The sequence below is a fragment of the Brevundimonas sp. SL130 genome, from assembly GCF_026625805.1.
Taxonomy (GTDB): domain Bacteria; phylum Pseudomonadota; class Alphaproteobacteria; order Caulobacterales; family Caulobacteraceae; genus Brevundimonas.
On sequence record NZ_CP113064.1, the window covers coordinates 1509685 to 1623840 of the forward strand.

Annotated in this window: 106 protein-coding genes and 3 pseudogenes (1 of these 109 only partly in view); 77 read left to right on the forward strand and 32 right to left on the reverse strand. The window is 65.7% G+C overall.

All coding sequences use genetic code 11. The features are described 5' to 3' along the window. Nucleotides 1-651 precede the first annotated feature (651 nt). Nucleotides 652-969 (forward strand): DUF736 domain-containing protein, encoded by a 318-nt coding sequence (locus OU998_RS07520; RefSeq protein ID WP_267516326.1) that lies wholly within the window; start codon nt 652-654, stop codon nt 967-969. Between the two features lie 85 nt (nt 970-1054). Here OU998_RS07520 and OU998_RS07525 read toward each other — a convergent pair whose 3' ends face one another. Beyond that, nucleotides 1055-2029, reverse strand: coding sequence for a LysR family transcriptional regulator (locus OU998_RS07525; RefSeq protein ID WP_267516328.1), 975 nt, complete (start codon nt 2027-2029; stop codon nt 1055-1057). 12 nt (nt 2030-2041) lie between these two features. Next, the gene (locus OU998_RS07530; protein ID WP_267516329.1) at nt 2042-3241 is read right to left on the reverse strand and encodes an MFS transporter; all 1200 of its coding nucleotides are present in this window, start codon (nt 3239-3241) and stop codon (nt 2042-2044) included. A 98-nt stretch (nt 3242-3339) separates the two neighbouring features. Between OU998_RS07530 and OU998_RS07535 the strand changes: the two genes are divergently transcribed. The 15 genes and pseudogenes from OU998_RS07535 to OU998_RS07600 all read left to right on the forward strand — a co-directional run bounded on the left by OU998_RS07535 (nt 3340) and on the right by OU998_RS07600 (nt 15253). Beyond that, nucleotides 3340-4233, forward strand: a complete 894-nt coding sequence (locus tag OU998_RS07535) for a LysR family transcriptional regulator (protein ID WP_267516331.1) — start codon at nt 3340-3342, stop codon at nt 4231-4233. Nucleotides 4234-4557: 324 nt separating this feature from the next. Further along, nucleotides 4558-5400, forward strand: a complete 843-nt coding sequence (locus OU998_RS07540; protein WP_267516333.1) for a DUF932 domain-containing protein — start codon at nt 4558-4560, stop codon at nt 5398-5400. Between the two features lie 308 nt (nt 5401-5708). Beyond that, nucleotides 5709-5963 carry a transcriptional regulator domain-containing protein gene (locus tag OU998_RS17065; RefSeq protein ID WP_420709818.1) on the forward strand — a complete coding sequence of 85 codons (255 nt, stop codon included), beginning with the start codon at nt 5709-5711 and terminating at the stop codon, nt 5961-5963. A gap of 46 nt (nt 5964-6009) precedes the next feature. After that, on the forward strand, nt 6010-6501 hold the full coding sequence (locus tag OU998_RS07545) for a DUF2285 domain-containing protein (RefSeq protein ID WP_267516335.1): 492 nt from the start codon (nt 6010-6012) through the stop codon (nt 6499-6501). Nucleotides 6502-6657: 156 nt separating this feature from the next. Further along, nucleotides 6658-6927 (forward strand): helix-turn-helix transcriptional regulator, encoded by a 270-nt coding sequence (locus OU998_RS07550; protein WP_267516338.1) that lies wholly within the window; start codon nt 6658-6660, stop codon nt 6925-6927. Next, a pseudogene (locus OU998_RS07555) lies at nt 6928-7773 on the forward strand (replication initiator protein A); the annotation flags it as partial. It abuts the gene before it with no gap. 245 nt (nt 7774-8018) lie between these two features. Next, a complete protein-coding gene (parA, locus tag OU998_RS07560) occupies nt 8019-8672 on the forward strand; it encodes a ParA family partition ATPase (protein WP_267516340.1) in 654 nt (217 codons plus the stop codon). After that, nucleotides 8669-8923 carry a hypothetical protein gene (locus tag OU998_RS07565; protein ID WP_267516343.1) on the forward strand — a complete coding sequence of 85 codons (255 nt, stop codon included), beginning with the start codon at nt 8669-8671 and terminating at the stop codon, nt 8921-8923. Before parA ends, OU998_RS07565 begins: the two co-directional genes overlap by 4 nt. After that, nucleotides 8920-9441: a DUF2840 domain-containing protein gene (locus OU998_RS07570; protein WP_267516344.1), complete on the forward strand. Its 522-nt coding sequence runs from the start codon at nt 8920-8922 to the stop codon at nt 9439-9441. Before OU998_RS07565 ends, OU998_RS07570 begins: the two co-directional genes overlap by 4 nt. Next, nucleotides 9438-9995, forward strand: a complete 558-nt coding sequence (locus tag OU998_RS07575; protein ID WP_267516345.1) for a S26 family signal peptidase — start codon at nt 9438-9440, stop codon at nt 9993-9995. The genes OU998_RS07570 and OU998_RS07575 overlap by 4 nt, the downstream gene beginning before the upstream one ends. Before the next feature lie 68 nt (nt 9996-10063). Further along, nucleotides 10064-10399, forward strand: a complete 336-nt coding sequence (locus OU998_RS07580; protein ID WP_324287987.1) for a DUF736 domain-containing protein — start codon at nt 10064-10066, stop codon at nt 10397-10399. A 4-nt stretch (nt 10400-10403) separates the two neighbouring features. After that, nucleotides 10404-11330, forward strand: coding sequence for a lytic transglycosylase domain-containing protein (locus OU998_RS07585; protein ID WP_267516347.1), 927 nt, complete (start codon nt 10404-10406; stop codon nt 11328-11330). Nucleotides 11331-11531: 201 nt separating this feature from the next. After that, on the forward strand, nt 11532-12620 hold the full coding sequence (locus OU998_RS07590; protein ID WP_324287988.1) for an IS110 family transposase: 1089 nt from the start codon (nt 11532-11534) through the stop codon (nt 12618-12620). A gap of 89 nt (nt 12621-12709) precedes the next feature. Further along, nucleotides 12710-13030 (forward strand): hypothetical protein, encoded by a 321-nt coding sequence (locus tag OU998_RS07595; RefSeq protein ID WP_267516348.1) that lies wholly within the window; start codon nt 12710-12712, stop codon nt 13028-13030. A gap of 714 nt (nt 13031-13744) precedes the next feature. Then, the gene (locus tag OU998_RS07600; RefSeq protein ID WP_420709834.1) at nt 13745-15253 is read left to right on the forward strand and encodes a DUF3363 domain-containing protein; all 1509 of its coding nucleotides are present in this window, start codon (nt 13745-13747) and stop codon (nt 15251-15253) included. A 13-nt stretch (nt 15254-15266) separates the two neighbouring features. Here the strand turns inward: OU998_RS07600 and OU998_RS07605 are convergent, their stop codons facing one another. Further along, nucleotides 15267-16163, reverse strand: coding sequence for a LysR family transcriptional regulator (locus tag OU998_RS07605; protein ID WP_267516351.1), 897 nt, complete (start codon nt 16161-16163; stop codon nt 15267-15269). A 57-nt stretch (nt 16164-16220) separates the two neighbouring features. On the opposite strand from OU998_RS07605, the gene OU998_RS07610 reads away from it, so the two are divergent. Genes OU998_RS07610 through OU998_RS07630 form a run of 5 tightly spaced genes read left to right on the forward strand, consistent with a single transcriptional unit; the run spans nt 16221 to nt 22173 of the window. Continuing rightward, the gene (locus OU998_RS07610) at nt 16221-17750 is read left to right on the forward strand and encodes an efflux transporter outer membrane subunit (RefSeq protein WP_267516353.1); all 1530 of its coding nucleotides are present in this window, start codon (nt 16221-16223) and stop codon (nt 17748-17750) included. Then, complete coding sequence (locus OU998_RS07615; RefSeq protein ID WP_267516354.1) at nt 17747-18907, forward strand: efflux RND transporter periplasmic adaptor subunit; 1161 nt, start codon at nt 17747-17749, stop codon at nt 18905-18907. The genes OU998_RS07610 and OU998_RS07615 overlap by 4 nt, the downstream gene beginning before the upstream one ends. Further along, nucleotides 18904-20439: a DHA2 family efflux MFS transporter permease subunit gene (locus tag OU998_RS07620; RefSeq protein ID WP_267516355.1), complete on the forward strand. Its 1536-nt coding sequence runs from the start codon at nt 18904-18906 to the stop codon at nt 20437-20439. The genes OU998_RS07615 and OU998_RS07620 overlap by 4 nt, the downstream gene beginning before the upstream one ends. An 11-nt stretch (nt 20440-20450) precedes the next feature. Further along, nucleotides 20451-21179 carry a siderophore-interacting protein gene (locus tag OU998_RS07625; RefSeq protein ID WP_267516357.1) on the forward strand — a complete coding sequence of 243 codons (729 nt, stop codon included), beginning with the start codon at nt 20451-20453 and terminating at the stop codon, nt 21177-21179. Continuing rightward, a complete protein-coding gene (locus OU998_RS07630; protein WP_267516359.1) occupies nt 21172-22173 on the forward strand; it encodes a LysR family transcriptional regulator in 1002 nt (333 codons plus the stop codon). The genes OU998_RS07625 and OU998_RS07630 overlap by 8 nt, the downstream gene beginning before the upstream one ends. On the opposite strand, the gene OU998_RS07635 is transcribed toward OU998_RS07630, so the two are convergent. Beyond that, on the reverse strand, nt 22170-22358 hold the full coding sequence (locus OU998_RS07635) for a helix-turn-helix domain-containing protein (RefSeq protein WP_267516360.1): 189 nt from the start codon (nt 22356-22358) through the stop codon (nt 22170-22172). The two genes, OU998_RS07630 and OU998_RS07635, sit on opposite strands and share 4 nt — an antisense overlap. A 223-nt stretch (nt 22359-22581) precedes the next feature. Here OU998_RS07635 and OU998_RS07640 point away from each other — a divergent pair, with 223 nt between their 5' ends. The 3 genes from OU998_RS07640 (at nt 22582) to OU998_RS07650 (ending at nt 25455) form a co-directional block, all read left to right on the forward strand. After that, nucleotides 22582-22881 (forward strand): DNA -binding domain-containing protein, encoded by a 300-nt coding sequence (locus OU998_RS07640; protein WP_267516361.1) that lies wholly within the window; start codon nt 22582-22584, stop codon nt 22879-22881. A 117-nt stretch (nt 22882-22998) separates the two neighbouring features. Next, entirely contained in the window at nt 22999-24993 is a 1995-nt protein-coding gene (locus OU998_RS07645) for a conjugal transfer protein TraG (RefSeq protein WP_267516362.1), read from the forward strand. A gap of 12 nt (nt 24994-25005) precedes the next feature. Next, nucleotides 25006-25455, forward strand: a complete 450-nt coding sequence (locus OU998_RS07650) for a CopG family transcriptional regulator (protein WP_267516363.1) — start codon at nt 25006-25008, stop codon at nt 25453-25455. A 16-nt stretch (nt 25456-25471) separates the two neighbouring features. On the opposite strand, the gene OU998_RS07655 is transcribed toward OU998_RS07650, so the two are convergent. Next, nucleotides 25472-25801, reverse strand: a complete 330-nt coding sequence (locus tag OU998_RS07655) for a hypothetical protein (RefSeq protein ID WP_267516364.1) — start codon at nt 25799-25801, stop codon at nt 25472-25474. Between the two features lie 250 nt (nt 25802-26051). On the opposite strand from OU998_RS07655, the gene trbB (OU998_RS07660) reads away from it, so the two are divergent. The 15 genes from trbB (OU998_RS07660) to OU998_RS07730 all read left to right on the forward strand — a co-directional run bounded on the left by trbB (OU998_RS07660) (nt 26052) and on the right by OU998_RS07730 (nt 39803). Next, nucleotides 26052-27014 (forward strand): P-type conjugative transfer ATPase TrbB, encoded by a 963-nt coding sequence (trbB, locus tag OU998_RS07660; protein ID WP_420709819.1) that lies wholly within the window; start codon nt 26052-26054, stop codon nt 27012-27014. Further along, nucleotides 27011-27343 (forward strand): TrbC/VirB2 family protein, encoded by a 333-nt coding sequence (locus OU998_RS07665; RefSeq protein WP_018390147.1) that lies wholly within the window; start codon nt 27011-27013, stop codon nt 27341-27343. Before trbB (OU998_RS07660) ends, OU998_RS07665 begins: the two co-directional genes overlap by 4 nt. Further along, nucleotides 27343-27624 carry a VirB3 family type IV secretion system protein gene (locus OU998_RS07670; protein ID WP_267516367.1) on the forward strand — a complete coding sequence of 94 codons (282 nt, stop codon included), beginning with the start codon at nt 27343-27345 and terminating at the stop codon, nt 27622-27624. The genes OU998_RS07665 and OU998_RS07670 overlap by 1 nt, the downstream gene beginning before the upstream one ends. 13 nt (nt 27625-27637) lie before the next feature. Continuing rightward, on the forward strand, nt 27638-30076 hold the full coding sequence (gene trbE, locus OU998_RS07675) for a conjugal transfer protein TrbE (RefSeq protein WP_267516368.1): 2439 nt from the start codon (nt 27638-27640) through the stop codon (nt 30074-30076). Beyond that, complete coding sequence (trbJ, locus tag OU998_RS07680) at nt 30073-30834, forward strand: P-type conjugative transfer protein TrbJ (RefSeq protein ID WP_267516370.1); 762 nt, start codon at nt 30073-30075, stop codon at nt 30832-30834. Before trbE ends, trbJ begins: the two co-directional genes overlap by 4 nt. Nucleotides 30835-30844: 10 nt before the next feature. Beyond that, nucleotides 30845-31183, forward strand: a complete 339-nt coding sequence (gene trbK-alt, locus OU998_RS07685) for a putative entry exclusion protein TrbK-alt (protein ID WP_267516372.1) — start codon at nt 30845-30847, stop codon at nt 31181-31183. 2 nt (nt 31184-31185) lie between these two features. Next, nucleotides 31186-32490, forward strand: a complete 1305-nt coding sequence (gene trbL / locus OU998_RS07690) for a P-type conjugative transfer protein TrbL (RefSeq protein WP_267516374.1) — start codon at nt 31186-31188, stop codon at nt 32488-32490. Next, the gene (trbF, locus tag OU998_RS07695) at nt 32490-33173 is read left to right on the forward strand and encodes a conjugal transfer protein TrbF (RefSeq protein ID WP_267516376.1); all 684 of its coding nucleotides are present in this window, start codon (nt 32490-32492) and stop codon (nt 33171-33173) included. The genes trbL and trbF overlap by 1 nt, the downstream gene beginning before the upstream one ends. A 50-nt stretch (nt 33174-33223) precedes the next feature. After that, nucleotides 33224-34246 carry a P-type conjugative transfer protein TrbG gene (gene trbG, locus OU998_RS07700; RefSeq protein ID WP_267516740.1) on the forward strand — a complete coding sequence of 341 codons (1023 nt, stop codon included), beginning with the start codon at nt 33224-33226 and terminating at the stop codon, nt 34244-34246. An 83-nt stretch (nt 34247-34329) separates the two neighbouring features. Then, a complete protein-coding gene (locus tag OU998_RS07705) occupies nt 34330-35484 on the forward strand; it encodes a TrbI/VirB10 family protein (RefSeq protein ID WP_267516741.1) in 1155 nt (384 codons plus the stop codon). Further along, nucleotides 35481-35723, forward strand: a complete 243-nt coding sequence (locus OU998_RS07710; protein ID WP_267516377.1) for a DUF2274 domain-containing protein — start codon at nt 35481-35483, stop codon at nt 35721-35723. Before OU998_RS07705 ends, OU998_RS07710 begins: the two co-directional genes overlap by 4 nt. A 186-nt stretch (nt 35724-35909) precedes the next feature. After that, nucleotides 35910-36173: a hypothetical protein gene (locus OU998_RS07715; RefSeq protein ID WP_267516379.1), complete on the forward strand. Its 264-nt coding sequence runs from the start codon at nt 35910-35912 to the stop codon at nt 36171-36173. A gap of 145 nt (nt 36174-36318) precedes the next feature. Continuing rightward, complete coding sequence (locus OU998_RS07720) at nt 36319-36717, forward strand: helix-turn-helix domain-containing protein (RefSeq protein ID WP_051013768.1); 399 nt, start codon at nt 36319-36321, stop codon at nt 36715-36717. Beyond that, entirely contained in the window at nt 36714-38486 is a 1773-nt protein-coding gene (locus tag OU998_RS07725) for a recombinase family protein (protein ID WP_267516381.1), read from the forward strand. The genes OU998_RS07720 and OU998_RS07725 overlap by 4 nt, the downstream gene beginning before the upstream one ends. 48 nt (nt 38487-38534) lie before the next feature. Continuing rightward, entirely contained in the window at nt 38535-39803 is a 1269-nt protein-coding gene (locus OU998_RS07730; protein WP_267516383.1) for a tyrosine-type recombinase/integrase, read from the forward strand. Nucleotides 39804-40600: 797 nt separating this feature from the next. Here OU998_RS07730 and OU998_RS07735 read toward each other — a convergent pair. The 7 genes and pseudogenes from OU998_RS07735 to OU998_RS07760 form a co-directional block, all read right to left on the reverse strand. After that, nucleotides 40601-42766, reverse strand: a complete 2166-nt coding sequence (locus tag OU998_RS07735; protein WP_420709820.1) for a peptidase domain-containing ABC transporter — start codon at nt 42764-42766, stop codon at nt 40601-40603. Continuing rightward, nucleotides 42724-43968: an HlyD family efflux transporter periplasmic adaptor subunit gene (locus tag OU998_RS07740; protein ID WP_267516387.1), complete on the reverse strand. Its 1245-nt coding sequence runs from the start codon at nt 43966-43968 to the stop codon at nt 42724-42726. The genes OU998_RS07735 and OU998_RS07740 overlap by 43 nt, the downstream gene beginning before the upstream one ends. Before the next feature lie 310 nt (nt 43969-44278). Continuing rightward, a complete protein-coding gene (locus tag OU998_RS07745; protein ID WP_267516388.1) occupies nt 44279-44572 on the reverse strand; it encodes a hypothetical protein in 294 nt (97 codons plus the stop codon). A 141-nt stretch (nt 44573-44713) separates the two neighbouring features. After that, nucleotides 44714-45064, reverse strand: coding sequence for a hypothetical protein (locus OU998_RS07750; protein ID WP_267516389.1), 351 nt, complete (start codon nt 45062-45064; stop codon nt 44714-44716). A 99-nt stretch (nt 45065-45163) separates the two neighbouring features. After that, entirely contained in the window at nt 45164-45415 is a 252-nt protein-coding gene (locus tag OU998_RS07755; protein WP_267516391.1) for a hypothetical protein, read from the reverse strand. Nucleotides 45416-45530: 115 nt separating this feature from the next. After that, nucleotides 45531-45716 (reverse strand): annotated as a pseudogene (locus OU998_RS17070) (helix-turn-helix domain-containing protein); the annotation flags it as partial. A gap of 11 nt (nt 45717-45727) precedes the next feature. Then, a complete protein-coding gene (locus tag OU998_RS07760; protein WP_267516393.1) occupies nt 45728-46138 on the reverse strand; it encodes a helix-turn-helix domain-containing protein in 411 nt (136 codons plus the stop codon). Between the two features lie 547 nt (nt 46139-46685). Here OU998_RS07760 and OU998_RS07765 point away from each other — a divergent pair. Then, nucleotides 46686-47150: a helix-turn-helix domain-containing protein gene (locus OU998_RS07765; RefSeq protein ID WP_267516394.1), complete on the forward strand. Its 465-nt coding sequence runs from the start codon at nt 46686-46688 to the stop codon at nt 47148-47150. Nucleotides 47151-47798: 648 nt separating this feature from the next. On the opposite strand, the gene OU998_RS07770 is transcribed toward OU998_RS07765, so the two are convergent. Both OU998_RS07770 and OU998_RS07775 read right to left on the reverse strand, forming a co-directional pair. Beyond that, the gene (locus OU998_RS07770) at nt 47799-48674 is read right to left on the reverse strand and encodes an aspartyl protease family protein (protein ID WP_267516396.1); all 876 of its coding nucleotides are present in this window, start codon (nt 48672-48674) and stop codon (nt 47799-47801) included. A gap of 60 nt (nt 48675-48734) precedes the next feature. Continuing rightward, a complete protein-coding gene (locus OU998_RS07775) occupies nt 48735-48902 on the reverse strand; it encodes a hypothetical protein (protein ID WP_267516397.1) in 168 nt (55 codons plus the stop codon). Nucleotides 48903-49411: 509 nt separating this feature from the next. On the opposite strand from OU998_RS07775, the gene radC reads away from it, so the two are divergent. The 8 genes from radC (at nt 49412) to OU998_RS07815 (ending at nt 57747) form a co-directional block, all read left to right on the forward strand. Beyond that, nucleotides 49412-50101: a RadC family protein gene (gene radC, locus OU998_RS07780; protein ID WP_267516398.1), complete on the forward strand. Its 690-nt coding sequence runs from the start codon at nt 49412-49414 to the stop codon at nt 50099-50101. A gap of 7 nt (nt 50102-50108) precedes the next feature. Beyond that, on the forward strand, nt 50109-51011 hold the full coding sequence (locus OU998_RS07785; protein WP_267516399.1) for a toprim domain-containing protein: 903 nt from the start codon (nt 50109-50111) through the stop codon (nt 51009-51011). A gap of 51 nt (nt 51012-51062) precedes the next feature. Continuing rightward, nucleotides 51063-53189 carry a ParB/RepB/Spo0J family partition protein gene (locus OU998_RS07790; RefSeq protein ID WP_267516401.1) on the forward strand — a complete coding sequence of 709 codons (2127 nt, stop codon included), beginning with the start codon at nt 51063-51065 and terminating at the stop codon, nt 53187-53189. A 226-nt stretch (nt 53190-53415) separates the two neighbouring features. Next, entirely contained in the window at nt 53416-53781 is a 366-nt protein-coding gene (locus OU998_RS07795; protein ID WP_267516403.1) for a single-stranded DNA-binding protein, read from the forward strand. A 34-nt stretch (nt 53782-53815) separates the two neighbouring features. Next, nucleotides 53816-54232 (forward strand): single-stranded DNA-binding protein, encoded by a 417-nt coding sequence (locus OU998_RS07800; RefSeq protein ID WP_267516405.1) that lies wholly within the window; start codon nt 53816-53818, stop codon nt 54230-54232. A 133-nt stretch (nt 54233-54365) separates the two neighbouring features. Further along, nucleotides 54366-54848, forward strand: coding sequence for a GcrA family cell cycle regulator (locus tag OU998_RS07805; protein WP_267516407.1), 483 nt, complete (start codon nt 54366-54368; stop codon nt 54846-54848). Nucleotides 54849-55228: 380 nt separating this feature from the next. Beyond that, nucleotides 55229-56173, forward strand: a complete 945-nt coding sequence (locus OU998_RS07810; RefSeq protein ID WP_267516408.1) for a DUF2493 domain-containing protein — start codon at nt 55229-55231, stop codon at nt 56171-56173. Between the two features lie 332 nt (nt 56174-56505). Further along, nucleotides 56506-57747 carry a DUF3363 domain-containing protein gene (locus OU998_RS07815; RefSeq protein WP_267516410.1) on the forward strand — a complete coding sequence of 414 codons (1242 nt, stop codon included), beginning with the start codon at nt 56506-56508 and terminating at the stop codon, nt 57745-57747. A 411-nt stretch (nt 57748-58158) separates the two neighbouring features. On the opposite strand, the gene OU998_RS07820 is transcribed toward OU998_RS07815, so the two are convergent. Both OU998_RS07820 and OU998_RS07825 read right to left on the reverse strand, forming a co-directional pair. Beyond that, nucleotides 58159-58503: a hypothetical protein gene (locus tag OU998_RS07820; protein ID WP_267516412.1), complete on the reverse strand. Its 345-nt coding sequence runs from the start codon at nt 58501-58503 to the stop codon at nt 58159-58161. Nucleotides 58504-58836: 333 nt separating this feature from the next. Further along, nucleotides 58837-59088, reverse strand: coding sequence for a hypothetical protein (locus tag OU998_RS07825; RefSeq protein WP_267516413.1), 252 nt, complete (start codon nt 59086-59088; stop codon nt 58837-58839). A 735-nt stretch (nt 59089-59823) separates the two neighbouring features. On the opposite strand from OU998_RS07825, the gene OU998_RS07830 reads away from it, so the two are divergent. The 6 genes from OU998_RS07830 to OU998_RS07855 all read left to right on the forward strand — a co-directional run bounded on the left by OU998_RS07830 (nt 59824) and on the right by OU998_RS07855 (nt 66347). Then, nucleotides 59824-60189, forward strand: coding sequence for a helix-turn-helix domain-containing protein (locus OU998_RS07830; RefSeq protein WP_267516414.1), 366 nt, complete (start codon nt 59824-59826; stop codon nt 60187-60189). A gap of 198 nt (nt 60190-60387) precedes the next feature. Next, a complete protein-coding gene (locus tag OU998_RS07835; protein ID WP_267516415.1) occupies nt 60388-61272 on the forward strand; it encodes a helix-turn-helix transcriptional regulator in 885 nt (294 codons plus the stop codon). 237 nt (nt 61273-61509) lie between these two features. Then, nucleotides 61510-63549 (forward strand): TonB-dependent siderophore receptor, encoded by a 2040-nt coding sequence (locus OU998_RS07840; RefSeq protein ID WP_267516416.1) that lies wholly within the window; start codon nt 61510-61512, stop codon nt 63547-63549. A gap of 1 nt (nt 63550) precedes the next feature. Continuing rightward, complete coding sequence (locus tag OU998_RS07845) at nt 63551-63976, forward strand: cupin domain-containing protein (RefSeq protein ID WP_267516418.1); 426 nt, start codon at nt 63551-63553, stop codon at nt 63974-63976. Continuing rightward, entirely contained in the window at nt 63973-65106 is a 1134-nt protein-coding gene (locus tag OU998_RS07850; RefSeq protein ID WP_267516419.1) for a PepSY-associated TM helix domain-containing protein, read from the forward strand. The genes OU998_RS07845 and OU998_RS07850 overlap by 4 nt, the downstream gene beginning before the upstream one ends. A gap of 14 nt (nt 65107-65120) precedes the next feature. Further along, nucleotides 65121-66347, forward strand: coding sequence for a RhtX/FptX family siderophore transporter (locus OU998_RS07855; protein ID WP_267516421.1), 1227 nt, complete (start codon nt 65121-65123; stop codon nt 66345-66347). A gap of 207 nt (nt 66348-66554) precedes the next feature. Here the strand turns inward: OU998_RS07855 and OU998_RS07860 are convergent, their stop codons facing one another. The 3 genes from OU998_RS07860 to OU998_RS07870 are packed head-to-tail and all read right to left on the reverse strand — an operon-like array spanning nt 66555 to nt 71055. Next, entirely contained in the window at nt 66555-69020 is a 2466-nt protein-coding gene (locus OU998_RS07860) for an ABC transporter permease (protein ID WP_267516423.1), read from the reverse strand. 10 nt (nt 69021-69030) lie between these two features. Next, on the reverse strand, nt 69031-69714 hold the full coding sequence (locus OU998_RS07865; protein WP_267516425.1) for an ABC transporter ATP-binding protein: 684 nt from the start codon (nt 69712-69714) through the stop codon (nt 69031-69033). A 27-nt stretch (nt 69715-69741) separates the two neighbouring features. Beyond that, on the reverse strand, nt 69742-71055 hold the full coding sequence (locus tag OU998_RS07870) for an efflux RND transporter periplasmic adaptor subunit (RefSeq protein WP_267516426.1): 1314 nt from the start codon (nt 71053-71055) through the stop codon (nt 69742-69744). Between the two features lie 108 nt (nt 71056-71163). On the opposite strand from OU998_RS07870, the gene OU998_RS07875 reads away from it, so the two are divergent. The 4 genes from OU998_RS07875 (at nt 71164) to OU998_RS07890 (ending at nt 76755) form a co-directional block, all read left to right on the forward strand. Further along, nucleotides 71164-72438 carry a sigma-54-dependent transcriptional regulator gene (locus OU998_RS07875; RefSeq protein WP_267516428.1) on the forward strand — a complete coding sequence of 425 codons (1275 nt, stop codon included), beginning with the start codon at nt 71164-71166 and terminating at the stop codon, nt 72436-72438. Nucleotides 72439-72763: 325 nt separating this feature from the next. Further along, nucleotides 72764-73675, forward strand: coding sequence for a sensor histidine kinase (locus tag OU998_RS07880; RefSeq protein ID WP_267516430.1), 912 nt, complete (start codon nt 72764-72766; stop codon nt 73673-73675). Nucleotides 73676-73984: 309 nt separating this feature from the next. Continuing rightward, nucleotides 73985-75721 carry a hypothetical protein gene (locus OU998_RS07885; RefSeq protein ID WP_267516431.1) on the forward strand — a complete coding sequence of 579 codons (1737 nt, stop codon included), beginning with the start codon at nt 73985-73987 and terminating at the stop codon, nt 75719-75721. Between the two features lie 95 nt (nt 75722-75816). Beyond that, on the forward strand, nt 75817-76755 hold the full coding sequence (locus tag OU998_RS07890; RefSeq protein WP_267516432.1) for a CsgG/HfaB family protein: 939 nt from the start codon (nt 75817-75819) through the stop codon (nt 76753-76755). An 80-nt stretch (nt 76756-76835) separates the two neighbouring features. On the opposite strand, the gene OU998_RS07895 is transcribed toward OU998_RS07890, so the two are convergent. Beyond that, on the reverse strand, nt 76836-77003 hold the full coding sequence (locus OU998_RS07895) for a hypothetical protein (protein WP_267516433.1): 168 nt from the start codon (nt 77001-77003) through the stop codon (nt 76836-76838). Nucleotides 77004-77053: 50 nt separating this feature from the next. Between OU998_RS07895 and OU998_RS07900 the strand changes: the two genes are divergently transcribed. Continuing rightward, nucleotides 77054-77428 carry a DUF4810 domain-containing protein gene (locus OU998_RS07900; RefSeq protein WP_267516434.1) on the forward strand — a complete coding sequence of 125 codons (375 nt, stop codon included), beginning with the start codon at nt 77054-77056 and terminating at the stop codon, nt 77426-77428. After that, nucleotides 77428-78108, forward strand: coding sequence for a GNA1162 family protein (locus OU998_RS07905; RefSeq protein ID WP_267516436.1), 681 nt, complete (start codon nt 77428-77430; stop codon nt 78106-78108). Before OU998_RS07900 ends, OU998_RS07905 begins: the two co-directional genes overlap by 1 nt. Before the next feature lie 123 nt (nt 78109-78231). On the opposite strand, the gene OU998_RS07910 is transcribed toward OU998_RS07905, so the two are convergent. From OU998_RS07910 to OU998_RS07920, 3 genes are read right to left on the reverse strand one after another with little or no spacing between them, the layout of a single operon-like run. Beyond that, a complete protein-coding gene (locus tag OU998_RS07910; protein WP_267516437.1) occupies nt 78232-79005 on the reverse strand; it encodes a hypothetical protein in 774 nt (257 codons plus the stop codon). Next, nucleotides 79005-81284, reverse strand: a complete 2280-nt coding sequence (locus OU998_RS07915) for a ThiF family adenylyltransferase (RefSeq protein ID WP_267516439.1) — start codon at nt 81282-81284, stop codon at nt 79005-79007. Before OU998_RS07915 ends, OU998_RS07910 begins: the two co-directional genes overlap by 1 nt. Before the next feature lie 9 nt (nt 81285-81293). Beyond that, on the reverse strand, nt 81294-82439 hold the full coding sequence (locus OU998_RS07920; RefSeq protein WP_267516440.1) for a hypothetical protein: 1146 nt from the start codon (nt 82437-82439) through the stop codon (nt 81294-81296). A gap of 789 nt (nt 82440-83228) precedes the next feature. On the opposite strand from OU998_RS07920, the gene OU998_RS07925 reads away from it, so the two are divergent. From OU998_RS07925 to OU998_RS07940, 4 genes are all read left to right on the forward strand, one after another. Continuing rightward, a complete protein-coding gene (locus tag OU998_RS07925) occupies nt 83229-84605 on the forward strand; it encodes an IS1182 family transposase (protein ID WP_267516443.1) in 1377 nt (458 codons plus the stop codon). Nucleotides 84606-84913: 308 nt separating this feature from the next. Beyond that, nucleotides 84914-86161 carry a hypothetical protein gene (locus OU998_RS07930; RefSeq protein ID WP_267516445.1) on the forward strand — a complete coding sequence of 416 codons (1248 nt, stop codon included), beginning with the start codon at nt 84914-84916 and terminating at the stop codon, nt 86159-86161. Continuing rightward, nucleotides 86158-86487 carry an STAS-like domain-containing protein gene (locus OU998_RS07935; RefSeq protein WP_267516447.1) on the forward strand — a complete coding sequence of 110 codons (330 nt, stop codon included), beginning with the start codon at nt 86158-86160 and terminating at the stop codon, nt 86485-86487. Before OU998_RS07930 ends, OU998_RS07935 begins: the two co-directional genes overlap by 4 nt. Nucleotides 86488-86517: 30 nt before the next feature. Beyond that, on the forward strand, nt 86518-87033 hold the full coding sequence (locus OU998_RS07940; protein WP_267516449.1) for a hypothetical protein: 516 nt from the start codon (nt 86518-86520) through the stop codon (nt 87031-87033). Between the two features lie 346 nt (nt 87034-87379). On the opposite strand, the gene OU998_RS07945 is transcribed toward OU998_RS07940, so the two are convergent. Then, nucleotides 87380-88294 (reverse strand): HEPN domain-containing protein, encoded by a 915-nt coding sequence (locus tag OU998_RS07945; RefSeq protein ID WP_267516451.1) that lies wholly within the window; start codon nt 88292-88294, stop codon nt 87380-87382. Between the two features lie 459 nt (nt 88295-88753). On the opposite strand from OU998_RS07945, the gene OU998_RS17075 reads away from it, so the two are divergent. The 7 genes from OU998_RS17075 to OU998_RS07980 all read left to right on the forward strand — a co-directional run bounded on the left by OU998_RS17075 (nt 88754) and on the right by OU998_RS07980 (nt 97873). Continuing rightward, on the forward strand, nt 88754-89245 hold the full coding sequence (locus OU998_RS17075) for an RNA polymerase sigma factor (protein ID WP_420709821.1): 492 nt from the start codon (nt 88754-88756) through the stop codon (nt 89243-89245). A gap of 13 nt (nt 89246-89258) precedes the next feature. Then, nucleotides 89259-90242 carry a FecR family protein gene (locus OU998_RS07955; protein ID WP_267516453.1) on the forward strand — a complete coding sequence of 328 codons (984 nt, stop codon included), beginning with the start codon at nt 89259-89261 and terminating at the stop codon, nt 90240-90242. Between the two features lie 57 nt (nt 90243-90299). Then, nucleotides 90300-91568: a prolyl oligopeptidase family serine peptidase gene (locus OU998_RS07960; protein ID WP_267516454.1), complete on the forward strand. Its 1269-nt coding sequence runs from the start codon at nt 90300-90302 to the stop codon at nt 91566-91568. Between the two features lie 193 nt (nt 91569-91761). Further along, complete coding sequence (locus OU998_RS07965) at nt 91762-92268, forward strand: RNA polymerase sigma factor (RefSeq protein ID WP_267516455.1); 507 nt, start codon at nt 91762-91764, stop codon at nt 92266-92268. Then, nucleotides 92258-93232 (forward strand): FecR family protein, encoded by a 975-nt coding sequence (locus OU998_RS07970; RefSeq protein WP_267516457.1) that lies wholly within the window; start codon nt 92258-92260, stop codon nt 93230-93232. Before OU998_RS07965 ends, OU998_RS07970 begins: the two co-directional genes overlap by 11 nt. 97 nt (nt 93233-93329) lie before the next feature. Next, the gene (locus OU998_RS07975) at nt 93330-96479 is read left to right on the forward strand and encodes a TonB-dependent receptor (protein WP_267516459.1); all 3150 of its coding nucleotides are present in this window, start codon (nt 93330-93332) and stop codon (nt 96477-96479) included. Nucleotides 96480-96490: 11 nt separating this feature from the next. Further along, nucleotides 96491-97873, forward strand: a complete 1383-nt coding sequence (locus tag OU998_RS07980; RefSeq protein ID WP_267516460.1) for a purple acid phosphatase family protein — start codon at nt 96491-96493, stop codon at nt 97871-97873. A 438-nt stretch (nt 97874-98311) separates the two neighbouring features. Here the strand turns inward: OU998_RS07980 and OU998_RS07985 are convergent, their stop codons facing one another. The 3 genes from OU998_RS07985 to OU998_RS07995 form a co-directional block, all read right to left on the reverse strand. Next, nucleotides 98312-100051, reverse strand: a complete 1740-nt coding sequence (locus OU998_RS07985; RefSeq protein WP_267516462.1) for an asparagine synthase C-terminal domain-containing protein — start codon at nt 100049-100051, stop codon at nt 98312-98314. Further along, complete coding sequence (locus OU998_RS07990) at nt 100051-100665, reverse strand: lasso peptide biosynthesis B2 protein (protein ID WP_267516464.1); 615 nt, start codon at nt 100663-100665, stop codon at nt 100051-100053. Before OU998_RS07990 ends, OU998_RS07985 begins: the two co-directional genes overlap by 1 nt. 305 nt (nt 100666-100970) lie before the next feature. Further along, the gene (locus OU998_RS07995) at nt 100971-101459 is read right to left on the reverse strand and encodes a helix-turn-helix domain-containing protein (RefSeq protein WP_267516465.1); all 489 of its coding nucleotides are present in this window, start codon (nt 101457-101459) and stop codon (nt 100971-100973) included. Nucleotides 101460-101676: 217 nt separating this feature from the next. Between OU998_RS07995 and OU998_RS08000 the strand changes: the two genes are divergently transcribed. From OU998_RS08000 to trbB (OU998_RS08015), 4 genes are read left to right on the forward strand one after another with little or no spacing between them, the layout of a single operon-like run. After that, the gene (locus OU998_RS08000) at nt 101677-102273 is read left to right on the forward strand and encodes a GntR family transcriptional regulator (protein ID WP_267516467.1); all 597 of its coding nucleotides are present in this window, start codon (nt 101677-101679) and stop codon (nt 102271-102273) included. Continuing rightward, nucleotides 102270-104150, forward strand: coding sequence for a type IV secretory system conjugative DNA transfer family protein (locus OU998_RS08005; protein WP_267516468.1), 1881 nt, complete (start codon nt 102270-102272; stop codon nt 104148-104150). Before OU998_RS08000 ends, OU998_RS08005 begins: the two co-directional genes overlap by 4 nt. Beyond that, on the forward strand, nt 104137-104580 hold the full coding sequence (locus tag OU998_RS08010) for a hypothetical protein (protein ID WP_267516470.1): 444 nt from the start codon (nt 104137-104139) through the stop codon (nt 104578-104580). Before OU998_RS08005 ends, OU998_RS08010 begins: the two co-directional genes overlap by 14 nt. Then, the gene (gene trbB, locus OU998_RS08015; RefSeq protein WP_267516472.1) at nt 104577-105530 is read left to right on the forward strand and encodes a P-type conjugative transfer ATPase TrbB; all 954 of its coding nucleotides are present in this window, start codon (nt 104577-104579) and stop codon (nt 105528-105530) included. Before OU998_RS08010 ends, trbB (OU998_RS08015) begins: the two co-directional genes overlap by 4 nt. A gap of 706 nt (nt 105531-106236) precedes the next feature. Here trbB (OU998_RS08015) and OU998_RS17080 read toward each other — a convergent pair. The 5 genes and pseudogenes from OU998_RS17080 to OU998_RS08040 all read right to left on the reverse strand — a co-directional run. Then, nucleotides 106237-107247: pseudogene (locus OU998_RS17080) on the reverse strand (hypothetical protein); the annotation flags it as partial. Between the two features lie 176 nt (nt 107248-107423). Beyond that, nucleotides 107424-108425 carry a DNA/RNA non-specific endonuclease gene (locus OU998_RS08025; protein WP_267516474.1) on the reverse strand — a complete coding sequence of 334 codons (1002 nt, stop codon included), beginning with the start codon at nt 108423-108425 and terminating at the stop codon, nt 107424-107426. Nucleotides 108426-108508: 83 nt separating this feature from the next. Then, nucleotides 108509-109846, reverse strand: a complete 1338-nt coding sequence (locus tag OU998_RS08030; RefSeq protein WP_267516476.1) for a vWA domain-containing protein — start codon at nt 109844-109846, stop codon at nt 108509-108511. Nucleotides 109847-109866: 20 nt separating this feature from the next. Beyond that, nucleotides 109867-111117: a lipase family protein gene (locus OU998_RS08035; RefSeq protein WP_267516477.1), complete on the reverse strand. Its 1251-nt coding sequence runs from the start codon at nt 111115-111117 to the stop codon at nt 109867-109869. A gap of 22 nt (nt 111118-111139) precedes the next feature. Next, nucleotides 111140-113314, reverse strand: a complete 2175-nt coding sequence (locus OU998_RS08040; protein WP_267516479.1) for a PQQ-binding-like beta-propeller repeat protein — start codon at nt 113312-113314, stop codon at nt 111140-111142. 413 nt (nt 113315-113727) lie between these two features. On the opposite strand from OU998_RS08040, the gene OU998_RS08045 reads away from it, so the two are divergent. Together OU998_RS08045 and OU998_RS08050 are read left to right on the forward strand one after the other, a co-directional pair. After that, on the forward strand, nt 113728-114048 hold the full coding sequence (locus OU998_RS08045) for a TrbC/VirB2 family protein (protein ID WP_267516481.1): 321 nt from the start codon (nt 113728-113730) through the stop codon (nt 114046-114048). Next, nucleotides 114048-114156, forward strand: the start of a protein-coding gene (locus OU998_RS08050) for a VirB3 family type IV secretion system protein (RefSeq protein ID WP_267516483.1). Its footprint extends 167 nt past the window's final position; 109 of the gene's 276 nt are visible here — the first part of the coding sequence; the start codon lies at nt 114048-114050; its stop codon lies off the right edge, out of view. Before OU998_RS08045 ends, OU998_RS08050 begins: the two co-directional genes overlap by 1 nt.

Consider the following 114156-nt stretch of genomic DNA (forward strand, 5'->3'; position numbering starts at 1 on the left):
GCGAAGAGCGGCGGTCGGCGGCCCTTTCGATGATGAAGCCCCGCTCGGGTGCGCGAGGGCATGGCAATGACTGGCCACAGTGCCAGCGGCAAGACCGTGACGGTGGCCTCTCCGTTCTCGGCATCGACACCTCACGGCCGGGTTGCGCGCGTGGAATCCTGGATCGCCCGTTGACGAGAACGGTCACGTTGCTCTGGCGGGTGATCGTCTCCGGCATGCCGACGTCGGTGCTGCGACGAAGATGAGGATCGGGAGGCGCTCCGGTGTGGCCGTGGACGATGGTCGGGCCTTGCCGTCGAAGGTCAGGGGAAGATTGATGCGACCGGAGGTTCACCACCGTTTTGCATGTCTGGCCCGAAGACCGACCGCCACCAGTGTCGTGTTCCTTGGATTTCCCGGCCAGCCACGCCCACGGCGTCCTCGAATGGATTGGGTCTGACCGAAGACCGGCTGCGCCTCGCTCGTCTTCCCGCAACGTCCGTCGCCAGCTTTTTTCCGCCGCCTGCGGCTTTGCATCGCGAAGCAAAAAAGCCGTCATCATCCGTCCTCCACTGCGTTCCAGCCTTACAGGTGCGGGGCCGATCGTCCCCGGTCGCGCGACCACCATCGAGGTCGCGATAGGCGCGGCCGGATGCGAAAAGGAACGAGACCATGGCGACCATCGGCACCTTCACCAAGAACGACAACGGCGCGGGCTTCACCGGCGCGGTCAAGACTCTGACCCTCAACGTCAAGGCCAAGTTCGTCGCCACCGAGGGCGACAGCGAGCGCGGCCCCGACTTCCGCATCTTCGCCGGCGCCACCGAATTCGGCGCGGCCTGGAAGAAGACGGCCCGCGAGACGCAGCGCGAATACCTCTCCGTCAAGCTGGACGATCCGAGCTTCCCCGCACCGATCTACGCCAGCCTGGTCGAGGGCGAGGACGGTGAGGCCCACAACCTCATCTGGTCCCGCCGCAACAGCGACTGAGGCCGGACACATCCGCAAGCCCCGCTCACCCGAGCGGGGCTTCGTCACGGTCATGGCCGTCACCGCCTGTCAGGCAATACGGAGATCAGGATGTGCGGATTTCAGGTGGACGCGCAAAGCGACTCATCTCGGTGGCGAGATCGAGCAGGTTCTTGAGTGCCGGGCTGCGATTGTGCGGCGACCAGATGGCGCTGAACCTTGCCTGTTCGGCCTCGTCGGCAATCGGGCGAAACACGACGCCGGGAAACGGAACGCGACTGGCGGATTCGGTTGTCAGCGTGACGCCATCACCCGAGGCGACTAGATGCATCAGCGTATCGCGGCCAACATCGCAGCGGCGGATATGCGGCGTTTTCTCACGCTCCGAAAGACGGCGGACAATATGGTCCTGGAGCTGCGGTCCCGCACAGCCGTGCCGAACAAGGAAGATCTCCGGCGCGAGATCCGACCAGAGAATGTGGTCGCGTGCCGTCAAGGGATGCTGGATCGGCAGCGCGATGACAAACGCCTCGCTCCACAATATGCGCGAATGGCAGTCGGGAAGGTCCGTCGTGCCCATGACGAAAGCGATGTCGAGTTTGCCGTCGCGAACCTGGCTGATCGTTTGGGCGGAGCGCCCCTCGACGATGACGTGTTCGATATTCGGATACGTCTCGCGGAACCGACCTCGCAGATCAGCAAGGAAACCCGATGCGATCGAGGAATGCAGACCAATGGACAGACGCCCGACCGTTCCGGTCGAGACCACGCCCGCTATCTTGATCGCATGGTCCAGTTGCTCGATCCCGACTGCGATCTCCGCGACGAAGATGCGCCCGGCCTCCGTGAGCCGGACACCACGATGCCGCCGCTCGAACAGAACAATCCCGAGTTCCTGTTCCAAAGCCTTGATACGCGCGCTGACGCCCGACTGGCTGACGCCTAGAAAATTCGCCGCGTGGCGGAAGTTCAGATACTCCGCGGCGGCAAGCGCATGGCGCAAAGACACCAGAGGGATGCGGGCAAGTGCATCATGGCCTGGGCTTCTTTCCTCTCCAGCTTTCGCCTTATGCCATCTCAACACGCTTATTCCTCATAGGCAACGCGATCGCTTCGCGGCGAGCGCGGCCATCGAAGCGCATAGGGCGAAGACGATCCCGGTCGCGGCCAGCCCGTGCCATCCGAAGCGTTGTGTGAGATGGGCCGCGACGCCGGCGCCCGTCGCTCCACCAAGAAAATAGCTGGTCATGAAAACCGTATTTAATCGGCTTCGCGCCTCGCCAGCCAAGGCGTAGATGCGACTCTGGTTCGCGACGAGGCCAGCGCGATTGCCGATGTCAAGCAGGATCATCGCCGCGATGAGGAAGCCGATATGTGCACCGGCTTCGATGGCCAGCAGAAACGCAGCCAGCACCGTCAGCGCTCCGAACCGGAGTACCAGACGATTGCCGAGCCGATCCACAGCCCGGCCAATCCACGGCGAAGCCAGCAGCCCTGCAATGCCGACGAAGCCGAAGGCCCCCGCCATGTCCGGGCCGAAATGGTAGGGTTCTTCGGCGAGCAGAGCCGCAAGCGATCCCCATAGGGCCGAGAACGCCGCGAACATCAGGAAACCGGTCAGGCAGGCGACGCGCAGGACAGGCTCCCTGAGGATCAGGCCGCCAAGCGAAGACAGCAGAGACCGGTAGGATAGCGTCGTGCTGGGCGGGGTTCGGGGCAGCCGCAAGACCACGATCACCATCAGCACGGCGTCGATCCCGACCGCGACCAGAAACATGGTTCGCCAGCCTGCGTGCCCGCCGACGACGCCGGACAGCGTTCTCGCGAACAAGAGTCCCGCCGACAGGCCAGACAGAAGAGAGCCGACGACACGCCCGCGAACGTCCGGCGCGGCCAGTCCCGAGATGGCGGGAATGATGATCTGCGCCGTCACCGCGGTCAGGCCAACGGCGACACTGGCCGCGATTAGCGCCGAGAAAGTCGGGGCAAAGGTAACCGCAAGGAGGCTTACCATGTTGAATGCAAGCAAGGTCAGGATCAGCCGTTTGCGGTCGATCCTGTCGCCCAACGGCACAAACAGGACGAGCCCGCCTGCATAACCGAGCTGGGTCGCCGTGGCGAGGAAGCCCGCATCGGAACCGGATCGGCCAAAGCTTGCGCCCATCTCGGGTAGGAGCGGTTGATTGTAATAGAGGGTCGCGACGGCGAAAGCGCAGGCGGTGGCCATCAGAAAGATGGTGGCCGGAGACAGCGGATCGGCCGCCTGATCCTTGCGATCGGCGAAGGATGACATGGGCGGGTCTCGGACGAAGAGGATGGCCGTGTCTACGCCTTTGGGCACTCGCCGATAATCGCCTTTCATCGCTCAACATTCTTGCGTATTATGCAAAGATGGATTTTGCCCGTTATGCTGCTCACCTGGAACTGTTCGTCGAGGTCGCCGGCCGCGGCAGTTTTTCGGCTGTGGCGCGCAAACGCGGTGTCGCCGTATCCTCCATCGTCCGCAGGATCGACGCGCTGGAAGCCGATCTCCAGGCAAAGCTCTTCGTCCGATCCACGCGCGCTTTGACGCTCACCGATGCCGGCACGAAGCTGCTCGGCCGCGCGCAGGACGTCATCAACCGCCTGATCGATGCGCGATCGGAGATCGGTGCCCTCGATGAAAGCCCCACTGGTGTCTTGCGTGTCAGTTGCCTGCCGACCTTTGGCCGTCTTCATGTGCTGCCGATTGTGGCGAACCTTCTCGAAACTTGGCCGGATCTCGGCATCGAACTCGACCTGACCGAACGTCTGTCCGATCCCGCCACCGAGCGCTGCGATGTCGCGATCCGTATCGGCGATCAGGTAGACAGCGGCTTGATCGCAACCCGCATCGGCAGCCAACGTTGGATGATCTGCGCGGCTCCGTCTTATCTCGATCGCCATGGGCGGCCGGCAAGGATTGAGGCTGTCGCGGACCACAGAAGGATCGGCAAGGCGCGCGAGCTGCCCGATATCGGCTGGTCCCGCATCGCGAGCGCGGGAATCGACCTGACCGACAGTGCCCGTGTTTTCCGCTGCGACGAGTTCGAGGCACAACGGCAGGCCGCACTATCCGGAGTCGGCTTGGCCATGCTGCCGAATTGGGTTGTCGCGTCGGATATCGCGGCAGGGCGGCTGGTCATGCTCTTCGATGAGCCGACACAGGAAGCTTCGCCGATCCTGATCCTGCGGGCATTGCAGGATGCGCCGCCAAAGATGCGCGTCTTCATTGAAGCCATGCGCAAGGATGGACCAACTCCCTAGCAGAGGTCACCGTTTATCACACGGCAATCAGGGTGTGCGGATTTCAGGCTTTGCACATCCCGATCAGATCCTGATGCCCGGCGCCCGCTGGCGCTCATGCCGGGCGGGTCTGGCTAGGGGCGCTGCCCCCGCGCGGTGCAAGGGATCGCTGACGCTCGTCCGGGCCGCTGTCCCCGGCCTTCCTCCATGTCGTTCCTCCGTTCCGTGCAGGCCGGGTGATCCCCCTCCGGCCCGGCCGCCCTTGCACCTTGCTATCCCGGTCTCGGCGACGGCCAGGGTTGCAGCGCAGCGCTGCGCTCCAACCCAAGCCCACGGAGACAGAAAATGTATCATCAACTCGCCACCCGGTTCGGCCGGAATTCTCACCAGATCAGCGGGCGCGAAGCCCTCGACAACGAAGCCCTCTACCGCCACGTCCCGTCCGTCTTCGCCCGCGAGGCGCATGACAGCCGGTCGGATCGGTATGTCTATGTTCCCACCATCGAGATCGTGGAGGGGCTGCGCCGGGAAGGATGGTTCCCGTTCTTCGCCGTGCAGTCGGTGCCGCGCGATGGGAGCCGCCACGGCCACGCCAAGCATATGCTGCGCCTGCGCCGCGATGACGGCATCGGCAAGCCGGAGGCGGCAGAAGTCATCATCGTTAATTCGCACGATGGAACGTCGGCCTATCAGATGTTCGCTGGCGTGCTGCGCTTCGTCTGCACCAACAGCATGATTGCGGGCGAGCGCTTCGAGGAAGTCCGCGTCCCCCACAAGGGCGGCATTCAGGATCAGATTATCGAGGGCGTCTATACGGTCGCGGAAGACTTCCCGCGCCTGATCGACGCGATGGAGACGATGAAGGACACCCGGTTGTCGCAGGACGAACAGCGCGTGCTGGCCGAGGCGAGCCTTGTCGCGCGCTATGGCGCGGACGAAAGCCCCGTCCGCTCCGATCAGATCATCGCGCCGCGCCGCCGCGAGGATGTTGGGCAAAGCCTGTGGAGCACGTTCAACGTCATTCAGGAGAACATGATACGCGGCGGGCTGGACGGCCGCCGCACCAATGCCGATGGCCGCATTCGTCGCAGCCAGACCCGTGCGATCAACGGCATCGACCAGAATATCGGACTGAACCGGGCGCTGTGGACGCTGGCGGAAGGGATGCAGCGCCTGAAACGTGGATGATCGTGGAGCCGTGCAGCCGGGTTTCCGGTTGCACGGCTTTGCGTCTTTCCGGTTCCGCACATCCTCAGATTTTCCGCCGATCCGTGGAGATCGGATCGTCGGCGCGGCCATGTCAATGACACGGCCGCTGCTCGCCGGGCTGCGCCCGGCTCGCCAAATCACATCTGCGATGTTAAGTAATGATTCACCAATATTGATCGTGTTGTGCGATCTACATATCCGATAACAGCAAGTTCAAAACATACCTCGAGTTGTGAACACTTCGCCTTTCCAACGCCGATCGCGTGCTGGGAGAAAGAGGTGACGCCATGCCAGGTTTCGATTGGCGCGCGCCGGCCGCCTATGGACATGCTCAGAGCATTCCTGCCGCCGGCTTCGCTTGGGAATATCTCCGCCGCGACGACGAGTATCGCCGCGACTTCCATCGCATGAAGCGCAGGCCCAGTCACGACACCGAGGCGCAGACCGCGTTCTCCAACCGCTGGGGGTTACGATTTCGCGGCGGACCCGGACCAGCCCGCCGATCGCGCCACACTCTTCTGGACACCCGCACTCCAGCCTGACGCCTTCGAACTGCGCCCGTCAGGCGATCCGCCCGGCGACTTCGCCATGCCCATCGTGCTGCCGGGGCTTCCCGGTCTGGCTGCACGAGCGGCCATCGACAGAGCATGGCACGGCCTCTGGCGCGGATCGGGCGGGGAGCATCGCTTCTGGCTTGCGAACGCGCCGCCCGAAAGTCCGACAGGCTTCGTCGTCATCCTGCCGCTCGACACCCTGTTCGAGTTGCGCGCCGAAGCGGCGTTACGCTTCTGGCTGGCCTTGGCCGGACGCCCGCCCGGAGACCGGCGGCACGACCTTCCGACGCAGACCCGCGACCGGCATATCCTGATCCTACGCGCCCTCGACGCGAAACTGGCCGGGGCCAGCTATCGCGTCATCGCCGAAGCGTTGCTCGGCTTTCGTGGCCGGTCGAAGAACGACTGGGAAGTCAGCCCCTTGAAGAACAAGGTCCGGCGTCTCGTCGCCGATGGCCTGTTCTACATGCGCGGCGGCTATCGCGAGTTGCTCCACTATCCCGTTCGCGTGCCACGCCGCCGCTGAGGAGCGACCTGGCCTCGGCTTGATCCGACACCTCCGGGGTGCCGGAATCGCACCCCACTGATTCCGGCACGCTGCAAGCCGCCGATCCTCCGCCACGGTTCGCCATAGCCCGCTGTCGCCGCCGACAGCCGCCGAACCCGACCCGGAGGTCCAATCATGATCGACCCGAAGACGGGGCTGCCGCCCCGATTCCTGCGCACGCCCGATGCGGCGCGTTTCCTCGGCATCTCGCTACGGACGCTGGAGAAGCACCGCACCTACGGCACTGGCCCGACCTATCGCAAGATCGGCGGGCGCGTCGTCTATGCGCTCGACGATCTGCAAGCCTGGACGGCTGTCGCCGCTCGCAAATCCACCACCGACAAAGATGCCGAGCGGGTTTTCCCCGCGCGTCCCCTGACGCCCGCCGAGCGGGGCGCACGCTGAATGTCGGGCGGTTCCTCCCAAGACGCCGGACGCCGCGCGCAACGCCTTGCTGGCAGCGAGCGGGCGCGGCTCGATCCCTTCGTCGTCGCGACGGGCGATGCCAGTCCACGCGACCAGCGCGACCTGATGGAGAGGCCGTTTTTCTCGCTGTCGAAGACGCCCCGCACTCGACCCATTCTTTACAAATCCGCCGACATCGAGGTGCAGGTGCTCGGTATGTCCGAGCACGGCATGGCGACCATCTGGGACGCCGACGTGCTGATCTGGGCGGCCAGCCAGATCGTCGAGGCCGAGAACCACGGCCTGCGCACGTCGCGCTTCTTCCGCTTCACGCCGTATCAGCTCCTGCGCGGCATCGGTCGCGACACCGGCAATCGCCAATACCAGTTGCTGAAGTCCTCGCTGGCGCGGCTCCAGTCCACCGTCGTCGCCACCACCATCCGCAACGGTGTCCATTGGCGACGGCGGCAATTCTCCTGGATCAACGAATGGGAGGAGATGACCACCCATGACGGCCGCGTGGAGGGCATGGAGTTCGTCCTGCCCGAATGGTTCTACAACGGGGTCGTCGATCGCTCGCTGGTTCTCACCATCGACCCGGATTACTTCCGCCTGACCGGCGGCATCGAACGCTGGCTCTACCGCGTCGCCCGCAAGCACGCCGGTCGCCAGCCGCACGGCTGGCTGTTCGAGATCGCCCATCTCCACGAGAAGTCCGGCAGCCTGGCACGGCAGTCTGATTTCGCCCTCGACATCCGCCATATCGTCGCCCGCCAGCCGCTGCCCGGATACCGCCTCGACATCTGGCGGGAGGGACGGCGCGAATTGGTGCAAATCCGGCCCGTCGAACAATTCACAGTGCCTGTGGATAAGGCTGTGGAAGCCATCGGTACATCAGGCGCAAACGGTATCGGTACATCAGGCGCAGCCCTATCGGCACATCAGGCGCACGAACCACAGTTAAACCTCTGGCCCGAAACGCGGAATCCGACTGCTAACTTAGAGTCTAATAAAGAATCTAACTCTTCTTCTTTGACGCGCGCGGGCGCGAGCCATGGTGCCGGTGCCGCCGGGCGATCGAGGCGCGTGCCATGATCGTCGCCCTGCTCAATCAGAAGGGCGGTGTCGGCAAGACCACTCTGGCCCTGCACCTCGCAGGCGAATGGGCGAAAACCGGCAGCCGCGTCACCCTGATCGATGCGGACCCGCAAGGCTCGGCGCTCGACTGGTCGCAGCAGCGGGCGCGGGAGGGTTGCCCACGGCTCTTCGGCGTCGTCGGCCTGGCCCGCGACACCTTGCACCGGGAAGCGCCCGAACTGGCGCGCGATGTCGATCACGTCGTCATCGACGGCCCGCCGCGCGTCGCCGGCCTGATGCGCTCGGCTTTGCTCGCCGCCGATCTCGTGCTGATCCCGGTGCAGCCGTCGCCGTTCGACGGCTGGGCTTCGGCGGAGATGCTGGCGCTGCTGACGGAGGCGCGCATCTACCGGCCCGAGCTTGCCGCGCGCTTCGTGCTGAACCGCTGCGGCGCGCGCACCGTCATCGCCCGTGAGACGGCCGAGACGCTGGCCGACCATGATCCGCCCTTGCTCGCCGCCACCATCGGCCAGCGCGTCGTCTTCGCCGACGCCGCGCAGTCCGGGCGGCTCGCCTCGGAGATCGACGCCGACAGTCCGGCCGCGCGCGAGATCGCTGCACTTGCCGCCGAGATCGGCCGCCTCAACATCGGAAGGATTGCCCGATGAGCGAGCGATCCCCGAAACGCGGCTTCGCGGCGCGTCCCGCCGATCCCGAGAGCTGGATCAGGGCCAGCGAACAGCCAGTGGCCCGAGCGGGAGACGGTGCTGCATTCACGGCCCGGCTGACGATCGACATCACGCCGGAGCTGCGCGGCCGGATCAAGATCGTCGCCTTCCAGCGCGGCGCCACCGTCGCGGACATGCTGCGCGCGCTGCTCGCGCGCGAATTCCCACCCACCGAAGGAGACCCATCATGACCGGCAACGCGGCTCCCCGCGTGCGCGGCGGCTCCGTGCCGTCAGCACTTCCCTCCGACAATCTCACCCATGTCGAACTGATCCATATCGAAAAGAAGATCGAACACTGGGTTCGCTTCGGTCCGCTTGCGGCGGAAACCATCATCGACCGGCGGCGGCGCATCTTCGCGTTCCGGCCTGGTGCGATCTTCGCCTTCGTCCGCTGGGCGTCGAACGACTTCGGCACGATCATCTCGCGCATTGATGTCGTGCGCGCGGTAGCGCCCGGCGAACCCTATCAGACGCTGCCCTTCGTCCGTCCCGGCGGCGACATCCTGCTCAAGATCGACGGTTGGCCCAGGGTCGAACAGGTGCTCCGCCACATCGACGCCATCCAGGCGATCGGCATCGATCCGGAGGATGTTTCGCCCGACCATTGGCGGCACGTCCACAACCGTCTGACCGCCGGCCATGAACCGCGCGTCTACAGCGCCGACCAGCACCGGGCGTTCCTCAAGCGCCGGAGCGTCGCGCCATGACCCGCTTCGGCTATGTGATGGTGACGTATTTCTCGATCATGGGCGTCGCCATCGCGTCCTTCATCCCGACGCCGACGCGACTGGTCTGGAACGTCTCCGCCAGCGCGCCGGTTGGCCTCTACGCCATCGATCCGCCCGGCGACCTGACCGTCACCGATCTGGTCGCAGTCGATCCGCCTGAACCGCTCGCCGACTTCATGGTGGAGCGCGGCTATATCGGCCGCGGCGTGCCACTGTTGAAGCGCGTCATGGGACTGCCGGGGCAGGAAGTCTGCCGCGTCCACCGCACGATCACGGTCGATGGCGTGGAACTCGGCACGGCGCTCGACCGCGACCGCTCGGGCCGCGAACTGCCGGTGTGGAACGGCTGCCGCCGCATCGCCGGTGACGAGATCTTCCTAATGAACGCCGATGTCCGCGACAGCCTCGACGGCCGCTACTTCGGCCCGATCAAGGTCGGCACCGTCATCGGCCGTGCGACGCCGATCTACACCGACGAGGACGGCGATGGCCGCTTCGTCTGGCGCGCCCAGACCGCAGCAACGTCGCGCTGATCGCCGAGATCCCGGCGGGCATGGCGCTCGCCGGCTTTCACCCAACCCCCAGCATCGAGGAGTTTCCCATGCCGCAGATCGGCCAGTTTACCCGTGAGACGACGGGCTTCGTCGGGCGCGTCCACACGTTCACCCTCTACCGCGAACTCACCATCGTTCCGGCCGAGCTGTCCGATGCCGAGAACGCGCCGGACTATCGCATCCACCACGGTGCTGACGACGGGCCGGAGATCGGCGCGGGCTGGAAACGCACCGGCGAGCGCGCCGGCGAATACATCTCGCTGCTGATCGACGATCCGGCCTTGCCGCAACCGATCCGCGCCAACCTGTTCCGCGACGATGACGGCGGGGCCGCCTGGTCGCTGCACTGGACGCGCGCGGTCAAGCGCGGCGAGCGGGAGTGATCCCATGCGCCATGCCTTCAGAATTGCGCGCCTGCTGTCCCGTCGAAGTCCCATCCCTTTGTTCGCGAACAGGCCGTCTCATCCCTTCGTCCCGCTCGACGATCCGTCGGCCGGCGCGCGCAGCGAAGGTCAAGGGCGATCGAAGATCGGCGCTGTGCGCGAACCCTTGACCGCAGCGAGCACGCTGGCAGGCTGGCGTCGTTGCGGAGACAGGATGCCCGTCCGATCGGCGGTCCTTCTGTTTTCCGCCGTGCTCGCCGTCGCGATACCGCTGCCCTGTCAGGCGCAGCCCGAGCCGGTTCAACGTCCATCCCAGACCGATCCTTACGTCGGCCATATCGCCGAGGCGGCGCAGCGGTTCGGCATTCCGGCGGCGTGGATCAGGGCAGTCATGCGCGTCGAAAGCGCCAATGAGGTGCGGGCGATCTCGTCCAAGGGCGCGATGGGTCTGATGCAGATCATGCCGGCGACCTGGGCAGACCTTCGTGCCCGCCATCGGCTCGGCGGAGATCCCTACGATCCGCGCGACAACATCCTGGCGGGCGCGGCATACTTGCGCGAGTTGCATGACCGTTACGGATCGCCGGGGTTTCTGGCCGCCTACAATGCCGGTCCCGGTCGATACGAAGAGCATCTCGCGGGCCGTCCATTGCCAGCCGAAACCCGCGCCTATGTCGCCACACTCGCACCGCTGATCGGCGGCGGCGAGATCACCGGCCCGGTTGCGGTGGCCGTGGCCGATCCGTTGTCGTGGACCCGCGCGCCGCTGTTCGTCGTGCAGGCCGATCGCACATCGTCCGCCGATGCTGTGCAGCTCGATGCACGATCCGGCGATACTCCGGCTGCAATCCATGTGCGGGATGTCTCGCCGATCGTGCCGCAGTCGGGCGGTCTGTTCGTCGCCCGCGCGGAAACGGGAGTGCCGCGATGAGCGTGGCGGTTGGGTGCGCCCGGCGGTCCTTTCCAGTGTGCAGGGGGAGTGTGCGGGATCAGGCTGAATCAGCGTCAGGAGGGGCAGAAGGGGTAGGAAGGCGGGAGTGCCGCCCGTAATCGGCAGGTCGCGACTGCGGCTCCGGCCGAAGCGCCCGGCGCTGATACATTGCCCTCCGTCAAACCACGCAGGAGGCGGATGATGGAGTATTTTTGCGGACTGGATGTCGCGATCGAGGAGACGGCGGTGTGCGTCGTCGACGACCGCGGCGAGGTGCATCTGACGGTCAAGGTCGCGACCGAGCCGGAGGCGCTGGCGGCGGTGCTCAAGCCGTTCGCGGCGCGGCTGCGGCGCGTCGGCCACGAGGCGGGGTCGCTGTCGCCGTGGCTGCATCCGGAACTGAAAAAGCTCGGCCTGCCGGCGATCTGCCTGGAGACGAAGCACGTGCGCGCGGCGATGTCGGCGCAGCGCAACAAGACCGACGAGAAGGACGCGCTCGGCATCGCCCATATCATGCGCACCGGCTGGTTCCGCGCCGCGCACGTGAAGACGGAAAGCTGCTACCGGATGCGGCTTTTGCTGACACACCGACGCAACCTGAAGCGCAAGTTCCTCGATCTGGAGAACGCCGTCCGGCATTCGCTCAAGAGCTTCGGGATCAAACTCGGCGGCACCTCGCGCGGCAAGTTCGACCAGGCCGTGCGCGAGGCGGTGGCGGACGATCCGCTGTCCAGCGAGCTGATGGACGCCATGCTGACGGCGCGCGCGGCGCTGTGGAAGGAATATTGCCGGCTGCACGATCTGGTCGTGAAGATGGTGGCGCAAAGCGAGTTGTGCCGGCGCTTCATGGCGATCCCCGGCGTCGGGCCGGTGACGGCGCTCAGCGTCATGACGGCGATCGACGATCCCTCGCGCTTCCGCCGCTCGCGCGACGTGGCGGCGTACTTCGGCCTGACGTCGCGACGATGGCAGTCGGGTACGTCGATCAACGTGAAGGGGCGCATCTCGAAGGCTGGTGACGCCGATGTCAGGCGCGCGCTCTACGAGGCGGCGTCCGGCCTGATGACCCGCTTCAAGGGCAAGGACAAGGTCAAGACGTGGGGCCAGCAGATCGCCAAACGCTCCTGCCACCGCAAGGCGGTGGTGGCGGTGGCGCGCAAACTGGCGGTGATCATGCACGCCATGTGGAGCGACGGAACCTTCTATGTCGGTGACTCGGCGGAAGCCGAGAACGACGCCGCCCGGCGCGCGCAGGTCAAGGTGCGCAAGCATCTGGGAGCACACGCATGACCCGCCCGGCGGCAGTCGAAACGCATCGCGTCCGTGAAGTGACGGACGCCATTTGAACACACGAGCTCCGCTCCGGCGGATGAGGACCGATGCAGACCATCAACGACGGAACGCACGATATCTTGCCTGCGGCCGCACCGATCGAAAGACGGCCGGACCGCGCCCGAGTGCCTGTGACGATGCTCCGTCAGTCTGATGGAAAATTGCGCCGCGACGGTTCGGGCGCTGCCGAAGTGCAGCCGAAAAACCCCGTCGCAGAGCGCGGACGAGTGCAAGGCGCATCGGAACTCGAAGACTGGAGGCAGCCGCGTGATACCGAGAAGAAAAGCGTATATCTTCGTAACCAGAAGGAGAAACGACGATGGCGAAAAGACCAGCGAAAGAAGCGCCAATTACGAGGGCAAGATTAAAGCGGACGGCACCCCATGGGTCCGATCCGGGGGCCAAGCCCTTGTCTGCACACTGTTTGGGACGGCACCGTCGCCGGGCCTGCATGGTGCCGCGAGGCGCGGTAAAGCCAGTATTTGCCACGTTATTCGCGGCACTCTTCGCCGAAATCGGCGGTTTCGGGCGGGGTGCCGTCGATGAGCGCCGACGACGACAACCGCTTCCGGCCGAGGCCCGGCCGCATCCGCTCCGATGCGTCGAAGGCCGGCCAGGCGAAGAGCTTCATCACCAAGGTCCGGAAGATCGCCCGCCAGCAGGGCGCGGCTTCCGGGCGGGTCTCGCGCGGCGGCGGAGCCTCCGGCAAGCCGGGCCGCAACGGCGCGGTTGCGTCCGGCCGGGGCGTCAAGCGCGGACGCGGCGCGGCCTTCGTCCGCTCGCGCAACCTGTCGAACGCCTGGAGCCATCGCCAGCCCGGCAGCCGCCGTGTCATCGTCAAATCACGCTCCGTCCGTGCGGCGGGCAAGAGCGGCAAGGCCGCCGCCCATCTGCGCTACATCCAGCGCGACGGCACCTCGCGCGACGGCGAGCGCGGCCGGCTCTATTCGGCCACCGAGGATCGCGCCGATGGCGACGCCTTCCTCGATCGCGGCAAGGACGACCGACACCAGTTCCGCTTCATCGTCTCGCCGGAAGACGCCACTGAGATCGAAGACCTGACCGGCCATACCCGTGACCTGATGCGCCAGCTCGAAGCCGACCTCGGCACCAAGCTCGACTGGTTGGCGGTCAATCACTTCAACACTGGCCATCCGCATGTCCATGTCATCGTCAACGGCCGCGACGATCTCGGCGAGGATCTGGTCATCAACGGCGACTATCTCGCGGGTGGCATCCGCGAACGGGCAAGCGAGCTGGCGACGCTGGAACTCGGCCCCGTCACCGAGATCGAGCAGCGCCGCAAGCTGACCGCCGAGATCGATCAGGACCGCTTCACCCGCATCGACCGGGCGATCCTGAACGAGGTCGCCGAGGATGGACGGCTCGACCTGCGCCATGCGCCCGACGATCTGCGCGGCCAGGAGGACCGGACCCTTCGCATCCGCCGTCTTGGCAAGCTGGAGAAGATGGGGCTGGCCACAGAGCAGTCACCCGGCGTCTGGGAACTCAGCGACCGGCTGGCGCCGACGCTGCGCGAGATGGGCGAGCGTGGCGACATCGTGCGCACCATGCAGAAGGCCATGCGCACCGAGGGCCATGACCGCGATCCGATGAGCTTCCAGATCCACGACGCCGCGCCCGCGACGCCGATCGTTGGCCGCGTGATCGACAAGCACCTCACCGACGAGCTGGGCGAGAACCTGACGCTGGTTATCGACGGCATCGACGGCTGCACGCATCACGTCTCCGGTGTCGATCAGGCGAAGGCGGCGGACGCCCGCATCGGCAGCGTCATTGAGATCGGCGCGACCGACGCCGGTCCGCGCCCGGCCGACCGCGCGATCGTCGGCATAGCCGAGGACGGCATCTATCGGCCGAGCCGCCATCTGGAGCAGGCCCGCTTCGACGGCCGTGTGCCCGGTGGCGACTATGAGGGGTTCGTCGATGCCCATGTGCGCCGTCTGGAGGCGCTGCGCCGCGCCGGTATCGTCGAACGCATCGACGCCGACCAGTGGCGCATCCCGCAGGACTTCGAGGCCCGCGTCGCCGCCCATGATGCTGGACAAGTTCGTCAGCTCAACATCCGCGTCCTCTCCACCTTGGATCTGGAGAAGCAGATCGGTTCGGACGGGGCGACCTGGCTGGACCGGCGACTGGTCGGGCGCGGCCCCTCCGACATCGCGCCCGCCGGGTTCGGACAAGAGGTCAGTCAGGCAATGGATCGTCGTCGGGAGCGGTTGATTGAGCAAGGCGACGCCACCCGCCAACAGAACGGCCGCGTCCTCTATCGCCGCGATCTTCTATCGATGCTGGAGGCGCGCGAGGTCGCCCGTGCCGGGGCGGAACTGGCGGCGACGAAGCCGATGCCTTTCCGCGCGGCGGGCGATGGCGAAACGGTCAGTGGCAACTTCACCGGAACCGTCCAACTCACCAGGGGCAAGTTCGCCATCGTCGAGAAAAGCCACGAGTTCACGCTGGTCCCGTGGCGACCAGTGATCGACCGGCAGCTCGGCAAGGAGGTGACGGGGATCGTTCAGGGCGGATCGGTGTCATGGCAGATGGGGCGGCAGCGAGGATTGGGGCTATGACGGCTCCGAGACATCAAAGGCTGCCGCAAATCTCTCTTACCGCTTGCCGTAGGAATTGATGTCCAGCGTCCTTATCGAAGCGGGGATGCCAAGCCTGCCCAATTACGACTGGTTCGAGCGTTAACGGGAGATCGAAGGCTCGCAGGTGCGTACCCATCGCCTCGACAGAACGGCGGACGTGGTTTGGCACCGGCGCAATTAGGTCAGTATCGGGTAGCGCGGCAAGTGCCGTCTTCGGGAATGGCACGATCAATACGACACGGCGTTTCAGTTCGAGATCGGCCAACGCCTTGTCGACTGGACCGTGCGCTCGTCCACGCCTAGAGGAACTGATCTGGTCATATTGGCAGAAGCATTCGGGCGTGATCGGTGCATCGAAGATCGGATGATCGGCCCGCGCCATGCCGACGAAATGATCGCGAAACACAGTCTGAATACGCACTTCCGGCCCCATCTCGCGAAGGGCGCCGATATCGAGGTCGATCCGACCCTCACGTAGAGCGTCGTCGTCGCTCTCGCCTTCTGGCGCGAAGCGCAGTTCGACCAAGGGAGCTTCGGTGCGTAGGCGCGCCAGCAGGCGGCCCGCGAACGCTCCCACGAAACTATCATTGGCGCGCACCGTGAAGCGCCGCTCCAGTGCGGCAAGATCGAGCGTTGCGGGGCGCAGCAGGGCAGCTGCGTCCTCGACCACTCGATGCACATCGTCGTGCAGTTCCAGCGCCCGCGCGGTCGGCACCAGGTCGCGTCCGGCGCGCACAAGTAAGGGGTCGCCTGTGACTTGGCGTAAGCGTGCGAGCACCCGGCTGACCGATGGCGCGCTGATGCCAAGCCGCTCCGCCGAGCGGGTGACGCTCCGTTCTTCCAACAGAATGTCGAGGACGGACAGTAGGTTAAGATCGGCAACGGACAAGGCTGAGATAATCCCGATTTCATCTAATGAAACTATATACGATCAGATTAATCATTTTTGAAAGAGAAAATCGCAGGCATTTTCAGGCCAACCAACATTCGGACCTGTTTCATGCGCAATCTTCATTTCTCGTCCCGATCCAACCGACATGCACGCCTTTTGGCCTGCGGTTGCCTGTTCGCGCTGTCTGCCTGTGCAAGCGGCAGCCAGTCGATCCGAACCGATGAAGCACTGGCGGATACAGCCAGTTTTTCATCGGGAAAGGACATTGGCGCGGCGGCCGTGCAGCCGGGCAGAACGGTTGCAGTTTCCTGGTGGACGGCGTGGCGCGATCCGCAGCTTGATCGCCTAATCGCATCCGAAGCGTCGACCGCACCGTCGATCGCTGTGGCCGCCGCGCGGATGCGCCGTGCCGCCGCAGGTCTTGATGCCGCCATCGCCGATCGGCTCCCGACCGTCGATGGTTCCGCCCAGGCGGTAGGCGAGCGCTTTCCCGATCATAGCACCTATGATGCGCCCTATGCCGGCAATTGGGGAAGCGATGGCGCGCTCACCGCCAACGCCAGCTATGCGCTCGACTTCTGGGGCAAGCGGCGTGATACGCAGGCCGCAGCCGCCGCGCGTCTGGACATGGCGCGCGCCGAGGCAGACGATGCCACCCTTCTTCTGCGAACTGCGCTGGTGGATGCCTATGTCCGTCTCGACGCCGCCTATCACGAGCGAGACATGGCGACGGCGGGGCTGGCCCGGCGTCAAGGTGTCATTGACCTGCTCTCCATCCGCGAGCGCGCCGGCCTCGCGACCGGGATCGAAACCACGCAGACACGCGAAGCGACCACCGCGACACGCGATGAAATCGCACGGCTCGATGGCGAGATCGCCGCACGCCGTCATCAGATCGCGGCGCTTCTGGGACGCGATCCAGCATTCGCCGATGGGCTGACCCGGCCATCACTGAAGGCGATCGTCGATCCGGCACCGTTGTCCGCTATCCCGGCCAACCTGCTGGGCGCACGCGCCGATGTCGCGGCAGCGCGCGCGGCGGTCGAGGCGGCGGCGCGTGACATCGGCGTCGCCAGGGCCGCCTTCTATCCGGATGTCGATCTGATCGCCTTTAGCGGCGTGAAGAGCGTCGGCCTTGGGTCGTTGCTTCGCGCCGGCAGTATAGCCACGGGGGCAGGAGCTGCCGTGTCGCTGCCGATCTTCGACGGCGGGCGTCTACGTGCCAATCTGCGCGGCAAGGCAGCGGACTATGACGCCGCAGTCGCCGCCTATAATGGCGCGCTGACCGAAGCGCTGCGCCAGGTCGCCGATGGCGTGAGCAACCTGACGACGGAACGCGCCCGGCAAGGCGAGGCACGGGCCGCCATCGCTCACTGGTCACGCATTCTAGACCTTCAGAAACTGCGTGAGCGGCAAGGCCTGTCGAGTGCAGCCGATCGCCTCTCGACCGAAACGGCGCTGCTGCTGGCCCAACGCCACGCAGCCAAAGCCGACGCGCGCGTTGCCGTCGCCCAGATCGCGCTGATCCGCGCGCTCGGCGGGGCCTGGACGCCTTCCTCCACTCTCTCAGGACAAGTACAATGACCGACACTCCCCCTTCTTCCGCCGCCGATCCGGCGTCTATCCGCCGCAATCGACTCATCGCGCTAGGCGCAAGCGTTGCGGTCATCGCGCTGGGCTGGGCCGGCTATAGCTGGCTGTCTGGCAGTGACAGCCAGGAGACCGACGATGCCTATGTGAACGGGCATGTCGTGGCCGTAACTCCGCAGGTGGCCGGCGCCGTCATCCGAATTGGAGCCGACAACAGCGACCGCGTGACCGCGGGAACGACGCTGGTCGAGATCGATGCCAGCGACGCCCGCATCGCTCTCGCCGCGGCGGAGGCAGATCTTGCGCGTGCTGTCCGCAATGTGCGTGGGTTACTCGCCACCAATGCCCGGTTCGATGCGGAGATCGCCGTCGCACAGGCCAATCTCGATAAGGCCCGCGCCGACCTGTCGCAGCGGCAGGCCATCGCCAATACCGGCGCGGTGACGGGCGAGGATGTCCGCCACGCCCGCGACGCCGTGCGCAGCGCAGAAGCGATCGTCGCCGCTGCTGGCGAAGCCCGTGCGCAGGCGCTCGTTCAGACCAGCGGCGCGACGCTGGCCTCCCATCCCGACGTGCAGGCCGCCGCCGAACGCGTCCGTGCGGCGGCGCTGTCGCTTGCCCGGACGCGTATCGTCGCCCCGGTGGGCGGGATGGTTGCGCAACGCAGCGTCCAGCTCGGTCGCCGTGTTGCGCCGGGCGACCGGCTAATGGCTGTGGTGCCGCTCGACGGGCTGTGGATCGACGCCAACTTCCAGGAAGTCCAGCTCGACGGTATCTGCCCTGGCCAGCCCGCCACTGTCATCGCCGACGTGTACGGCCGCCGTGTCACCTATCACGGCCGCGTTGCGGACATCGAAGCGGGGAGCGGCGCGGCCTTCGCGCTGCTCCCTGCGCAGAACGCGACGGGCAACTGGATTAAGGTGGTACAGCGCGTGCCGGTCCGCATCCTGCTCGACCCTGTTGAACTGACGCGCGAGCCCCTGCGCATCGGACTGTCGACTAAGGTCACAATCGATACCGGCCATTGCGGCCCTAAGGCCGAGCCCGGCGCCCCGCAGTCCGAAAGCGTGGCGCTCTATGACGCGCAGGCCCACGAAGCCGACGCGACCGTCGCTCGGGTCATTGCCGCCAATATCGGGCGTCAGCCATGAGCGCAAAACACCCCATCGCCCCACTTGAGGGGAGCAAGCTAGCGCTGGCGGCGGTGACGTTTGGGCTGGCCTCCTTCATGGCCGTGGTGGACGTCACCATCGCCAATGTCTCGGTGCCGACCATCTCGGGCAATCTCGGTGTCGGATCAGAAGAAGGTGAATGGGCGATCACCTCGTTCGCCATCGCTAACGCCATCTGTATCCCTCTGACCGGCTGGCTTGGCCGCCGCTTCGGGCAGGTGCGATTGTTCGTCGCCGCCATAGCCGCGTTCACACTGGCTTCAGTCCTGTGCGGCCTTGCCTGGTCGTTCGACTCGCTCCTGTTGTTCCGCGTCCTACAAGGTGCCGTAGCCGGGCCGATCGTGCCCTTGAGCCAGGCACTGCTTGTCGCAGTGTTTCCGCCCCAGAAGCGTACCTTGGCTGTTGCGATGTGGGCGATGACAAACATGGCCGGCCCTGTTGCCGGGCCGCTGCTCGGCGGGTGGATCACCGACAGCTATAGCTGGCCGTGGATATTCCTTGTCAACGCGCCGGTCGGCATTTTCGTCGTTCTCTCGACCATGACGCTCCTGAAAGGGCGTGACACATCATCGATGCGCCTGCCGGTGGATTTGCGCGGGTTGGGTTTGCTGGCGCTGGGTATCGGTTGTTTGCAGGTGACGCTCGACCGCGGGCGTACGCTCGACTGGTTCTCGTCGCCCTTCATATGTGTCACCGCGATCCTTGCCGTTGTCAGCCTCGTCACGCTGGTGATCTGGGAACTGGGCGAGGCGCATCCGATCATAGACCTGCGCATGTTCGCACATCGCAACTTCGCAGTTGGGACGATCGCTGTCGCGGCGGGTTTTGGTCTCTACTTCGCCTCTCTGGTGCTGATCCCGCTCTGGCTACAGACCAATCTCGGCTACAGCTCAACCTGGGCTGGTCTTGTCACTGCGCCAATGGGCCTGTTTGGCATCCTGCTCGCGCCCTTCCTCGGCCGCTGGGTGGCGAAGGGCGACGCCCGCATTTACGCCAGCATTGCCTTTCTCGCCTGGGCGGCGGTGGCATGGTGGCGGTCAGGCACGACGACCGGGATCGATGCCGGTACGATCGCGTGTATGCATCTGGCGCAGGGGATCGGCATCGGCTTCTTCTTGACGCCGGTGGTCAGCCTTTCGCTGGCGGGCCTACCGGGCGAGAAGTTGGCTTCGGCCTCAGGCCTTCAGACCGCCATCCGCATGATGTCGGGTAGCCTGATCGCCAGCCTAGCCGCGACCTTCTGGGACAGCCGATCGCGGTTCCACCAGACCCATCTGGTCGAACGGCTGAATCCCTTCGATGAACGAAGCGCTGGCGCGGTCGCCAATCTACGCGCAACGGGCCTATCCGACGAACAAGCATGGAGCGTGATCGCGCGCGCTCAGGACGTCCAGGCCCACATGCTGGCGCTCAACGACTTCTTCTTTTTCTCCAGTTTCGCCTTTCTGGCCGCGCTTGCGATTCTCTGGTTCGCCCGGAATCCTCACAAAGCGCTGCCGGGCAAGGCGTGAGGATAAAGCCTATGCTCCCGCTCAAATCCAGAACGCTCCATGACGCCCGCGTCATCGGTATTGAGGACATCACACCAAGAATGCGGCGCATTAGCGTCGCCGGTGATGGCCTCAAGGACATGCCCATAGATCGCCCAGCGATGTGGATGAAGCTGTTTTTCCCCATACCATCCAACATCAAGCCGCAAGGTCGGGCCTATACTATCCGCGCCTACAACGCCGCGCAGGGTTGGATAACCTTCGATTTTGCCCTGCACGGCGATCAAGGACCAGCCGCATGGTGGATCGCCCGCGTCCGCGAAGGCGACACGCTACAGCTTGCCGGCCCGAGGTCGGGCTACTGGATCGATCCGTCGCAGCAAGAGCAGGTGCTGATCGGCGACGCGACGGCGCTGCCCGCGATTGCAGGGATCGTTGAGCGACTCTCCACCGGCACACGGACGCGGATATTCATCGAAGTCGCCGATGCTGGCGAGGAGCAGGTGCTGGTTTCGCCGGCGGATATGACGATCCACTGGGTGCATTCCGGCACGGCCTTCCCGGGAACCACCGGCAAGCTCGAACTGGTGGTGCAGCAGGCGGACCTGCCACCCGACTGCCAGGTCTTCCTCGCTGGCGAGGCGTTCATGGTGCGCGCCATGCGCACGCATCTGCTAGTCGATCGCGGCATCTTGCACCCGTCGATCGACGCAAAGGGCTACTGGCGTCTAGGCGCTTCGGATCATCGCGAAAATGATTGAGAGGCATGACTTCGAAACAACGGCTCCTATTCAAAAATTCGGCAACGGAAGTTCGCCGATTGGGGGGCATCGATCTTTCGAAAAGCATCGCTTTTTGATATCGAGGATCTCAATGAGAACATTGGTTAATGTGCTCACAGTAGCGGAATTCCTCAATTTTCGTCATGCGGCCAGCTACCTCGGCGTTAGTCAATCCAGCGTAAGTACGCGGATAAAGGCGCTTGAAGACCATCTTGGAACAATACTGTTCGAAAGACGGCATCGCGGCGTGCATTTGACCGAGGCAGGTCGAGGTTTCGTAAATCAGATAGCCATGGGCATAGAACATCTCGACCATGCCATCACGACGGCAGGCGCAGTCTCGACGGGCACGATTGGACAGCTACGTATTGGGCTAGATTCGTCGATCGCGTCCGGCTTTTTAGCCGATCTCCGCCATCGATTTCTGGAAAAGTACACTGAGATCCAAATTATCATCACTGAGGGAAGGGCAACCGACACTATTCGGCAAGTCCGAGATCGCTTTCTGGACGTCGCTTTCACAATGAGAGCCATTGACTTGCCTGACTGCCACTCACGGTCGTTGTGGAGCGAGCCATTTGTCGTCGCAATGCCTATTCATCATCCAATGGCGACGGCAGTTGCCTTTGGCTGGGAGGACTTGGCATCGGAGAAATTGCTTGTCCGGCGGGGCGGCGCAGGTCCACAGTTCCTGAACCACATCACGCGTCGTCTCGCTGAGCGAAACCGGACGCCAAACATTCAACGGTTTGATGTAGGCCGTGACACACTGATGCATATGGTTGCCGATGGCGAAGGGATAAAGCTCACAACGGAGGCTGTCGCGTCCGTGCCATTCCCCGGCATCGCGTTCCGCCGGATTGCAGACGAGACAGAGGAAGCGAAATTCAGTGCAGTATGGTCGCCTCACAACCGCAGCCCTGCGCTCAAAAATTTTCTCGATCTCGCGACGGAGATGAGCCGCTCAGCTTAATTCGTCAAGAGGTCCGCCGGCTCGACATCCAACGCGCTGGCGATCTGGCCGAGAACGGTTACGCTGGCTGACACGTCGGCACGCTCGATCGCCCCGATATAACGCGCACTCAGGCCCGCGCTATCCGCCAATTCTTCCTGCGTCATTTGTTTGTCATGGCGTATCCGACGCAGATTAGTCGCCATGATCTCCTTGAGATCCATGGCAAGAGCGGAACCTGAATAGGAATGATCGTTCCAGGAACGATGGTTCCGATTCGTCAAGCGATGTGGTATTCATCCTGTCGCTTCGACTGTTTATGGTAGACCACGCTCAATGAAACTGAGTTTTCAAGATCGATCCGTCGCAAGGGCGAAGCAAAAACGAGGCAATCATCATCCTAGCAGCGGTGCCGGAAGGAGGCCGCAGATGCGCGTCAAACCCGAACTCGATCCCGATGTCGATGACCTGGCTCCCATCGAGCCGGACGTGACCCTCTATGACGAGGCGCATTTCGTCACCTATCTGCGCCTGCTGGACGCTAAAGCGGACGGAGCGGATTGGACAGAGGTCGCACGGATCGTGCTGCATCGCGATCCGGTCGCGGAAACCGGCCGCACCCGCAAATGCTGGGAAAGCCATCTCGCCCGCGCGCAATGGATGAGGAAGATCGGCTACCGGCGCATATTGGAACAGGCCGTCGAGGAAGCCCGCGACACGCGGCACTGACCCGTCCGATTTCTACGCCATGGTATCCGGCAGTACTCTCGCTGTTCTTTTCTGTTGCCTCTCGTGAAACCGCCTATTCTCTGATCGGCTCCGTCTCTTTTGCCGATTGGAGCCTGTATGTCGGGAAGCCGTGTCCTCTGGGGCCAGATCACCATCGTCGTCGTCATCGTGCTGGCGGCGATTTGGGCCGCGACCCAATGGACGGCGTGGCGGCTCGGATTTCAGGGGCAACTCGGCACGCCTTGGTTCGAACTGGGCGGCTGGCCGGTCTATTATCCGCCCGCCTTCTTCTGGTGGTGGTATTCCTACGATGCCTATGCGCCCGCAATCTTCGTCGAGGGCGCGATCATCGCGGCGTCGGGCGGCTTCCTCTCCATCGCCGTCGCCATCACCCTGTCGATTATCCGGGCGCGGGAAGCCAAGAACGTCGCCACCTATGGCTCGGCGCGCTGGGCCTCGCCCGATGAGGCGAAGGCGGCCGGACTGCTCGGCCCAGATGGCGTGGTGCTCGGCAGGCTGGAGCGCGACTATCTGCGTCACGATGGCCCGGAGCATGTGCTGTGCTTCGCGCCGACCCGCTCCGGCAAGGGCGTCGGTCTCGTCGTGCCGACGCTGCTGACCTGGCCGGGCAGCGTCATCGTCCATGATATCAAGGGCGAAAACTGGGGCCTGACGGCGGGATTCCGCGCCGGGCATGGCCGTGTGCTGCTGTTCGATCCGACGGATGCCAAATCCTCCGCCTACAATCCGCTGCTGGAGGTCCGGCGCGGCGATTGGGAGGTGCGCGACGTCCAGAACATCGCCGACATCCTGGTCGATCCCGAAGGCGCGCTCGACAAGCGCAACCACTGGGAAAAGACCAGCCATTCGCTGCTGGTCGGGGTGATCCTGCACGTCCTCTATGCCGAACCCGACAAGACGCTGGCCGGTGTCGCCAACTTCCTCTCCGATCCGAAGCGCCCGATGGAGGCGACGCTGCGCGCGATGATGTCCACGCCGCATCTGGGCGAAGCCGGCGTGCATCCCGTCATCGCCTCGTCGGCCCGCGAGCTGCTCAACAAATCCGACAACGAGCGCTCGGGCGTGCTGTCCACAGCCATGTCGTTTCTCGGCCTGTATCGCGATCCCGTGGTAGCGAAGGTGACAGCGCGCTGCGACTGGCGCATCGCCGATCTCGTCGCGGGCAAGCGGCCGGTCAGCCTCTATCTCGTCGTGCCGCCATCCGACATCGCCCGCACCAAGCCGCTGATCCGCCTGATCCTCAATCAAGTCGGGCGGCGGCTGACCGAGGAACTGAACGGTTCTGCCAAGCGCCATCGGCTGCTGCTCATGCTCGACGAGTTTCCCGCGCTCGGCCGCCTCGACTTCTTCGAGTCCGCGCTGGCCTTCATGGCTGGCTACGGCATCAAGAGTTTCCTGATCGCGCAGAGCCTCAACCAGATTGAGAAGGCCTATGGCGCGAACAATTCGGTGCTCGACAATTGCCATGTCCGCGTCGCCTTCGCCACCAATGACGAGCGCACCGCCAAGCGCGTCTCGGACTCACTCGGCACCGCGACCGAGATGCGCGATTCCACCAACTATGCCGGCCATCGGCTGTCGCCCTGGCTCGGCCATCTCATGGTGTCGCGGCAGGAGACGGCCCGGCCGCTGCTGACCCCCGGCGAGGTGATGCAGCTTCCTCCGACCGACGAACTGCTACTGGTCGCGGGCGTGCCGCCGATCCGGGCGAAGAAGGCGCGCTACTACGAGGATGCCCGCTTCAAGGAGCGGTTGCTGCCACCGCCCGACCTGTCCGCTCAGTCCAAGGCGCCGCAAACGCCATCCGGCGACGACTGGTCGGCGCTGACGATACCGGCACCCGCCGCGTCATCCGCATCGCCGACGCCCTCCGATGCCGCGACCGACCCCGCCAATGCCGGTATTCGCCACGAGCCGGAACTGCCCGAGCATGAGGAGATCGCGCCGGACGAACGCCCGGTGGCGGGTGAGTTCGATGTTCTCGACGACGAGCCGGACGTTGACGCCGCCAAATCCCGCACCATGCGCCAGCAGGTCACGTCCGTCGCCCGGCAGGCGACCATGGACCCGGCCGACGGCATCGAACTGTAAGGAGCTGTCGCCATGCAGACCAAGACCCGCATGAACGTCTATTTCGAGCCGGACCTGCTGAAGAAGGTCGAGGCGCTGGCGCTGCGCCGCAACGTCTCCAAGTCGGCCGTGATCGAAGCCGCCGTCGCGTCCTTCCTGTCGGCCGATGCCTCCGAACGGCTGGAGGCCGTCTTCGCACGGCGCATGGACAAACTCGGCCGGCAGGTCGATGGCCTGGACGAGGATCTCGCCATGCTCGGCGAGACACTCTCGCTGTTCATCCGCTTCTGGCTGACCGTAACCCCACCGCTGCCCGACAGCGCCCAGGCGTCAGCCCGTGCTAAGGGCGCGGAGAGGTTCGACGGCTTCCTGCAATCGCTCGGGCGGCGGCTGGCGACCGGCGACCGGTTCCTGAAGGAGTTGTCACGCGACATCGACGCCGGACGAAATGGTGGCGATATGCAGGATGACGGACGCCGCTGATCGTCCGTCGCACGATCTATGAACGGTCGATCGGAACATAGCTCTTGGCGAACTCGGCCTCCAACGCCTGCGATTCCTCCCATGTCATCGGGTTCTTGTTCGCCTTATCCCAGGCGCTGACCGCCTTGTCGGCGTGCTTCATCGACTGGCTGATTTCCGACAAGCCCGGAAACAGGGTCTCCGCTTCAGCACGGGCTTTTCTGCCGACTTCGCTACGAGCCTCACGCCACACCCGATAGGCCGGATGATGCGCCTCCTTATACCCGTCCAGCGCTCGGTCGCGATCGTCGCGCTCCCGCTTGACCCACGGCGCAGGCTTGCCTTTCTTTCCCGGATTATTGCTCATTGCGTTGCCTTTTCTGATTTCGATAAGCGTAAATATCGCTCATCACTATCGATCGCGGGATTTTCAATCCCGCCGATTGCCGCCTTTTCTTCGCCATGGCCGCCGGTTGTTAGATATTTGTTGAATCAGCCAAACTTCCGGCTCTTTTAATCATCCCCGTCCGGGGAACGTCTGTGTTGTCCCCGGCGAGATCGGGGATCAGATGGCGGCATCACACCAGAATTCGGAGAGGTTGACGCGGGGCGCGCGGATGCTGCGCACCGCGCTCGGCCCCGCCATCGCGCCCTTTCTGGAAGACCCAGCCGTCGTCGAGGTGATGCTGAACCCGGACGGGCGGCTGTGGATCGACCGGCTGTCGGAAGGCCTGTCCGACACGGGCGAGTTTTTGGCCCCCGCCGATGGCGAACGCATCGTGCGCCTGGTCGCGCATCATGTCGGCGCGGAGGTTCATGCCGGCGCGCCGCGCGTCTCGGCCGAACTGCCCGAGACCGGCGAGCGCTTCGAGGGTCTGTTGCCGCCCGTCGTCGCCGCGCCCGCCTTCGCCATCCGCAAGCCCGCCGTCGCTGTCTTCACGCTCGACCACTACGTCGCCGCCGGGATCATGACGGCGGAACAGGCCGAAGCGCTGCGCTCGGCCGTCGCATCCCGCGCCAACATCCTCGTGGCTGGGGGCACCTCGACCGGCAAGACGACGCTGACCAATGCGCTGCTGGCCGAGGTGGCGAAGACCGCCGATCGCGTCGTCATCATCGAGGATACGCGCGAACTGCAATGCGCCGCGCCCAACCTCGTGGCCATGCGAACGAAGGACGGCGTCGCCTCGCTGTCTGATCTCGTGCGCTCCAGCTTGCGCCTGCGCCCCGATCGAATTCCGATCGGCGAGGTGCGCGGTCCCGAGGCGCTCGATCTGCTGAAGGCCTGGGGCACCGGTCATCCCGGAGGCGTCGGCACTATCCACGCGGGTAGCGCGATCGGCGCGATCCGCCGCCTCGAACAGCTCATTCAGGAAGCCGTCGTCACCGTGCCGCGCGCGCTGATCGCCGAGACGATCGATCTCGTCGCGGTGCTCGCCGGGCGCGGATCGCAGCGCCGCCTTGTCGAACTCGCCCGTGTCGAAGGTCTCGACGCGCAAGGCGATTACCGCGTCGTGCCGGCCGTCAACGACGGCGGCGACATCCAGCCCGTCCTCAACCTCACAGGAGATATCCGATGATCCGCACGCTTTCGCGCGGCTGCCGCCACATGGCGATGGCCGCGGCCACCGTTTCCCTCAGCCTCATGCTGGCGCCGGCCGCTTACGCCTCCGGCTCGTCCATGCCGTGGGAAGCGCCGCTGCAATCCATCCTCCAGTCGATCGAAGGACCGGTCGCCAAGATCATCGCGGTGATCGTCATCATCTCGACCGGACTGGCGCTCGCCTTCGGCGATACGTCGGGCGGCTTCCGTCGCCTGATCCAGATCGTTTTCGGCCTGTCGATCGCGTTCGCGGCATCGAGCTTCTTCCTGTCGTTCTTCTCGTTCGGCGGCGGGGCGCTGGTCTGATGGCGGGCGTTCCCGACCAGACTGGCGAAACGCCGGGCTATGCCGTGCCCGTCCACCGGGCGGTGACCGAGCATATCCTGCTCGGCGGCGCACCGCGTGGCCTTGCCATCCTCAACGGCACGCTAGCGGCGGCGCTCGGTCTGGGTCTGCGCCTCTGGCTGGTCGGCCTCGCCATCTGGGCAGTCGGCCATCTCGCGGCGGTCTGGGCGGCGAAGCGCGATCCGATGTTCGTCGATGTGGTGCGCCGCCATCTGCGCATCCCCGGCCACCTGTCGGTTTGAGGAGGCTGATCCCATGATGAATTTGGCCGAATATCGCCGCACCGCCAGCCGTCTCGCCGACTTCCTGCCCTGGGTCGCGCTCGTCGGTGAAGGCGTCGTCCTCAACAAGGACGGCAGCTTCCAGCGCACCGCGCGGTTTCGCGGTCCCGACCTCGACAGCGCCGTGCCGGCCGAACTGGTCGCCGTCGCCGGCCGATTGAACAACGCCTTCCGCCGCCTTGGATCGGGATGGGCGATCTTCGTCGAAGCCCAACGCCATGAGGCGTCGTCCTATGCCGCCAGCCGCTTTCCCGATGCCGCTTCCGCGCTGGTCGATGCCGAGCGAAAGGCCGATTTCGAGGAAGCCGGATCGCACTACGAATCCAGCTATTTCCTGACCTTCACCTATCTGCCGCCGGCCGAGGATGCGGCGCGAGCCGAGACCTGGCTGTACGAGGGTCGCGAACGATCCGGCGTCGATGGGCGCGAGATGCTCACCGGCTTCGTCGATCGCACCGACCGCGTGCTGCAACTGGTCGAAGGCTTCATGCCTGAATGTGTCTGGCTCGATGACCCAGAGACGCTGACCTACCTGCATTCCTGCGTTTCGACCCAGCGCCATCGCGTCCGTGTGCCGGAGACACCGATGTATCTCGACGCGCTCGTTGCCGACCAGCCGCTCACCGGCGGGCTGGAGCCGCGATTGGGCTCAGTTCATCTGCGCGTCCTGACCATCGTCGGTTTCCCGACCGCGACGACGCCCGGCCTGCTCGACGAGCTGAACCGGCTGGCCTTTCCCTATCGCTGGTCCACCCGCGCCATCCTGCTCGACAAGACCGATGCGACCAAGCTGCTGACCAAGATCCGGCGGCAGTGGTTCGCCAAGCGCAAGTCCATCGCCGCCATTCTGAAAGAGGTGATGACCAACGAGGCGTCTGCGCTGGTCGATACCGATGCCGCCAACAAGTCGGCCGACGCGGACATGGCCTTGCAGGAACTCGGGGCCGACTACGCCGGTCTGGCCTATGTCACCGCGACCGTGACGGTCTGGGACGTCGATCCACGCCTCGCCGACGAGAAACTGCGGCTGGTCGAGAAGGTCATCCAGGGCCGCGATTTCACGGCGATGGCCGAGACCATCAACGCGGCGGACGCCTGGCTCGGCAGCTTACCCGGTCATGTCTATGCCAACGTCCGGCAGCCGCCCATCAGCACTTTGAACCTCGCCCACATGATCCCGCTCAGCGCGGTGTGGGCCGGTCCGGAACGGGACGAGCATTTTGCAGCGCCCCCACTGCTCTTCGGCAAGACCGAAGGCTCGACCCCGTTCCGGTTATCCCTTCACGTTGGCGATGTCGGCCATACGCTCGTCGTCGGCCCGACCGGCGCGGGCAAGTCCGTGTTGCTGGCGCTGATGGCCATGCAGTTCCGGCGCTACCCGCAAGCGCAAGTCTTCGCCTTCGACTTCGGCGGCAGTATTCGCGCCGCCGCGCTCGCCATGGGCGGCGACTGGCACGATCTCGGCGGTGGCTTGAGCGACGGCAGCGACGAGAGCGTGTCGCTCCAACCGCTGGTCTGCATCCATGACGTGCCGGAGCGCGCCTGGGCGGCCGACTGGATCGTGGCGATCCTGACCCGCGAAGGCGTCGCCATCACGCCCGAGGTGAAAGAGTATATCTGGACGGCGCTGACCTCGTTGGCGTCCGCGCCAATCGGCGAGCGGACCATCACCGGCCTATCCGTGCTGCTCCAGTCCAACGACCTGAAGCAGGCGCTCCGGCCTTATTGTGTCGGCGGCGCCCATGGCCGGCTTCTCGACGCCGAGGCCGAATATCTCGGCTCCGCCACGGTCCAAGCCTTCGAGACCGAAGGGCTGATCGGCACCGAGGCCGCGCCCGCCGTGCTGGCCTACCTGTTCCACCGGATCGGTGATCGGCTCGACGGATCACCGACGCTTATCATCATCGACGAAGGCTGGCTGGCGCTGGACGATGATGGCTTTGCCGGCCAGCTCCGTGAGTGGCTGAAGACGCTGCGTAAAAAGAACGCCAGCGTCATCTTCGCCACGCAGTCGCTGTCTGACATCGACGGCAGCGCCATCGCGCCCGCCATCATCGAAAGCTGCCCGACCCGGCTTCTGCTCCCGAACGAACGGGCGATCGAACCGCAGATCACAGCCATCTATCGCCGCTTTGGCCTTAACGACCGCCAGATTGAGATCCTCGCGCGGGCGACACCGAAGCGAGATTATTACTGCCAGTCCCGGCGCGGCAACCGGCTGTTCGAGCTGGGTCTGTCCGACGTGGCGCTCGCGCTCTGCGCCGTCTCGTCGAAGACCGATCAGACCGAGATCGCCCGCATCGTCACTGACAACGGCCGCGACGGCTTCCTCGCTGCCTGGCTGCGCCATCGCGGCGTCGCCTGGGCCGCCGATCTCATCCCCGACCTCACCAACATGGAGACACCATCATGATGTTTCGTCGTTCACGCGCGGCGTTTGTCGCCGCATCCATCCTGTCCGTGCCGCTCGCTTTGTCGCCGATCGTCACCACGCCCGCCGCCGCGCAGTGGGTCGTGTTCGATCCGTCGAACTACGCCCAGAATATCCTGACGGCGGCGCGCACGCTCCAGTCGGTCAATCAGCAGATCACCCAGCTTCAGAACGAAGCGACGATGCTGATCAATCAGGCGCGCAATCTGGCCAGCCTGCCATATTCGTCGCTCCAGCAATTGCAGCAGTCGGTCAAGCGCACCCAGCAGCTTCTGAGTCAGGCACAGAACATCGCCTTCGACGTCCAGCAGATCGACCGCGCCTTCCAGCAGCAATACCGCAACGTCTCGATGTCGGTCTCCGACAGCCAGTTGGTCACGGACGCCCGCTCGCGCTGGCAGAACACCGTCGGCGGCCTGCAGGACGCGATGAAGGTGCAGGCCGGCGTTGTCGGCAACATCGACACCAACCGCGCACAGATGTCGGCGCTGGTCGGATCGAGCCAGTCCGCCACCGGCGCGCTCCAGGCGACGCAGGCCGGCAACCAACTTCTCGCGCTCCAGGCCCAGCAGCTCGCCGATCTCACCGCCGTCGTCGCCGCCAACGGCCGCGCCCAGGCGCTGACCGAGGCCGAACGCGCCGCAGCCGCCGAACAGGGCCGCGAACAGCGGCGCCGCTTCCTGACGCCGGGCTCGGGTTACCAGCCCGGCAACGCGCTGATGTTCAACAACGGCAACTGAGGGCGCGACCATGGACGGCAAGATCCTCGCGCGCCTCGGCGCCGTCATCTTCGTCGCCATCGCCGTCACCGCGACGGCGATCGAGATGACCCGCCAGGACGAGACACCGGCGAACCCGGTCGCGCCGATGGTCGCGCCGTCCGCCCCCGATCCGTTGCGCGAAGGGCAACGCCGGTGCCAGCGCCTCGGCGAGGCCGGTGCGCGCGACGCCGAGTGCCTGCGCGTCTGGGCCGAGAGCCGCGACCGCTTCCTCGGTCTCGATCGGCAACGACCGTCCGTGCCCTCGGACGATGATCCCGTCACCAAAGAGACCGCGCCGACCACGCAGCTCCCGGCCGAGGAACGATAGACATGGGCGGCACCGGCGTCATCGACCAGTTCCTGGCCGTCTTCACCCGCTATATCGATAGCGGCTTCGGCCTGTTGTCGGGCGAGGTCGCCTTTATCGCCACGACGCTGATCGTCATCGACGTGACGCTGGCGGCCCTGTTCTGGTCGATGGGCGGCGATGACGACATCATCGGCCGGCTCATCAAGAAGACCCTGTTCGTCGGGGTGTTCGCCTACATCATCGGTAACTGGAACAACCTTGCACGGATCGTCTTCGAGAGCTTCGCGGGCCTCGGCCTGAAGGCGAGTGGAACCGGGTTCACGACCGCCGATCTGCTGCGCCCCGGCAAGGTGGCGCAGGTCGGCCTCGACGCGGGACGACCACTGCTCGAATCGATCTCCGGTCTGATGGGCTGGATCTCCTTCTTCGAGAACTTCATCCAGATCGCCTGCCTGCTGTTCGCCTGGGCGCTGGTGCTGCTGGCCTTCTTCATCCTCGCCATCCAGCTCTTCGTCACCCTGATCGAGTTCAAGCTGACGACGCTGGCCGGCTTCGTGCTCATTCCCTTCGGCCTGTTCGGCAAATCGGCCTTCATGGCCGAACGGGTGCTGGGCAACGTCATCTCGTCGGGCATCAAGGTGCTGGTGCTCGCCGTCATCATCGGCATCGGGTCGACCCTGTTCAGCCAGTTCACCGCCGGATTCGGCGGCACCGCGCCGACGATCGACGACGCCATGGCGATCGTGCTCGCCGCGCTGTCGCTGCTGGGCCTCGGCATCTTCGGCCCCGGCATCGCCAACGGCCTCGTCTCCGGCGGCCCACAGCTTGGTGCGGGTGCGGCGATCGGCACGGGTCTGGCGGCTGGCGGCATGGTCGCCGCCGGTGGTGCTGCGATCGGCGCCGTGGCGTCCGGCGGTGCGGCTCTCGCCGGTGGTGCTGCCGCCGCCGCCCGAGGCGGCGCGACCCTCGCAGGCGGCGCGACCGCCGCTTATCGGGCCGGAGGCGCATCGGGCGTCGCCAGTACCGGCGCGTCCCAGGCCGGGTCCGCCGTCGCCAGCCCGTTCAAGCGCGCTGCCGTGTCCATGAAGGACAGCTTTCAGGCCGGGGAGCGCGCCGTCACCGGCGAGACGGCGCCGAACGAGAGCGCCGACGCTTCATCCGCATCGTCTTCGTCCGCCAGCGCTGACGGCCCGCCCGCATGGGCCAAGCGCATGAAGCGCGGAAGCCAAGCCTCCCACGGCATTCAGGCCGCCGCCCATGCCGTCAAATCCGGCGACAGCCATGGCGGCGGCTCTTCCGTCAACCTCTCCGAAAGCGACCGCTGATGTTCAAACGACCCTCCACCCATTACGGCAAGACGCCGCAACCCGAGACGCCGTATCAACGCGCCGCCCAGGTCTGGGACGACCGCATCGGCTCCGCCCGCGTCCAGGCAAAGAACTGGCGGCTGATGGCCTTCGGCTCGCTGATCCTCTCGGCCGGGCTATCCGGCGCGCTGGTCTGGCAATCGGCCAATGGCTCGATCGTGCCGTGGGTGGTACAAGTGGACAAGCTCGGCCAGACCCAGGCCATCGCGCCCGCCGTCGCCGACTATCGCCCGACCGATCCGCAGATCGCCTGGCATCTGGCGCGCTTCATCGAGCAGGTCCGCTCGATCCCGGCCGATGCGATCATCGTGCGGCAGAACTGGCTGCGCGCCTACGAGTTCACGACGGATCGCGGGGCGATGGCGCTGAACGACTATGCCCGCGTCAACGACCCTTTCACCAAGGTCGGCAAGCAGCAGATCGCCGTCGAGGTGTCGTCCGTGATCCGAGCCTCGCCCGACAGTTTTCGCGTCGCCTGGATCGAGCGCCGCTATCAGGACGGCTCGCTCGCCGAGACATCGCGCTGGACCGCCATCCTCACCATCGCCGTCGCGCCACCCCGCGACGCCGAAAAGCTCCGGGCCAATCCGCTCGGAATCTACGTCAACGCCATCAACTGGTCGAAGGAGCTTGGACAATGATCCGGCCGTCTCATCTGACCGCCGGACATCCGGCGAACCGTATTCCCGCCATGCCGCCGAGGCGCAAAGCCGGAAAGGCGGCTCTCCGTAAAGTCGACCTTGCGGTTCTGCTGCTCTCCGCAACGGCGCTCGCTGGCTGCGCCACGACGCAGAAGCCGCCCGAGATTTCTTACGACAACGCCGCGCCCGCCGCGCAGACGGTCGATCCGCCATCGCCCGTCACCGTCGTCGAGCTGCCGCGTCCGCTGCCGTTGCCCGGCCAGATGAAGCCGGTGGAGCAATCCCGCCGTGCGCCGGAGCCGACCGATCCCGCCGCCCGCGTCAATCAGGCCAATGCGCAGGCCCGCGTCCAGCCGGTTCGCGACGGCTTCATCAACGCCATGCAGGTCTATCCCTATACCGGCGGCGCGCTCTATCAGGTCTATACCGCCATCGGCCAGATCACTGACATCGCGCTCCAGCCCGGCGAGACGCTGGTCGGGTCCGGTCCGGTCGCCGCCGGCGACACCGTGCGGTGGATCATCGGCGATACGCTCAGCGGCTCCGGCGCGACGCAACAGGTGCATATCCTGGTGAAGCCGACGCGGCCCGAGCTGATGACCAACCTCGTCATCAACACCAACCTGCGCACCTATCATATGGAACTGCGCTCGACCGAGCGGACCTATATGGCGTCCGTGTCCTGGCAGTATCCGCAGGACCAGCTCATCGCGCTGCGCCGCCAGAACGCCCAGGCCGAGGCCGCGCAGCCCGTCGCAGCCGGCGTCGATCTCGCCAACGTCAACTTCCGCTATGTGATCGAGGGCGACCGCGCACCATGGCGGCCGCTCCGCGCCTTCGACGACGGCCGGCAAGTGTTCATCGAATTCCCGCGCGGCATCGCGCAAGGGGAAATGCCACCGCTGTTCGTCGTCGGGCCGGAGGGCAACACCTCAGAACTGGTCAACTACCGCGTTCGCGGCCGGCATATGATCGTCGATCGGCTGTTCGCCGCCGCCGAACTGCGTTTCGGCACCGGCGACACCCAGCGCCGCGTCCGCATCACCCGCACCGACGGGAGGCCGTCGTCATGAGCGACATCGATCCCGAGAAGACGCCGACACCCGAGCCGGATGACGATGACGCCCGCCCGCTGACCGGCGAGCCGGTCGCGCCGATGCGGCTGCGCGCCGAACCGCCGCGCGTCACCCGGCTGTCGCGCAAGGTGCTGATCGGTCTCGGCCTGGTCGCCAGCACCGGGATCGGCGGCGCGCTGATCTATGCGCTCCAGACCCGTGATGGCGGCGGCGGAAATACCGAACTCTATTCGACCGAAAACCGCGCGACCGCTGATGGGCTCAATGGTCTGCCGCGCGACTATACCGGCCCGATCCTCGGACCCGCTTTGCCGGGCGACCTCGGGCGACCGATCCTCTACGCCCAGCATCGCGGCCAGCCCGTGCCCACGCCGGGCATTGGCACACCCGCCGCGACTCCGCCGGGTCTCAGCGCCGAAGAGCAGCGCCGGCTTCAGGAAATCGAAGCGGCGCGGACCGGCCGGCTGTTCGCTTCGACCGAGACGCGGACGACCGCGCCGTCCGCCACCACGACCGCCAACGCCACGCCGCCAATACCGGACCTGACCAGCCTCGGCCTCGCGCCGCAGCCGGCGACACCGACCGCGCAGGATCGCCAGCTCGCCTTCCTCAATCAGGCGGCCGACCGACGCACCGTCGCGCCCGATCGCATCGCTGCGCCCGCATCGCCGAACGTGCTGCAGGCCGGCGCGGTCATTCCGGCCGCCCTCATCACCGGCATCCGCTCCGATCTGCCCGGCCAGATCACCGCCCAGGTCACGGAAAACGTCTACGATAGCCCGACCGGCCGTATCCTGCTCGTGCCGCAGGGCACGCGGCTGATCGGCCAGTACGACAACGGCGTCGGCTTCGGGCAGCGCCGGGTGTTGCTGGTCTGGAACCGCCTCATCATGCCCAATGGCCGCTCCATCGTGCTGGAGCGCCAGCCGGGCGCGGACGCCAAGGGCTATGCCGGGCTGGAGGACGGCGTCGATTATCATTGGGGGGAACTGTTCAAGGCGGCGGCGCTCTCGACGCTGCTCAGCATCGGCGCCAACGCGGGATCGTCCAGCGACGAAAGCGATTTGCTCAGCGCCATCCGCGACGGTGCTTCCGACAGCATCGGCCAGACAGGCCGGCAGATCGTCCAGCGCCAGCTCAACATCGCCCCGACGCTCACCATCCGGCCGGGCTTCGCCGTCCGGGTCATCGTCACCCGCGATCTCGTGCTCGAACCCTATGGAGCCACGCCATGACCAAACTGAAGCTCGGCCCCATCACTGAGACCAAGCCGGTGAAGGTGACAGTGGAGCTGCCCGCCGATCTGCACCGAGATCTCGCCGCCTATGCCGAGGTGCTCGGCCGCGAGAGCGGCCATCCGCCCACCGATCCCGTCCGCCTCATCGTACCAATGCTGGAGCGGTTCATCGCCACCGATCGGGCGTTCGCCAAAGCGAAGCGCGGCACGGCGGCGAGCGGGGGCAGGTCATCATGATGCCGACGCCTTCCGATCTCCGCCGGACCGATCGCGGAATACGATCGACATATCGCAACGCGCCGTCTTCACAGTTCGCGCAATCCGCCGATGCTGGAAGAATTGCGCGGCGTCAGGGCGAAGGCCAGCATCAGGATGAAGGGACAGGTGTCGTTACGGTTGGTCATCTCACAGACTGCGATTCCCATGTCCCGGCGCGCCGCTGATCGCCCGCAACGCCGGCTCCATGTCGTGTCCGGCGCTTTGCCCGACGACCTCTACGACTATATCCCGCAGGACGACATCGAGACGCCGGCCCCACGCATCGGTCGACCGCCGAAGCACGATGTCGAGACCTGGACCGTCACCGACGACTGGCCCGAGCGCGTGCCGGTGACAGAGGCCGAAATCGACCTGTTCGAGGCGTGGTTCGGCGACATTTTCGACGAGTTGTTCGGGCCATCCAAGTGAGCCATGATCGGCCTAGGCGATGCCCGTGCAGACGCATTTTTACTTGATTTAGTTGCTCTATGATGATAACTATAGGTGGTGATTTTCGATCCGCCGCCTGAGACTTTCGTCCGGCCTGGCGGGCGCCAGACGGAGGCACTACGCCATGACGACGCTGAAGGTCGGCATCGCCGATCCCGAGGAGATGAAAGCCCGCACACTGCGCATTGCACGGGGTGAGGAGAAGCCGTCGCCGGGCGATCCAACCGTCTGGTTCGCCTCGACCGAATCCTTCGCCCGCATCCTTTCGGCTCCCAATCGCGAGATGCTGCGCATCATCGCAGAGCAGGCCCCGGACTCGCTTGACGAACTGGCGGCGCTGACAGACCGGGCCAAGTCCAACCTGTCGCGCACGCTGAAGACGATGATCGGCTACGGCCTGATCCGTATGGAGCGAAGCGGCCGCAAGCTTGCGCCGAAGCTCATTCACGATCGCGTCGTGCTGGACTTGCCGCTGAAAGAATCTCGAAAGCGAACCGCCACGGCAGAGGGGGACCGATCATGAACGCTGAAACACCCAGCGTCGCCACCCGTGCCGCCCTCTATCTCCGCGTCTCGACCGCACGGCAGGCCGAGCATGACGTTTCCATCCCCGACCAGAAGCGCCAGGGCGAGGCCTACTGTCTGTCGCGCGGCTACCAACTCATCGACACCTTCGTGGAGCCGGGCGCGACTGCCACCAATGATCGCCGCCCTGAGTTCCAGCGCATGATCGGGGCGGGGACCACCAAGCCCGCGCCCTTCGATATCGTCGTCGTCCACTCGTTCAGCCGCTTCTTCCGCGACCACTTCGAGCTGGAATTCTACGTCCGCAAACTGGCGAAGAACGGCGTGAAGCTCGTTTCGATCACGCAGGAGATGGGCGACGATCCGATGCACGTCATGATGCGCCAGATCATGGCGCTGTTCGACGAGTATCAGTCCAAGGAGAACGGCAAGCACGTCATGCGCGCCTTGAAGGAGAACGCCCGGCAGGGCTTCTGGAACGGCGCGTTGCCGCCGATCGGCTACCGCATCGTCGCCGCCGAGCAGCGCGGGGCCAAGACCAAGAAAAAGCTGGAGATCGACCCGCTCCACGCCGACACGGTGCGGCTGATCTACCGGCTGGCGCTGGAGGGGAACGGCACGTCCGGGCCGATGGGCGTCAAGGCGATCGTCAGCCATCTCAACGCGCGCCGTATCTTCACCCGCGACGGCGGGCGCTGGGGCATCGGCCAGCTTCACCGTATTCTGACCCGGCGCACCTATATCGGCGAGCACGAGTTCAACAAGCGCTCCAAGACCAAGGAACTGAAGCCCATCAGCGAGATCGTCACGGTGCCCGTGCCGCCGCTGATCGACCTTGAGACGTTCGACGCCGTTCAGGCGCATCTGAAGGCCCGCAATCCCAAGGTCACGCCGCCGCGCGTTGTCAGCGGCCCGACCCTGCTGACGGGTATCTGCTTCTGCGAGAAGTGCGGTGGAGCCATGACCATCCGCACCGGCAAGGGCGGGCGTTATCGCTACTACACCTGCTCGATCAAGGCGCGGCAGGGCGAGACCGGCTGTTCGGGCCGCTCGATCCCGATGGAGAAGCTCGACACCATCGTCGCCAGCCATATCGAGGATCGGCTGCTCCAGCCCGACCGACTGGAAGAGGTGCTGGCCTCCGTCCTCGACCGCCGCCACGAACGGGCCGAACGCCGACAAGAGCATATCGCCGAGTTGAACCGCCGGGCGGCCGAGACCGATTTGCGGCTCAAGCGGCTCTATGACGCGATCGAATCAGGCGTGGCCGATATCACCGACCCCGCGCTGAAAGACCGTATCGCGGGTCTGAAGTCGCTTCGCGACCAGGCGCAGGTCGATGCCGAGCGGGCGCAGGCCATGCTCGAAAGCTCCGGCAATCGGGCGGTGACGCCCGCCACCGTGCGCCGGTTCGCCGACGTGGCGCGCCAGCGCATCCGTATCGACGGGGGCGGCTATCGGCGGGATCACCTGCGCGCCTTCGCCCAGCGGGTCGAGGTCGGAGAGGCCGAAGTTCGCATCATGGGATCGAAGGGAGAGCTGCTTCGCACGCTCACCGCCGTTTCCGGAGGGAAATCGACGGCAATCGGCGTGCCCAGCTTGGGACTGAAGTGGCGGAGAGGGTGTCCGAATCTAAGTGTTGCAGGACTGTTCAGCGCTTTTCTGACGGACAGTAAACTTAGAGATTTCCGGTATTTAGCTTTTCAGGGCGTTTCACGACACCCCACCCAATCGCAAATCCTATGGCGGGTTTGTAGGCGGGTGTGAAATGGGGCCTGATCCAACGCATAGCTCCCAGCTGGCCTGGAGATTTCTGTGGCGAAGCGCGGACTAGCGTCTAAGATTGGCGGACAAAAATCGTTATTGCAGAAATGTCGCAGGTCGACGTCAGATGCCACGCCAAGCCGCCGAACTCGGCGCTCTCGCCGTCAGCCGTATAGCCACTGCCGGCTACCACGCCGTCGGCGGGGTGGCGGGTTTATATCTGCAGGTTCTCCCCACAGGGGGCGGACCTGGATCCTGAGGGCGGACATCGGCGGTCGGCGTCGGGAGATGGGCCTGGGCGGCTATCCGAGCGTTACCCTGTCAGGCGCACGAGAGGCGGCGCGTGAAGCCCGAGACCTCATCCGCGCGGGCATAGACCCGATCGACAGGGCGCGGGCGGCGAAGGCCAGGTTGACCGTGACGTCCACTCAATCCGGATGGACCTTCCGGCAGGCGGGCGAAGCCTATGTCGCCACGCACGAGGCGGGCTGGAAGAACGCCAAGCATCGGGCTCAGTGGTCGTCGACCCTGGCCGCCTATGTCTATCCTGTCGTCGGGAATCTCGGCGTTGACGCGGTCGGTCTGTCTCATGTCATGGACATTCTCACGCCGATCTGGACCACGAAAACCGAGACCGGCAGACGTGTGCGGGGGCGGTTGGAGGCGGTTCTGGACTGGGCCGCGACGCGCGAGCTCCGGTCCGGACCGAACCCCGCCCGGTGGAAGGGGCATCTCGATAAGCTGCTGGCCGATCCCTCTAAGGTCTCGAGGGTCAGACATCACCGTGCACTGCCGATCGACGACATGCCCGGCTTCATCGCCCGTCTGGGCGAGGTCGGGGGCGTCGGAGCTCGGGCGCTTCTGTTCGGGATTCTCACCGCAGCCCGCTCCGGCGAGACCAGAGGCGCCACTTGGGGCGAGATGGATGTTGCGCGCGGAATTTGGACTGTACCACCAGAGCGCATGAAAGGGGGAAGGGCGCACCGCGCTGCGCTTTCCAGCGCCGCGCTCGCCCTCCTCGGCGTTCCCGGCAAGCCCGATGACCTCGTCTTTCCCGCTGCAAGCGGCGGGACCTTGTCGGACATGACCCTGACCAAGGTGCTGCGCGACATGAAGGTGGATGCGGTTCCGCACGGCTTCCGATCCACATTCCGGGATTGGGCGGCCGAGCGAACAGAACATGCGAATGAACTGGCGGAGATGGCGCTCGCTCACGCCGTGGGAAGCAAGGTCGAAGCCGCCTATCGTCGAGGCGACCTGTTTGCTCGGCGGGTTGCCCTGATGAATGATTGGGCGGTGTTTTGCGGTCTGGGTCGCTAAGCCCGTAGCACGGCATTTAGAGAGCGCCGCACCGCGACCGGGCGGCTCCCCGGCTGGTCGGGCTGCGCCTTTCCGGCGGAGGGAGGCCAAGCCGACTAAAGGGAAGGGGTGGGGGGGGGGGCGGCCATGCTTCGCTGCAAATGGCCTGAATCCGAGCGCTTTCCAATGCTCGCCGCTGGACGGATGAATACATCCGCCGGCCGGTTGGAGGCCATTCGAACCCAGCTTCAATTGCATGCGTCCGCCATAAGGCTTTCCGGCAACGCCGCCGACGGCCTTTTGGAGCGGGTGTTAACCGCGCTCCAACGGCTGAGAAGCATGAGCTAGGCTCAGGCCCATTCATCCGAGAGGCGCGATCTGATTCGGGCTCCCCGGGAGTCTTGTGCAGCGCCTCGCGTCCCTTCATGTGAAGGGCAGATCGCGAGTGACCTGCCCAGCCCCGACGTTCAGGCCGTCGTTGGTGATCCGGTCAATCGCCTCCCGCTTGAACGAAGCCGGAAACACCCGGCGTTCAACACGCATCAGACACTCCCCTCCAGCTCCGAAAAGCTAGCCTGCGTGTCCACCAAAGCGAGGCAGGACCAATGCGCGCATCCCGTCGTCCTGCATTCCAACCTCCGTCGCGTCATAATTGACGCGTCTCGACGATGCCGGGGTGAAAAGCAGTGTGCAACGTTCGGGTTGTGCAAATATACACCTAAAGATGTGACTGAGCGTCGCTTCTCCGTGCCTCGCCCGCGCTCGTTGAGAAGGGCGCCCGACGTGCAGTGGTCGCTCGACGCGCGGTGTCGCGCGGGTCAAGCGGCCGCGAGGGCGGCGCACTGCTCGGCCGTGACGAGCACGCCGCCCCGCACCACGAGCACCCGATCCGCACGCTTCAGCAGCGCCGGGCGGTGCGCGACGACGATGCGCGTGATCGGCAGGGCGGCGATCAGGTCCGCGATCAATTCTTCCGTCTCGACATCCAGGTTCGCCGTGCCCTCGTCTAGGACCAGAATCTTCGGCTGGCGGTAGAGGGCGCGCGCGAGCAGGACGCGCTGTTTTTGCCCCCCCGAGAGGGTCGAGCCCATGTCCCCGACGAGGGACAGATACTGCATCGGCATGCGGACGATGTCCTCGTGCACCTGGGCGGCCCAGGCGGCCTGGTGCACACGCTGCATGTCGAGATCGGGGTCGAAGAAGGCGATATTGTCCGCGATCGTGCCGGACAGAAGACGATCATCCTGAGCCACAACCCCGACCTGCTCGCGCCAGGCCCGCCAGGACGCGTTCGTCGCAGGACGTCCGTCGAGTTCGATCCGACCTCCGGTCGGCGCTTGAAGTCCTAGCATCAACTTCAGGAGCGTGGTCTTGCCGCCGCCTGACGCCCCTGTGATGGCAAGGAATTCCCCGGGTTCGACATCCAGGTTTAGCCCCTCGAGGATGAGGCGATCCGCGTCGCCATAGCGAAACTCGACATCGCGAAGCCGCATGCCGCCGCGCACCGCCAGGGCGGTAGGCGTGACCTGGGGGGTGTCGGCCTCTGCCGTCACGATGTCCGCGAGGCGATCAAGATGCAGGCCCAGGAACTTGAATTGGATGGCCTGGTTGATCAGCGCGTTCGCCCGGTCGGTGAAGGTCTGCCTGAACGATAGGAAGGCGAACAGCATGCCGACAGAAAATCCGGCTCCGTCCAAGATGATTTTGGCGCCCAGATAGATCACCAGAACGGTCTGCAGGCCAGTCACGAGGCCCTGTGTGAAGCTGAGCGATATCTGGAATTTTCCAACCGACACGGACGCATTGATCACGTTGGCGTAGAGATTTCGCCAGGCGCTCTCACGCTCCGCTTCACGGCCCATAATCTTGATGGTGGTCGCTGCGCGAACAGTCTCCATGATGTGCGACTGCTCATATGCCGTCGAGATGATCTGTTCCTCCGTCCGCGCCTTGAGCATCGGGAAGACGGTGAACGCGATCGCCAGGTTGGTCGCCACCGCCGCAACAACCACCGCAGCCAGGATTGGAGAATAGAGAAGCAGGATCACCACGGCGACGACGGCCATCAGGCCATCAATGATCGCGGCGATAACCCCTCGCGTGAGAACGTCCTGAATAGCGGACGCGGAGCCGATCCGCGAGATGATGTCCCCCACATGCCGCTTCTCGAACCAGTCGCTGCGCAGGCGCATCAGATGGCGGACGAGATTCCCGACCATCTGGAAGCTGAGGAGTTGACCGAAGACCTGCAGGGCCCAGGCGCGAAGCGCCTCAATCGCCGACTGGATCACGACGAGCGCTCCGAAGCCCAGCGCCAGCACCGTCAGCAGATCGCGGTCCGCCCTGAGTATGCCTTCATCGACGACCAGCTGCATCTGGAACGGCATGGCGAAGGCCGCGACCTGCAGGGCGACCGATAGTCCGAGAATCTGGAAGAAGGCCGGCCAGAAACCGACTATCTTTGACCAGAGGCTCGTGAGCCTGATGGGGGCGCGCGCGGTGATCGGCGCGAAGGTGTCAGACGGTGCGACCTCCAGCACCACCCCGGTGAAATGGTTGGAGAGTTCGGCCAGGGAGAGGGACCGCGCGCCTAGGGCGGGATCGTGGATGATCGCCTTGCCGTTTCGGATCGACTTCAGCACCACGAAATGGTTCAGGTCCCAGTGCAGAATGGCCGGAACGCGGACCTTTTCCAGCGCCTTCAGGTCAACCTTTAGAGCCCGCGGCGCCAAGCCGAGGCCGTCGGCGAGGCCCATTATGCTTCGGAGCGTCGCCCCGGACATCGACAGGGAAAACCTTTGCCTGAGGCCGTTCAGATCGACGTCGTGGCCATGAAAGCGCGCAATCATCGCCATACAGGCTAAGCCGCACTCCGCAGCCTCAGCGCCCTGGATAATCGGAAGCCGCTTACTGCGGCCGAAGTTCAGTTCGGGAAAGCCCGTCATTTGCGTCGTCCTGCGGCGTAGAGGGGATCCAGGAGCCATTCGAGGAGAGAGCGTCGGTCGATCACGACGTCGGCGTTGAGCAGCATGCCCGGCTGCAGGGGAACGCGTCGTCCATAGGCGGACACCGTGCTGCTCTTCATTCTGACGCGGACGCGGAAGACCGGTTCACTCGCCTGAAGGCCCGGAATGGCTACCTCCGCCGGAGCGAGCACCGTCCTGGACACCGACGTCACAACCCCTTCTCCCGTGCCGAACTTCTCGTGGGGAAAGGCCTGGTACATGAGCCGCACGTCCTGTCCCTCGTGAATGAAGCCCGACGCGCGCGTCGGTGCGTAGAGTTCGGCCTCAAGGGGAGAGTCGCCAGCTGTCATGACCGCGATCGCGACGCCAGGCTCGACGGTCTGCCCCTGATTGACGGGCAGGGCGGCCACCCGGCCGGCGACCGTGGCGACGACCACATAGGTCGACTGGACGGCCGCCTGGGTGACCTGCTGATCGAGGCCGGCGCGCGCCGTGCTTGCCTCCGCCGCGGCTACGGCGAGGTCGATCGGAATGGCGGTCAGACGGGCGTCGACCTCTCCGATCTCTCGTTCGTACGTCAGAGCCTCGGCTGACAATTCCGACAGTTCCTGATCGACGACGAGCTCCGCCGAGCGCCGGGATTCTAGCTCCCGCCGGGGCAGGAAGCCCTGGGCCGCGATGGTCTCGGCGCGCGAAACTTCGCTGCGGGCGAACTCGAGCCGCTGGCGCTGCAACCCGATCCTCCGGCGGGTTTCCGATAATTCTCTGACCAGGGCGGCGCGCCGCCCTGTCATCTGTCGGTGTTCGGCTTCCAGAGCTTGCCTCGCGGCCTGAGCCCGGGCCTGAGCGGCCACGCCCTGAGTGGCGAAGCTCTCGGACAGGGCGACGTAGCTGTCCCCCGATAGAAGCGCCGAGGACAGGGTCACCGTCGCGATCGGTTGTCCCACCTCGAGCCTCTGCCCCTCCTCGACATGCAGTTGAGCGACCACGCCGCCTTGCCGCGCGGGGACGCGGATCAGGCCCGCTTTGGGCGCAAGCCAGCCAGACACGGTTTCGCGCCGGGCATAGGAGGCGGTGGACGCAAAGAGCGCCCCGGCGAGCACGACGGCGCAGGCAAGAAAGCCGAGGACGCGGGACGGCGTCGATGACGCCAGCACCACTTCGCCGGCCAGTCGGCGCGTCGCATGGGAGACGGCTTCTTTTCTGAAAAGGTCTGTCATCTGCGATCCAACCGCTCCGGCGTCGCCGGCGGTCTGGGTTTGAGGTCCGAACGCTCTGTTGCGGGCGGTCCTGTTAGGTCGGTGTGCGGGGTGGGAGAGCCGGCGCGGTCGCCTTCGATGTCTGCTTCGCTCACATCGCAGGATTGGGTTTTTGAGCCTGATCCCACCCCGTGGAGTGCGGCCCGGAGGCGTTTATGTCAACTCATGAGGGTGTAAATCTATCGCAAGACGAGCTGTTGGCGTCGAGGCGGCGGGCCGAAGCGGTATTGGTCTCGAGCTTCGTCAGGACGATGATCAGGGTGTCGCCGTTTCAGGACCGCGCGCTGGTGTGCATCAGTCGGCGGGCCTCGAAGGGCGCGACGGCCAGCAGGGCGAGAAGGGCCACGCCAAGCATCCACCGCACCTCGACATTTGTCCTCAGCAGGAGGGTGGGTGCGGCCAACGCCAGGGCATGGGTCAGCACCGTGACCAACTGCGCGCCCGAGGCGGCCACGAGCCACCAGCGGTCGAACCGGACGGTCAGCCAGAAGAGCGCGAGGAATGTCGCGACATCGACAGTCGCGACGCCGACACGCCAGCCGGAGATCTCGAGAGGCGTGACCATCTGGGTTGCAACGAACGCCGCAAGGACTGAGGCGGCTGCAATCCGCTCCGGCCGCCGACCCGCGAACAGACACCAGCTGACGCTCGCGGCCGTCAGAGCCCAGTAGGCCGTGATGGAGAGGGCGAGCGTCAGCGGCCTGGCTCAGGACACGGCGGTGAGATGGCGGGCGTTGCTGGTCTCGCGGATGGGGCGATCATCTGCGGGCTTCGTTTCGGGACCGGCGAGACGCCATTCGATCCGCATCCGCTCGGCGTCCGCCTTCATCTGGTGATGGGCGGCGACGACGGCGCCGCGGGCGGCGCCGACGGTGTTCATGGCCTGGAGAATATTGGCCAGTGCATCCTGGCCGATCACGGCCGAGATTTTCTGATCCACGCGCCCCGCCGTCATACTGGAGACAAGCAGGGCGGCCTCGGATAAGGCGTGATCGAGCGCGTGTTCGGTCGAATAGAGACGGCGGGCCAGATCCTGGCCGAAGTCCGAGCGGTTCATGGGAACTCCTGTAAATCCATAGTGGAGCCTACTGGAGGAGGGTATGGATCGAGACGAGCACGGCCATGATCACCACCACCAACAAGGCAGCGATGAGAACTAGGCCGACCCGCGGCAAGAGGCCGCGAGGGGGGATGGGCGGGATGTGGAGGCCGATCGACTGTGGGCGATCGCGCCCAGCGCCAGCACCTCCCTCAGGAGATCCGTCGTCGACAGACTGAACGCGGTCTCGCGGGTGGTCTGGAGGATGTGCAGGACCGCGTTGCGATGCGCCCCGTCGCGCGCTGTCTCCTGAAGCACCGTCTCCAGGTCCGCCCAGTCCCACTGGGGAAGGTCGTGATCTCTTGTCATAAGCAGCTCCGTTGTCCGGAGCAGAAGGCAAGGTTTCGCCGGGCAGGGCGATAATGGAAAAACCCTCTCCATACCCGGTATGGAGACAGCCGGCCTGACGGAGAAGCTGCACGGCTGCGCGACTGCTGGTGACGCTCAGCTTGCGCCTGGCGTTGGCGAGGTGCGACTCCACCGTGGCAACGGCAAGCCCGAGGCGATCCGCAATCTCGCCGGCCTGCAGGTGGTCCGCGACGCCTTCGAGGCACCGCCGCTCTTGTCGGGTGAGGCGCGCGGCGGCGATCCTTTCGATCTCTTCAGCCATGGGCGAGGACGTCAGCGCGCGTCAGGCGCATTGGTCCCGGCATGCCGGCTCGCCGGAGACGTGCCTTCGGGTCGTGCCCCGCGAAGAAACGCCTTCGCCACGTCGAGAAGAAGCTGTTGCTTGTCCTCGGGTAGGGCGGCTGCAGCCATTCGGATCTGGTGCATGAGATCCGTCGCTGGCAAAGCATCGTCATCTTCAGGCAACAGGGCAGAGATCGCGCATCCCAAGCTGGCGGCGATAGAGGCCAGGGTGGTGGCGGCGACCCGATTGGCTCCCGTCTCGTACTTCTGGACCTGCTGGTAGGTGACGCCAATCCGAGCGGCCAGGTCAGCCTGGCTCCATCCGAGATCGTTCCGATGCGCTCGAATCGCGGCGCCGATCAGGACGTCGAGGGTGCTGGAGGTCGTAGAAGATCGGGGCATGGCTGGGCCGGTAAAGGACTGACGACGTCCATATAGAGGCTAGACCGGCGTTTGCAGCGGAAAATCTTAGGTTGATCGGCCGTGAGGGCGGACGTCGGCTTCCTCGCCAGGCGCGACATCTGGCCCGCCCGGCCGGGCGAGTGGGTTGCGCGCCTGAGTCCAGGCCCAACCCCGACCGGACGGCCCGTGAAGGTGCAGTTTTGTCCTCCTACCGTCGAGTGGCGGCCTGACAGCATACGACGGGAGCGTGCGAAATCCGCCGGAAGGCGACATTGGAATGCGACCCCAAAGTAGATCGAACCGCAGATACTCCAACAGCGTCAATTTGCCCGAGCCCAGACCGCCGATGATGGCATTAAATCCGTCGTTGACAGATATCTCGGAATCTTTCCCTGTGAGAAACGAAGTAACCCTTATGGTCAGATCTCGTTGGTTGGGCTGTAGAGGTGCATCGTAGCAAACACGGGCTTGGTCAGCCAAAACAGCTTGTCGGATACGGATTGCACTACACCATCACCGTGTGCCGCTGACTGCAACGACAACGCTGATGTGGTGTTTTGACTGTCACGACATTCCGAATTCGCGTTATGTCGGGGCCATGCCCCAGCCTGCCTCACAGTCTCCCGCTCCGACCGACCCTGAACAAGCCTTCGACCGTCAGGTCGGTGAACGACTGAAGGCCTACCGCCGTGCGGCCCGCCTCAGCCAGACCGAACTCGGCAGGCGGATCGGCGTGACGTTTCAGCAGGTCCAGAAATACGAGAACGGTTTCAACCGGATTGCGGCTTCGCGGCTTTGGCTTGTCGCTAGATGCCTAGGTGTGCCGGTCACCGCCCTGATCGGAGACGATGAGGCGGCGACATCCGAGGGGCCGGCAAGCGATGTGGCTCGCCTGCTTCAGGCGTGGAGGGCGATGGACCCAGCTCATCGGGCCCCGCTTCTGACCCTGATGGAGAATCTCGGCACGATCCCTCGCTCGAAGCGTGGTCATCGGCCAACCGTCACGACCTGAAAGCACCGCAGGGGGGGGGGGCGACGCTGCAATGGAAAGGATCTCAACCGTTCCTGTGTCAGGCAGATTGAGTTTTCCTCCTCGGTCCTTTCGTGGCGCCCTTGCGGGTCTGCTGCTCCCGACGCTCTGCGCTGCCGTCGCACGCCTGAGCGCCAGGCGGCGCAGCGGAGCCGCAGTCGAGGCTGGGGCGGTCTGGCTGAAGCCTGGCGGGCGGGACCGAGATAGGACGGATCCAGGGGTGATGCCTGCCCGTTCTGCGGGACTTTGCCTTGCGACATGCAGGACAGACCCGCCAGTGTCGCCAGCCTCAAGAACAAGCCCCAGCCGATCCCTGGCGAATGGCTCTCGGACCAGGTCCGGTATGGGCTCGGTCAACATCCGTCGTCCCGCATCGTCCAGTGTCAGATCAAAACGGGCGAGCAGAGGCAGTCCGATCAGAGCCGCTCCCTGGCGCTGTGGATGGTCCCCGATGCCGACGGGCGCCCTGTGCAGAGGTACGCCAGCGGACATGACCGTCTCGACGGCCGTGGTATCGCGCACGGTGACCCCAGAGACATCGCCCTTAAACCAAGCAGCAGGGGCTGGATGGAGATGGATGTGTTCCCGATCCCAAGCCTGACAACCGCTGCGTCAGGCTCCTCCTGAGAGCTACGGCGTGATGGTTATAGATTTTCGCGTGAGGCGGAGGCTGGCGAACTGACCCAAGGTGTCCATGCCGAGGATCATTTCCGGGCATGGAGCAGAACAGCCTCCGCGTGGCGGGAAGTCCACAACGACAACGGAGGCGACTGGGAGGCCCCGTACCAAGATCGGTCTGTTGTAGCGGATCGCTGAGACCTCTCGACCCGATGCTCCGCGAATAACGGTCGGCACACCTTCGGATCCGTCCTGGACATTCAGCAGAGCGGCCATCTGGGGATTAATCAGGGTCGTCTGACCGCCCGTATCCACATAAATGGCCGTCGCCTCGCACCGATCATCCAGACTGAAACGGGGTTTGGCGGCGTCACAGTTGACGAACCCGGCAGCGCCGGTTTCAGCCTGCCCGGGTTCGTCCAGAGTGAGGCGCCGGAGCCTGAAGTCAAAGGCCGCATCGTAACCATCCAGGAAATCCATTCCCACCATAGCCTCGGCCCTCAGGATCGGGACGTCCACGACAACCGCCGCCAGATCCCAGTCACCCGGCGCGCCGCCGAGGGAGGTGATCTTAACTCCGGCTATCCGGCCCCTGACGCCCCTGCCGTCGACGCCCCGCATGGGTGCCGTTCTGACGATCGGGATGAACCTTAGTGCAAGCCGTGATGCCGTCGCTGGCGTCGTCAGGAACGGCGACGAAAGCCCGGTATCAACAAGGGCGTTCAAACTCTGACCCGACACAACGGTCTGGATGTAGATGCGTCCATCGTCACCAAGCGTAAAATCACTTTGGACGGGTTCTGCAGCCGACGCGCATGATGCCAGAACAGCAGATAGAACAACGCCACCAAATAACCGGATCAGATTTCTAGACAAAATATCTCTCACGACATAATTTTTACCAGAAAACTGGAAATGGATGCCGCCTTTTACGGCGGCATCTTTTACTCACGCAGCAGTAGCCGGCTCGTCGTCAAAGATGTCGATGACAAGCTGGACCAGCGGAGCTGCGGCGGCCTTCAGGAAGTTGCCAACTTCCGTCCAGGTCAGTCCGGCGCCATTGACCATATCAATCTGGTCTGCAGTCAATTCCTGGATTTCATTCTCGTTATACATAACTTTACCTTGATAGGAGTTGAGAGACGCGCAATCCGGATTGCAACTAAAGGAATGCAATTGTCGGAACACTTCTGTCAAGCAATGAAGGCGTAAAGTTCTCCTGTCGCGAGTGTTTTAAAATTTCCTGACCTGTGTCGTAAGGAAGCCGTCAGCCATGCGATCCGCCGTGAGGTGATTCTGGCCTCGACGCTGCCATCCCGGCTCCTCGCGCTGAGGCTGACCCTTTCAGTCATAGAAACACTGATCTTTTCCGCTTCGGCAAGCTGTGCCCGCAAAGAATCCGAGTCGGGCTGTCTGACGCCAGAGGCCGGCATGATTCGGCTGGACGCCCGTCAGGGGGAGTCGTCTCTGAAGTGTATTTTCGGGAGAGTGACGCGGTTACGCACGGCGAGTCGATTGCAATCCAGGCGCTGTCTTCTGCGCCTAAGGTTGGCGACAAGCCCCGCTGGAGGGGAAAGGAAGGCCTGCGGCGGACGCTCCGTAGTGGAGCGGCAAAGGACACCGCCATGACCCTGAAACCCAGCCCGGCCACCGATCCTCGTCGTCGCGACACCGCGCGACCCGGCCCGCCAATCCCGACACTCGCGTACGAGACCCTGAACGACCAGACCCTGCTCGGCCTGATGCTGAGCCGATCCGACGCCGATCCGGATCGGCTGGCGGGCGACCTTCTTGCGCGCTTCGGCAGCCTTGGCGCGGTGGCGGCGGCGGATCTGTCTGAACTGACGCGATCGAGCGATGCCGGGCTTGCCGTTCTCAGCGACCTGAAGATCCTGCGCGAACTGGCCGTGCGGCTCGCCCGGGTTGATGCCTGCCGCCGGCCCGCCATCGCGTCCTGGAACGCCCTTCAGGCCTATGTCCGCGCAGCCCTGGCGCATTGGCCGAGAGAGCAGTTCAGAGTTCTCTATCTCGATCACCGAAACAACCTGCTGCGGGATGAGTGGGTCGCCGAAGGCACTGTGGACCACGCGCCCGTCTATCCCCGGGAAGTGGTGCGGCGCGCTCTGGACCTGTCGGCCTCGGCGATGATCCTCGTTCACAACCATCCATCGGGCGACCCCACGCCGTCGCGCGCCGACATCGAGATGACCCGCAAGCTTGTCGACGCCGCTCGGGTCTTCGGCCTTCAGGTGCACGATCATCTGGTGATCGGTCGACAAGGGACGGCCAGCTTCAAAGCTCTCGGCCTGATCTGAGGTCGCCATGAGTTTGCACGCCATCGTCGCCGCCTTGGGCGGCGACCTCTACCAGGGCGGGCGGCGCGCCAATGTGCCGGCGCCGGGCCACAGCGCCGGAGACCGCTCCATCTCCCTGCTCGTGAGCGAGGACCGGGTGGTGATCCATAGTTTCGGCGCCGCCGACTGGCGAGCCGTGCGCGATCATCTCGCGGAGCTCCGCCTCATCGATGGCTCGGGCCGGATCGCGGGTGTGGGGCGATCAGGGCCGTCAGTGTCCGCGATCCGGCCGGATCGTGCCGCACGCGTCGCGACCGCTCAGCGACTGTGGAACGGCGCGGGCCCGCTCGCGCCGGGGTCGGTGTCGCATCGCTATCTGGTCGGGCGAAGCGTGGAGCTGGGCCCGGGCTTTCTCCAGGACCTGCGTCACCATCCGGACGCCCCGGTGTCGGTGTTCCAGTCGGGAGGACCGACCCGCCCAGCCCTGGTCGCCCGGATCACCGATGCGGGCGGACGGATGACGGCGGTCGAACTCGTCTACCTCGATCCGAACGGCCGCCGCGCGGACCGGCTTCGTCTGCCCCGCAAGACGGTGGGCGTCGTGCCGCCCGGTTCGGCGGTGAGGCTGTCGCCTCAGGCGCAAGACATGATTGTCGGCGAGGGCGTCCTCACGGTCCTGTCCGCCTGCGAGCGCTTCGGACGACCCGGCTGGGCCCTGATGTCGGCGCACAATCTCTCGGCCTGGGTTCCGCCGCAGGAGGTCGGGCGCATCCTCATCGCGGCGGACCGCGGCGTCGCCGGCGAGCGGGCGGCCGCCCGCCTTCGGTCCCGGCTCTGCAGCCTCGGCGTCGCTGTCTCCGTCGCCCTGCCGCCGGAGCCGTTCGAGGACTGGAATGCGGCTGCGACCGGGAGGAAGGAGGGAGGGCGCTGAGGGGCGCCGGCGCGGCGGGGATGGTCCCCGGCGGCCGGTTGGAGAGCCTCCATGCCCCGATCATCCGCCGCTCGCGCGTCCAGGGTCGCCCCGGAAACCGCCCCCGAGGTCGCCGACGCCCCGACGCCCTTCCAGATCACCGCCGCGCGCGTCCGCCAGTTCGTCGCCCTGCGCGATCTCGGCGTCGCCCCTGAGAACCTTCGCGCCGGCGAACCGGCCGATAACGACATCCCGCAGCTGGCCGACACCCTGTTCGCCGCCGGCCAGCTGCAGCCGCTGACGGTTCGCCCGGGGCGACGAAAGGAAAAGGCCCATATGGCGCTCGACGGGCGTCGGCGGTTTCTGGCGCTGAGCCTGCTCGTCGCGCAGGGCCGGATCGACGACGGCTTCCTCGTTGATGTCTTCGTCGAGACCGATCCGGCTCGCCAGGCGGCGGCCGTCGTTCTCACCAACACCGCCGTGCCGGTCCATGTCGCCGACGTGATCGGCGCCATCGGCCGCATGCTGCGTGCGAAGCTGGAGGTTCCGGTCATCGCCCGGGCGCTGGGCTATGCCGAGATCGAGGTGAAGCGGCTGGCGGCCCTTTCGGCTCTCCCGGAGGTCGCCCTGCAAGCCCTGAAGGCGGGCCGGCTCACCCTGAAGCAGGCGAAGCTGCTGGCGCGGCTTCCGGATCGCGAAGAGCAGGTTGAACTCGCCCGCCTGGCGCTCGACGGCCATGGCTTCCAGGACTGGCGCGTCAACGAACGGCTGGACGTCAGCGCAGTCAACGCCGACGACGCCCGCTGCACCCTGGTCGGTTCTGAACGCTATGCGGCTGCGGGCGGTCGCACGGAGTCCGACCTGTTCGGCGAACGGGCCCCGGTGCTGCTCGATCCGGCCCTTCTGACCGAGGGGTGGATGAGGCGCGCCCGGGAGATCGCCCTGGCCTTCGAAGCCGAAGGGCTGACGGTGTATGTCACCGCGGGTGGCGAGCCCGATCTTCCCGACGACCTGGAGACGCCGGGCTATGTCCATGGCGGCATGCTCCCGGCGGCCGAGATGGCGGCCTACCGCGAGGCCCGGTCCTGCCATGAGGCGGCGTCGGAGGCCGCCGCCGAGATCCTTGCCGAGACGACGGAGCCGGGCCAGGTCGATGCCATCCTGGCGGACATGATACGGGCGAAACTCGCTATGGACCAGATCGCGCTGGGCGGGCGGGTCGTCACGATCCTCGTGCTCAGCCCGGACAGGTGGACCGGGATCCAGGTCCGTTCCTGGACCCCTGTGGAGCCGGAGGTCATCGACGATCCGGATCCACAGACGGAGGATGATTGGGACGTTGATCCGCAGGTTTCGCCGTTCTCGCCGCCTCAAGCCGCCGCGCCTGAGCCGGAGGTCGAAGGGGTCAATCATGCGCTCCACGCGGTGAGGACCGAGGCCGCCACGCGGGGTCTGATCCGCGCCCTGGCGGACGATCCCAAAACGGCGATGACGGCCCTGATCGCCCGGCTGTTCGGTCAGATCGTCCGTCGCACGCATGGCCCCCGCAGCGAGTCCGCGCTTGCGATTACGGCTCAGGCCTTCAACCCCGCCGGCGGACGGGTGATCGAGATGCTCGACGGCGTCGTGCGTCAGCGGCTCGACGACCGGCGCGCCGCCTGGGAGGCGTCAGGACGGACCTTGATCGGATGGGTGCATGGCCTGGATGACGCCGATCGCGCGAGCCTGCTCGCCGAGTTGACGGCGTTGAGCTTGGATCTGCGGGAGGAGCGGACCAGCCTGATCCGTCGTCCGGCCCGAGCCGAGGCGGCTGAACTGGCCGCTCTCGCCGGCGCAGACCTGACGCGGCACTGGACGCCCGATGCGCCGTTCCTGACGCCCCACTCCAAGCCGCTCCTGCTGGCCATGCTCGAGGCCATGGGCCAGGCGGATGTCCGGGCCGCCGTCCTGAAAAAGCCCGAGCTGGTCGCGCGCGTGGCCGAGCAGGCGGCCGCCCGTCGCTGGGCGCCGGCCGGCCTGTCGTGGACCGTCGCGACCGATCCGGACGGGGGAGAGACGGGTATTGTGGAAGGGGCGGGCGATGACGGGACAGCGGCCGACGCTCCCGGCGCGCCAGGGTCGGAGGACAAGACCGACGGCGCCGGGGCCTTTGAGGTCACGGCCTCCGGTGTGGACGCCTTGGCCCACGCAGCGGAGTGACGACGGACCGGCTGGGGCCGTCGCGCCGAAAAGGGGCGGCGGCCCTGCCGCGGCCGGGGGCCTCGGTCGGGTCGCTCCGCTTGCGCCCGGCGCGGCGGGCGCGGCGGGCGCCGAGGGCCGGCGAAGGCCATCCCGGGAAGGAGGGGGGAGGGAGGAAGGGCGGCCTCGGGCGAAGCGGGATGAGGGAGATCGTCTCCCGGCGGCTTCAAATCATAAGGAGACTGACATGCAGACCATGGTGTTCACCGGCCGATTGGCGGCCGATCCCCAGATCAGCGACGATTTCGGCAAGGCCGTCTTTCGCCTGCTCGAGAAGCGGGGTGTCGAGGCGTCCGGCAAGGACCGGCTCGTCGGCGTCAACTGCGTCAGCTGGTCGAAAGGCCTGAACGAAAAGGTCATCGCGCGCGGGCTTGCCCAGGGCTGCGAGGCCGTCGTCACCGGCGCCTTCATCGACACGGCCTACGCGACGAAGGACGGCCAGGAACGCACCGCCAAGGAGCTGGTGGTGAATCGTCTGACCGTCCTCGACTGGGCCGAGGCGCGCGACGGCGGCCCCGGCGAGGCGGCGGAAGGCGGCCGCGCCGCCGCCTGACCTCTTCACACCCTTCATCTTCAGGAGACTGACCATGCAATCCCTCGTCATCGAAGGCTATCTGGCCGCCGATCCCTCCATCCTCTCGGCCCAGGGCTCGGGCAGGAAGCGCGCGAGCTTCCGCGTGCTGGAGACCACCCGCTACCGTAAGGCCGACGGCACGCCGGGCGAACGCACCACCGGCTTCAACTGCGTCTGCTTCGGCGAGGCGACGACTGAGAACTACATCGCGCCGTTCGCCAGAAAAGGCAGCCGCGTCGTCCTCCAGGGCCATGTCGAGAACGACACCTGGACCGGCAAGGACGGGGTCGAACACTACGACCTGCGTCTGATCGTCAGCGACATCCGGCTCAAGAACCGCCGGGCGGCAGGCCCCAGGACTGATTCCGGCGATCGGCAGGTCCAGGAGCCTGCTGGCGGCTACGACCTCAACGACGACATTCCGTTCTGACCGCTCCCTCGCGAACGACGGCCCGGGTTCCTGTGACCCGGGCCGTTTGTCTGTGACGCCGGCGGCGCCGGAAGGCGGGAGGAAGGGCGGAGGGGAGCGGGCCGATCAGGCCTGCCGGCTTCGGAGTTCCGCCATGACCACATCCGCCTGGACCGACGACCGCATCGGTCGCCTCAAGACACTCTGGCTCGAGGGCTGGACCGCCGAGCAGATCGCTCGCGAACTGCAGAACGGGATCAGCCGCAGTGCGGTGCTGGGAAAGGTTCACCGTCTCGGCCTGTCGGCGGGGAGGCCGGGGAGGCCGCCAGTCTCCCAGACCGCAGCGCCCAGGGCGCGTATCGGAAGGCCTGTGGCCAAGCCGGTCGAGCGGGCGGCGGCCGGCGCCGGATCGGTCCCGACCGGGCGCGCGCCCGACCTGCCGAGCGGTGGGCTGACGATCCTGACGGTGGGATGCGGTCAGTGCCGCTGGCCTTACGGCGATCCCGGCCGCGCGGGGGTCTCGTTATGCGGCCGGCCGGTGGCCAGGGGCGCATTCTGCGTCGGCCACGCGCAGGTGGGCTATCGGACGCCGCCGGGGGGCGTCCCGTCGCTCCTCAGCCTGGCCGGCCTGGTCTGACAACAAACTTCGTTTTTTCGACATGAAGGCGGTGATGATCGACGGCGGCCTCCCGGAGGCCGCCGTCTTGTTGTGTTGTCCGGTCTTTGGACTCGACAGGACGGCGGCTCGCCGCCGTCGGGACACGCAGGCGCTGCATCCTCGTCCGCATCGGCGCAAGCGATGCGCCGAGTTGCGTCGTCGTCGCGAAGGGCGACGACGACCTGCCCCCACACAACGCCCTCCGATCTTGTCCTATCACCCCGGAAGTCAACGGCTGCGCCGTTCCCCTCCACGGGTCGCAAGCGGCGACCCGTTCCGGTGACTGCCGGGGGCCCCGATAGGGCCAAGACCGGGGTCGTTGCGCATGGGGCGCACGGCTTTCTCAAAGGAATGTTCCAATGACCTTCTACAGCCATCCCTTCATCGCCTCCGCTTCCCAGAAATCCGACTCCGCCTTCGACGACCTGACGGCGTCCCTGGGCGAGGGGCGTCCGCACCCGACGGAGGCCGCCTTGGTCCAGCTCGGGCGCGCGCTCATGACCGAGCTGGTGGATCTGATCTCCGACACCGCGCTGGAGGATTATCAGACCATCCTGGGAGAGGCCCTGATCGGCGCATTTCATTCGGCGGCGGGACGGATCGAGAGAGATGCGGACCGGGCCCGCGATACGATGCGATCGCTCGACCGGGACTTCGACGGATCGGAGGCGGCCGACGCCGAACTCCAGGACGCCACGGCGAAGGCCCGAGCGGGCGATGCGGCGACCCAGGCCTGCGAGTTGATCCGGGATGCGGCGTCCGAAACCTGGACGATCGCGACCGGCGAGGTCTGGACGGCCTGGCGGGGATCGCGGCGCGGCACGCATCTCACAGCGGCCCAGTTGGAGGCGAAACAGGCGATCCGGGCGATCCGCAACCGGAAGGCGGGAGAGGCCGACCCGGGCGGTCCGGTGGTCGCCTTCCGGGGCGCGCCCTCGGCCGACAGTGCGCAGGATGCGGGGCGGATCTTCGACGCCCTGAACTGGGCGAGACAGGAGTGGCCGGACATGGCCCTGGCGACGACCGGGGCGAAAGGCTCCGAGAAGCTCGCGATCAAATGGGCCCAGCAGAAGGGGGTGAAGCTGATCCTCGCCCGGGCGGATTTCGACACCCATGGGAAGGCGGCTCCGTTCCGGGCGAACGACGAACTGATCGCGCTCGAGCCGGAGGTTTGCCTGACCCTGGTCCATTCGGTGGATCGGGCGCGGGAGGCGCAGCGGCCGTTCGGACCCGCGCTCAACCTGGGACAGAAGGCCTTGGAGAACGGACTGCGGCACGTGCCCATCAAGGCTCGGGCAGCCTGATAGATCGAGACTGAGATCAACGACCCGCTCGGCTTCAGCCGGGCGGGTTTTTGTTTGTCATGCGGGGGCGTCCGTCGTCGGGCGAGCCGCGACGGGGCGAATCTCGTCGCCGGCGCGGTCTCTTGGGGTTTGAGTTGATCGGGCGTGTCGGGTCTTGATCGGGATGTATGACAATCTGCAAAAAGGGTGGGAGAGCAAGATAAAAGAGGTTTTTGGCCGTTCTCGTTTCGCGTATTTTGTCAGTGGGTTAGCGGCACGGTTTGAGGCATCGGACGACTTGCGTTGAGTTGCCGTCCTGACGCCCTTGCCAGGGAGAATGCGGAGGCGCGACCATGCTGGTGGGCGATAGGATTGCGGCAAGGGTCGAGCCGGACCCGGCGCTTGCGGAGGCGACGTTGGCCGTTCGTCTGCCATTGTCGATGAAGCCGGATAAGGTCGGCGTCCGGGTCGGCCTGATGCGTCGCCTGGCGAGTTCAAGGACCTTCGCCTTGGGCGACCGATCGGGGGTGCTGCGGGCGGCGCAGAAGCGGTCAGGCCGGCCGTTCCGGCTCGACGTGCGCCAGCGGGTGATCGTGAAGGCGCTGATCTCACGGCATATGGGCAGGGGCGCCGAGCGCGGCGTGGCCCTGGCCAAGCATGTGGCCTACCTCGGGCGGGCAGGGGCGGGGTTGGAAGGATCGCAGGCCCACTTCTTCGATCGTGCGTCGGATGATGTTGATCCCGCTGAAATGGTCGGCGGTTGGCAGGGGGATCGGCATCATTTCCGCTTTATCATTTCGCCCGAGCATGGTGATCGGATCGCTGATCTGAAAACCTATGTGCGCGAGGTCATGGCGCGGGTCTCGGCGGACCTCGGAGAGCCGAGTCTCGATTGGCGAGCGACCTGCCATTACGACACCGACCAGCCGCACGCTCATGTGCTGGTGCGGGGCAGGCGAGGGGATGGTCGGGATCTGGTCATTCCGAGGGACTACATCGGCTATGGCTTCAGGGCCCGGGCGCAGGAGGTGGCGCAGGAGCGGCTCGGCGACCTGTCGCGGCAGGATGCCGAACGGCGAGTCTGGAAGTTGACCCAGGCCGATCAGTTCACGGCCTTGGATCGGCGTCTGATCGCGGCGCAGGATTGCGCTGGACAGGTCGAGGACGGTGTCGGCGGGACCGACGCCTGGACGACGCTGTCGCGCGGACGACTGCGCCACCTCGAGGCCCTGGGGTTGGCGTCTCGGGAAGGTCGGCGTTACCGGCTCCATCCCGAGATGGAAACGAAGTTGCGGACGCTCCAGGTTCGCCGGGACATCATCCGGACGATGAACGGGCGGCGGTTGGAGGCGGGCACGCAGGTCCGACAGGCGCGGCCGGGCCGGTTGCGTGGCCGGGTGGTCAAGTCAGGGTTTCACGACGAATTGGGCGCACAGCCCTATGTCATCGTTCAGGGCGAGGCTCGGGTCGAGCAGTACGCCCGGCTTAGGCCTGGCGCCGCGCCTCTGCCGGTCGGACAGGAGGTGGAGCTCGTCGTCGGCGTGCGTGGAATTGCGGAAGTCTGTCAGGGGCGGGGCAAGGGAGTAAGCCTCTAGGAGCCGTCTTAGGTGGCCAATCCACCGTTCGCCCATCACCGCTGAACCTCCCGTCTCAACGACCAGAGTCAATCAGCGACGCCCCTAATGCCAATCGCCCGAGCCCGCCTTTTCAACGAAATGCGCCGGGCGCTGCCGTTGCCGCCGCCCCCAGAGGCGTCTGGCGAACGAATTGAGCCGGCGACCCCAGTGGCGCTTTACCTGAGCCGCCGATGAGGTTTCCGCGCTCCTTTCGGACGCGATGAAGAGCTGTCGCAAGGCAGACGACTTTCCGCCAAGACCGAGGTCTGTTTGTGCATGTCCATCGTCGACGGATCCTGGCGCCGAGCAATCGTCGGGTGTTGAGCCGGACCGGGGTGCAGGCGCGAACAGCGATCCGGCTCGCGCGGCTTGTCACGACGCATGAGCCTTCTATCGCGCCCCCGCCTGAAGACGACCGGCTGCGCTTTGCATGGTCTTATTCAAGGCCGTGGTCAGTGGATCGTCGGCGCCGAGTCCGGTGTTGTAGAGAAGGTCGCGGGCGGTACGGATGAGCGCCATCGGGTCGAAAGCTGGAACCGGCAAGGCGACCGCCTCACCCGGATCAACAGACGGACCGTCCAACTCTGATATTCGATTTGGATAGCAGGCAAGCCAAGCTTCAAGATTGGCCTGATACAGCGCCTGCGCGAACTCCTCGGCCGAAAGGCCGGGCGGAAGGGCCTCGCAACCGCGCGCGAACACCGCGAGGCGCGCCAAGGCGATGGGGGACAGCAAGACCACAGACATGACGTTCGACTCCTGTCGCCCTCTAGAGGCGCAGCCTTAGGCATTGCACGGCGCCCTCAAAGATCGCGGCGGTCGATGCGGTCATCAATCTGTGAGGTCGGTTGCATCGATGCTGGGCTAGGCCCCGATCCCGCTGACCGGCGTCCGTGGAACGGGCAAGGCGATCCGTGTGAGGCATGTCGCCTTCGTCTGATGCACGGTCATGGCCTCTGACAAGGCGTCTACGCTCGCCTCCCACAATGCTATCGGCACCAAACCCAAGGTCAAAACCCGTATCTTGCGGCGACATGCGTGGAGCCGTCCCCCGGTTGGGAGAAGGCGTCACTGGACCTGAGTTTTCATCCAGGCGCTGATGTTGCGCAGGGCCTTGAGGTCCAGAGCGTCTAGTCGCGGCTGGCCGTCCATCTCAAGGCCTCTCGCGATCAGATCGAGGATCGCCGCCCCTTCGGAATAGGTAGTCGCCCGCTCTCGCAGGAGGTCCGCCACCACGCCATCAATGGCTTCCGCCACTTCCTCGGTCTCTTCGGCCTCCAGAAGATCCATGGCCGTCCTACAGCGTTGCACCAGCCCCATCTATACATCCTTAAGGTTGTGTTTAGCGCAACTATAACGACGTTAGTCCAGAGGAACTGTCAAGCGCTCCTTCTTGAAGCTTGGCAGGCTTCAGCTGCTCTCGCCTCAATCGAGCTTGGACGTCCTGACTCTCGCGGCGCCCGTGATCCGCGCCATCCATGAATCCGGCTCAACCGGCGCCTACGGGCCATACGGCTCGTGAGGCGTCCATGGCCGGAACGTCGCGGGATCCGCCCGTGCGATTTTAGAAATCAGCCCTTGCCTTGGCCAACTCCACCTCCCTCCAGTCACTATGCCCCTGAAAGAGGCATACGGCAGGTACAGGCGGCTCCTCCTTAGGATTGGAACCAGGGTTGGCCAGCCAGGTCATATAGGTGCGCCAGTCCTTGTGCCGCGGGTGTTCGAGTGCGTTGACATATCCCTCAGGCGGGTCATACCGATCCGGCGTCATGAACCTGCTGTTGGTCCAGACATCGACCCAGAACCACGCTTCATGCCCTTCAAACAGCGGGACCCGATCGAGGTCGATCCTACAGCTGAGCGTGGCTCCACCGTTAATGAAAGCGACGGTCGGCGCCGAGTTAGGATCGAGCGTGTAGCCCCAGATTTTGACGCGCCGCTTCGTGCGTCATGGGGGGGCGGGGTGGTCGACTGGCCATCTGTTCCTCCCTGATGACCGACCTGAGACAATTGGTGTTCTCTTATTGTTCTGTGTGCAGCCTCTGGCTTGACCCTATGCGCACGCCGTTGCCTTCTGTGAAGATGTCCGTTCCTCAGATCGATTACGAAAAGCGACTGGATGCTCGCATCGGCAAGGCGGTGCGCGACCGCAGAGAATCCGTCGGCATCACCCAAGCGGCCTTGGCGGCCGCCATCGGTGTCACCTTTCAGCAGGTTCAGAAGTACGAACAGGGCCGAAACCGCGTGGCCACCTCAAAGCTCGTGCGGATGGCCGAAGCACTGAAATGCGAGGCTTCCGAGCTTCTGGGCGAGGAGAGCGATGGGGCGCTGGGATCGGGCCGTCTCATCAGGGCCTGGAGCCGACTCGATGTCGAACAGCGCGAGGCGGTCACACGGCTGGTGGAGGCCTTTGGGCGTTAGGGGCCGGGTGGATTCGCCTCAGGCTGATCGGAGCGGGGCCGGCGCTTGGTCTGCGGCCGGCGCGCCTATCGGCATGCAAATAGGGGGGCGAGCCTGGGAACTTCTATGACGTGACTCCCGTTTTTCATCTCGCCAATATCGACCGAACAGGACGCGCGGTTGCGTGTCATTAGCACTGCTTCGTGCTAGGTTTGTTTTATGGGCGATAATAGCGAACCACGGATAGGAGAGTCGGCGCACTGGTCGGCGCGGCCGCTGGGCGCGTTCAATATCAATTGGGGAGAGGCGGATTTTGCGCTGGCCGCGCACGACGCGGAGACCCTTGAGGCAGGGCTGAAGCTCGCCCTAGTGCTGGACGGCGATTTGACGGTGCGGGCGCTTGACGGCGCGCCTACACGCTTGAAAGGGGCCTCGCTGTGCCTGTTTTTTGGGCGCGAGTCTTGGCGGCTGGAACATCAATACGCCGCCGGACGGACGTTGCGGTATGTGACCCTAAATCTGGGCGCAGACCTGTTGGAGCAGGAGGCGTTGGCTCTTGGGACGAGCCTCGCGGGGGCGAGCGGAGCTGGGCCTGTGTCGGCCTTCATCAGCGCGCCGCCGCTGTCTATCGCCGCGATAGGCGAACAGATACTGAGTTGCCCGATGCGCGGCGCGGCGCGCGATCTTTATCTGGGTGGCAAGGGGCTGGAACTGACCGCTATGGCCCTGAATCATTTTATCCGAGGTGAGGCGAGGGCGGCGTCGGCGGCGCTCGGCGCGGCTGAACTTCGCCGGGTGGTTCAGGCGCGCGAGATGATGGATGCGGCTCCAGGGCAGGCGCCATCCCTGCCGGAACTGGCGCGCAGCGCTGGGCTGAACGTGCGCAAGCTAACATCGGGGTTCCGCGCCCTTTATGGCATGAGCGTCGCCGAATATCTCAGGGAACGGCGAATGGTCGAAGCATGGCGCAGTCTGTCCAGCGGCGCCTGCGACGTGACCCGGGCGGCGGAAGACGCCGGCTATGCCTTGCCGCATTTTTCAGCCGCCTTCCTGCGTCGTTTCGGCGTTCTTCCCAGCGCTGTGCGAAACCGCTCCGCGATCTGAAAACATAGACTGGCGATCTGAAAGACATCGGAGCGTAGGGTGCCTATTAGGCGGCACTGATAATCACTCGCATATCGAGCCGTCGCCATGCCCCTTTCAACTCAGACTTTCTCCTTTCGATGGAGGCTGCGCGCAGCCGTCTCACTGGTCGCCTTCGGTGCTGGAGCGGGCATAGCCACGGCCTCCCTCGCACAGTCGGCTCCGGAGGGTGAAGAGCCAGTTGCGCTCGCCGATGTCGTGGTCACCGCAGCGCTGCCGCCGGCTGCGGGCGCGGCGTTGAAGATGCCGCTGAAGCTGAGCGAGATTCCGCAGACCGTCAGCATCATCGACCGCGAGCGGATCGAGCAGCAGGCGCTGGTTTCGCTTGATGATGTGATGAGCAATGCGCCGGGCGTCACGGTCCAGCCGGGCACGCGACTGCGCACCGCCTATTATTCGCGCGGCTTCTCCATCGACACCCTGAATTTCGACGGCATTCCGACCTCGGGCTGGAACGAAGCGGTCAATACAGAGGACATGGCCATCTATCAGCGGGTTGAGCTGCTGCGCGGCGCCAGCGGCCTGTTGCAGGGATCAGGCAATCCTTCGGGGACCATCAATCTGGTGCGCAAAAGGCCCGGACGCGACTTCACTGCTGAGGGCGCGATCAGCGGCGGAAGCTGGGATAACTGGCGTGTGGAAGGCGATGTCGGCGGCCCGCTGGCAGCGGACGGCGACCTGCGCGGGCGGATGGTGGCTGTCTATGAGGATCGCGACTTCTTCTATGATACGGTCCATCGGCAGAAGGGTCTGATCTATGGAACGGCCGAGTGGAATCTGACGCCGCGAACGATTCTGGCTGCGACCGTCAAATGGCAGGACGTCCAGGACGACGGCGCCTATATGGGCGTGCCGCGATACAGCGATGGCGGGGTCATCGACCTGCCGCGCAGTTTCTATCCGGGCGCCGAGTGGGATCGCCGCAACTGGAACAACATTCAGTCTTTCCTTGAGTTTCGCCACAGCTTCGTCGGCGACTGGGAAGGCAAGGTTGCGCTCAGCCGTATCGACGGCGACAGCGACCTGACCTACGCCAGCGCCTTCGGCGCGGTGAACCGGACGACCGGCCAGGGGCCGATTCTGTATGGCGGCGCCTACGACTTCACCAATGAGGAGACGGATCTGGACGCCTATCTGTCGGGCACGCTCGGGGCCTTCGGACGGCGGCACGAGATCGTCCTGGGCGCCAACTACTGGGACGGCAAGACCCATCAGACAGCCTATAATTTGGCGGGGTTGATGGGGCCGGTTGATATCTTCACCTGGGATCCGGCCGCCGCGCCGCGCCCGACTGGCAAGACCTATGCGGGCGAGCAGACGACCTCCACCGAACAGTATGGCGGCTATGGCGTTGCGCGGCTGCATCTGACCGATCCGCTGACCCTAGTGCTGGGCGGCCGGTTCAGTTGGTGGGAGACGACGACCGACCGGCGAGCGACCATCGGCGGCCCTTTGACGCCGACCGGCGGCTACAAGATCGACGGGGAATTCACGCCCTACGCCGGTCTGGTCTGGGCGCTGGATGAGGTCTTTTCGCTGTATGCCAGCTACACTTCTATTTTTACGCCACAGAACAACCTGACCTGGGACGGCAAGGTCATCAATCCGATGACGGGCGTCAACGTCGAGACCGGGGTCAAGGGCGAGTGGTTCGGTGGACGGCTGAACAGCTCGCTGGCCGCCTTCCGCATCTTGCAGGAAAACCGCGCCCAGCTGGACCCGGACCATCCGTGCGTGTCGGGCATGACTTGCGCCTATGTGGCTGAAGGCGAAGTCGAAAGTCTGGGGCTGGACGCCGAACTGACCGGGCGCATCCGGCCTGACTGGACCGTGCAGGGGGGCTACACCTACGTTGAGACGGAGTACAAACGCGACCGCACCACCGCCGGGACGCCCAGCAGCAATGAGGGCCAGCCCTTCTCGCGCTTCACCCCGCGCCATCAGTTCAAGCTGTGGACCCACTATGCCGGTCTGATGGGCGGCCGACTGTCCTTGGGTGGCGGAGTCGTCGCCCAAAGCAAGGCTCAGGCTGTGGCCGGCACCGTGGTGATGGAGCAGGGGGGCTACGCCGTCGTCAATGCGCGCGCTGCGTATCGCCTCAATCCGCATTCGGAATTGTCGCTGAACGTCAACAACGTGTTCGACAAGACCTATTTCACGACCCTGGGCGGGACTAGCTGGAACAACTGGTATGGCGAGCCTCGGAATATGCTGATCACGCTCAGGGCGTCATATTGAGATGGCCGACCTGATCGAGCCGTTCGACGCGCTGGACCATCTGGTGCTGCTCAACGCGGAAGGCGGCGCCTTGCCCCTGCTGCGGTCGGTCGACGCCTGGCGAAACGTCAACCGCTGCGCTGGCGGCCGCGTCATTGGTTTCAGTCGCCCGCAGGCGGCCGAGGATCTTCACCCCGACAGGTGGGAGATGCACCCCGCCGGGGATGAATTCCTGCACCTGATCGAGGGAGAGATGGACGTGGTGCTGGACCGGCCGGGCGAAGGCGCGCGCCTGCCCCTGACCCTGACCTTGACCTTGACGCAGGGCGGGGCGGTGGTGGTGCCGCAGGGCATTTGGCATCGGCTGCTGCTCAAGCGGCCATCCGCCTTGATGTTCGTGACCCCGGCCGGGGGAACCCAGATGCGCCCCGTGGAGGCCGGGACGTGAATTGGCGGCCCTTGTTCTGGCGGGTCCATCGCTGGGTCGGATTGGCTTGTGCGATGGTGTTCCTGATCGTCGCCCTGACGGGGACGGCGCTGTTGATGGAGCCGCAGACCAATCTGAAGGGATCTGTACGCCTGAACGATCCGGCGACCTCGCTGGCCGGGATCGAGACGGCGATGGCGCAGCTGGCGGTGGACTATCCGCATCACCAGATGGGCTTGATCCTGCCGGGCTCCACGCCGCAGCGCAGCTGGCAGATCGGCCTGCGTCCCGCATCGGGCGAAGGCCCGGCCTTGAGCGCCGAATTTGACCCCGGCAGCGGTCGGATCATGCGCGTGGATATGGCAGAGGCATCGCTGCGCGACGATCTGCTGAAACTGCACAACAGTCTGTTTCTGGGCGTGACGGGCAAGCTTGTGGTGCTGGCGATGGCGCTGGGGGTCGTCTGCCTGACGATCACTGGCGTCGCCATGATGCGGCGGCGTTGGAGGACCCTAACGTCTTCGCCTCTGGCGTCGCCGCTGCGCGTGCTTTCGCTGCATCACTGGACCGGGCTGGTTGGGGGGCTGTTCATCGTCATGTGGGCCTCAACCGGCTTCATGCTCCTGGTCTACAAAAGCCTGCCCGAGTTCGGCGTCGGCCGCCCGGGAGCGACACTCGCGGCGAAAGCCCGTCCCAAGCCAGCGCCTACAGCTGGAGCCGGACAAGCGACAGCGTCTCGGGCGCCTCTGTCGCAGATGGTGGATGCGGCGCTGGCGCTTCATCCGGGCGGCGAGGTGCAGGCCCTGAGCCGTAGCCCGCAGGGCGTCATGGTGATCGTACTGAAACGCGACGCCGCACCGTGGCGCAAGTCGACGACGGTGGCTTTCGATGCTGCGGGCGCGCCCCTGGCTGCGCGCGAACCGCCTGGCTTCATGAAGGTGATGATCGCCGCCAAGGCCCTGCATACGGGTCTGTGGGAGCGGCCGTGGCTGCGCGTGGTCTATCTGCTGTTCAGTCTGACGCCCATCGCCTTGGTCGTGACCGGCCCCTGGCTGTGGTTACGCCGTCGCCGGCCTGCGCGCCTCCCGGAACGAAACACGTCCCTCCGCAACAAGGCGGGGCGTTCGCCGCGCCGCAATCCTTTCGCATGATCCCGGGGACATCCATGGAAAAGCACGATCGTCTCACGCCTGAATCCATGCGTCTGTTGTTGACTGTGGCGGCCCTATATCTGGCGCAAGGCATTCCGTTCGGCGTGGCGATGGAGGCCCTGCCGACCCTGTTGCGCAAGGACGGGGCATCGCTGGCCGCGCTGGCCTGGCTGCCGCTGGTCGGCCTGCCTTGGGTGCTGAAAGTGCTGTGGGCGCCCTGGGTCGACAATCTGTGGGGGCCACGTCTGGGGCGGCGTCGGAGCTGGATACTGCCCATGCAGGCGATCGTCATCCTGTGCCTGCTGGGCGTGGCGGTGGTGGGGCTGAACAGGGCGCCGGTGGTGGTGGGCCTTTGCGTCCTGGCGTCGTTGGCCAGCGCCACCCAGGACACGGCCACCGACGGCCTGGCTGCGGAGCGTTTCGGCGGCGTCATGCTGGCGCGGGCCAATGCACTGCAGGTGGCTTGCACCATGATCGGCTTCTTTGTGGGCGGCTCGGGCGCACTGATCTTGAGCGGCTTGGTCGGGCGAGCGGCGGCGCTGGTCGCGCTGGCTGCAGTCGTGGCGGTTGGTTTCGTCCTGGCTCTGGCGATGCGTGAAGCGCCGCATGACGCTCCGGTGCGCGGGCGGCGGGCCAGTCTTTTTCGGTTGTTGCGCCGTCCAGGGGCAGGCTCCATTCTGGCGACAGCGCTGTTCACGGCGCTGACGGCGGCGTCCGGCTTCGGCCTGGCCAAGCTGTGGCTGGTGGATGCAGGGTGGCCGCTGGAGCAGATCGGACTTTACGGCATGGTCGCAGGGGCCTCGACCATAGTTGTCGGCTGTGGCGGAGCGGCCTGGCTGATCGGCCGCATTGGCCTGTTCCGCGTTCTGACCGGCGGAGTGATGCTGTGCGCGGCGGGGCTCGCCTTGTGGCTGGGCGTGGCGACCGGCATGATCGGGGCGGCGCATCCGGTTATTCTGGCGGCCATGATGATCGGTGCTGCAGGCAGCGGTTCCGCCTCGGTCGGCGCCATGACCCTGGCCATGCAGTTTGCGGCACGGGACGATCAGGCCGGCACTGACATGACCGCCGTCCAGAGTTCGCGGGATCTGGGCGAGATCGGCGCCTCTTCGGTGATGACAGGCGTGGCGGCGGCGGGCGGCTATCGGCTGGCCTTTATCGGCGGCCTGATCCTGAGCGCCGTCGCCCTGGGCGCCGTGGTGACCGCGAGGCGGTTGGACGGCGGCGGGGCGCAGCCGTGAGGATTCCGAAGATATCGCTCAGGATAGCTGGCTGCAGCTAGCCTCGGCGATGCGGGGTGAAGCGGCGTGATCGTCTTTGGGCTGGAGACTTACAGGGGAGGGGGACCGTTGAGCCCGTTAATGGGCGGAGCGTCCGATTCTGACTCTTCTCCCTCAATCCGAGAGTCCGCTTTCGGCTGGACCCTCCGGTGGTTTGGCGGATCGTCCCTAGAGACTTCTCAAGGCCTTGGCCGGTTCGGATCGCGCCGTCGCCACGGCGTGGCCCAGAACGGTCAGGACGGCGATCAGGACCGCCCCGGCGACCGGTAGGATGAAGGCCAGCGGGGACAGGCCGACGCGATCGTCGAACCGCTCGAGCCAGCGGCTCATCAGCAGGAAGGCCACTGCACAGGCGATGATCGCCGCCACGCCCACGGGCCTGAGGAACTCGCCGACCAGCAGACCCAGCACCTCGGTGGTTGAGGCGCCCAAGGTCTTGCGAATGCCGATCTCGCGCGTCCGTCGCGCCGTCACGAAGGCGGCCATGCCGTACAGACCGAGCGCGCCGATCAGGATCGCGACCCCAGCGCCGAGGCCGAACAGGCGGCTGCGCTGGTCCTCGGGCTTGTAATAGGGCTCCAGCATCTGAGCCACGGTCTTGGCCTCGAAGGGGACCGTCGGGGCGGCGAGGCTCCAGGCGCGTTCCATGGCGGCGCGAATGGCGATCGGATCGCCGTTGTAGCGCACGACGAGGACGCCTCCGGGGATGTCATCGCTGCGGTAGCGATAGAGGACCGGCGGAATCTGGTCGCGCGGCGACCGAAACCGGACATCGCGCACGATCCCGATCACCGTCATGGGCTCGCCGCCGAACCGCACGGTCTGACCCACGGCCGAGGCCGCGCTGGAGAAGCCGAGGATCGGAAGGGCGCTTTCGCTCAACATGACGTTACGGCCGACGGCGCCGGTTTGCGGAGAATCTCCGTCTTCGGCTCTGGAGTCGTCCAGCCTGTTCTCGGGATTGAACGGGCGTCCGGCGGCCACGTCCACGCCATAGGTCTTGAAGTAGTCGGGGCCGACTTCCTCGATGACCACAGCCGGTTCCTCGCCGACATGACCCGGCCTGGAGACATTGGTCTGGGATACCGACCCGGTAGCGGGCGAACGGCTGGACACGGTGATGGAGACCACCCCGGGGATACGCCGGTACTGATCCAGCAGACCGGCGCGGCGACCGTCCAGCTCCGATCCCCAGAACCTTTCAAGGACCAGGATGCCCTCGCGCGTAAAGCCGAGATCGGCGGTGCGCAGATGGTGGCTCTGGACCAGCATGACGAAGGTACAGATGCTGAACACCAGGGCGACCGTGAACTGGACGACCACCAGGATGCTGCGAAGCTGCGATCCGGCGCGGCCGCCCCCGGGGGAGCGGGCTGAGGCCAGAACCCCGGCGGGCGCGAACCGCGCGAGGGCCAGGGCGGGCCAGGCTCCTGCGCCGACGCCGACAATCAGGGCCGTGGCGGCAACCATCAGCACCACGCCGTCGGCGCCGAGATACTGGAGCTTCAGCGTTGTCCCGCCATAGGCGTTGACCACCGGCAGTATAAGTTCGGTCAGGGCCAGGCCGAAAAGGGCGGCGGCGGACGCCAGGACGACGGCCTCGACCAGGAACTGCAACGTCAGGACGCGTGACGTCGCCCCTAGCGCCTTGCGCACCGCCACCTCGCGCGCCCTCAGACCCGCCCGTGCGCTGGCCAGGTTGACATAGTTCAGGGCGGCGATGACCAGGGTCATCAGCCCCACGATCCCCAGCACCGCCACGTCGGTCGCATTGGCGGATCGTTCCGCATTCGGATCGCGCGCGTCGGCGAAATGGATGTCCGTAAGGGGCGTCAGGCTGTATTTGAGGGTCTCGTTGATCGGGGACGGCAGAGCGTCCGGCGGAATGCGCCGTTTTACGAAGTTCGCCAGATCGGCGCCGACCGCCCGGGCCTGGTCCGCCTTGGGGATCCGGAAATAGGCCGAGGTGTTGAAACTGCCCCAGCGGTCGAAGGTGTTGGCGGCCTCGTCGATGTCGAAATCAGCCCGATTGATCAGGAACAGCATATTCAGGTCGAGCGAGCTGTCGGCCGGAAGATCCTTCATCACCGCCGTGACCCGATAGGCCCGTTCCTGGCCTCGCACCAGGCGCACGACCGATCGACCCAGGGCGGGACCCTCGGGGAACAGACGCTTGGCGACCGTCTGGCTCAGCACCACCGAACCGGGGTCGTCCAGGGCGTGGGCCTTGTCGCCCTCAATCAGGGGCAGGTCGAACACTTTGAAGAAGTCGGTGTCCACAAGGGCCATGCTCTCTTCGATGATCGGCCCTCCCGCCCTGATTCTGGCTCCGCTCCCCATCACCCGGGTAGCGGCGGCGATCTGGGGATAGTCCTCCTTGATCAGGCCGACGGCGACGCTTTGGACATTGCCGGAAAAGCTCGGCTCTCCGCCGGGCCAGCGGGTGACGACGCTGAGGCGATAGATCTGGTCGGCATTGGGCGTCCAGCGATCAAAGCCCGTCTCGAAACGGACGGTCAGCAACAGGATGAGGAAGACGGCGATCCCGACCGCCAGCCCTCCGACATTGAGCGCGGTGTAGAGCCGGTGACGGCTCAGCGATCGGTAGAGGGTCTTCAGGTAGTGGCCGATCATGGCGTTCTCCTCAGGACGCGCGACGGACGCCGGCGACGATGCGCCCGTCCAGCATGTCGACGATGCGGCCGGCCTCATCGGCCTGGGCCGCAGAGTGGGTCACCATGACGATGGTCGCGCCCTCGGCGTTCAGTCCCTTGAGAATCTCCATGACCTGGGCCCCGTTCTCGCTGTCGAGGTTGCCGGTCGGTTCGTCCGCGAGGATAAGGTCGGGCTGGCCGACGATCGCACGCGCAATGGCCGCGCGTTGCTGCTGTCCCCCGGAGAGCTGGTGCGGATAATGGCCTGCCCTGTGCGCGATGCCGACCCGGTCCATGGCCGAGGCGATCCGGCTTTTCCGCTCCGGACCCGCCATCTTGCGGCGATAGATGAGGCCCAGTTCGATATTCTCGGCGACGGTCAGCTCGTCGATCAGGTTGAAGCTCTGGAAGATGAAGCCCAGGTGCCGCGCGCGAATGGCCGCCAGGGCCGCCTCCTCGGCCTGGGCCACATCCTCGTCCTTGAACAGATAGCGCCCGCCGGTGGGCCGGTCGATCAGACCGATGATGTTCAGGAGCGTGGACTTGCCGCAGCCCGAGGGGCCCATGACGGCGACGAACTCGCCCTTTTTTACGTTCAGTTCGATGTCGCGCAGCGCGGCGGTCTCGACCTCATCGGATCGATACAGACGCTGGATTCCGGCCAGAGTGATCATGAGTTTTCCTTCGTCGAGGAGAAATAGTCAGCGGAGAACGAGGCGCGGTCGCGCGTCGAAAGCGGCGTAGGAGGAGGCGACAATGCGGTCGTGGGCGGCGAGGCCTTGGAGAACCTCAACCTGCGTCGGACTGCGCCGTCCCAGACGGACGGCCCGCCTGGTCGCCCGGCGACCGTCGGCGTCGAGCACATAGACGAAGGCGCCCCCTGACCCTTCGAGCCAGGCGCCCGTCGGCAGGACGAGCGCTGGACGGCTCTCGCCGAGCGTGATGCGCAGATCGAGGGTTTGGCCCCGACGCAGGTTCGGCGGCGTCGCCCCCCGGAACACCAGTTCGGCGGTGAAACGGCCGTTGGCGACCTGGGGCAGAACCCGTGAAACCGCCAGCGGCCAGGTCTTGCCTTCAAGGGTTGCTGTCGCCCCTTGGCCCGTGCTGACGCGCGCGAGATAGAATTCGTCCACCTCGGCGACGAGCTTGTAGGCGTCTTCTGAATCGATCTGGCCGACCACGGCGCCCGCCGTCAGGGGTTGGCCGGGCTGGAGGTCAAACGCGGTCAGGCGACCGGCGACCGGCGCGCGAATGGTCAGGGCGTCCAAGCTGGCGCGGACGGCCGAGAGGTTGGATTGCAGTTGGTTGGATGAGGACAAGACGCCCTCGAGCTGGCGTTGCGCCAACTGGTTCTCGGACGGCTCGGCTCGCCTGAGGCTCTGCAGCCGGTTGCGATGGTAGTCGGCCAGAGCCTGCGACTCCGCCAGACCGGCGTCGGAGACGATGCCCTTGGCGTGCAGGCTTGAGCGGATGCCCAGTTCGCGCTCGGCGTTGAGCAGATTGAACGCGGTTTCGCTGATCGCCTGTTCCCGATCCAACCGGCTGCGCGAAATCTGGAGCTGCTGGCCCCGGGCGTCGCCGAGTTGACCGGCGATCTGGGCCTCGCTCGCCGTCACCTCCATGCGCAGCCGCGGGTTGGACAGGATCGCCAGGGGCTGGCCGGCGGTCAGACGGGCGCCGTCCTCGACCTGCACGTTTTGGACCTGTCCCCCCTCGATTGCGACGATCTGGACCGTGCGCAGGGGCGCTGCGACGGCGCGGACGGGAAGGGCGTCCTCGAAGATCGCTTGCTGCGCCGTTGCGGTGGCGAGGTCGGCCTCGTTCACCACCAGCTCGCCGCTTCCAGGCAGGGTGCGCCAGATCAGCACCGCGATCACGGTCACGAAGGCGGCCGCCGCTACGCCCATGACGACGCGGCCAGGCCTGAACCGCTTGCGAGGCAGGCGACGATCCATGGCGCCCGCCGGCGGCGTGGCGGAAGGCGGGGGATCGGAAGACGGGTCGGCCTGGCTCATGCAACGAAGTTTAACGTGCCGCTCGATATCGGCCTAAAGCGCCGCCGCGCTTGATCTTTTCGCCAACGCGATCTTACCTGTGTTCGTTTTCGAACACCGAAAGCCTGTATGTCCGCGACCGTTACGTCCCCCATCGACGCGCCGGCTGGCCGGGTGCTTTTCATCGACGACGACGCCGATGTGTTGAAGGCGGCGACGCTTGTTCTCCGGCGTCAAGGCTTCGAGGTCGCCATGATCAGAAGCCCCGAGGAGATCTGGTCCGCTCTGGCCGAAGCGCCCGTCGACGCCATCCTGCTTGACCTTAATTTCCGACCCGGGGCCCGGTCCGGCGACGAGGGGCTGGAAGCCCTGCGTCGGATCGTGGCGCTGGATCCGGATGCGGTCGTCCTGGTCGTCACAGGCCATAGCGGGGTCGGCGTCGCCGTCGCGGCCATGCGCGCCGGAGCCGGCGATTTCATCATGAAACCATGGAGCAACGCGCGGCTGATCACGGCCGTCACCGACGCCGTCGCTCTGAGACGTCGCCGGCGGGCGCAAGGGCGCGCGCCATCCGGCGCCGCGTCGGAGGCGCTGATCATCGGCGCGTCTCCCGCAGCGGACAGACTGCGCGCCCGCGTCGTCAGGCTGGCCGCGACGGAAAGTCCGGTCCTGATCACTGGCGAGTCCGGCGCCGGAAAAACGCTCACGGCCCAGGCGATCCATGCCGCCTCGACCCGGCGGGACCGGCCTCTCGTGTCGCTTGATCTCGCGGCGCTCTCGCCGGAGGGACAGATGGCGCGTGTTCAGGCGGTCGCCGAAGGCGTCCTGCTCCTCAAATCGGCCGAGGCGCTCGCTCCCGAGGTCTTCGGTGTTCTTGCCGGCGTGATCGAGGCCGCTTCGCCGGTCCGCATCCTCGCCACGACGACCCGGATGGAGGCGCTGTCGCACTGGCCCGATCGCTTGAGGTTCGGTCTTGCAGGGACCCAGATTCAGGTTCCGGCTCTACGCCTGCGACGCGGCGATATCCTCGAACTGACCCGATACTTCATTCGACGGGCCGCAGCTGACGTCGGCCGTCTGCCCCGACCGGTTTCACCGGAGGCCGAGGCCTGGCTGACCGGCGCTGACTGGCCGGGCAATATTCGCGAACTCAGGGCGGTTGTCGAACAGGCGGTCTTCCTGGGAGAAGGCGATGTGCTCGACCTCTCCGATCTGAAACCCTCCAGCGAACCGGCGTCGGCGCGCTCCGTCGAGCCGGGCGACGATCTCAATCTGGATCGTCAGGAACGCCGGCTGGTCGAGGCGGCGCTGAAGCGCCACGGATTCAACGTCAGCCACGCCGCCCGCGATCTGGGCCTGACCCGGGCCGCCCTTTATCGCCGGATGGAAAAGCATGGCCTCTAGCCAACGGTTCGGCGCGACCGTCGCCTTCCTCGGAGCATTTGTCCTAGGGGTCGGCTTCTGGGCTGCTATTGATCGAAGCCTGTGGGCGACGGCGGCGGCCTTGGGCGTGTTGGCGGTTCTGGCCGCTCTCCCCGCGCTTGGGCGTCTCGCCCGTATCTGGTCCCCGACGGGCGGGGGCGCCGCCTCGGGATTCGATCTTGATGAGCGACGGTCCGCCGAGGCACGGCGCCGTTGGCTGGCTCATGTGCTTGACCTTGTCCCGACCGCCCTGGTGAGCCGGTCCCCCGACGGTCGTCTCCTCGCACTCAACCGGGCGTCTCGGGCCTTGTTCGTCACGGATGGGCCGATCCTGGGCGCGTCCGATGAGTTGCTACGCGTGGCCGGCGGCCCGTTGATGGCCGACGCTACGCCGCTGATGCTGGGGCGGCCCCGCCCACGGGCCTATGCGGCCTCGCTCGCCGACATCGTGCAGGAGGATGGCCCGGCGAGGTTGATCGCCCTTGCCGACATCGAAGAGCAACTCCGTGCGCGCGAGACCGCGACCCTTCGAGAGACGCTTGACGTCCTCTCTCACGAGATCATGAACTCCCTGACACCGGTAACGTCCCTGGCGCAGAGTGCGCAATTGCTGCTCGCTGACGGCGACAGGGAAGGGGCCGGGGATGCGCTGGCCGTCCTTGAGCGCCGGTCAGTCGGCTTGCTTCGGTTCGTCGAATCCTATCGGGCGCTGGCCAGATTGCCGCTGCCCGTACTGCGCCCGGTGACGGTTGCGCCTTTGGTTGCGGACGTCCAACGCCTTTTCGAGAGACACGATGCAGGAGACGGCGTCACGCTGGAGCTGTCGCGGATGCCTGACGTGACCGTGTTGGCTGACCCAGACCTCCTGGTGCAGGCCGTAATCAATCTCCTGCTTAATGCGGCGCAGGCGGTCGCCTCCAGACCCGGCGCCGCCGAAGCGCCGCGCGTTCGCCTGTCGGTCGGCGTCGAAACGAGCGTGGTTCGTTTCGAGGTGTCGGACAACGGCCCTGGCCTAGGCGGCTTGGATCCGGAGACCATCCTAAAACCCTTCTTCACCAGCCGGCCCAGCGGCGCCGGCATCGGCCTCAGCCTCGTGTCACAGATCATCGCCGGCCATAACAGCCGCCTTGATTTTGGACTGTCCGACATAGGTGCAACCGGGCTGGAGGTGAGCTTCTCACTGGCGCGCGCAATCCCGGGACAGGACAGTCTCGGGTAAGTGCGGCGAGACGAGTGGATGTCCTCTTTATGAGGCTGCAATAAAAACTGCTGATGGCGCTTTTAAGACGTTGCGAGCTTGCCGCTTTATTGGGGAAGCGATCCGGGGTCAGGGGCATTGTCGGACGTCTCTTGAGGGTCGCCGCCGAGGCGACGGCTCATGGAGTTTGTCTTGTCGCCTGTTTCGCCTGCCGCCGCGCCGTCTTCCCCCCGTCGGGGACGGCGTCCCGATCCTATTGTTCTGCATCCCGATCTCTTGTGGCCATCGCCCGAGGACCCGGGTGATTTTCACGCCGCCCTCGATCTTCAGATGAAGCGGCATGGCGACACCACCTACCGGATGCACAAGGCTCTGGCGGCGGCCGGGCTTTCGATTGACCAGCACGCCATCGCCGCATGGCGAACGGGGGCCAAGACGCCCCAAAGCTCGACCAGCCTCAAGGTGCTCGGCTTCATAGAGCATCGCTACAGGCTTGAGGCGGGCTATTTTACAGAGCGGATGGGGCGTTGGCGGGCGACGGGGGCTCTGTCGCCTAAAGGGATTTCGCGGTCTGAGGCGCGGCGGCTGGCCTGGCATCTTCCGGACGACTTCAGGGACCGAGGGCGCCGCGAGCAGGCGGAAATCCTCGACTGGGTCCGCACGCGCATTCTCGCTGGGGGCACGGCCTACAGGCGCTACCATTCTGAGGTTTCGCGCCAGCGCTTCGGTTTCCGGTTTGACGGCAATGGAGCGGCCTGTCTCCAGGCGCCGCCCAGGCTGCGCGCGGAGATGGCGGCTTTGGTCCGGTTCAAATCCGCGACCCTGACCGATATCGGCTTCGAACGCTCAGGCGTCTGGGGCGAGGCGACGGCGATGCAGAGGGGCGAACACCTGGCGCTTATGCTGGGCGCCATGGCCGCGCCGGCGGACAGCGCGGTGAAGGGGCTGGGCGTTCCCGCGAAAGACCTGACCCTGGGGCTCCTCGTCTTCCCGGCGGTCTGGGACTGGTATGTGCAGTGGAGGGAGCAGAGGCGTGGCTTCTTCACCGGATGGGAGGCGGAAATGCTGCTCCTGGCGGCGGCGTTGACGCGGGAGCGGACCGGGTGGTTGCGGCAGTCCCCGGCGCTAGCCTGCGACATGCCCACGGTGCCGGGCCTGGTGACCGAAGACATGATCGTTGAAGCCCAGGCCGACTGGGCGGGCGCCTGCGATGTCGTGCATCGTCATACGCTGGCGCGGGCCCGGGAGGTACAACGTGTCGCCCGGATTCACCGGGACCCTTTCGAGCCGATCCTGCCGATTCTCGAGTCGCCGAGCCCGGTCCGGGAGTATCGCCGTATCGCCGAGGATGTGCTCGCGCGTATGCCAGATCGGAGACGTCATCCGCGCGCGGCTGCGGAGTTCGTGCGGGCCTTCCTAATGCTGCGCTTCGGTCTGCATCTGGGGCTTCGCCAGAAGAATCTTCGTCAGCTGCTGCTGTGCCGTCGAAACGAAACACCCCGCACGGAGCGCGAGCTTGAAGCCCTGAAGCGAGGGGAACTGCGTTGGTCGATGCGGGATGAGGGGTGGGAGGTCTTCATTCCCTGCGCCGCCTTCAAGAACGCGAACTCCGCCTATTTCTCGAAGCGCCCCTTTCGGCTGCTGCTCCCTGATCTGGGCGCGCTTTATCGATGGCTCGACACCTATATTGAAGTCGATCGCGGTCGATTGCTGGCCGGCGCCAGGGACCCCGGGGTCTTCTTCGTCAAGACGGTCAAGCGGACCAGTCGGAGTGCGGAGTTCACGCAGAGCGGTTTCTACGAGGCCTGGCGGCTGACCATCCAACGGCACGGGATCTACAATCCTTGGACGGGCAGGGGAGCGATCAAGGGGCTTCTGTCGCACGGACCGCACAGCGTCCGGGACGTACTGGCGACCCATGTCCTCAAACAGACCGGCTCCTATGAGCAGGCCAGCTATGCCATCCAGGACACGCCCCAGACGGTGGCGGCCCACTACGGACGGTTTCTGCCGCAGGATAAGGCGGCGCTGGCGGCGAAGGTGCTGAACGAGGTGTGGGCGGCCTAGAGCCGTCGTCGGACGAAGGCGAAGCTGATCTACTGATGGTTGCCAAGCGTTATGGTTTCATGGCAAGGCCTTGCTCGAATATCGGGGGCATTTGAATGCTGAACTTTCGAAGAGTTTCTGCCGCTTGCGCGGCAGCGGCTCTAGTCGCTGTTTTGTCTGCTGCGCCAGCGGTGCAGGCAAACTCTTCAACCAGTGCGGCTACGTCGGAGCAGCGGCCAGGGCTGAAGCGCCGAGTTGCAGTGGGACGGTTTTCAAACAGCACGTCCTATGGTCGCTTACTTTTAAGCCCCGGCCAGCCCGATCCTATCGCAAGCCAGGCCGGCGATATGCTCGTGAACGCGCTGGTGGGCTCGGGACATTTCTACGTCTTCGAGCGCAGCGATCTTGAAGCGCTGAACTCTGAGCGCGTTATCTCGTCTGCGGAAGCGGCGCGCCTCGTTGGCGTGGACACCTTACTGATGGGGTCCGTGACCCAACTCGGACGACGCAATGAAGGCAAGCAGGGCTTTCTGAACTCGCAGCGTCGCCAGGCCGTGAACGCGACCGTGGAGATACGTCTCGTCGATGTGCGTACGGGTCAGGTGTTCTTCACGGCGTCTGGCGCAGGCGAGGCCACGACCGAGACGGGCGAGGTTGCCGGGTTCGGCACGCGGGCAGGTTATGACTCGACGCTGAACGATCAGGCTATCGCGGCAGCGATTGCGGACACCATGACCAATGTCATCAATCAGCTTCAACAACGCGCCTGGTTCACCGATATTCTGCGCGTTTCGGGCGAGACCGTCTTCATAAGCGGCGGATCGAGCCAGGGCTTGCGGGTAGGAGATCGCTTTTCCGTCGAAACGCCTGGCGAGGTGGTGACGAGCAGCCAGAGCGGCCTGCCGATCACGCTCCCCGGCTCGAAAGTTGCGGAGATAGAGTTGACCGGCTTTTTCGGGGCCACGCCGGATAGCGAGGGCGCGACGGCCCGCATCGTCCAAGGCGCATTGCCGGCCGCGGTCGCGGGCTTGAAGGTTGTGGAGATCCGCCAATGAGACGTCTTTTAATAGCGGTCGCCCTATCCGGCGCCGCGCTTAGCAGCGGATGCGTGCAGAATTATGCCGCGCGCGACGTTTCACAGGGCTTGGCTGAGGGGATGCTCGTCGTCGTGAACGCGCCGGCCGAGGCTCGAATCGTAATCGACGGCCGCGATCTTGGCGCGGTCGGCCAGCAAGGCGCGGGCGTTCCCATTTCGCCTGGCCGTCACGACATACTGATCACGGCGGCTGGACAGCCGCTTCATAGCCAGGCCGTTTTTGCGTCGGCCGGCGCCCGGATCGAGGTCCGCATTCCATGACCTATAAATTGATCAGCAGAGCCGTCGCCGTGGCGGCTCTTTGCGTCGCTTTGACTGCCTGCGCCCCGACAAGCCGGTTCGAGTGGGGCGGGTACGAGCAAGGCCTTTACGCCTACAGCCAGAACCCGGAAAACCGAGGCGTCTACAAGACCTCCCTCGAGCAGGCGATCGAGCGCGGCAAGGCGCGCGATGCTGTCGCGCCGGGCTTGTACGCCGAACTGGGTTATCTTTATCTCGAAGAGGGGGACGCCGCATCCGCGATCCTGAATTTCCAGCAGGAGCGGGCGCTCTTCCCGGAGTCGGCCGCTTTCATGGATAGCGTAATCCAGAAGCTTGGCGGCGCGACAACAGTGTCCGGAGGACAAAACTGATGCGCTTCTCTCTAGTACCCGCGCTCGCCGTGTCGGTCTTAGCCGCAGCGGCCACCTCGGCCTGTGTCACCGCTCCGACGCCGAAAAGTTATGCCGCTCTCCGCGCCGAGGCGCCCAGGAGCGTCCTTGTTGTTCCCGCGCTGAATTCGACCGTCAACGTGGATGCGGCGGACTATTTCGTGTCGACGATTTCGCGGCCCGTGGCGGAGCGCGGATACTATGTCTTTCCCGCTCATATGGTGAAGCGCGTTCTGGAAGATGAAGGCCTGTCTGACGCCGGGCTGGTTCATCAGGCGGATGCTTCTCGCTTCCAGCCCTTGTTCGGCTGCGACACTGTGATGTTCGTCGAGATCAAGAAGTGGGAGTCCCAATACGTCATCATTTCGACCTCCACTAATGTGGAGTTCGAATACACGCTGAAGAGTTGCCGGACCGGACAGACCTTATGGTCGAACACGCAAGCGATGTCCTACAGCCCGCAAGGCGGCTCGTCGGGCAACCCGCTGGCGGACCTCCTGGCCCAGGCCATTGTGGCGGCGATCGAGAAAGCCAAACCCAACTACATCCCTTTGACCCAGCAGGCGAACCTGCTCGCCACCCATGTGTATGGCCAAGGATTGCCATCGGGACCCTATCAGGCGGCTTCCTACGCAAAGGATCAAAAGCAGTTTCCTGATTGATCGATGGGCCCGGTGAAAGCTGGGCCTATTGCATTCGTCGCAAGGAGGTTCGCCTGTTGACTCAAAGCGGCGGTTGGCAACGTCCGCTGGTGGGGCGCAGCGGTACGGCAGAGGCGCAAGGTCTCACGCCTGGGCAGTTTGCGACGTCTCACACGCCGCAAGAAGCCGACGCGCGTACAGATCTCCCGCTTCCTTCACCCAAGTTGACCGAACAACCAGAAGCCAACCGGTCAGGGCGATCAAGCTCAGCCCAAGCGCACCCGCCTGAACCGGCTGCAATGTCGAGGCAGTCGTCCAGACTGCACCCCAAACAAAGCCACCGGCATGCGGATAGCGTGTCCAAAGGACCAAGCCGACGGCTGCGATCGCTGCGATGCAGACCAGGATACCGGCTGGCTTCAGGCCGATGAGATTGCGCCGGAAGCCGTAGGACATGTTCTCGTTCAAGATCAGGAAGTGCGCCGGCCCGCGGCACTGCTCCATGAGCCAATATATCGCGGACTGATAACGGGCGTCCGCTGCAGCGGGGGCGGCGGTTTCCTCAGCCGCGGTCGGAAGTGCGCTGCCGAGCTTGGTTGCCAGATGCTGATGATAGCGAGCCTTCACCTCGGCGGGGAGGGCGTCGTCGTTGTGGCGCAGGATCCGCGTGGTCGGCATCACCTTCCATTCTTTGAGAAGGTGCCGTTGTGCGCGCTGCCCCTGCGAACGGCTCAACTCGGCGAAAAGAAACAGCAGGCCGCAGGTGTTGATGACGGTCAGAACCGCCGCGCCGACGTTGCTGGTGAGCAGCGCGGGATACCAGGCCAGCAGCGTCGCCACCGCCGGCAGCATGGTCAGTAGCGCCGGAGAAACCCGCGCCTTGAGGTCGTAGCTGTCGAAGTTCTTCAAGAAGTCCATCACTGCCCTCCAAGCCGCTCTAGGGGAATTCGTTGGTCCTCGACAATCAAACTGACCTCGTTTTCCCCAGCGATCAGCATGATCGGAGGGTAGCCTTCGACCGCCATTTGAGCTGCCATGTAGCCGTAAAGCTCTACATCATCGCCGCTGGGCAGGACTCCGTAGCCAGTCGGATGCGAATGCCATTCGCCCGCGTAGCTCAGCATCTGCTGCGTCTTCGACTCTGCTTCGGCCACCGCATCGGGAAGGCCGTAGCTCCCCCGAATGAACGAGCCCTGGTCCTCTTTGCTGTCGGCCGGCGTCGCAAGTGCGTCCACAAGGTAGATCAGCTTGCGCGACGTATCGAAGTCTCCGAGCAACACCCCGCCTGTCTCGACAGGCAGCCGCTCGTTGCGGCGCTCCCAGATCGCTTCCAGTAGGCCAGGGCGTACAAGGATCGTCCAGCCGCCCGCTTCAAATCGCTTCATCGCTCGCACGTCGACCTCAACCGCGCGAACTTCCAGCGTGGTGGGATCGGTGCGCCAGACCATTGCGACGGGCTCATCCTGGGCCAGAGCAGCACGCAGCGCCTTGGCTGCGATGCCCGCGTTGATTGCCACATGCGCCTGCTCGATCTGGCCGCTCAGGTCGCGGCAGCTCTGGCCGTAGCGGACATGCCCAGTGGCATTGAGATGACCCGCCAGCGCTGGGTCGTTCACCACGGCCGCGTAATAGGCCATCTCCAGCTCATCCAGCCGGACGCTGCGCCCGACGTCCTCGACCAGGACGGCCAAGTCATGGCCGCTCGGGCTCAGGAAGGCGGCCGCGCGCCGGGCTGTCGCCGGGCAGTCGATCGCCAAACTCCGCGATACCGCCACCGACGCCGCGAGGTCGAGGATCACATCGGCTTTTCCTACAGCCGCTTGATAGATTTCTGCGTCGTCACCGGCTGGTTGCAGGACGTTCAGATCGAACGCCGCCGTCTCGGCCCGCGCGTTCAGGAATTCGTTGGTCTGCGATGCAACGATCTTGGACTTGGAAATGCCCACCCCTTGATCGCTGTAGCAACCGTGCCGGGCGAGGTTGTGCGGAAGCAGAAGATCCTGGTCGGCGACGCCGGTGACGGTCTCGCCCATTCGCACTAGGTTGCCTACCACTTGCGACCCCAATGCACCGGCGCCGACCACCAGGATTCCGAGCCCGGTCGGACCTTCGTATCCATTGAACCGCGCCGCCGCCTCGCGGGTGATGTCGGTCAAGGTACTCCAGAGCATGACGGGCACGTTGGAGCCGTCAAAGGTCGGGTTAAGGGGGCCCAGCGTAGCACCCTCGATCATGCGGCCCTGGTCGTCGGTGATCGCGGACCAGATGTCGAGCGATACGCCGAGCTCGCGCACGGTCACGGCAAGCATGAACAGGCGGGTATCGGTGCGCTCGGCCTTCTCGCCCGCCGCGCGGGCGGTGGGGATGCTGACGATGATGACGGGGCGTGTCGCGCGAAGGGAAGGATCAGTCAGCCAGCCGCGCAGGGCTTCTCCGAGCTTCGCCTTGAAGTCGAAGCCTTCGACGCTGAACAGGGTGATCAGGTCGGCAGCTGTCCGGGCCGAGTGCCTGATGAACCCGTGCGTCTGGGTCGGCAACACGAAATGCACGGCCGTGAAACCGGGATGGTTCTTCAACCCTTCTGGCTTGCTGCCGAAGAAGCGCACCACGGGAGTGCCTTCGATGCCGTAGCCGTACAGGCGTGCTGGTATGGTCGCGCAGAGCTCGACATAGTTCGGCGGCAGAATGGCCTGATGTGCCGAACCAACGACGAAGGGCTCCAAGGGCTGGTCTGCCGTATGCAGTTCGCCCTTCGCCGTCGCGTTGAACCAGTGCCGGGCCGTGCGAACCAGAAGGTTCGGGGACCAGCGCCGCTTCGCCTCATCCCAGGGCTCCTCGCTCAGGCAGAGGACGGAGGGCTCGTCCGGCGCAGTGAGGAAGGTGTGGGGCAGGTTGCGCGGGAAGTCGTCACGGATCACTAGTGCCGTCGGCCATTCGGTATCCTCAGCGGTGAACCCAAGCGCGACGCGCTCCCGACGTGCGATATCAACGACCGGCTTTTGGCCAACGTCGAGTTCGAACTCGACCACGACCCATGAACGGCCATTGCCTTGGCGGACTTCGATCAGACTCGCGCCAACGTCGTCGCGGGCGGCGAGAAAGGCGGCGAATTCGCGCGCCTTTCCCGCCGTAGCCGCATCGCGTTCAACGACCGGCCCGCACCATTTCTCAAGCAGCTCTGCTGACGGATCGGTCAACGGTCTGCCTCAGACCAGGCGGAGGATCGGGCCGCGACCAGCGCGCGGTGCGGCCGCTCCGGTCAGCACCGCAGCGCCGCTGGCGACCGCCGTGACGATCCGGGCTTTGGTGTGGTCGATCTCAATGAGCAGCGGCTTTGGCGCGCTCACCTTCGGGTGTTCCATCGTCACCTTGAAGTCGCCGCGCAGGCCGTTGAAGCCGGTGACGCGCCGGTAGTAGTTGGCAGCCTGCCGGTGCGGCGGCTGAATGTCGCTGCCGGTCTGCGGGATCGGCTTGCTGGTCGAGACGATGATGCCGCCACGCTGCCCGTGCGTTTCGTACAGCTCCTTGACCTGATCCACGGGCACGGTTTCCTCCGCGCCCTTGTCGGGCCCAAGCGAGAGGTACGAACAGTGGTGGGGCAGCTCGAACACGTCCCACTCCAGGCGTTCAGGCCGGTTGTGGTACTTCGTGATGTCCACGATGGCGCTGAGCACTTCGTAGTCCGCGTCCGCGCCGAGCATCAACCGGGTCTTGACCCCGAAAACCTCGAACGTGACCTGGACGAAGATTCCATCCGTGTTGCGGTCCATCAGCTCACCGTTGTCGAGGCGGCTGGCAAACGGCGAGTGGGCGAAGAACTCCGCACCGTGGCTGCCGAGCGTGAAGGTCGGCACCAGCGTACCAGCGTCGACGAACAGGTGTTGCAGCGCGTCGAAGTCCAGGTTCTCGGACTCGATCCACTTGCGCAGGACATCGGGCCGCGAGAACACGCGGATACCCTTGCCTTGCCGCAGGCGATGCCGGGCCTCCTGCCGCCAGACGCGGGACTCATCGACGAGCCCGTCCTCCAGGATGACGCACGCCGGGACCCACAGTTCCTTGATCTTGAACCGGTCGTCGCCTTGGTAGCAGGCCGCGTGCTCGAGCCAGAAAATCTCGCTGGACCGGCAGATGTGGTCCTTATCCAGGTGCGTGATGCAGAAGACATCGACGTCCTTACGCTTCGCCGCGTTCAGGTCGTCACGGATCGCCTTTTCCAAGTCGATCCGCAGGTCATTCGGATCGCTCGCGTCCTTTTGGTGCGCGTAGTCGAAGATGATTTTTTGGCCGCCGTCGAGGTCGATCAGGCAGCAGTCCGCGTTGTTCAACGGATAGAAGGTAAGCTTGGGCATCAAGGGCTCCAGAGGGTGAGAACCCGCGCCTGCCCGTGACGAAGAATATCAGTTGGGCCCGTTGTCTGCTAACGGTCCCCCCGATAAAGGTCGGTCACCGGCCCTTGCGAGTCGGGAAGGGGAGAGGGCGGCTTTCCGTTCCGGCAAGTTCGGGCCGCTCTCTTCCCGCCATACGCTACGCCACACATACGCTCACAAACGGCCGAGCTGACCCATGTGGGGTTCGACCGGCGCTGAGACAAGCCGACCAGGTCGGCCCATCAGACATCGATGTTGGCGATCAGCTACCGCTCAAATCGGGCGGTCGTCGGCTCGCCTACGCACCGGGCATAGGCCGAGTCGGCTTAGCATTGAAGGGCTGTTTACCCAAACCAGCATCATTCGGTGATTCGTTCTAGCCGTCTACATCTTGTGTGTCGAGAGGGTTCGTCCCCAAGACGAAGTGGTCGGGCCACCCTTTTCGCAAGGAGGGCTCTGCAGGTTCCTGTGGACTGGTCAGCGGTCGGAAGCCTGCCTCGGCGCGCGAGTCATGCCCCTTCCGCGCAGCTTCGCTCCCCGGGCTCGTTGCCGCGGAGCCCTCACGAAGGCGCTTGCCGCTAACGGCTATCTCGCCGCCGAGACGCCCCCGACTCATTCTTTGGGTCGACGACAGCTATGCGCCTTGCCCATAGGTCGCCTAGTTGGAGCCGATCCAAGGTCCGCTCTTGGCGGATACCGTTGAAAAAGTCGGCAATTGCCACGGGCTTCAGGGGCTGATTCACTCTGGTCATTGAGACCGGAGGCGGCGTGATGATGGGCGAGCGGCGGGTCGATCAAGCGGCCCTGTTCTATACTTTCTCGCTGGAGGACCACGTCCCGGCGAACCACCTGCTGAGGTCGATTGACCGGTTTGTCGAGTTGGAGGGCCTGCGCGCGCATCTGGCTCCGTTCTACAGCGCCATGGGTCGCCCCTCGATCGATCCCGAACTGCTGATCCGGATGCTGCTGGTCGGCTACTGCTTCGGCATCCGGTCAGAGCGTCGGCTGTGCGAAGAGGTCCACCTGAACCTGGCCTATCGCTGTTTCTGCCGGCTGGGTCTGGAAGGCGTCGTGCCGGACCACTCAACCTTCTCCAAGAACCGCCACGGCCGCTTCAGGGAGAGCGACCTGCTGCGTCAGTTGTTCGACACGGTCCTGCGGCGGTGCATGTCCGAAGGCCTGGTCGGCGGCGAGGGCTTCGCCGTGGACGCCAGCCTGATCAAGGCCGAGGCGAACCGCGAGCGCAGCGTGCCCGGCGATCCCGGTCTGCCGCCCGAGGCGTCCAGCCGGGCCATCGACGAGTACCTGGCGGTGCTGGACGACGCGGCGTTCGGCGCGGCCACGCCGGTGACGCCCAAGTTTATCTCGCCGGTGGATCCGGCCGCGCGCTGGACCGCCGCCAACAAGGGGCCGGCCTTCTTCGCCTATGCCACCAACTACCTGATTGATCTGGAACACGCCGTCATCGTCGATGTCGAAGCCTCCACCGCCGTGCGGCCGGCCGAGCTGACTGCGGCCCGCACCATGATCGAGCGGGTCCGGGAGCGGCATGATCTCCACCCCGATCACCTTGCCGCCGACACCGCCTATGGCTCGGCCGAGATGCTGGAATGGCTGGTCAACGACCAGGGGATCGCACCCCACATCACGATCATCGACAAGTCTGGTCGCACGGATGGGACCTTCTCCCGGGCCGACTTCACCTACGACCGTGCCGCCGACCTCTATCGCTGTCCGGGCGGCAAGGAACTGAAACAATATCGGCGAGCCTTCCGCGCCGATCACCCCGATACACCGCCGGATGACACCTATCGCTATCGCGCCTCCAAGATAGACTGCGACGCCTGCGCGCTGAAGCCCAACTGCTGCCCCAACGGGCCGGCTCGGAAGGTGACCCGTTCCATCCACGAAGGCGCCAGAGACGTCGCCCGCGACATCGCCAGGACCGACGCCTACGTCACCTCCCGGCGCGAGCGGAAGAAGGTCGAGATGTTGTTCGCCCACCTCAAGCGCATCCTCAGGCTGGACCGGCTGCGCCTTCGCGGTCCCTGCGGCGCCCGCGACGAGTTCCTCCTCGCCGCCACCGCCCAGAACCTGCGCAAAATGGCCCGTCTGATCCCGCTACAGACCGCCCCAGCACCCGCCTGAAGGCCTGAAGCGTCACGAACCCCGTCACAGCCTGACCATGCCGCTCTTCAAGCCGATCAGCCAGGCGACTTTTTCAACGGTATCGGCGCTTCTCAGACCTCAGCCACCAACGGCTGCTGCTGATTCAACTCGGTGGTTGGCGAAGTCCACTTTCACTTACGGTTTGGAGCTCCAGCCGAGTGCGTAGGTCTGACTCTCTGTGGCGACGGAGAAGTCTGCTGCTAGGCATCTCGATGACTTGGAATGGGGATCTTTTTTGGGCAAACGGCGATCTGGAACTAGCGGCGGAATCTCGCTAGGCGTTGGAGATGCGTCGATTGTCCCCCCGCGCCCGGCGCAAGATACTGCTGTTGCTTTATCGACGTCGACGCAAGGCGACCAATCAGCGCTACAACCAAATTCTAAAGACCACTGACCGGTCCAAAATCCGTCACCAGAGGCGCGCCAGTTCCTGGACCGTTGATATGGTACGGTTCGAGGAGAGCACAGAGGGCGTGCAGCGTTGGCCCCTGAACCGATCCACGCGGATCGGCCGGGCTGGTCGCGTCTACAGTTGTACGCGGCTAACGGCGCCGGAGGATTTCAGACTCCAGTTCAACCACGACGAGATCATGAGCTATGTCTACGAGCTCAGGCGTCAAGTCTTCGTCAATGACCGTTTCCGAGGCTTTGGAACAAAGCGCAGACCGAGCCTCTATGTAGACTTGGACCGCATTGCTCGGATCGACGTCGAGGGTGCCCTTCTGCTCGCCGCTGAGATCGACCGGGTCCGCCGTGTTCTTGGCATGCGCGCTCTAATGGACGACGAGAAATGGCACCCTGAGGTTCGCTCGATACTTTACGGCCTCGGGCTTTATACGGTTATTGAGGCTGGACGTGTGCGCCAATCGGTTCCGATTGCCGACTTCGTCGGACCAGCCGAGGCTGCTGGCCTTTCCATCGTGCCCTTCCTGAGTTGCACGCGTGCCGATCCGGGCAAAGCACTCGAATTGCGCAACGCTCTCAACGATCGCTGCGCCCCGCCAGGAGATGCGTCGCAACTCGCTGTCTACGACGCGCTCGTCGAGGCTTTCAATAACGCTATCGGCCATGCCTATCTCGACGAGTATCCCGGCGACGGCCTACCGCGCGTTCGGCGCTGGTGGGCGGGAGCCTTGATCGATCACCGCGAAGGCTATCTTCATTTGGTTGTTTACGATCAGGGCGTCGGCATTCCAACAACCCTTCAGCGCCGAGGACTACTGGATGGGCTTGTCGGACGCCGCATTGAGCGCAACGACGCGGACGTAATCGCCGGGGCGCTTCAGTACGGCCGGTCGGGGGTATCGAGCGACGCTCTGTTCGGTGACGAAGCGGACGGCCGCGGCAATGGTCTCTGGAGGATGTGCGAACTTGCCGAAACGTTCGACTATGCCGATGTACGCTTCACGAGTTTGAAAGGTGACGTCGTATACGCTAAAGGCGGTGAGTTGGAACGGACCACGCTTACGTCACGTTTCTGTGGCACTATGATCCGTTGGCGGGCTACGATTGGCGCGCGGGAGCTACAGGTATGAAGACCATTTCTATTGCACGCGACTTCTCGGCTACGCCGGGCGGCCGCCTAACGCGTGATGGTCCATATTCAGGCGAGGCGTTCCGGAAGCGCCTGCTTGAGCCGGAAATCGATGCTGGCGAAACCCTTGTGGTTGAACTCGACGACGTTGCCGGTTTGCCATCCTCCTTTCTAGAGGAGGCGTTCGGCGGCTTGTTTCGGCGCGAGAACGCCAATGCTCGAATTCGTGACCAGATTAAGTTGAGCGCCAAGTCCTCCGCCCTGCGGCCATATATCACGCTCATTGATCGCTACATCGATGACGCTGCCCGCCGCATTCGCGGCTGAGTTGGCCGCGCCGAGGTGTGGGACGGCGCAATGGAGATGATCTGCGATTTGTTGGCAGGGGGATGGACCTGGTTGAGCGGTCCTGCCTTTGGCTGGTTTACCGACAAGCTGCTCGCCCCAGCGCTAGTTGCAGTCCTTTTTTCGGGCCTGACGAACATCGTCATCGAGCGACTCAAGGCCAAGCGAGATCAGGCGACCAAACTGTGCGACGCACTACGCGCCGATCTTGCCGTCCTGCAGCAATTGGCTGCCGACTATTGGTCGCGCAAACTTAAGGTCGGCGACGCCGTGATCGAAGCCAAGATTCTTTCCCTTCAGTCGGAGGTGATCGCGACGAGCGGCTTACTGCGCGATGAGTTTGACCTGCCGGTCGCAGATGACGCCCTCTTTGCGGACTTGGCAGATGCACTCACTGGTGGAGACTTCGGTACGACCGCACGAGCGGCGGATACGGCGCGTCTCAAAGCGTCCGCAGCGCTCCTCAGCGAACTGCGCACCCGGATCACCAAAGAACGCTGGAAGAGGATGAAGAAGACGGGCTGGTAGATGCAGGTCTCGTCGCCGACGATCTGCACAGTCAGGCGTTCGGCAGCAATTGGGTTATCGCGTGATCGGGGCCTCTTCGCCTCTCAGCTACCGCAACAACAAGCAGCCCCCCCCTTGGCCGTGGAAATGGGAAAAGTCCATTGACCCCAAGGCGTCTCTCGATGTCGGCTAACGGGACTCAGGCGCCGTCGTTACTATTGCCGGCCGCGACTGCTCCGGATTCGCGAACGCATGCGGTAGCGGAAGCGGCAACTTGATCGGTTGAAGATACACTTCCTGGCCAGGTTCTGACGCCCGCTCCTGCCGCATTTGCGATGTTCAGCGGGAGCTTCGCGGGGAGCAAGGCTCAGCCTGTGGCGTCGCGCCGCAGCATCTCAATCCGAGCGCGGCAGGCGGGGTCAATCAGCGCTTGTAGGCGCCGCGCCGCCGTGAACAGCCACGCCAGGTCCTCAACTGAGAGATCGTAGTTGTCGGCGTAGCGGGCCTCGACATACGCCCGCTTCAGCATCTCGAACCGTCGTCGATCAGCGCGCTGCTCGCGTGGCCACGCAGCGACGAGGGCTTGATCCATCGCTTCGGCTTGGGATCGGAGGAACTTGATGTTGTGAGATCGCGGAAAATAGAAGGCGTGGACTAGGAGGAAGCACGCGTAGGATCGCTCGACGGCTTGATGAAGGAGGAAGGCGGCGTCCTTCCTATTTCCGCGCTCATCCGCATATGAAGCTAAGTCCAGTGCGCTGCCGATCTTTTCCGACCATTCAGCGAAATACCGCTCCGCCATCTCGACCGCTTCCTGCGGCGTCAGCGGCTTGGGCGTGGCGAAGGCGTGGCCGGGGAGGGCGTAGAGTTCGACGCCGTCCTGGATGACGCTGGTCCAGAAATACTGGCCCTGGGTCAGGCCCTGGTTCACCTCGCCCATGGTGTGGACGATGAGATTGACGATGCGGCCGATGGCGGGGTCGCGGGCGATCTTGTCTTCGGCGACATACCAGTAGTGGGAGATGTCCGTCAGATTGGGATGGCTGACGATGGCGAGGATGTCGAAGTCGGACTGGTAGCCGGTCTCGGGCGCATCGACCCAGTCGTCGCGCGAATAGGAGCCGAACAGGATCAGCTTGAGGATCTTGCCGTCGCGCCGCCAGGACTGGGTCGGGCCGCCGCCGGCCTGGATGGCGCGGTCGAATTCGTCGAGCAGGATGGTCTTGATCCGCTCCAGCTCGCGCTGCTGGCGCTCGGGCAGATGGTCGAGGGCGTCCTTCATGATGATTCGAGTCTAGCACGAGAGGAGCGGGACGGCAGCGCATGGGCCGGTGGTCGCGGTTGTGCTGCGACGAATGGAATCAGGCGGGGTGCCCGACCGGAAGTGTGAGAACATGACTGTTGGCATGGCCGACGCCTTTGGCGCGGGGCGCTTGGACAGGGCGGCGGCAATCCGGTCGGACAGCGGCATTCTACGTCAGGTTCGTCGGGTCGCAACCCGGCCTCTTGTCAGGCGGCGATTTCTGGATGAGACTCCTGGTGCGTTCGTAGGGACGCCGAGGCGTGAGAACCTCGATTGAACTGTTCGACCTGATGTTACGCTCCGGTGCTCGGGTGGCGTGCGCGTATGTCCAGGCCTTGCCCTTTGGGGCGAGGCTAAAGGCGCTCGCGCGTGTCTCAATCCACGTTCTCAACATCCGGCATCGGCCGGGTTCGCCTCTTTGCGAAAGGAGGCGGACCCGTGTCGGATCAGAGCCAGCGCATCGGAAGGCGAGACGGCCGTCTGGCCGGACTCTATCGCGATCACGGCGGCTGGCTGACCCGGTCCCTGCGCCGGCGCTTCGGCGAGGAGAGCGACGATATCGCCCACGAGACCTGGAAACGGATGGTGGCCTTTTATGGCGACGCCGTTGAGGTCCGGTCGCCTCGCGCGCTCCTGCTGACGATCGCCCGCCGATGCGCGGCGGACCTGGGCCGTCGTCGGGCGCGTGGCGACGAGACCCGCAGCGGTCTCGATTGGGGCAATCAAGGCGCCGCCGCCGCTCAGGACGAAGCGCTTCTTCTGCAGCAGATCATCCTTGGGTTGCCAGAACCGCTGCGCGATGTCTTTGTGATGTCGCGTTTTGTCGGTCTCAGCAACGCCGAGATCGCCGAGCGTCTGGGCATCGCCCAGAAGACCGTTGAATGGCGGATGACCAAGGCCCTGGCGCATTGCGCGGCCCAGCTCCGCTAGAATGGGGCGGACGATGAAAAGCCCGACCAATCGGGTGCGAACGGCCGAGCGTGAAGCGGCGGAGTGGCATCTCCGCCTCGGGGCGCCGCGCGTGAGCACGCAAACCGTTCAAGACTTCTTCGAATGGCGGCAGGATCCCGAGAACGCCGCCGCCTATGGCCGTGTCGAATCCGTCTGGACGGGCGCGCGGGCGCTGTCCGGCGCGCCCGCCGTCGGCGAGGCGGTCGCAGCAGCCATGGCGCGCAGCCCCCGGCGGCCTTGGTCGCCCCGAGGCGTCGCTGCGCTCGCCGGCGCCCTGGCCGTCCTTGTGGCCGTTGCGGGGGTCGGGCTCTGGGCCTCGCAGCGCAACCTCTATCGCACCGAGATCGGCGAGCAACGCGTCGTCACGCTCGCAGACGGGTCGTCGGTCCGCCTGGATACGGATTCGGTCGTGCGGGTGCGCTTCGTCCAGGGTCGCCGGGACGTACGGCTCGTGCACGGCCAGGCGTTGTTCACCGTCGCTCATGATCCGACGCGGCCTTTCGTCGTCCTGGCCGGCGACACCGCCGTGACCGCCGTGGGCACAGTGTTCGACGTCCGACGCACGGGAGCGGCCGCGCGGGTCACCCTCGTCTCCGGCGTGGTTGAGGTTCGAGGTCCGGTCGGCGGTCCTCAGCGGCGGCTGACGGCGGGTCAGCAGGCGACCCTGTCGCGCGCCGGGCCGGTCGTGCGCGCCGTGGACGTCCGCAGCGTCACCGCGTGGAGCCAAGGCCGTCTCGTCTTTCGCGACACGCCGCTCGCCGAGGCGGTGGCCGAGGCCAACCGCTATCTGGAGGATCCGATCGTGCTCGACGCCCCGGCGCTCGCCCAGGCGTCCGTCAACGGCGTGATCCGCACCGGCGACAGGGCCGCCTTCGTGGAGGTGGTGTCTGCGACCTTCGATCTGAGGTCTTCCCGGGATCCGGACGGCCGGCTTCGTCTGACGGCTGAAAATAATTCGCGGAGGGCTCCGGGGTAGACCGGGGTCCAGGCGGTCTCTCTCCCCGACGTCATTCGCGTCGTGGGGAGAGAAGTGATGAATCGAGTGAGCTTGTTGTGCGGCTGCGCCTTGGCGACAGCGGGATTCGCGGCCGGCCCGGCCGGGGCGGAGGCGGCGCGGACCTACGCCATCCCGGCCGGAAGCCTGGCCGACGTCCTGAACCTCTACGCGTCCCAGTCGGATCGGCAGATTTTCTTTCCGACGGCCCTGGTCGAGGGTCTTTCCTCGGACGGGCTGACAGGGCGCTACGGGCCGGACGCGGCGTTGGACCGCCTTCTGGCCGGGACGGGTCTGACTTGGTCGACCACCCGTCCGGGCCTCATCTATCTGCGCAGGATCGAAGCCGACGTCCGTCCGCCGGCGGCGGCGCAGCTGTCCGAGATCGTCGTGACCGGCACCCTGTTGCGGTCCTCAGGGCCGCCGTCGTCTCCCGTGACGACGCTGGATCGCGACGCGCTGGACCGGAGAGGCCTGGGCACGGTGGCCGAGGTTCTGGCCGAACTGCCCCAGAACTACGCCGGGGCGGGCACGCCGATCGCGACGACCACGGGCGCGGACCGGGGCGGCTCCAACGGCGCCTATGCCTCGAGCGTGAACCTGCGGGGCCTGGGGCCGCAGTCGACCCTTCTGCTGATCGACGGCCGGCGTCTGGCCGGCTCCGGCTTCCGCGGCGAGCTGAATGATCTGTCCGCCGTTCCGTCCGGCGCCGTCGAGCGCGTCGATGTCCTCCTCGACGGCGCCTCCGCCATCTATCCGGCTCTGCCGGCCGATCGGGTCGGCCTGCTGGGCCACAGCCATGGCGGCTATCTGGTCCTCGGTATGGGCGCGCGGTCCTCACGCTACCGGGCGATCATCTCCTGGGCCGGCATGAGCGATCTGGCCGGGGAGTGGGGCGAGTTCACCCCCGTCAGCCGCACCGCGCCGGTCGACTTCGCGACTCTGCGCCAGCAGAGCGGCTGGGTCGAGACCGGCCAGGGCGAGATCGACGGGCCGCCTTACCGGAACCCGGACGCCTATGTGGCGGCCAGCCCCTTTTACGAGGCGGACCGGATCCGGGCGCCGGTCCTGCTGATCACCGCCGACCGTGATTTCGTGCCTGTGTCGCAGTCCGAGCGGATCTTCAGCGCGATCAATCGGGAAGGCGGTCGGGCGCGGCTCGTCACCTATTGGGGGGAAGGGCATTTCAACTGGAGCCCGGCCAATATCCGCGATGTCTACCGAGAGATCGTCGACTGGTTCGATGAGGCCTTTACTGCCTCGTCAGTCGCAACGACCCGCGTCGGATCCAGGCTTTCAGAGCCGTAATCCTGATGTGGTTTTCATGGCATGGGTGGACGACTACGTCGAACTGGAAGGCGGGCCATCTCGGCGGAAATCCGCTCTTCGGCCTCCCGCGCGGTGATCCCGATCTGCCCGTCTGAAGTCAAAACGACATCAACTCGTCGAGTTTTCGTTACGCGCCGCATCTATATCCGCCCCTTCGATAAGGGGCGGCCAGTTGAGTCACGAGCACGAGGTGGGGCAGGCGCTTGTGACGCACAATCGTGCGCTTCTCGCCTATGTGCGACGGAGACTGGCGTCGAGCGCCGATGCGGAAGATGTCGCGCAGGAGGCCATTCTGCGTGTTCTTTCCCGAGCGCGCGTGGCGCTGATCACGGATCCCCTATCCTATGCGATGCGGGCCGCCCGCAACATTCTGATTGATCGCGCGCGCCGGTCGGACTCCACGCCCTTTGACGATTTCGGCGACGCGGACCATCAAGCCGACGACGCCGCGTCACCCTTGGAAGCGCTGGACATGAGCGAAAGGCTGCGCCTGTGTCAGAAAGCCCTGGAGGCTATGCCCGCCGTGCGCCGCGAGGTGTTCGTGAGACGCCGCGTCGGCGAGGAACCCTATGACCAGATTGCCCGCGAATTGAACATGTCGGTCGAGGCGGTTCAGAAACACTATAGTCGCGCCGCTCAGACGCTTCGCAAGACGGCGGAGGGGCGTCATGTCGATTGAATCCTTTGACGCTCGTGACGACCGGGCGGCGGCGCTTTGGGCGGATGAAAAGCAAGGGGGCGGCTGGACGCCCGCGCGGCAGTCCGATCTGGACGCCTGGCTGGCGGGGCGGCCGGATCGACAGCGGCTGCTGGACCAGCATGAGGCCCTGATCGCCGATCCGGCCGTCCTGTGGGCGGCGCGGCGAGCGGCTCACAGGACAGTGAAGCCGGGCCTGTTCGCCTCGACGCCGGTCTGGATGAAGGTCTGGGCGCCGGCGGGCCTGGCCGCCTGTGTCGCCGGCGCGGCCCTGTTCGGCGCAACCTCCTCCCTTCGGGGAGATCTGATCGTGGGTCGCCGCGGTGCTCCGCAAGCTGTGGCCCTGGCGGATGGGTCGGCGGTTCGACTGAATGGCGCAAGCCAGGTTCGTGTCTTGCTGGGCGACACGGAACGGCGATTGCGACTGGACGGCGAAGGCTTCTTCGAAGTCGCCCATGACGCCGGCCGCCCGTTCACGGTGGAAGCCCAAGGGGTGCGGGTCACTGCTGTCGGCACGCGGTTCAACGTGGACTCTCTCGAGACCCCCGACGGCCCGATGGTCGAGGTCGTGGTGTTCGAAGGCGCTGTCGATGTGACGCCGAGCAAGGGCGGTGTCGTGAGAATTCGGGCCGGGGAGCGCGCCCGTGTGTTGAAGGGCGATGTGCAGCGCGCCAGCCTGCGACAAGCCGAGGCCGAGACCGATTTTCCATCATGGGCCAAGGGGTGGCTGGAACTGGATGAAGCGACCCTGATCAGCGTGATCGGCGATCTGAAACGGGCCACAGGGGTGGAGGTCTCGCTCTCCGATCCACAGCTTGGCCGCGCCCTCGTGAGCGGCCGTTTTTCCTATGAGAACCCCGAGAACGCCTTGGCTGCGATCGCCCGCCTTCATGGTCTCAGATTGACCCGAAAAGACGCTGGTCAGTATCTGCTGTCTGACGCTTAGGTGACGGATAAAGCAAGTTTTCAAGACGGGTGTCAGGACCGCGATGTTCGTCGTCTTCCCCAATAGCGGCCAGGTTCGGCCGCGGGGGATCTATCATATGCGTATTTACAAGACCGGCCTCCTTGCGGCGGCCGCCGTCGCCGTCCTGACATCCGCCGCCGCCCCGGCCCAGGCCTGGCAGGCCGCCAGCAGCGCCGAGGCGCGCGCCACCCTCAATATCCCGGCGCAGGATCTGGGGCGCGCGATCCAGGCCCTGTCACGTCAGACCGGCCTGCAGATCGTCTTCGATCCTGAACTGACGCGGGGGCTGCGGGCTCAGGCCGTTTCCGGCTCGATGACGCCCCGCGAGGCGCTCCGCCGGATGATTGCAGGTTCCGGGGTTGAGGCGCGCGAAGTGCGCGGCGTTCTGACCCTGGTGCGTCAGTCTGCCGAGGCCTTGACGCCCAGTCCGGATGCGACGGTGTTGGAGGAAGTGGTCGTGGTCGGCTACGCCGCCGGCATGCGGCGCTCGCTGGACGCCAAGCGCGACGCCGACTTCATCTCGGACGTCATCAGCGCCGACGACATGGGCGACCTGCCGGCCAATAACGTGGCCGAGTCCCTGTCGCGCCTGCCTGGCGTCAACGCCGTGCGCAACCACACCACGGGCGAGGGCGACCGGATCACGATCCGCGGCCTGTCGACCGAGCTGAACAACTACACCATGAACGGCGTCCGCATCGGCGGCACCGGTTCGCCGGACGACAGCTTTTATCGCGGCGTGCGGTTGAGCTTTCTGCCGCCGGAAGGCATCGACTCCATCACTGTGGTCAAGAGCCTGACGCCGGACCGCGACGGCGACGCCCTGGGCGGCTCCATCGACATCCGTACGCCCACGGCCTTCGACCACAAGCCAACCTATGGCGTCCTGTCGGCTTCGGCCGGGTTCCTGGACAAGTTTGACGACAAGACTTCGGGCGAGGTCTCAGGCTCTTTCGGCCGCCAGTTCAACGACCACTGGGGCGTATTCGTCACCGCCAGTTGGTCGCGACGCAAGTCCCAGTTCGAACAGAACGGCGTTGATGGCGATAACCAGCCCCCTGTCTGGTATGAAGACAGCGAGAGCCTGGGCTGGGACACCGATACCTTCGTGCTGCGCGGCATGGACCTGGCGTTCGGCGAGACCGAGGTCGAGCGCAAGGGGTTGAACGCTAGCCTAGACTATCGTGGGGATCGCCACGACTTCCACTTTCGCGGCCAGTTCAATGAATACACCCAGGATGAGTTCGACAACCGGCTGAACTTCCGCAACGATACGGCGAAGAACTCGACGCGACTGACCCAGGTGGACAAGACCGCCACGGACTTGGTCAGCCCGGATGACGCCATCATAGGTTCAGGCGCCAAGGGCAATATCTATTCCTACACGACCGCTCAGATCGTTGATCGGGACGGCGACGGCGTCATCACCGATGCGGACCGATCGACCAAGTCCTACTACACGCTGAACGGCGCCTCGGGCGCCTGGGATCCGCAGGGCTTCCGCCTGCGTCGCTTCTGGGAAGGGTCGCGCGAGACCGGCTCGCTGATGTCGCTGAACCTGGGCGGCGTCAGCCGCTACGGCGATGTGAAGCTGGATTACGACCTGTCCTACGCCAAGTCCGAAGACAATATCGACGACAGTTACGAGATGGAGTTCCGCAGCGACAAATACGGCTGGTTGGGCAACGAAGGCGTCGACATCGTCAACTTCGGCGACAGTCGTTTCCCCAAATGGGTGCTGAACGAGGCCGGCATGGCGGCGGTGCAGGACCCGAATGAATACGACTTCGCCGGTCTGTCCGGCGAGGTCGGCGGGGCGGAAGAGGATCTGTGGCAGGGCCAGTTCAACGCCGAATTTCGGCCCGTCTCGTCCTGGCTGGAGTCGGTGAAGGGCGGAGCAAAATTCTATTCCTCCAAACGCTCGACCTATAGCGGCGAGTTCCTTGATCTGGATGCGGAAGGGACCCTGGCGGACTTCTCGGCCTTCTACGGCAAGGAGGTCACCGATCTGTTCGACGGCGAATATACGGGCCTCTATCGCCTGGGCGTCGTCATCGACAATCAGGCCATGCTGGCCGAACTCCAGCGGGCGATGAACGGCGACAGCAGCTTCTTCGAAGGCTTCGCCACCGACCCTTCCAGCGCCGAACTCAGCAACGAGGACAGTTTCGAGTTCAAGGAGGACATTCTCGCCGGCTATCTGATGGCGACGGCCCGCTTCGGCGACGCCCAGATCATCGGCGGCCTGCGGGTCGAGAGCACGCGCAACGACATCTCGGCCTATGTGCTGGACGAGGTTCAGGGCGAGCGGTTCACCACGGACAAGAGCGACTTCGTCAATGTCCTGCCGTCGATCCATCTGAACTATGCGCTGAACCGCAGCACCAAGGTGCGCGCCGCGATCTGGACCAGCTTCGCCCGTCCCGACATCGCCCGTATGACCTCGGCCCGGGAATACAGCTACGACACCGATCCGGACGGCGACGGCGATGAGAACCCCACCTCGGACTGGGTGCTAATCGGCATCGAACAGGGCAACCCCGACCTGAAGCCGATGAGGGCGATCAACTACGATCTGTCGATCGAGCGCTACAACGGCGACACCGGCGCCTATTCGCTGGGTCTGTTCTATAAGGATATCGAGAACTTCCTGTTCCGTTCGGCCTCCAGCAATATCCGCGACGGCACGGCGGGGGCGAACATCGGGCCGGACGGCGTCACCATCTCCATGCCCAACAACGGCAAATGGGCCGAGGTTTACGGCGTCGAGATGAGCGCTCAGCAGATCTTTTACTGGTTGCCGGGCGCCCTGTCGGGCCTGGGCGCCAGCGTGAACCTGACGCTGCAGCGCTCGGAAGCCGAGACCGGGATTTCGTGGCACCCGGAGGGCTATACTCTGCCGCTGATGGAGACCCCCGAGGCGATCGCCAATGTGCAGCTGTTCTGGCAACACAGCGGATGGGAAGCCTATGCCGCCTACAGCTACCAGTCCGAGTTCCTCGAAGGCATTCAGGATTTCGGCAACAATCCCTACGAGCAGGACTATGAGTTCGTGGACCTGAACGTGCGGCGCAAACTGTGGGGCGGCGCAACCGCTTCTCTGCAGGTGCAGAACCTCTTCGACAGTCACACCTACTGGTACACGGCCGGGTCAAGCACCGAGTCCAGCCGGGCCTATATCAAGAACGGGCGGTCGATCTCGCTCGGCCTGACCTACGTGTTCTGAGGGGGATGAAAATGATGTTTGCTCGCACCCTCATGCTTGGGGCCGCTGTCGCGGCCCTGGGCGTCTCCACCGGCGCCCTGGCCCAGACGCAACGGCCGGATCGACCCGAACCGGCGCCGGTCCAGGTGTCCGAACACCCGATAGCGCCGGCGACGGTTCAGCCGGAGCGGATCATTCTGAACCTGACGGCCGATCCGGCGCATCAGATGGCCGTCACCTGGCGCACCGCGCCGGGCCTGGACGGTCAGGTGGAGTTCGCCGAGGCCCAAGATGGGCCGGACTTCATCGCCTCCGCCGTTCGTGTGGCCGCGACCACCGACGACGCGGTGCTGGCCGTGCGTGAGGCGGCGGAATTCCGCGCCGCCTATCATTCGGCCGTGATGACGGGGCTGAAGCCGGCGACCGTCTACGTCTACCGGGTCGGTTCGGGCGGGGCCTGGTCGGAATGGCTGCAGTTCAAGACGGCGGCTGCGACGCCGGAGCCCTTCACCTTCCTGTATTTTGGGGACATGCAGAACAATATCCTCAGCGAGGCGTCGCGCACGCTGAGGATGGGGTTCCGCAAGGCGGGCGACGCGGCCTTCGTCATCCACGCCGGCGACCTAATCAACCGGCACGACAGCGACAATGAATGGGGCGAATGGTTCGCCTCGGGCGGCTTCCTGTACGCCCAGACCCCGCAGATGCCGACGCCGGGCAACCACGAATACGGCCGCGGTCCGATCCTGAACCCCCAATGGCGGCGGCAGTTCACCCTGCCGGAGACCGGGCCGGCGGGCGTCGAGCGGCTGAAGGAAACCGCCTGGACCGTCGATTATCAGGGGCTGCGCCTGATCTCGATCGACGCGCCGCTGTTCCATGGCGACGAGGCCATGCGGGCCGAAATGGTGCGATGGCTGGACCAGGTGCTGGCCGATAATCCAAACCGCTGGACGGTGCTGTTCCTGCACTTCCCGCTGTTCTCGATCGATCCCGACCGGGACAACAGCCGCGTTCGCGACGCGCTGAAGCCGCTGATCGACAAATATGGCGTGGACCTGGTGCTTCAGGCCCATGACCATGGCTATGCGCGCGGCGCCATAGGTGAGGGCGTCATGACCAACGCCGGCCCTGGCCACAGGTCGGACCATGGCTCGACCTATGTGGTGTCGGTCGCTGGGCCGAAGATGTATCCGGTGGCGAACCTGAGCTGGGCGGACCGGATGGCGGAGCGGACCCAGACTTTCCAGACCCTGGACGTGTCGCAGGAGGCGGTGGTCTATCGCGCCTTTACCGCGACGGGCCGGGAACTGGACGCGTTCCGCCTGACAAAAGGTGAGGACGGAGTAACCAGGGTGGAGGCGCTCACCCGCGACAGTCCAGGCACACCAAGGGCGCTCCCTCCGTCAGCATAATACGGCGCTCTCGGCGGCCGTCCTGGACAAGGCGTGGGCGTAGCGTTCGAATCTCGGGCGACGGTAGGAAGCTGTCCTGCCGTCGTTGCCCGCATGAACCCGCCGACCAAGACCGGATTTTACAGATAGTTAGATAAGCGTTTGTGTTTATTAGATTTATACCGACAGTGTTTTACGCTCTAAGTGTTGGTTTCGTCGTCGGAAGTTCCAGAATTTTTCACCGTTTTTCTGGACTGCCTGAAACGGCGAGCTTACCTGCAAAGGAGGAAACTTCAGCGATTTCGACGAAGACGATGGTGGGTGATGTAGGGTTCGAGCCTACGACCCGCTGAGTCAGAGTCTGTGGCGATCCGGCAACCAACAATGGCGCAGTCCGGCGGTCCCAACGCTTGCGAAGAGAACGGCGCTGCGGGTCTGTTGACGATGCGTGAACCGATCTCACCGCGCCTCCAGGCGCGACGACCAGGACCGAGCCCAGGCCTCGAGGGCCAAGGTGATCATGATCTCGCCGTACCCGCCGCGCCACGCGAGCGCTTCTGGCGTCAGGGCGGCTTCGGCGAGGGTCCGGTCGATCAGGCCTTGTTGCGCCAGGACGCCGTCCAGCAGCCAGGGGCGAAGGCGGGGGAGGCCCGCCGCCAGCATCCGGCCGTAGACCGAGGTCATATGGCCCTTGCTTCGGCGGAGCCGGATGAGATCGGGGAGACGATCCGCAAAGGCGAGTCGGGCCAGACCCCTGTCCCGGTCGCCGGCGAGGATCCAGGCGGGCAGGGCCAGGCAGGTCTCGACGACGGGCTGGGACAGAAGGGGCGCCAAGGCCTCGATGGCGTCGTTGGACGGCGAGGGCGACTGTCGCCCCACGCCGTCGAGCACCCCGGCGATCTGCAGCGCCTTGGCCGGGCCGAGCGCGGCGCTGTCAGGTTGGAGCCAGGGCGACGAGGACGCCTCGGGTCGCGGGGCGCTCACGAAAGGCGCCGCCCGGATTGCGGTGGCCGCCGCGCGCGGCCTCCAGGACCGCGCCTGCGCAACCAGGTCCCAGACGGACACCTCGTCCAGGGCGGCGAGCCGAGGCAGGGCGGGGTGGAACAGGGCCATAGGCCCCTGGGCGCGCCAGAGGTCGGTGACGATGTCGCCGGTGGCGGCCTGGACCAGGATGGAGTCGCCGCCGCGTCCGGTCATCACCGCCGTCGCCCCGGCCTGGCGCAGGCGAGACGCCCACAGGGCGTCATGGGCGGGGTCCAGGGCGTTGAGCCCGGGTCGGAACCCGCCCGACACCGCCGCCAACCGTTCGGGCGTGACGGCGCCGGCCGAGTGTCTCAGGGTCTCGAGCGGAAAGCTCAGGTGATCGGCGAGGGCCTGCGCATAGGCCCGTTCGTCGCCGTCCGGATTGTCGGTGTAGAGGTTGAGCCACAGGCGGACCGGCGCGCCCACGGCGCGTAAGGATCCGGCGACAAGGCTCGAATCGAGACCGCCGGAGACCTCCGCCGCCAGATCGGGCGAGGCGGCGGCCAGACCCTCGACCGCCTCGTCGAGGCTCTCGCGCAGACGCGCCGCCGCCTCGGCGGGCGTCGTCGCCGGCTGCGCGCCCCGCCGGGCGACATTGATCGGTCGCCAGAGACGGATCGGGGGCTGGGTCAGCGGAAGCGGCTGAAGGGCGCCGGGCCCGACGGCGACTGGTCCGTCGAGGAGCAGATCCTCCCAGACTGATAAGGGATCGTGCAGGGCGGCGCCGACCCGCGGCCAGGCGATTCGCCAGCCGGAGCGGGCGGGTTCGAGCCAGGCGGGGGGCGCGGAGGCGGCCAGGGTCAGGCCCGCGTCTTCCCAGACGACGCAATCCAGGCCGCCGCCGACGTCCCGCAACAGGGCGGTCGCGCCGCAGGTCCCGACCCGCACCCCGACATAGGCGCCCCAGAACCGGGCGAGCAGACCGTGTTCGAACCGGTGCGGATCGGTCTCGGCCGCTGCGAAGCGCGGCGCACGGCGCGGAATGACTCGACCGATCAGGCGCCAGGGCCCGACCCGGACGACGGCGGGCTCGCCGCCGCCGGGCGTTGCGAGCCAGACGCCGGGATCGAGACGGCTCAGGGTCCAGCCGGCCCGCTGCGCGCGATCCGCCAGATGGCGCGCCCGGGCCTCGAGCGCCGGTTGAGGCGCGCTGATCAGCACATAGGGGCTCGGCATCAGAACACCGCGATCGGCGTATAGACGCGAACCCGCTCCAGCCGGTCGCCGATGACGCGGTCGTCGATCTGAAGCCAGCAATGGGCCGCGAACGGCCAGGTGCGCACGCCGAACACCCAGTCGGTCGCCACGCCGCGGCGGGCCAGGCGTCGCCTCAGCTGAAAGGCGCGTTGCAGACAGGCGCCGTTCGCCGGCGTCCACGGCAGGGCGGCCGCGAAATCGGCGGCGATGACGGCGGCGCGCGCCCCGGGTCTGGGATGGAGGCGGGGCGGCCGGACCAGTTGATGCAGGGCGCGTTTGCGGAACACCAGGGCGTCGGCCCAGGCCTCGGCGACGCCGATCAGGCGCGCCGCGCCTGGAGTAGGCTTGGCCGACACGGCCCGGACGGGCGACGTCAACGGCTTGCGGCGCCTCTCGGGCGCGGCGAGCGCGAGGTAGCCCGCGCCGAAGAAGGCGGTCTCCAAGTCCGGCGAAGCCGCGATCGCGCCGTTTGCGGCGAGCGTGACCTCGTCCGCGCGCGCGAACAGGCAGGCGTAGTCGTCGGCGTAGAGGTCCAGGATGAGCAGATCGTCCCCGACCTTGGCCATGTGGACGCCGCGGGAGAGAAAGGGCATGGGGCCAGCCGGTTGGGCGACCGCCGGGGCGGTCGCCCGTCCCGTTCACATCGGGGTGCGGCTGGGCAGGACGGCGAGTTCGATGAATTCGCCAGGCTGGCCGTCGAGGGTCAGCGCGCGGGCGCTGCCGAAGCGAACGAACAGGGGGGTGGTGGAGGTTTTCATCTCGGTCTCCTTGAGTTGTCGCCACGGATGTGGCGAGCCCAGTGAGCGCGCGCTTCGAACAGAAGCGAAGCTATATTTGGCGTATATTTGACGGCGTGTCGCCTATGCTTTGAAGGGGCTAGCGTCTTCGGTTCGAGCGGTCAGGGCTTACGGGTTGACTGTGGTCGTGCGGCCGCGAGATCGCGTCCGCTCTCGCTGAGCCACTGGGCGGCGGAGGGGTCTTCGGCTTCCTGGGCCAGACCGTCGTACATGGCCACGACCGCGTCGATGATCGCCCGCGTGCTGAGACGGGCGAGGCGCGGACCCACCCGGGCCTCGAACTTGAGGGTGGCCGATATCAACACGGTCGCGAACTGGTTGTCGGCGCTGTGGAGGGCGAGATCGGGCGCGCCGAGGAGCAGGCTCATCCAGAGCGCGTGGGGATCGCTGTCGGTGGCCCGGGCGAAGCGGCGGATGAGATCGGGATTGAGCCGCATCCGACCGCTTTCGAACCGCTCGTAGGTGCGCAAGGTCACATTCATCCGCTCGGCGACCGTCTGCGCGGTGAGCCCTCGGTGGAGCCGCACACGTTTGACGGTCCCTGAGGTCAGGGCGCCATCACTCGTCTGTACGGAAGCGGACTGGGTCATGAACTGGGGGATTTGTCGGCGACGACGACGGAAATAGCAACCAAGGGTGTTCTTTGGATTTCCACAAGCGTTGTTGCGCGTTCTGGCGGGCGGCCCGACATAATGTGGCGGGTCGCCCGAAAAAAGGCCGCAAAACCGGGCGTCGCCGGTTGCGAGGCGCTGAAATTCCGTCCGGATAGGGACGTATTTCGTTCTCGGCGTCTCAAGGGCGATCCTTATGATCCGCACCCGCGATACCTTCGCCCAGGCGCTCGGCGCCCTGCGTCATTCGGCCCGCTCGGGCGGGTTCGCGCCGGGGCGACCGGTCGTCATCCAGGACGAGGCTCGCCGTCTTCGTCTCTCGACCACGCCGGTCCGCGAAGCCCTGTCGTGGATGTGTGGAGAAGGGCTTCTCGAGCGGGCGCCGCTCGGGGGCTTCGTCGCGCCGCGCCTGGACGCCTCGATCCTGGCGAACCTCTACCGGTTTCGCCTCCTGTGTCTGCAGGACGCCCTGACGCGCGGGGGCGAGTGGACCGTCGAAGGCCCAAAAGCCGGCCGGCTGGAGGTCGCGGACGTCTTCCGGCACCTGACGGCCAGCGTCGGGGATTCGATTCTGGGCGCGGCTTTCGAGGGCGTGCAGGCCCGTCTCGACCCCCTCGCTGCGGTGGAGTGCGAGATCCTGTCGGACCTCGAGGCGGAGGTCGAGACCCTCCTTGCGGCGCCGGACGCCGGACCGCCGCAGGGCGCCCTGGAGGCCTATCACCATCGCCGCATGCACGCCGCGCCCCGTCTGGCCCTGGCGCTGGCTCAAGGCGCAGGGCGGGCGGGCCAATGAACCGGACCGGTCTCCTCGGCCTCGGGGCGGGCCTCGTCCTGGGGCTCCAGGCGGCGAGCCAGATGTTCGCCTGGACCTATGGCGCAGCGCCTGCTCTGGGGCCCGCCTGGCGGCCATCGCCTCAGATCGCCCTGTATCCGCCCTGGGCGATCCTGATCTGGCGGGACCGGTTCAGGACGCAGGCGCCTGATGCGATCGCTCGGAGCGGGATGGCGGCGCTACTGGGCGCGGTGGCCGGTCTGGCTCTCGGGGCGATGACAGGCAAGGGGCGTCAGCGTCGCATTCGTGGCTGGGGCGGCCTCCGGGACGCCAGGGCGGCGGGCCTGCTTGAAGACGGCGGCGCCGTGATGGGTCTGCTGAACGGGCGGCTGCTGGCCACCTCGGATCTGCGGCCGAGTCTGGTGACCGGCGGCACGCGGAGCGGCAAGGGGCGGGGGCATGTCGTGCCGACCCTGCTGTCCTGGCCGCAGAGCGTCCTGGTTCACGATCCCAAGGGCGAGCTCTGGACCCTGACGGCCGGCTGGCGGTCGCGCTTCTCCCACAGCGCGCGCTTCGCGCCGCGTGATCGCGTGTCCGCGCGCTGGAACCCCTTGGCGGAGATTCAGCCCGGCCCCGGCGAGCTGGCCCAGATCCAGCGGCTGGTCGCCATCCTGTCCGATCCCGGCGGCGTGCGCGACGACGAGGCGATCTGGGACAAGGCGGCCTCGGAAATCCTCGAAGCCGTGATCCTGCATGTGCTCTATACGGCGCAGGACGCCGGCAAGACCCTGCTGACGGTGCGCGAGTTGCTGGCTGATCTCGATGATGCGGCCGAGATCATGCTCAAGACCCTGCATCGACCGGGCCCGGACGGCGAACCCGAGACCCACCCCTTCATCGCCGTGGCGGTGAAGGGCTACGCCGCCATGCACGACCGGTTCCGGACCTCTGTCCAGGGGACAGCGCGGTCCTATCTCAAATGGTTGGCCGGCGAAGATCTCGAGCGGACCCTGTCGGCCTCGGATTTCGGGGTCGGGGATCTGATGTGCGCCCGCAGTCCGATCTCCCTGTATATTCAGGTGGCGCCGGCGGATGCGGCCGCATTGAGACCCCTTGTGCGGCTGCTGTTCTATTCAGCCGCGCAGGCGCTGACGGTGGCGGAGACGCAGGACGCCGCGGGACGGACCAAGCGTCACGCCCTGCTGATGCTGATGGACGAGTTCCCGCTGCTCGGACGGCTGGCCTTCTTCGAGAAGTCGCTGCGGCTGATGAGCGGCTACGGCATCAAGACGATGTTCGTGGCCCAATCGCTCAACGACATCGTCGAGACCTATGGCCCGCACAATGGGATCTTGGACAACTGTCATGTTTATACGGCCTTTTCGGCCCTGGATCCCCTGACCCAGGACAAGGTGTCGAAGCTGACGGGGACCGTGTCGGAGCGGCGCACGACCCGCAGCGGACCGGCCCTGCTGGGCGCCGGACGCCATTCGGTGTCGCATTCGGAGATGGAACGTCCCTTGCTCGAACCCGGCGAAATCCGGGCTTTGCCCGACGACGAACAGCTGGTGTTTGTCGCCGGCCAAAAACCGTTGCGGACCAGGAAGCTGCGGTACGACCGACGCGAGCCGTTCCGAACGCGGGCCAAGTCCGCCGCGCCGGATCAGACGGTCCGGCTCGACCTGCCGCCGGCGCCCGTCCACCCGTGGGCCGGCCGCCGCAGCCTGGGCCGGGACGAGGCGGCGCAGCTGCCGCTGTTCAAGGAGGTGGCGGCGGCGATGGAGGACAAAAAGACCGTCGCCCGGGTGGCCGGGGTGATGGGGCGGGTGGCTGAAACCTTCGCCGCCGACGAGGCGGTGCTCGATCATTTGCAAGGACGACGTGATGGCCAGGACTAGCGCTCCAGCCTGCCGCGTGCAGGTCTATCTCACCGACCCCAAGGTCGCCGGCGCTCTCAATCGCGAGGCGCGAACGGGGAGAATCCCCCTGAGCCAGGCGGCCGGCCGCGCCATCAGCCGCGGCCTGAAGACGTCGCCGCAGGCCGATCCCGAGGACCGGCTGCTCCGGCTGGAGCGATCACTGCGGGATCATATGCGCGCCGCCGCCCGCGACATGCAGATTGTCCAGGAACTGCTGATCGAGGTGGCGCGCGCCTTCTTTCTGCGGCTGCCGGACGGGATTGTCGACGAGGACCCCACCGTGCAGGCCGCCGTGGAGGCGCGGATCGAACGCCTCCTGGACGCCACCGCCGCCCGGATCGTCGCCGGCGCGGCCAGGGAGCGCCAGTCGCGCGACGCCGCCGTGGCGGCGAAGCCGTCCGAGCCATGAACGCCCATAACCTCGCCGGCGAGCGCAAGCGCGAGGCGCTTCGTCATGCGCTCGGACCGGACGTCCTCGCCGCCCTGCTTGCGGACGACGTCGTCGAAATCCTCGCCAATCCGGACGGCCGGCTTGTGATCGACCGGATCGGCGAGGGGCGATGCGACACCGGGACGGTCCTGTCGGCGCAGGCGCGCGAGCGGACCATCAAGCTGATCGCCGACCATATGGGCGAGAGCGTCGCGCGTGAGACGCCGCGCCTGTCCGGGGTGCTCCCGGGATCGGGCGAGCGTTTCCAGGGGCTTTTGCCGCCGCTCGTGTCCGCCCCCGCCTTCTCGATCCGCAAGCGACCGGTCGTGATCTGGGGGTTGGACGACTATGTGGCGCACGGGATCATGAGCGCCGCCCAGGCGCGGGTGGTGAGGGCGGCGGTCGTCGCGCGCTCGAACATCCTCATCTCGGGAGGGACAGGATCGGGCAAGACCACCCTGGCCAACGCCGTCCTCGCCGAGCGGGGCTTCGCCGAAGACCGGGTCTTTCTCATCGAGGATACGCCTGAACTCCAATGCACGGCGTGGGATTGCGTCAGTGTCCTGACCCGACTCGATCCCGCGATCGGGGTGGTCGATCTGGTGCGGGATGCGCTGCGGATGCGGCCGGACCGGATCGTTGTGGGCGAAATGCGAGACGGGGCAACGGCGTTGGAGACTTTAAAGAGCTGGAACACCGGCCATCCCGGCGGGCTTTCAACCCTCCACGCCAACTCCGCCTTTGACGTGGTGCGGCGGATCGAAGGCCTGCTTGACGAGGTCGCCGTGCGCAGGCCCGCACGTCTGGTGGCCGAGTCCGTTGATCTGATCGTGCATATCGGCAGGGGCGCGGCGGGCCGGCGTGTCGAGGACATCCTGGTTGTCGAGCCCGGGCTCGACGGCGCGATCTCCACGCGCGCGGCGGTCTGAAGACCGTCAGACGCCGGACATCATCGGCCAGAGACGCCCAAAACCCGTGAGGGCATGGGGCGCCCTACACGTCCGGGCCGATGCGCAACCGCCCCGTCGGGCGCGGGAAGATCTTTCGGCCGGCCAGAGGCGGGACGAACCTCTGCGCCAGGGCGGCGAGGAGGCCGAGGCGGTCGTGCAGGACGGGCTTGAGGGGCAGGGCGGCCTTGTAGCTTTGCGGCGCATGGGCGGCGAGCGCGTCGTCGAACCCGGCGCCGGTCCAGACCGCGTCGAGCGCCACGAGGGTCTTTTCAATCTGCTCGTAGGCGACCAGGGCGCGCCGCCATCTGTGCTCGTCGAAATCGAAGGCTCCTGCGGCGAACCGCGCGCCGACCGCCTGCCCATAGCGCATCAGGGCCTGCGAGCGGGCCCTGGGCATGGTCAGGTTCAGACCGCCCTCCTGCGGCGTCAGATAGACCTTGGCGATGCGTTCGCGCTGTCCGGGCATCCGGGCCAGCAGCTGGTCCTGCCAATCCTTGGCCGAACCCAGGACGCCGTTGGCGAAGCCGGCCAGGCTTGAGACCTCGTAGGTGGGCAGGCCGATCCCGTCCCGGGCGTCGCGCGGGATCAGCACCCGCCGGCTGTCGGTCGGCGCGTCGGGCGGCAGGGCCTCCAGGCTGAGGGCGAAGGTCGGACGCGAAGGCAGGACGGCGTCGAACATGTGGATCGGGAAGTTGCTGCTGATGCCGCCGTCGGTGAACCAGAGCCGGCGCCATTGCGGCTCGACCCGCGCGCCTTTCGGGTCGAGGGACTTCAACAGTCCCGGATGATCGACATCGCGCCACCACAGCGGCACCGCCTGAAACAGGACGGGGAAGCTGAGACTCATTCGCACTGCGACCAGGACGGGAAGGTCGGTCTCCAACGGAAAGCTCGGATAGCGGCTGTCTCGACCCTTGTTGCGTCGGCGGGCGAGGAAGGCGAGGATCGGGGCCGGGAACAGGGCGCGCCAGTCCGCCTCGCGGTAGCTCGCTTGCATGCCCAACGTCGGCAGGGCGTGCGGCCGATGCTGGGACAGATTGGTGGTCACCATCTTGAGGCGGATGGCGTCCGGGCCGCCGTCGCCGAGCAGGTCGCCGAAGGTCAGGGGGCGGGGATGGCCCGGGTCGCCGAAGGCGATGTCCTGAAGGGCGGCGTGCAGCCAGTCCGTCAGGGCCGGCCCGTCGTGGCCGGGCTGCCGCAGCCCCGGGCACAGGCCGAAACCGGTCGATTTCAGGCCGCCGACGAGCCCCGCGAGGCGCAGGCCCAGGCCGATCAGCACGCCGACCCCGGCGCCGAGGAGAACCCCCGCCGTTCCGCCGCCAAGAAGCGCCATAAGCCCGCTCCCGAGACCGGCTCCGGCGACGGCGGAGCCCCAGAAGACCAGGGGCAGGCTCCAGACCCAGCGCCCGGCGCCCTGATGGGCCTGACCGCGCATCAGATACCTCATCAGGGGGGCGTAGCGCGGGGTCGGCTGGAACAGGCTGGCGAGGATGTCCGGCAGGGCTTCGCAGCGCGCCTGCAGACGGCGAAAGCCTTCGGGGTCGCCGCGCACGCTGCGGGCGTATTCGGCGGCGGCGGCGAAGGCGGCTGCGATGGCGCCCGCCGAGGTGCCGCCGATCGAGTGGAACCGATATTTACGGGCCAGTTCGAGAATGGCGTAGGGATAGACGACCCCTGAGGTGACCCCGCCCTTCATGATCAGGTCGCAGCCCGCCTCAGGCCGGGCGAAGGCGTCCTCGGGATAGTCGAACAGGAAGGGGCCGGTCTGGGCGGCGTCCTCGGCCATGGCGTCTCCTTCTCCTTGTGCAACTGCGGACCGGATCCAGGGTTTCACGGATCACCGTTGCGTGGAAGTCCGCCCGAGCCCTTCGCTTAGGGAAGGACGAACACCGCCGGGGTCCCCGACGCCACCACGGCGCCGGCCGTGCGCCGACAGGGTGCGGCGACCAGGCTCCGGAAGGCGGCGCCGGTCACATCCCACAGGACGTCGGCCTCGCGGGGCGCGCCGGACAGGGCTGGAAACAGATCTGACCCCGTGATCTGCTCGAGGATGGACAGACGTGTGACGTGTCCCCGCAGATAATCGATCGCCGCTTGCCCATCGAGATCGATCTGGGTGTGCGGCAGCAGGATCGACAGGGTCTCGACGCCGCCGTCCGGGCGCATGCGGGCCAAGACCTTGAAATAGGCCGAGGGCACGGCCACGCGGGTTCGGCCCGCGCGCGACCGCATGCGCACGGCGTCTTCGTCCGCGTCCCAGGCGCCGTCGCCGTCCTGATCGAACACGGCCCCGTTCAGCACATAGACCGGCGATCCGTCTTCGGCCCAGAACCGGACCAGGGTCTCGAGAATCTGCCAGATCCCGCGGTTGAACTGGCAGAACTGCGGTGTCATGTTGGACATGACGAAACTGTTCATGATGGGGATGTCCCCGAACCCCATGTCGGCGTTGGGGACCATATGGCCCTGATCGAAGATCGGCTCGTCATAGTCCGAGGGTCTCGAAGCGATCGCGCTCGGAATGCGCGGGTCCGGTCGGAAACAGTCGATCCGGCCGCCGGCGAGCGGCTTGAGGCCCAGGACATTGGCCGCCCAGACCGGGCCCTGGAGATCGTCATCATAGGCGATGACATAGTCCCGCTGTACAAGACGCCGGCGCGAGGGATCGTCCTGGGTCGCGGGCGCCCCCCAAGGAAAGACGGACGCAGTCGCCAGATCGCGGTCCCGGGCGTTGAGCCAGAGCTGTCGGTCGGCCGCCTCACGCTCGGCCCGCGTGCAGTCGTGCGCCAGGGCCAGGCCGGGCCAGGCGAGCGTCAGCAGGAGGAGGGCGGCGAGCCCCGGCCGCCTCAGACCCATTATTTCCCGCTTCGCCATGTCCTGCCCTCCATCTTCCGGGTCGGCGCCGCGCGATGACCCCCGGTCCGTCGGTCGTTCGCGCCCGCTCGTGGCCCCCCCCTTTAGACGACAAGGGTGCTGAAGCGGCGTGTGCGACTGAAAGACCGCCCGGTTCTGGGGTTCGAGCCGTCGACGTGCAGGACCACATTATAGGAGCCCGCCTCCGCCGTATGGGGGAAGACCAGGCCGTAGCTGCCGTCTGGCGCTGCGGTCATCCAGTGGACGGACGGAATCTGGGACAGGATCGGCGCCCCGGTCTGTCGTCTCTGATGGGTCTGCAGCTTGGCGATCATCTCATCCCGGCCTTCGCCCAGGAGGTCCGGGTCCGGGATCACCGCCTTGAGGGCCTCGGCGTGCCGAACCAGGGCGTTGGCCACCGAGACCGCCGGGCGATCGATGCTGGCGCGGATGACGAGCCCCTCGACCGGCTGACCTTCGTCGAGGACCTGGGCGCGGGCCACGAGCGGCGCCCCGGCGGTCAGGGTGGCGGGGGCGTCGAAATGGAGATTGACCTGGGTGTCGAACTCAAAGCCGGCGGAGGTGCCCCAAACGGGACTCCCGACGCTGTATTGCACCAGCGTCTGCCAGACGCCGGGCTGAGGATTGGCGAGGTTGAAGATGGCGTAGCCGGGATCGGCGATCACCGGCTGCAGCGGCGAAGTCGCGCCGTTCGGATCGATCAGCACGATATTGATCGCGTATCCGGCCGGATTCCCCGCCGTGTAATAGTAGCTCGGATCGCTCCAGACGACCGAGATCTGCACCTCTTCCGTGTCGGCGGCGATCTGGTTCGGAACCAGTTGGTAGTCGGCGCCCGAATAGGAGGTCAGGGCGTTCGAGGCCGCTGCGACGTCGGGCGGGGTCGCGCGGATGTCGTTGAAGATCGTCATCATCTGATAGGCGTTGGGGGCGTTGTAATATTTGCTGGCCGTGTTCTTGGCCAGCATCGCCTGGAAATAGCTTTGCTGGACGTACTGCCCCAGACCGGCGACGAAGATCGGCGGGGTCGCCCCGAGGATGGGGGTCGGATCGGGGCCGGTCGTCCAATAGCCGTCGCTGAGGAGGACGAAGGCCTTGACCGATCCGGTCGCGTTGGCGATCAACCCGTTCGCCTGCTGCATGGCCTGGCCCATATTGGTCAGGTTTTGGGTGTTCAGCCCCTGGATCGCCTGGGCCGCCAGAGCGGTCTCGTTCAGCGACGGACTGACCGTCACCAGGCCGGGCGGGCTGGGATAGATGACGCTGGAGGTGTCGCCGAAAGCGATCACGCCCAGCTGGTCGTTCGGACGGGCGCTGCGCACGAAGGCCTTGGCGTCGATCTTGACGATCCCCATGGCGCTGCTCATCGATGACGAGATGTCGAGCATGGGCACGACGGAGACGGTGGTTTGGCCGGGCATGGGGTCGTCCTTGCAGGTGATCAGTAGCCGATGGTGCGCGTCGCCGCCGAGCCGGATTCCTCGCCCGGCCCGATCCAGCAATCGAAGGGGATGTGGATGATCTGGCTGCCGTTGGCCCAGACATCGACGAAGGCCAGTTTCCAGGAGTAGTCGTAGAGGTCGAAATAGCCGACGTCGGTCATGGCGAAGGTGATCGAGGCGAGATCGCCGATCCGCTTGCCGGTAGGGATCTTGCCTGGAAACAGGGCGAAGAGGTCATAGGAATCATAGGCCGCCCGCTCGAAGTCATTGTGCCTGGGCAGGTCCAGCACGCCCCAGGACACTCCGAGGATGTTGACGCTGATGTCAGCGTCCGTGCCGGCGCCGAGGGCGTCCGCCGTTTTGACCTTCAGGGTCAGGTCTGTGATCACGGCTGTGGGGTCCACGCCGGGATTGAAGCCGTGGGGCTGACCATATTTGAGGGCCCAATAGTAGCCCGACATGAAATGCTGGATCCAGTCCGGCCCCGTCAGCGGCGTCGCCGTCCCGGCCTTGACGTAGGCGATGTCCGTGGTGCCGCCGGGCGTCCGGCCGAGGTTTGGATGGGCGGTGACCGGGTCCCAGCTCAGTTCGAAGCGTTGGGCGTTCGGCGCGAGGCTGTTCAGCAGGGTCGCGAACGACTGATCGCCCACGAACGGGCAACCGAAGGTGACGAGCTGCGGGGTGGGGGCGCCGGACGGCAGGAAGGCGGCCAGATCCAGGGCGCAGAGGTTGGCCAGGGCGCCGCCCAGACTGTGGCCCGTGATGCGAATCGAGGTCGGCGGCGCGCTGCTTTGCAACTGCGTCTGGACATAGGCGCGCACGCCGGCCTGAACGCCGAGATAGGTGTCGAGAAAACTGTGGTGGACCAGGACGGCGGTCGAGGATCCGCCATGCGGTATGGCCCAGCTCGCCAACTGCACATAGGTGGTGCCGAGGCCGACATCCCAGTTGCCGAGATCGATCTTGACGTCGGGCCAGGAGTTCGTGCCCCGGAAGGCGACGGTGAGGACGCCATTCGCGGTCGTCATCACCCCCCAGTATTTCCCCATGTCCGTCGATCCGTTGGGATTGACGATCGGAGTGAGGGACAGGGCGCTCAGCCAGGCCTGTCGCGAGGCGTAAGCCGTCTTCGAGCCATCGAGATTACCGACGCCGGCCGCGAAATAGGCGTCGGTGTAACCAGCGACATTATAGGCTTGGTTGGCGAGTTCGGCCAACGCATAGACGACAGGATAGTTGATGGCCGGCATGATCTGAATCCTTGTCCGGGTGTCAGCGCCCAACGAGGCTGGTGCGGTAGGCCTTGAACGACCCGGGATCGATCGACGGGGAGGTCGTGACCCCGGCGGCGCCGATCGTCATCGGCTTGCCGACGGGTGCATAGCCGAGGGCGGCCGGGAGCAGCCCGGGCATGGCGTCGTCCACGTTCTGAAGCGCGCGCGCGGCGCTGATGGTCTGTGCGAAGAAGGCGGCGGTCCCGGCGTCGCCGAAACTGGGCGCGCCGAACCCGGTCCAACAGACCTGGCTTACGGTCGGCATGCCCGGCTTTCCGGCGGTCAGGCCGAGATCCAGGGCGGCGAGGGCGGCGAGCGCGCCGCCCCCCCCGAGACCCGCCACCTGGACCATCGGCCGGCCGGACTGGGCCACGGCGGTCAGAACCTGCGATCTCACGGCGAGGTAGCTGGCCAGAACCGTCGCATTGACGTGCAGCCCCGGCGGCGCGTTGGGGCCTCCGATGGTCGCCGGCAAGGGCACGAGCCCTTCGGTCGTCGTGTCGATGTAGGTCATGTAGGCGTTTGGATCGACGCCGAAGGTCACCGCGACAGCCGCCTGATCGGAGCCGGGCAGGGTCACATTGGTCACCCCGACCGTGGCGAAGGTGTTGATCTGGTTGGAGGCGGCGGCGAGCAGATTGGTCCAGCCGCTCGGCAGGCCGCTGAAGCTCGGCGCCTGGCCGTTGTTGGCGTTGGTCCAGCTCGAGAGCATCAGCAGGGCCAGACTATCCAGGGGGACATAGCCCTGAGAAAGCTCAGCTGTGAGGGCGGAAATCTGGTCGCCCGCCGCGAGATAGGCGACGCCCGACAGGACAATGACCGAGCCGCTGGCCGGCGCGCCGGCGTCATAGTGGGCGAGGGTCGCGCCGGTGCCGGCCTGGAGGGCGTAGAGACGGCCCGTGGTCGTGTTGAAATAGATCACGCCGTCTGCAAACTGGGCGGTGCTGGCGATCGGGGCCCCGACATTGACCGACCAGACGGCGACGCCGGTCGATGCGGACACGCAGGCGAAATCGCCCGCGACCGATCCGAAATAGATGTACCCGTTCTGTTGAAGCGGCGCACCGGACACAATTCCGTTGGTGGAATACTGCCAGATCAACGCGCCGTCGCTCTGGCGCAGGGCGACGACCTCATTGGAGTCCGTGCCGAAATAGACATTGGCGCCGTCCGTTTCGACGCCGCCGCTGATCTTGTTGCTGGCGGCATAGGTCCAGACCTGGGCGCCTGTGGCGGCATCGACTGCATGAAGCTGCTGATCCCAGGCGCCGAAATACACGGTTGCGCCCGCAACCACGGGGGAAGAAAAGAGACCCGAGAGGTCGCCTGCGGCGGGGTATCGCCACAACTGCGCGCCGGTGTCGCTGGAAAGGGCGTAGAGGACCCCGTCCGAACTGGGCACGAAGACCCGCTCCACATAGGCGCTGGGCCGGGCGTACACGGGCGCCGAGGCGGCGAAGGTCCAACTCGGGGTTCCGGTGTCCAGGTCGACGGCGTGCAGACCGCCGTTCGCGTCTCCGACATATGCCTTGCGATGCGCATAATTGACTTCGACAGGCGACGTCGCCGCCTGCCCCTCGCCCATCTCCCACAGGATGGCGCTGCTGAGCTGGTCTGCGCAGGTGAGCAGCCTGCTCGCCTGGGCGCTGAACACCGCCCCGCTGTAGACATAGGGCGTGCCGACGCTGGCCTGGCCCTGGGATGAGGACCACAGAACGGCGCCGGTCGGGAGGGATTGGGCCAGCCCCAGCCGGGCGTTGCCGCCGGAGGCGCCGCTGACCAGCGAGAAACGGTTGAGCGCCGGGTCCAGGCTGATGAAACTGCCCCCGGTCGAGGTGACGTTCTGCCCGATCTGAATTTGGGTCGAGCGGACAAGCAGGATGTTGAAACTGGCCCCTGCGCCGGCCGTCGGCTGGAAAACCAGGGCGCCTGCGCTGTTGACGGCGAGACTAAGCTGGCCCGACGCCGTCCGGATTGTCGTCAGGACGTTGGTCGGCGTCACGCTCGCGCCGGGGCCGAAAACGAGGAAGGCCGCCGTCGCTCGGCCGGGCACGGTGATGGCGTAAGGCGCCCCGGTTGGATCGACCTGAGCGGGGTCGTAGCCCAGATAGGCGCCGTTGGCCGTTCTCAACGCCCAAGGATTGGCGACCAAGGTATCGAGGAACTGGGGCATCGAAACTCCTTCTTCCGTCGAACCATGCGCGCTGGGTTAGCAAGGCTTAAGTGTGAACATGAATCGCAAGGGTTGTAAATAGCGACGGGCCTGGCCTCGCTTCGCATGCCTCGGCGCGGAGTCGTCCACTGCCGGCTCAACGGCCTGCGTCCAGGCTGAACAGTCGGAAAATCTTGGTGGAAAGACTTGGCGGGGGCTTCAACGCGTCTGCGCAAGTCGGCGGGCGCGCGTTGGCGCACAGGGCGGCGGCGTCATGGCGGTTATGGTCAGGGACAAGTCGGTCAAAGTCGTTCAAGAGTTGACCGCAAGTCATCTGAAAAAACACAGAAAATTCCTGTTGACGACAGGGGTGGAAAGGCGCTTGCAATGAGTCGCGGCGCCTTGAAACGCCCTGAACACACAGGACTTCTGACATGCAAAAGGACCTTGGGCGCCGCCTGTTCGGCGCAGCGATGACGTGTGGCCTGCTGCTGGCCGGTCCGGCCTTCGCCGGCGGATCGGGCATGCCTTGGGAAGAGCCGCTGCAACAGGTGGTGCAGTCCATCACGGGGCCTGTTGTTCAGGCCGCCGCAGTCGTGGCCGTGGTGGTTTTCGGCGCCGGTGTGGCGATGAGCGAGAACGGGTCGTCGATGCGACGCGGTCTGAGCATCCTGTTCGGCCTCTGCATCGCCTTCGCCGCCGCCACCTTCTTCCTCGACTTCTTCGGCTTCGCCGGCGGGGCGGAGATCGGCTGATGTCCGTCGTCGGCGATCCTCGACCCGAAGGCTGGGACCTGCCGGTGGCCCAGGCCCTGACCGAGCCCGTGCTGATGGCCGGCATGCCGCGGGACTACGCCGTGGCCA

Coding starts and splice junctions, on each gene's coding strand:
- OU998_RS07975 (WP_267516459.1), top strand. CDS start 93,330: ATGCGTATTTACAAGACCGGCCTCCTTGCGGCGGCCGCCGTCGCCGTC.
- OU998_RS07740 (WP_267516387.1), bottom strand. CDS start 43,968: ATGACAGACCTTTTCAGAAAAGAAGCCGTCTCCCATGCGACGCGCCGA.
- OU998_RS07765 (WP_267516394.1), top strand. CDS start 46,686: ATGTGGTGTTTTGACTGTCACGACATTCCGAATTCGCGTTATGTCGGG.
- OU998_RS07530 (WP_267516329.1), bottom strand. CDS start 3,241: ATGTCATCCTTCGCCGATCGCAAGGATCAGGCGGCCGATCCGCTGTCT.
- OU998_RS07925 (WP_267516443.1), top strand. CDS start 83,229: ATGATGGGCGAGCGGCGGGTCGATCAAGCGGCCCTGTTCTATACTTTC.
- OU998_RS08000 (WP_267516467.1), top strand. CDS start 101,677: ATGATCCGCACCCGCGATACCTTCGCCCAGGCGCTCGGCGCCCTGCGT.
- OU998_RS07715 (WP_267516379.1), top strand. CDS start 35,910: ATGTCCCGGCGCGCCGCTGATCGCCCGCAACGCCGGCTCCATGTCGTG.
- OU998_RS07645 (WP_267516362.1), top strand. CDS start 22,999: ATGTCGGGAAGCCGTGTCCTCTGGGGCCAGATCACCATCGTCGTCGTC.
- OU998_RS07810 (WP_267516408.1), top strand. CDS start 55,229: ATGACCTTCTACAGCCATCCCTTCATCGCCTCCGCTTCCCAGAAATCC.
- OU998_RS07790 (WP_267516401.1), top strand. CDS start 51,063: ATGCCCCGATCATCCGCCGCTCGCGCGTCCAGGGTCGCCCCGGAAACC.
- OU998_RS07760 (WP_267516393.1), bottom strand. CDS start 46,138: ATGCCCCGATCTTCTACGACCTCCAGCACCCTCGACGTCCTGATCGGC.
- OU998_RS07795 (WP_267516403.1), top strand. CDS start 53,416: ATGCAGACCATGGTGTTCACCGGCCGATTGGCGGCCGATCCCCAGATC.
- OU998_RS07785 (WP_267516399.1), top strand. CDS start 50,109: ATGAGTTTGCACGCCATCGTCGCCGCCTTGGGCGGCGACCTCTACCAG.
- trbF (WP_267516376.1), top strand. CDS start 32,490: ATGTTCAAACGACCCTCCACCCATTACGGCAAGACGCCGCAACCCGAG.
- OU998_RS07895 (WP_267516433.1), bottom strand. CDS start 77,003: ATGAAGCGGCTGTCCAGCCGCCGTGATCAGTATGTCGTGACGGCCAGG.
- OU998_RS07890 (WP_267516432.1), top strand. CDS start 75,817: ATGCTGAACTTTCGAAGAGTTTCTGCCGCTTGCGCGGCAGCGGCTCTA.
- OU998_RS07590 (WP_324287988.1), top strand. CDS start 11,532: ATGGAGTATTTTTGCGGACTGGATGTCGCGATCGAGGAGACGGCGGTG.
- OU998_RS08045 (WP_267516481.1), top strand. CDS start 113,728: ATGCAAAAGGACCTTGGGCGCCGCCTGTTCGGCGCAGCGATGACGTGT.
- OU998_RS07875 (WP_267516428.1), top strand. CDS start 71,164: ATGTCCGCGACCGTTACGTCCCCCATCGACGCGCCGGCTGGCCGGGTG.
- OU998_RS08005 (WP_267516468.1), top strand. CDS start 102,270: ATGAACCGGACCGGTCTCCTCGGCCTCGGGGCGGGCCTCGTCCTGGGG.
- OU998_RS07745 (WP_267516388.1), bottom strand. CDS start 44,572: ATGGTCACGCCTCTCGAGATCTCCGGCTGGCGTGTCGGCGTCGCGACT.
- OU998_RS07985 (WP_267516462.1), bottom strand. CDS start 100,051: ATGCCGAGCCCCTATGTGCTGATCAGCGCGCCTCAACCGGCGCTCGAG.
- OU998_RS07990 (WP_267516464.1), bottom strand. CDS start 100,665: ATGCCCTTTCTCTCCCGCGGCGTCCACATGGCCAAGGTCGGGGACGAT.
- OU998_RS07815 (WP_267516410.1), top strand. CDS start 56,506: ATGCTGGTGGGCGATAGGATTGCGGCAAGGGTCGAGCCGGACCCGGCG.
- trbB (WP_420709819.1), top strand. CDS start 26,052: ATGCTGCGCACCGCGCTCGGCCCCGCCATCGCGCCCTTTCTGGAAGAC.
- OU998_RS07970 (WP_267516457.1), top strand. CDS start 92,258: ATGTCGATTGAATCCTTTGACGCTCGTGACGACCGGGCGGCGGCGCTT.
- OU998_RS07860 (WP_267516423.1), bottom strand. CDS start 69,020: ATGATCGGCCACTACCTGAAGACCCTCTACCGATCGCTGAGCCGTCAC.
- OU998_RS07945 (WP_267516451.1), bottom strand. CDS start 88,294: ATGAAGGACGCCCTCGACCATCTGCCCGAGCGCCAGCAGCGCGAGCTG.
- OU998_RS07545 (WP_267516335.1), top strand. CDS start 6,010: ATGCCCATCGTGCTGCCGGGGCTTCCCGGTCTGGCTGCACGAGCGGCC.
- OU998_RS07910 (WP_267516437.1), bottom strand. CDS start 79,005: ATGGACTTCTTGAAGAACTTCGACAGCTACGACCTCAAGGCGCGGGTT.
- trbJ (WP_267516370.1), top strand. CDS start 30,073: ATGATGTTTCGTCGTTCACGCGCGGCGTTTGTCGCCGCATCCATCCTG.
- OU998_RS07585 (WP_267516347.1), top strand. CDS start 10,404: ATGCGCCATGCCTTCAGAATTGCGCGCCTGCTGTCCCGTCGAAGTCCC.
- OU998_RS07750 (WP_267516389.1), bottom strand. CDS start 45,064: ATGAACCGCTCGGACTTCGGCCAGGATCTGGCCCGCCGTCTCTATTCG.
- OU998_RS07835 (WP_267516415.1), top strand. CDS start 60,388: ATGGGCGATAATAGCGAACCACGGATAGGAGAGTCGGCGCACTGGTCG.
- OU998_RS07705 (WP_267516741.1), top strand. CDS start 34,330: ATGCGGCTGCGCGCCGAACCGCCGCGCGTCACCCGGCTGTCGCGCAAG.
- OU998_RS07520 (WP_267516326.1), top strand. CDS start 652: ATGGCGACCATCGGCACCTTCACCAAGAACGACAACGGCGCGGGCTTC.
- OU998_RS08035 (WP_267516477.1), bottom strand. CDS start 111,117: ATGCCGGCCATCAACTATCCTGTCGTCTATGCGTTGGCCGAACTCGCC.
- parA (WP_267516340.1), top strand. CDS start 8,019: ATGATCGTCGCCCTGCTCAATCAGAAGGGCGGTGTCGGCAAGACCACT.
- OU998_RS07845 (WP_267516418.1), top strand. CDS start 63,551: ATGGCCGACCTGATCGAGCCGTTCGACGCGCTGGACCATCTGGTGCTG.
- OU998_RS08040 (WP_267516479.1), bottom strand. CDS start 113,314: ATGCCCCAGTTCCTCGATACCTTGGTCGCCAATCCTTGGGCGTTGAGA.
- OU998_RS07600 (WP_420709834.1), top strand. CDS start 13,745: ATGCGCCAGCTCGAAGCCGACCTCGGCACCAAGCTCGACTGGTTGGCG.
- OU998_RS07855 (WP_267516421.1), top strand. CDS start 65,121: ATGGAAAAGCACGATCGTCTCACGCCTGAATCCATGCGTCTGTTGTTG.
- OU998_RS07650 (WP_267516363.1), top strand. CDS start 25,006: ATGCAGACCAAGACCCGCATGAACGTCTATTTCGAGCCGGACCTGCTG.
- OU998_RS17065 (WP_420709818.1), top strand. CDS start 5,709: ATGCCAGGTTTCGATTGGCGCGCGCCGGCCGCCTATGGACATGCTCAG.
- OU998_RS07670 (WP_267516367.1), top strand. CDS start 27,343: ATGGCGGGCGTTCCCGACCAGACTGGCGAAACGCCGGGCTATGCCGTG.
- OU998_RS07630 (WP_267516359.1), top strand. CDS start 21,172: ATGATTGAGAGGCATGACTTCGAAACAACGGCTCCTATTCAAAAATTC.
- OU998_RS07655 (WP_267516364.1), bottom strand. CDS start 25,801: ATGAGCAATAATCCGGGAAAGAAAGGCAAGCCTGCGCCGTGGGTCAAG.
- trbK-alt (WP_267516372.1), top strand. CDS start 30,845: ATGGACGGCAAGATCCTCGCGCGCCTCGGCGCCGTCATCTTCGTCGCC.
- OU998_RS07830 (WP_267516414.1), top strand. CDS start 59,824: ATGCGCACGCCGTTGCCTTCTGTGAAGATGTCCGTTCCTCAGATCGAT.
- trbL (WP_267516374.1), top strand. CDS start 31,186: ATGGGCGGCACCGGCGTCATCGACCAGTTCCTGGCCGTCTTCACCCGC.
- OU998_RS07805 (WP_267516407.1), top strand. CDS start 54,366: ATGACCACATCCGCCTGGACCGACGACCGCATCGGTCGCCTCAAGACA.
- OU998_RS07955 (WP_267516453.1), top strand. CDS start 89,259: ATGAAAAGCCCGACCAATCGGGTGCGAACGGCCGAGCGTGAAGCGGCG.
- OU998_RS07930 (WP_267516445.1), top strand. CDS start 84,914: ATGCGTCGATTGTCCCCCCGCGCCCGGCGCAAGATACTGCTGTTGCTT.
- radC (WP_267516398.1), top strand. CDS start 49,412: ATGACCCTGAAACCCAGCCCGGCCACCGATCCTCGTCGTCGCGACACC.
- OU998_RS07755 (WP_267516391.1), bottom strand. CDS start 45,415: ATGACAAGAGATCACGACCTTCCCCAGTGGGACTGGGCGGACCTGGAG.
- OU998_RS08025 (WP_267516474.1), bottom strand. CDS start 108,425: ATGGCGAAGCGGGAAATAATGGGTCTGAGGCGGCCGGGGCTCGCCGCC.
- OU998_RS07995 (WP_267516465.1), bottom strand. CDS start 101,459: ATGACCCAGTCCGCTTCCGTACAGACGAGTGATGGCGCCCTGACCTCA.
- OU998_RS07800 (WP_267516405.1), top strand. CDS start 53,816: ATGCAATCCCTCGTCATCGAAGGCTATCTGGCCGCCGATCCCTCCATC.
- OU998_RS07825 (WP_267516413.1), bottom strand. CDS start 59,088: ATGGGGCTGGTGCAACGCTGTAGGACGGCCATGGATCTTCTGGAGGCC.
- trbB (WP_267516472.1), top strand. CDS start 104,577: ATGAACGCCCATAACCTCGCCGGCGAGCGCAAGCGCGAGGCGCTTCGT.
- OU998_RS07535 (WP_267516331.1), top strand. CDS start 3,340: ATGGATTTTGCCCGTTATGCTGCTCACCTGGAACTGTTCGTCGAGGTC.
- OU998_RS07980 (WP_267516460.1), top strand. CDS start 96,491: ATGATGTTTGCTCGCACCCTCATGCTTGGGGCCGCTGTCGCGGCCCTG.
- OU998_RS07710 (WP_267516377.1), top strand. CDS start 35,481: ATGACCAAACTGAAGCTCGGCCCCATCACTGAGACCAAGCCGGTGAAG.
- OU998_RS07920 (WP_267516440.1), bottom strand. CDS start 82,439: ATGCCCAAGCTTACCTTCTATCCGTTGAACAACGCGGACTGCTGCCTG.
- OU998_RS07870 (WP_267516426.1), bottom strand. CDS start 71,055: ATGAGCCAGGCCGACCCGTCTTCCGATCCCCCGCCTTCCGCCACGCCG.
- OU998_RS08030 (WP_267516476.1), bottom strand. CDS start 109,846: ATGCCCGGCCAAACCACCGTCTCCGTCGTGCCCATGCTCGACATCTCG.
- OU998_RS07620 (WP_267516355.1), top strand. CDS start 18,904: ATGAGCGCAAAACACCCCATCGCCCCACTTGAGGGGAGCAAGCTAGCG.
- OU998_RS07865 (WP_267516425.1), bottom strand. CDS start 69,714: ATGATCACTCTGGCCGGAATCCAGCGTCTGTATCGATCCGATGAGGTC.
- OU998_RS07640 (WP_267516361.1), top strand. CDS start 22,582: ATGCGCGTCAAACCCGAACTCGATCCCGATGTCGATGACCTGGCTCCC.
- OU998_RS07575 (WP_267516345.1), top strand. CDS start 9,438: ATGACCCGCTTCGGCTATGTGATGGTGACGTATTTCTCGATCATGGGC.
- OU998_RS07775 (WP_267516397.1), bottom strand. CDS start 48,902: ATGTATAACGAGAATGAAATCCAGGAATTGACTGCAGACCAGATTGAT.
- OU998_RS07900 (WP_267516434.1), top strand. CDS start 77,054: ATGACCTATAAATTGATCAGCAGAGCCGTCGCCGTGGCGGCTCTTTGC.
- OU998_RS07570 (WP_267516344.1), top strand. CDS start 8,920: ATGACCGGCAACGCGGCTCCCCGCGTGCGCGGCGGCTCCGTGCCGTCA.
- OU998_RS07720 (WP_051013768.1), top strand. CDS start 36,319: ATGACGACGCTGAAGGTCGGCATCGCCGATCCCGAGGAGATGAAAGCC.
- OU998_RS07550 (WP_267516338.1), top strand. CDS start 6,658: ATGATCGACCCGAAGACGGGGCTGCCGCCCCGATTCCTGCGCACGCCC.
- OU998_RS07595 (WP_267516348.1), top strand. CDS start 12,710: ATGCAGACCATCAACGACGGAACGCACGATATCTTGCCTGCGGCCGCA.
- OU998_RS07960 (WP_267516454.1), top strand. CDS start 90,300: ATGAATCGAGTGAGCTTGTTGTGCGGCTGCGCCTTGGCGACAGCGGGA.
- trbE (WP_267516368.1), top strand. CDS start 27,638: ATGATGAATTTGGCCGAATATCGCCGCACCGCCAGCCGTCTCGCCGAC.
- OU998_RS07940 (WP_267516449.1), top strand. CDS start 86,518: ATGGAGATGATCTGCGATTTGTTGGCAGGGGGATGGACCTGGTTGAGC.
- OU998_RS07725 (WP_267516381.1), top strand. CDS start 36,714: ATGAACGCTGAAACACCCAGCGTCGCCACCCGTGCCGCCCTCTATCTC.
- OU998_RS07665 (WP_018390147.1), top strand. CDS start 27,011: ATGATCCGCACGCTTTCGCGCGGCTGCCGCCACATGGCGATGGCCGCG.
- OU998_RS07615 (WP_267516354.1), top strand. CDS start 17,747: ATGACCGACACTCCCCCTTCTTCCGCCGCCGATCCGGCGTCTATCCGC.
- OU998_RS07635 (WP_267516360.1), bottom strand. CDS start 22,358: ATGGCGACTAATCTGCGTCGGATACGCCATGACAAACAAATGACGCAG.
- OU998_RS07935 (WP_267516447.1), top strand. CDS start 86,158: ATGAAGACCATTTCTATTGCACGCGACTTCTCGGCTACGCCGGGCGGC.
- OU998_RS07540 (WP_267516333.1), top strand. CDS start 4,558: ATGTATCATCAACTCGCCACCCGGTTCGGCCGGAATTCTCACCAGATC.
- trbG (WP_267516740.1), top strand. CDS start 33,224: ATGCCGCCGAGGCGCAAAGCCGGAAAGGCGGCTCTCCGTAAAGTCGAC.
- OU998_RS07885 (WP_267516431.1), top strand. CDS start 73,985: ATGAAGCGGCATGGCGACACCACCTACCGGATGCACAAGGCTCTGGCG.
- OU998_RS07625 (WP_267516357.1), top strand. CDS start 20,451: ATGCTCCCGCTCAAATCCAGAACGCTCCATGACGCCCGCGTCATCGGT.
- OU998_RS07905 (WP_267516436.1), top strand. CDS start 77,428: ATGCGCTTCTCTCTAGTACCCGCGCTCGCCGTGTCGGTCTTAGCCGCA.
- OU998_RS08010 (WP_267516470.1), top strand. CDS start 104,137: ATGGCCAGGACTAGCGCTCCAGCCTGCCGCGTGCAGGTCTATCTCACC.
- OU998_RS07580 (WP_324287987.1), top strand. CDS start 10,064: ATGCCGCAGATCGGCCAGTTTACCCGTGAGACGACGGGCTTCGTCGGG.
- OU998_RS07565 (WP_267516343.1), top strand. CDS start 8,669: ATGAGCGAGCGATCCCCGAAACGCGGCTTCGCGGCGCGTCCCGCCGAT.
- OU998_RS07735 (WP_420709820.1), bottom strand. CDS start 42,766: ATGGCTCCTGGATCCCCTCTACGCCGCAGGACGACGCAAATGACGGGC.